The following is a 113,355-nucleotide window of genomic DNA, read 5'->3' on the forward strand; positions in this document are numbered from 1 at the left end:
GCATGCGCGAGAACATCGACGACCACGACGTTGAAAGTCTCGTGCGTATCGCCCGCGAACTGGATGTGCGCTTTAAGGCGGATCGCATCTGGCTCAAGGGCGAAGATGTGAGCTTGGCCCTGCGCCATGAGTCCGTTGGCAATCAAGCTTCGGCCATCGCCGTGCATGGCGCGGTGCGGGAGGCGTTGCATGCACGCCAGCGCGCGTTCCTGGAGGCGCCCGGCCTCGTGGCCGATGGCCGCGACATGGGCACGGTGGTTTTCCCCGAAGCAGTGCTCAAGGTGTTTCTGACGGCAAGCGTGCAGGCACGCGCCGAGCGGCGCTATAAACAATTGATTGCAAAGGGTTTTTCTGCTACAGTGGAAAGTCTTTCGCAGGACTTGGAGGCGCGTGATTTGCGGGATCGCACCCGCAGTGTCGCGCCGTTGCGTCCGGCGCAAGATGCGCGACAACTGGATTCGTCCGACATGACTGTCGATGAAGTCGTCGCGCAAGTACTGGACTGGTACCGTCAGGTGCAGGGCGCCAACAAGGCAAACTGACCCGGCTGAACCGGTTCGATCGGTGCCGGTGGCATATCGCTGCCGGCGGTTGTTCAACTCGTAACCCCGCATGCGTGTCTTCGCCCATTCTGTGCGAAAGCAATGCGAGGCATGTTCTGCGGATGCCTATTTTTTATGTCCCAAACTAACGAATCTTTTGCCGCCCTGTTCGAAGAGTCGATCGCCAAGTCCAATATGAAGGCTGGCGAAGTGATCTCTGCGGAAGTTGTGCGTATTGACCACAACTTCGTCGTTGTGAACGCGGGCCTGAAGTCTGAAGCTTTTGTTCCGGTCGAAGAGTTCCTGAACGATCAGGGCGAGCTGGAAGTGCAAGTCGGCGACTACGTTTCGGTCGCAATCGACGCGCTGGAAAACGGCTACGGCGACACCATCCTGTCGCGCGACAAGGCCAAGCGTCTGGCTTCGTGGCTGAACCTTGAGAAGGCACTGGAATCCGGCGAGATCATCTCCGGTACCGTGACCGGCAAGGTCAAGGGCGGCCTGACCGTCATGGTCAACGGTATTCGTGCATTCCTGCCGGGTTCGCTCGTCGACGTGCGTCCGATCAAGGACACCACGCCGTACGAAGGCAAGACCCTCGAATTCAAGGTCATCAAGCTGGACCGCAAGCGCAACAACGTTGTGCTGTCGCGCCGTGCCGTGGTTGAAGCCACGCTGGGCGAAGAGCGTCAGAAGCTGATGGAAACGCTCAAGGAAGGTGCGATCGTCAACGGTATCGTCAAGAACATCACCGACTACGGCGCGTTCGTGGATCTGGGTGGCATCGACGGTCTGCTGCACATCACCGACCTGGCATGGCGTCGTGTCCGTCACCCGAGCGAAGTGCTGTCGGTTGGCCAGGAAATCACCGCCAAGATCCTCAAGTTCGACCAAGAGAAGAACCGCGTCTCGCTGGGCGTCAAGCAGTTGGGCGAAGATCCGTGGGTCGGCATCTCGCGCCGCTACCCGCAAGGCACCCGCCTGTTCGGCAAGGTCACCAACCTGACCGACTACGGCGCGTTTGTAGAGATCGAAGCCGGTATCGAAGGCCTGGTCCACGTGTCGGAAATGGACTGGACGAACAAGAACGTGGCCCCGTCGAAGGTTGTCCAGCTGGGCGACGAAGTGGAAGTCATGGTTCTGGATATCGACGAAGACAAACGTCGTATCAGCCTGGGCATGAAGCAGTGCAAGGCCAACCCGTGGGACGATTTCGCACGCAACCAGAAGAAGGGCGACAAGCTGGCTGGCCAGATCAAGTCGATCACCGACTTCGGCGTGTTCATCGGTCTGCCGGGCGGCATCGACGGCCTGGTGCACCTGTCGGACCTGTCGTGGCAAGAGACTGGCGAAGAAGCCGTTCGCAAGTACAAGAAGGGCGACGAAGTGGAAGCCGTTGTGCTGGCCATCGATGTCGACAAGGAACGCATCTCGCTGGGTATCAAGCAACTGTCGGGCGATCCGTTCAACAACTTCATCTCGACCAACGACAAGGGTTCGATCGTGCAGGTCACGATCAAGGCCGTTGATCCGAAGGGTGCCGTGGTGCAGCTGGCTGACGACGTGGAAGGCTACCTGCGCGCCTCGGAAATCTCGAGCGACCGCGTGGAAGATGCCCGCAACGTGCTGAAGGAAGGCGAAACGATGACCGCGATGATCGTCAACATCGATCGTAAGTCGCGCAACATCAACGTCTCCATCAAGGCGAAGGACAGCGCCGACCAACAGGAAGCGATGCAGAAGTTCTCGGCGGATACCGGCGCAGCTGGTACCACGAATCTCGGCGCGCTGCTGAAGGCCAAGCTGAACGAGACCAACCAGTAAGCATCCACCGGGTCGACCCTAAAGAACGACGAGGACGCGCGCACGATGCCCATGACCAAGTCCGAACTCGTGGAAAAGCTGGCCGCTCGCTTTCCGCAGCTGCTGCTGCGGGATGCGGATATCGCGGTTAAGACGATCCTCGATGCGATGTCCGACGCCTTGGCGGACGGCCACCGCATCGAGATCCGCGGATTTGGCAGTTTTGGTCTGAATCGTCGTCCGCCGCGTGTCGGTCGCAATCCCAAGTCTGGCGAGAAGGTGCTGGTACCCGAAAAGCGGGTACCGCATTTCAAGGCCGGCAAGGAGTTGCGCGAACGGGTTGACCGCAGCCTTGAGCGACAAGGCGAGCCTTCTTCGGAGGGCGAGTCTGCCGTGTCGCTCGCGGCTGTAAAGGCTGCGCGACAGGTTGACAGCTCCCGCCAGGCTGCCGGTTTTCCGGTAGACACGGCGGTGCCGCTGGCCATGTCGCGCTGAGGCCAGGTAGCACTTGGTAGTTTCAGGAACGCCCCGCTTGCCGGGGCGTTTTTTGTTTAGGCAATGCTTGTCTGCCGCCAAGCCTGGCGTGGCTGGCCGCCATGTGAATCCGCTACAATGCGGCACAACTCGGCAATCGTGCCGCATCCGGCTGCTGCACCGCCGCCCGTTTCCGAATCCGCATGAAATTTCTCGTCTGGGTCATCCGCATCTTGTTGTTTGTGCTGCTCTTCGTGCTGGCACTGCACAACACGGCGGAAGTCTCGCTCGTGCTGCCGTTTGGCGTGGTCTGGCACGCACCGTTGATCTTGATTGCCTTGGCGTTCTTTGTTGCCGGCATCTTGCTGGCCATGCTGGCGATGGCGCCGCGCGTGATGCGGCATCGCTTTACGGCAAGCCGCCTGCGTCGCCAGATCGGTCGCATGAAGAAGGCCGAAGAGGTGACCGAGGTGCCGACGCCCGTGGTTGCCGACTCTCCGTATCACGTTCCCGGCCCCAAGGTCTGACGCATGGATTTTGATCTCTGGTGGCTGTTGGCCATCCCGCTGGTGTTTGGCTTGGGCTGGGCGGCTGCCCGACTCGATGCCCGCCAGTTGCGCACCGAACAATCGTCGCTGCCGCGCTCGTATTTCAAGGGCCTGAATTTCCTGCTCAACGAGCAGCCGGACAAGGCCATCGACGCTTTCATTGAAGTTGCGCGGCTGGACCCGGAGACTACCGAGTTGCACTTTGCGCTCGGCAGCCTGTTTCGTCGGCGCGGCGAAACCGAACGCGCCATTCGCGTTCACCAAAATCTCGTCAATCGCCCCGATCTGCCCCCCAATGAGCGCGATCACGCGTTGTTTGAACTGGGGCAGGATTTCCTGCGCGCGGGCTTGCTGGATCGCGCCGAGGAATCCCTGCGCATGCTGATGGAAGGCACATTTGCCGAGCCAGCCAAGCGCGTGCTGCTGGAGTTGTACGAAGTCGAGAAAGAGTGGCGCAAAGCCATTGAAGCTGCGCGTGAATTGCAGAAGCTGCAAGGCAAGGATTACGCCGTGCAAATCGCGCAGTTCTGCTGCGAGGTCGCGCAGGAAGCGCTGCAGCGCAAGGACGTGCCGACCGCCATCGAATGGTTGGAACGTGCCCTTCAGGAGAATCCCAAGAATGTGCGAGCCACCATTCAGTTGGGCGATGTGTCGCAAGGGCAGGGCGATGTTGAAGGCGCCATCAAGCGTTGGCGTAGCATCGAACAGCAAAACACTGCGTTCTTGCCCTTGGTGGCCGAACGGCTGATGAAGGCGTACACGCAGCTTGGTCGTGCCGCAGAGGGGCTCGCCTGGTTGCGCTCCAAGATGGACGCACGGCTGGGCCCCGAACTGCTCGATACAGTCTACAAATACGAACTGGACGTGCACGGTATCGACGATGCCGTGGCGCTGATGCGCGACCAGATCCGCCGTCAGCCCTCGTTGGTGGCGCTGACGCGGCTGGTGGAAGCCGAGGCGACGCGCGCGTCCGAGGCGGTCGGCCATGAAGCACCTGCGACGGCCGACGTAGCCGAGAGTGCGTTGGCGGATCCGGTTGAGGCGGGCAGCAATGCTGACATCCAGCGCGCGCAGGATCTCGGCGCGATTCGCGATCTGCTGCAAAGCCGTACGCGCAACCTGGCGCGCTATACCTGCCAGGAGTGCGGATTCCGTGCGCGCCTGTTCTATTGGCAGTGCCCGGGCTGCAACCGCTGGGAAACGTATGCTCCGCGTCGTACCGAGACGCTCGGCGGCAGTGGCGGCGCCAGCATGTAATTCAGTCCGGCGCGGCAGGTGTGTGCAACGGCCGCGCTGGCGCTTTTTCAATCTTTAAGTGTTCGTATGAAAATCACCATCATCGGTAGCGGTTATGTCGGACTAGTCACCGGCGCATGTCTGGCGGAGCTGGGCAACGATGTGTTCTGTCTCGACGTCGACCAGAAGAAGATCGACCTGCTCAACGCCGGCGGCGTGCCCATCTACGAACCGGGACTGAAGGAGTTGATCGAGCGTAATCGCGCGGCCGGCCGCATCCAGTTTTCGACCGACGTGGCTGCCAGCGTGGCGCACGGCGACGTGCAGTTCATCGCTGTGGGCACGCCGCCCGATGAAGACGGCTCGGCCGACCTGAAGTACGTGTTGGCGGCCGCCCGCAACATCGCCCAGCACATGACGGGCTTCAAGGTGATTGTCGACAAATCGACGGTGCCGGTGGGAACGGGCGACAAGGTGCGCGCTGCAGTGGGTGAAGTGCTTGCTACGCGCGGCAAGTCTGACATCGGCTTCTCGGTCGTGTCGAACCCCGAATTCCTGAAAGAAGGCGCCGCGGTGGACGACTTCATGCGCCCGGACCGCATCGTGCTTGGCACGTATGGCGATAACAATGGCCTGCGTGCCAAGGCCATCATGCGTACGCTTTACGCGCCGTTCAATCGCAACCATGAGCGCACGTTCTACATGGACGTGCGCTCCGCCGAATTCACCAAGTACGCCGCCAATTCGATGCTGGCCACGCGCATCTCGTTCATGAACGAGATGGCCAATCTGGCCGACAAGGTGGGCGCGGACATTGAACTCGTTCGCCTGGGCATCGGTTCCGACCCGCGTATCGGCTACAGCTTCCTCTACGCCGGCACCGGCTACGGCGGGTCGTGTTTCCCGAAGGACGTGCAGGCGCTGGTGCGCACGGCGCAGGAGTACGGTCAGACGCTGCACGTGCTGGAAGCCGTTGAGGCCGTCAACGACAAGCAGAAGGAAGTGCTGGTCGGCAAGATCGAAGACCGCATGGGTGCCGACCTGACCGGCCGCACGTTCGCCATCTGGGGTCTGGCGTTCAAGCCGAACACCGACGACATGCGCGAAGCACCGAGCCGCAACCTGATTGCTGCGCTGCTGGCGCGTGGCGCGCGCGTGCAGGTGTATGACCCGGTTGCGATGGAAGAGGCCCGCCATGCGCTGGGGCTTGATCTTTCTTCGGAACAACTGGAACGCGTGGCGTTCTGCGCCGGTCAGATGGACGCGCTTAAGGATGCCGACGCACTGGTCATCGTGACCGAGTGGAAGGCGTTCCGCAGCCCGGACTTCAACGCCGTGAAGGCCCTGTTGAAGACGCCGATGGTGTTCGACGGCCGCAATCTGTTCGAGCCGCAAGCCATGCGCGATGCGGGCTTTGAATATCAGGCCATCGGGCGCTCCACCCAATCGTAATCACCGACCCACCGGCCGCTGCCGACGCCCAGACTCATGACCACGCTCGCTTCCGAACAGATCCACGCCGCCCGTATCCTCGTGGTCGGCGACATGATGCTCGACCGCTACTGGTTTGGAGACGTCGATCGGATTTCGCCCGAAGCGCCGGTACCGGTCGTGCAGATCAAGCGCCAGGACGAACGTCTCGGCGGTGCCGCCAACGTGGCGCGCAACGTGGCGGCGCTCGGTGCGCAGGCAGCCATGCTCGGTGTGGTCGGCGACGACGAGCCGGGCCGCAGCATCGAAACGCTGCTCGGCGAAAGCCACGTCACCGGTCACCTGCATCGTGATCCGGCAGTCAACACGACGATCAAACTGCGCGTGCTGGCTCGTCAGCAGCAATTGATTCGCGTCGATTTCGAGAACGCGCCCACGCACGAAGTGCTGATGTCGGTGCTCGATCGTTTCGCCACGCTGGTGCCGCAGCACGACGTGGTGGTGCTGTCGGACTACGGCAAGGGCGGTCTCACGCATGTCGGCAAGATGATTGAGGCGTCGCGCCAGGCAGGCCGCCGCGTGCTGGTCGACCCGAAGGGCGACGACTACTCGCGCTACAGGGGCGCCACCATGATCACGCCCAATCGCGCTGAAATGCGCCAGGTGGTGGGCTCGTGGAAGTCGGAGCAGGACCTGACCATCCGGGCACAGAATCTGCGCCGGGAGCTGCAGCTCGAAGCGTTGCTGCTCACACGCTCCGAAGAAGGCATGACGCTCTACACCGAGCACGAGGTGCTGCACGTGTCAGCGCAGGCGCGAGAGGTGTTCGACGTCTCGGGCGCGGGCGATACGGTGATCGCTACGCTGGCCACGCTGCTGGGCGCAGGCGCCAACATCAAGGAAGCCGTGCAGTACGCGAATCGCGCAGGCGGCATCGTGGTCGGCAAGCTGGGCACGGCTGTCGTCACCCACGCAGAACTCTTCAACTGATCACCTGATCAACGGATCATGACCATCATCGTCACTGGCGCGGCCGGCTTTATCGGCGCCAACATCGTCAAGGGCCTAAACGAGCGCGGCGAGACCGACATCATCGCCGTCGACAACCTCACGCGGGCCGACAAGTTCAAGAACATCGTCGACTGCCAGATCAGCGACTACCTGGACAAGACCGATTTTGTCGAACGCTTTGCGCGCGGCGAGTTCGGCAAGGTTCGCGCGATCTTCCATGAAGGCGCCTGCTCCGACACCATGGAGACCGATGGCCGCTACATGATGGACAACAATTACCGTTACTCGCTGGCGGTGATGCGCGCGTGTCTGGACCAAGGCGTGCAGTTCCTCTATGCCTCGTCGGCAGCCACGTACGGCGCGTCGGAAACGTTCCGCGAAGAGCCCGAGTTCGAGCGGCCGCTGAACGTGTATGGCTACTCCAAGCTGCTGTTCGACCAAGTTGTGCGCCGTGTCATGCTGACCGCGCTGTCGCAGATCGTCGGCTTCCGCTACTTCAACGTCTACGGCCCGCGCGAGCAGCACAAAGGCCGCATGGCGTCGGTGGCGTTCCACAACTTCAACCAGTTCCGCTCGGAAGGTACCGTCAAGCTGTTCGGCGAGTACAACGGCTACCCGCAAGGCGGCCAGATGCGCGATTTCGTGTCGGTGGAAGATGTGGTCAAGGTCAACCTCTTCTTCTTCGACAATCCGGACAAGTCGGGCATCTTCAATCTCGGCACGGGCCGCGCGCAGCCGTTCAACGACATCGCCACGACGGTGATGAACACGTTGCGCGGAGCCGAAGGCAAGCCGGCGCTTTCTACCGAGGAACTGGCTCAGGAAGGCCTGATCGAGTACGTGAAATTTCCCGATGCGTTGCGTGGCAAGTACCAGTGCTTCACCCAGGCTGATCAATCGCGCCTGCGTGCGGCGGGCTACACGGCGCCGTTCCTCACGGTGCAGGAAGGTGTGGAGCGCTACTGCCAGTGGCTGTTGAAGCAACCGGTCTGATCGCCCAGCGCTCCAACAATCAGACAGCGTGTGAATTTTTGTCCGTTCGCTGCGGCGTTGCCAGATCGCTCTTTAAGATGTGTCGAAACCGCCACCTCATGTGGCGGTTTTTTCATCCCAACACCAAGGAGAAGCACATGTTGAAGAAGCTGTTGGCTGCTGCGTTGATGTCGCTGTCGATGCTGTCGGTCTCTTGGGCCGCCGTCGACGTGAATACCGCAGATCACGCTGCGCTAGAGACGCTATCCGGCATCGGCCCCAAGCGTTCCAAGTCGATCATTGAGGAGCGCACCAAGAACGGTCCGTACAAGGACGCCGCCGACTTCAAGGCTCGCGTGTCCGGCATTGGCGGCAAGACGCTCGCCAAGCTGGAAAACGAGGGGCTGACGTTCGGAGCAGCAGCGCCTGCGCCGGCACCGGCCGCCGCCAAGAAGGACGGTAAGGACGCGAAGAAGAAGTAAGCGCGCCGGTCATGCTGCCGACAACGCCTCGCTCTGAGCGAGGCGTTTTGCCATGTGCGAGGGAGGGCTTTGGGCTGCATTACAATGGTCAAATTCCCGTCCCCCACGCATCATGGCCTATCTCACGATCGAAGACACCATCGGCAACACGCCGCTGGTTCAGCTCCAGCGCATTCCCGGCGAAGGCAACGCGCGCCGCGGTAATGTCATCCTCGGCAAACTCGAAGGCAACAACCCGGCCGGTTCGGTCAAGGATCGCCCTGCGCTGTCCATGATCAAGCACGCCGAAGCGCGCGGCCGCATCAAGCCGGGCGACACGCTGATCGAATCCACGTCGGGCAACACCGGCATTGCCCTGGCCATGGCCGCTGCGGTGCGTGGTTACAAGATGGTGCTGATCATGCCGGAAGACCTGTCGGTGGAGCGCCGCCAGAGCATGGCCGCTTACGGCGCTGAGATCATCCTCACCCCCGTCAAGGGCGGCATGGAATACGCGCGCGACCTGGCCGACGCGATGGAAAAGGAAGGCAAGGGCGTCATCCTCGATCAGTTTGCCAACCCGGACAACCCGCTTGCGCATTACGAGACCACCGGCCCCGAACTGTGGCGCGACACCGAAGGCCGCATCACGCATTTCGTTTCGGCGATGGGTACGACGGGCACGATTACCGGTGTCTCGCGCTTTCTGAAAGAGAAGAACGCTGACATCCAGATCGTTGGCGCACAGCCGGAAGAAGGCTCGCGCATTCCGGGTATCCGGAAGTGGCCCGAAGCGTACATGCCGAAGATCTACGATCCGAAGTACATCGACCGCACCGAGGCGGTCAGCCAGTCCGACGCCGAGCACATGGCACGTCGAATGGCGCGTGAAGAGGGCATCTTCTGCGGGATCTCTGCCGCCGGTGCGTTGTGCGTGGCGCTGCGTGTGGCCGAGGAGGTCGAGAACGCGACGATCGCTTTCGTGGTGTGCGACCGGGGCGATCGTTACCTGTCGACGGGGGTCTTCCCCGCCTGACGGCTCGCCGCATCGCCATGAAAAAAGCGCAGCTTCGGCTGCGCTTTTTGTTTGTGTGGACGGCGGGTCAACCCTGCATCGCCTGCCGCACGGCCTGGCCCAACTCGTACACCGCGGCGGCATAGAAGAAGCTGCGGTTATAGCGTGTGAGCACGTAGAAGTTGCGCAGCCCCACGCGGTATTCCGTCGGTTGGCCGGGCGTGGGCAGATCGATCATCAGCACTTCGGTTTCTTGCTCGCGCGCGGTATCCACACCCGGAGCCAATGCCAGACCAGCGCGTGTGAGCCTGGACAACGTCATGCCGGGATACGGCTGGCCATCTGCGGCGGCGGCCGCAATGCCCTGGCTGTCGGCATCGCCGGCAATGTTCCACATCACCGGGCGGTTTGGCTCCCAGCCGTGCATCTGCAGGAAGCGGGCAACGCTGCCGATGGCATCCACCGCGCTGTTGCGCAGGTCGATGTGGCCGTCGTGGTCGTAATCGATGGCGTATTCGCGGATGCTGGTCGGCATGAATTGCGGAATACCGACTGCGCCCGCGTACGAGCCCAGGACCGAGAACGTCTCCGTGCCCGTGTCACGGCACCAGAGCAGGAAGTCCTTGAGCTGGTTGCGGAACATCGTGCTGCGGTCTTCGCGGTTGGGCGTGTCGGGGTAGTCGAAGGCCAGCGTGGACAGCGCGTCCATTACGCGGAAGTTGCCCATGTCGCGGCCGTAGATGGTCTCCACGCCCAGGATGCCCACGATCACATCGGCCGGCACGCCGAATTCGTTCTCGGCGCGGCGCAGTGTGTCGCCGTATTGCTGCCAGAACCGCACGCCGGCGCCGATGCGGATCGGCTCGATGAAGCGGCCGCGATAGGCCGTCCAGCTGCGACGCGCGGGCGTGGCCGGCGGCAGGATCAGGCGGGCCACCGTGGCGGAATAGGCCGTGCCCGCAAACAGCGTTTCGAGCGATGTCCGGTCAAAGTTGTACTGCGCGACCAGCATGCCGATGAAGGCCTGCGTTTGCGGGTTGTTGCGATAACGATCGGGGTCGATCTCTTCTTCATGCACCGCGACGCGGCGCTTGGGCGATTTGGCGGTCTTCTTGGCAGCCAGCGAGAGCGCCGGGAAAGAGAGCGCGGAGAGCGCTGCGCCAGCCACCAGGGCGCGCAATACGGGACGTCGGGAAGAAGGCGATTGGCTCATGGGGAGGCTTCATACGGGATCGGGGCATTGTAGCGGATGCGTCTGTTGGATCGTCCAGGGCACGCGGCGTTGTCGCACAGCCGTGCTAACGTAGCGGCTGGAGACACTGAAGCACACCGGATCACAACAACATGGCGACCGGCCTCTATACGCATCCCGAATTCCTCCGGCACGAGATGGGACCGCACCATCCCGAATGTCCGGATCGCCTGCGCGCGATCGAAGACCAGCTCATCGCCAGCCGCATCGACGACCTGCTCGTTCCCTGCGAGGCGCCGCCCGCCACCGAGGCGCAGCTGTGCCGCGTCCATCGCGCCGAATACGTGCGCGAACTGGTGGCCAGTGTGCCGATCGCCGGCTATATGCCGATTGATCCCGACACCTCGATGAACCCGCACACCTATATGGCTGCGGTGCTGGCCGCAGGTGCCGCGGTGGACGCCACCGACAAGGTCATCGCCGGCGAGCTGGAGAACGCCTTCTGCAGCGTGCGCCCACCGGGCCATCATGCGGAGCCGGGCCGTGCGATGGGCTTCTGCTTCTTCAACAACGTGGCCGTGGCCGCACGTCATGCGCTTGATCATCACGGCCTGCAGCGCGTGGCGATCGTCGACTTTGATGTGCACCATGGCAACGGCACCGAAGCGGCCTTCCGCGATGAGCCCCGCGTGCTGATGTGCAGCATCTTCCAGCACCCGTTCTATCCGTATTCCGGCACCGAGCCGGTGGCGGCCAACATGGTGAACATCCCGTTACCGGCGTACACCAATGGCCTGACCGTGCGGGAGGTGGTGGAAACCATCTGGCTGCCACGCCTGGAGGCGTTCCAGCCCGAGATGCTGTTCATCTCTGCGGGCTTCGATGCGCACCGCGAAGATGATCTGGGCCAGATGGGCTTGGTCGAGGCAGACTACACCTGGATCACGCAGCAGCTCATGCAAGTGGCGCGCACGCACGCCAAGGGCCGCATCGTCAGTTGTCTTGAGGGCGGCTACAACCTCAGTGCGCTTGGCCGCAGCGTGGTGGCGCACGTCAAGGCGCTTGCCGAGCTTTAGGCTATCAACGATGACGATTCATTGATGTCATTCGAAAAAGTAATAAAGACATCGTTAAAGAATCGTTCCTCGCATGTGGGGCCTGCCTTACACTAGCGCCTCATTCAAACAAAAAAGAGACGGCAACGGCCTAAATGGGCGGTTGCCGTTTTTGTCTGTACGCATGATCGAACTCAAGGGGATATCGCAGCACTTCCGGGGGGCGGGCGACCATGACGTCCACGCGCTGCGCGACGTCGACCTGACCATCAACCGCGGCGAGATTTTCGGCATCATCGGCCGCAGCGGCGCGGGCAAAAGCACGCTGGTCCGCGTCATCAATCTGCTGAACCGGCCCACCTCCGGCACCGTCACCGTGGCGGGGCAGGAGCTCACCGCACTGAATGCCGATGGGCTGCGCCAGGCGCGCCGCAAGATCGGCATGATCTTCCAGCACTTCAATTTGCTGTCGTCGCGCACCGTGTACGACAACGTGGCGCTGCCGCTGGAGCTGGCCGGCACATCGCGCGAACGCATCCGCGAGATCGTGTTGCCGCTGCTGGAACTGGTGGGTCTGTCCGCACACAAGGATCGCTACCCCGCGCAGATTTCCGGTGGCCAGAAGCAGCGCGTTGGCATTGCCCGCGCGCTGGCGAGCCAGCCCGATGTGCTGCTCTCCGATGAGGCGACTTCCGCGCTGGATCCGGAGACGACGCGCTCGATTCTCGACCTGCTGCGCAAGATCAACCGCGAACTCGGTCTGACCATCGTGCTGATCACGCACCAGATGGAAGTCATCAAGCAGGTGTGCGATCGTGTGGCGGTGCTGGACGCCGGCCGTGTGGTCGAACTCGGCCGCGTCATCGATGTGTTCCTGCAACCCAAGCATGACGTGACGCGCGCGCTCATCGGTGAGGTGATCTCGCAGGAGTTGCCGCCGTCCGTTCTGGCGCGCGTGGAAAGTCGCCTCACCGCGCGTGAGCAGGGTGGCCGTGACCACCTGTTCCGTTTGGCCTTTACCGGTGCAGGCGTGGACCAGCCGGTGCTGGCGCAGGCGATCCGCAACTATGGGCTCGACTTCAACATTCTCCATGGCCACATCGACGAGATTCAGGGCCAGGCGTTCGGCTCGCTGGCTATCCTGGCGTCGGGCGAAACCGCTGACATCAACAACGCGATGAACTTCCTGCGCGAGCAAGGCGTGGTGGTCGAGGAGATCAATCATGTGGTCTGACCTGACCGATCTGTTCCTGCCGGCTTTCTGGGAAACGCTGGCCATGGTGGGCGTGTCAGGCGGCATTGGCGCGCTGTTTGGCGTGCCGCTGGGCGTGCTGCTGTATCTGACGACCACGGGTGGCGTGCTGTCGGCACCGGTGTTCAACCGCGTGGCGGGCCTTGTCGTCAATGCCGTGCGCTCGGTGCCGTTCATCATTCTGCTGGTCGCCGTGATTCCGTTCACCCGCCTGCTGGCGGGCTCGTCCATTGGCACCGCGGCGGCCATCGTGCCGCTGACGATTGCTGCGATTCCGTTTGTTGCACGTCTGGTTGAGACTGCGCTCCGCGAAGTGGATCGTGGCCTGATTGAAGCCGCGCAGTCCATGGGTGCGACGACCGGTCAGCTCGTCTACAAGGTGCTGCTGCCTGAAGCGATGCCGGGCATCCTCGCCGGCCTGACGATCACCTTCGTCAGCCTTGTCGGCTACTCGGCCATGGCCGGCACCATCGGCGGCGGCGGCTTGGGCGATCTGGGCATCCGCTATGGCTATCAACGTTACGAATCGGACATCATGCTGGCGGTTGTCGTCATCCTGATCGTCTTTGTGCAGGCGGTGCAATCGACGGGCGATTGGCTCGTGCGCCGCCTGAGCCACCGTTAATCATTCAATCGACAGACAGAACGAGGAAACACAATGAATCGCCGTCAACTGCTGCAATGGTCCGCGAGCCTTGGTGCCGCATTGGCATTGGTCGCAGGCAGCGCCCTGGCGCAGAGCAAGCCGATCAAGATTGGCGTGACCGCCGGGCCGCACGCCGAGATCATGGAAGAAGTAAAGAAGGTCGCCGAGAAGGACGGCTTGAAGCTGCAGATTGTTGAGTTCAACGATTACATCCAGCCGAACGCCGCCCTGGCTGCCGGCGATCTGGATGCAAACAGCTATCAGCACCAGCCGTATCTGGACGACCAGATTGCCACGCGCGGTTACAAGTTCGTGAGCGTCGGCCAGACCATCACCTTCCCGATGGGGATCTACTCGAAGAAGATCAAGTCGCTGAAGGAGTTGAAGGACGGTGCGCGTTTCGGTCTGCCGAACGATCCGACCAACGGAGGCCGCGCGCTGCTGCTGCTGCAATCGCAAGGCGTGATCAAGCTCAAGCCGAACGCCGGTTTCAAGGCTTCGCCGCGCGACGTGGCTGATAACCCGAAGAAGCTGAAGTTCGTCGAATTGGATGCCGCGCAACTGCCGCGCTCGCTGGATGATCTGGATGCCGCCGCCATCAACGGCAATTACGCTGAAAAGGCCAACCTGGACCCGACCAAGGACGGCATCGCCATCGAAAGCCCGAAGGGTCCTTACGCCAACGTGATTGCCATCCGCGCCGCCGACAAGGATCAACCCTGGGTCGCCAAGCTCGTGAAGGCGTATCATTCCGACGCCGTGAAGTCCTTCGTCAAGGCGAAGTACAAAGATGCGGTGATTGTGGCTTGGTAGCCACTTTTGTGATCCGTAGGTGATCCGGTAGAGGGTTCTACCAAACAGATTGCCGGACGTTTGACTGGCGTCCGGCAAATTTTCGCGGTTAAAATAGCACGACCGTTCGGAAAAATTACGCGAGCGACCGGCCCCCCTTATAATGGCCGGCGTTTTGCAAAATCGTCTTATCAATTAGTGGAGTGAGCGCATGAAAGTCCTGGTCGCAGTCAAGCGCGTGATCGATTACAACGTGAAGGTTCGCGTGAAGACGGACGGCAGCGGTGTCGATCTGGCCAACGTCAAGATGAGCATGAACCCGTTCGACGAGATCGCCGTGGAAGAGGCGGTTCGCCTGAAGGAAGCGGGCGTCGCTACCGAAGTGATTGCCGTGTCGTGCGGCGTGACGCAGTGCCAGGAAACTCTGCGCACCGCCATGGCCATCGGCGCCGATCGCGGCATCCTGGTCGAGACTGCCGAAGAGCTGCAGCCGCTGGCTGTCGCCAAGCTGCTCAAGGCGCTGGTCGACAAGGAGCAGCCTCAGCTGATCATCCTCGGCAAGCAGGCGATTGACGACGACGCCAATCAGACCGGCCAAATGCTGGCTGCGCTGGCGGGGCTGCCGCAAGCGACGTTTGCCTCGAAGGTGCAGATTGCCGACGGCAAGGCTTCGGTCACGCGTGAAGTGGACGGTGGCCTGGAAACCCTGTCGGTCAAGCTGCCGGCCGTGGTCACCACCGACCTGCGCCTGAACGAGCCGCGCTACGTGACGCTGCCCAACATCATGAAGGCGAAAAAGAAGCAACTCGACACGGTCAAGCCGGAAGACCTGGGCGTGGACGTTGCACCGCGCCTGAAGACGCTGAAGGTGGTCGAGCCCGCCAAGCGCAGCGCTGGCGTGATGGTGCCCGATGTGGCCACGCTGGTCGCCAAGCTCAAGACCGAAGCGAAGGTGCTGTAAGCGGTCTCCTGACTGCAAGCAACTTCAAGCACACCGAACAGGCAGATCAAGATGACCTCACTCGTTATTGCTGAACACGACAATCAAACCATCAAGGCCGCGACGCTGAACACCGTGACGGCAGCCGCCCAATGCGGCGGTGACGTCCACGTGTTGGTGGCCGGTGCTGGCTGCGGCGCCGCTGCACAGGCCGCTGCGCAAATAGCCGGCGTGGCCAAGGTTCTGGTGGCCGACGCGCCCCAATTTGCCGATGGCCTGGCCGAGAACGTCGCCGAACAGGCCCTGGCCATTGCCGGCAACTACAGCCACATCCTGGCGCCCGCCACCGCCTACGGCAAGAACATCCTGCCGCGTGTGGCCGCCAAGCTGGACGTGGCCCAGCTGTCCGACATCACCAAGGTCGACGGCCCGGACACCTTCGAGCGCCCGATCTACGCCGGCAACGCAATTGCCACCGTGCAATCGGCCGACAAGGTGAAGGTGATCACCGTGCGCGGCACGGCATTCGACCCGGCTGCCGCGACCGGTGGTTCGGCTGCTACCGAAAACCTGACCGCCGTGGCTGACACCGGCATCTCGCAATTCGTTTCGCGCGAAGTGACGAAGAGCGACCGCCCGGAACTGACCGCCGCGAAGATCATCGTGTCGGGCGGCCGTGGCGTGGGCTCGGGCGAGAACTACACCAAGGTGCTGACGCCGCTGGCCGACAAGCTGGGCGCCGCGCTAGGTGCTTCGCGCGCGGCAGTGGACGCCGGCTTCGTGCCGAACGACTACCAGGTCGGCCAGACCGGCAAGATCGTCGCGCCGCAGCTGTACATCGCCGTCGGTATTTCGGGCGCAATCCAGCACTTGGCCGGCATGAAGGATTCCAAGGTGATCGTCGCGATCAACAAGGATCCGGAAGCGCCGATCTTCCAGGTGGCGGACTACGGCCTCGTGGGCGACCTGAATGCCGTCGTGCCGGAGCTGGTGGCCGCACTGGGCTGATCGCACCGCGCAGCGCGCTTGGTTTGACGTGCGCTGCAATGCCCGACGCAAAGCCGTTTCCGACCTGTTTGGAAACGGCTTTTTTATACGCGAGCGCCATCAGGAGAGCGCGTCACGCACTCGATGAGGCACTGTCCTGATCGCGCTTAACCAGAGTTGGAGAGAGACATGACCTATCAAGCCCCAGTCAAGGACATGCTGTTCGTGATGAACGAGTTGGCCGGCCTGGACAACGTCGCGAAGCTGCCTGGCTTTGAAGACGCCACCGCCGACACGGCGCAGGCCGTGCTGGAAGAAAGCGCCCGCTTTACTGGCGAAGTCGTTGCGCCGCTGAATGTGGAAGGCGACCGTAACCCGAGCAGTTGGAAGGACGGCGTCGTCACGGCCACCGCAGGTTTCAAGGAGGCGTTCGCGCAGTTCGGCCAAGGCGGCTGGCAGGGCGTGCAGCATCCGCTGGAATACGGCGGCCAGGGCCTGCCCAAGCTGATCGCCACGGCGTGTATCGAAATGCTGAACGCGGCCAACCTGTCGTTCGCACTGTGCCCGTTGCTGACGGATGGCGCCATTGAGGCATTGCTGACGGCCGGCACCGAAGAACAGAAGCAGCTTTTCGTCCCCAAGCTCATCTCGGGCGAATGGACGGGCACGATGAACCTGACCGAGCCGCAGGCCGGCTCCGACCTGGCACTCGTGCGCACGCGCGCCGAGCCGGTGGGCGACGGCACGTTCAAGATCTTCGGTACAAAGATCTTCATCACCTGGGGCGAGCACGATATGGCCGAGAACATCGTCCACCTCGTGCTGGCGCGTACGCCGGGCGCGCCGGAAGGCGTCAAGGGCATATCGCTGTTTGTGGTGCCGAAGTTCATGGTCAATGAAGATGGCTCGCTGGGCGCGCGCAACGATGCGCATTGCGTATCGATCGAACATAAGCTCGGCATCAAGGCGAGCCCGACGGCCGTGCTGCAATTTGGCGATAACGGCGGCGCGATCGGGACGCTGGTCGGCGAAGAAAATCGCGGCCTGGAATACATGTTCATCATGATGAACGCGGCGCGTTATGCGGTCGGCATGCAGGGCATTGGCGTGTCGGAGCGCGCTTACCAAAAGGCCGTGGCCTATGCGCGTGACCGCGTGCAGAGCCGCCCGGTGGATGGCTCTGCTGCCAAAGCTGTGCCCATCATTCACCACCCGGATGTGAAGCGCATGCTGCTGACGATGCGCGCCATGACCGAAGGCGCGCGTGCGCTGGCCTACGTGGCTGCCGCAGCGTGCGATGCCGGCCATCACGCTGCCGATGACGCAGCACGCAAGCAGAACGCGGCGCTGTACGAATTCCTGGTGCCGATCGTGAAGGGCTGGAGCACCGAGATGTCGATCGACGTGACGAGCCTGGGCGTGCAGGTGCACGGCGGCATGGGCTTTATCGAAGAGACGGGCGCCGCGCAGTTCTATCGTGATGCGCGCATCCTGCCGATCTACGAAGGCACCACGGCCATCCAGGCCAACGACCTGATCGGCCGCAAGACGGTGCGTGACGGGGGCGCGGTAGCCTCGGGCATCTGCGCGGAAATCGCCAAGGTGGAGGCGGCGCTCGCTGCGAAGGGCGGTGCGCATTGCGATGCGATGCGTGCGCGTCTGGCAGCCGGTCGCGAGGCGCTGGAATCGGTGGTGCGCTTTGTGGTCGCCCAGACCAAGGCGCAGCCGAACGCCGTCTTCGCAGGCAGCGTACCGTATCTGCGCCTGTGCGGCATCGTGCTGTCGGGCTGGCAGATGGCGCGTGCGCTGCTGGTGGCGATCGACCGCGAGAGCGAAGACCCGAACTTCTACGGCGCGAAGATCGCCACGGCACGCGTGTTTGCCGATGTGCTGCTCACGCAGGCACCTGGTATTGCGCAGAGTGTGCTGACGGGCGGCGAGACGATCGGTGCGGTGCCGGAAGTCCTGTTCTGAGCGGCATCAGCCGGAAAAAAAAAAGGGAGGCTCCTGCCTCCCTTTTTTATCGCATGCAGCGTAGGCGATCAGGCCAGCGCAGGCTTGGTTGCCGGCATCTGGGTGCCACCCAGGTAGCGATACACAGAAAGGTCATCCGAGCGGATGGCAGGCGAGCGGCCCGACACCAGATCCGACAGCAGCTTGCCCGAGCCGCAGGCCATGGTCCAACCCAGCGTGCCGTGGCCAGTGTTGAGCCACAGGCCACGCACGGGCGTCTGGCCCACGATGGGCGTGCCGTCCGGCGTCATCGGGCGCAGGCCGGTCCAGAACGTCGCGCGCGAGACATCCCCGGCACCCGGGAACAGATCGTTGACCACGAACTCCAGCGTCTTGCGCTTGCCTGGGTCGAGGCGCTTGTCGTAGCCGACAATCTGCGCCATGCCGCCCACGCGGATTCGGTCGTCAAAGCGCGTCACGGCCACTTTGTAGGTCTCGTCCAGGATGGTGGATACGGGGCTCTTCCCCGCATCTGTCATCGGTACGGTGATCGAGAAACCCTTGAGCGGGTAGACCGGCACGTTCACCAGGTTCTTCAGGAACGGTGTGCTGTAGCTGCCCAGCGCCACGACCACGAGATCGGCGTCGATCGGCTGGCCGTCGACCAGCGCCCCGCGGACGGCGTCGTTCTTGAAGATGAGGCTGTTGATCGTGCTGTTGAAACGGAAGCGCACGCCGAGCTTTTCCGCCATCGCGGCCAGGCGCGTGGTGAAGAGCTGGCAATCGCCCGTTTCGTCATTGGGAAGGCGCAAGCCACCGGCCAGCTTGTGGCGGGTCGAGGCCAGGCCCGGTTCACTGCGCACGAGGTCTTCGCGCGAAAGCAGTTCGTACGGCACGCCGGCGCGCTCGAGCACGGCGATGTCGTTCGCGGCGCCGTCGAGCTGTTGCTGGGTGCGGAAAATTTGCAGCGTGCCTTGCTGGCGGCCTTCGTAGGCGATGCCGGTGTCGGCGCGCAGGTCGCGGATGCAGTCGCGGCTGTACTCGGCCAGGCGAACCATGCGTTCCTTGTTTTGCGCGTAGCTGGCGGCGTCGCAGTTGCGCAGCATCTGCCACATCCACTTGAGCTGGAAGAGCGTGCCGTCGGGGCGGATGGAAAGCGGCGCGTGCTGCTGGAACATCCATTTGATGGCTTTGAGCGGTACGCCAGGCGCGGCCCACGGCGACGCATAGCCCGGCGAGATCTGGCCAGCATTGGCGAAGCTCGTCTCCAGCGCCGGACCCGCTTCGCGGTCGACGACAGTGACTTCATGGCCCGCACGGGCCAGGTAATAGGCGCTCGTCACGCCGATCACGCCGCTGCCAAGAACGAGCACGCGCATGGTGATACTCCCCGGAGATGAATTTGCGATAGATGTCGCTATCGTATTCGTACAATTCCAGTAATTGTTTCTGTATATTTGCGGGAAACAGAAACAACTTTGATTCTGAGGCATTTTTGACCATGCGAACCCAGCGTAAGCCAGTCCGGGCCCTCGATAAGCTCGATCGGCGGATTCTCGACCTGCTGCAAAAGGACGGGCGCCTGTCGATGAAGGAACTCTCCGAGGCGGTCGGCCTGACCATTACGCCGTGCATCGAGCGCGTCAAGCGCCTGGAGCGCGAGGGCTTCATCCTCGGCTACTACGCGCGGCTCAACCCCGCCATGCTGGGCGCTTCGCTGCTGGTGTTTGTGGAGATCAGCCTGGGCAGCAAATCCGGCAACATGTTCGAACAGTTTCGTCGCGAAGTGCTGCGCATTCCCGAGGTGCTGGAGTGCCACCTCGTCTCCGGCGATTTCGACTACCTCATCAAGGCGCGCATTCGCGAGATGAGTGAATACCGGCGCTTGCTGGGCGACATCCTGCTCCAGTTGCCCGGCGCAGTGCAATCCAAGAGCTACATCGTGATGGAGGAGATCAAGGAGACGCTCGCCATCGATGTGACGGAAGCGGGCGGGTGACGTAGCGTTGTCACGGAAGCCCCCTACGCTGGCTGGCACGTTCATCACCGACACCGGAGCCCCCATGTCCGACCAGCCGATCTTCAAGCCGACCCGCCGCACGCTGATCAAAGGCCTCGTTTCCGCCAGCGGCACCGCGCTCCTCAGCTCGCGTATCGGCGACGTGCTGGCCCAGGGCGCCGCACCGGCCGCAATGACGTCCGAGCGCCTGCGCCCGCAAGTGCCAGGCGGCGTGATGAGCGGTGATATCACGGCCGGCAGCGCCATCGTCTGGAGCCGCACCGATCGTCCGGCACGCATGATCGTCGAATACTCGACGGACGCCGCCTTCAAGAACGTCGCGCGTCGCATCGGCCCCGCGGCCCTTGAAAGCAACGGCCTGACAGCTCGGGTCGACCTGAACGGCCTGCCAGCCGGCGCAGACCTGTTTTACCGCGTGCGCTTCCAGGACCTCGTGCACGACAAGGCCTTCAGCGAGCCGGTTGCCGGTCGCTTCCGCACGGCACCCATGCAGGCCAATCGCCCCATCTGCTTTGTCTTCTCTGGCGACGAGGCCGGCCAAGGCTGGGGCATCAACGAGCGCTTCGGCGGCTATCGTCTGTATGAGGCAATGCGCCGCGAATCGCCCGACTTCTTCATCCACTCCGGCGATCAGATCTATGCCGACGGCCCGATCCAGGCCGAGGTGAAACTGCCCGACGGCGCGCTGTGGACCAACCTCGTTACCGAGGCCAAATCGCACGTTGCACAGACGCTCGACGACTACCGCGGCGCCTTTGCCTACAACCAGCTGGACAAGAACAAGCGCGCGTTTTCCGCCGAAGTGCCGTTCCTCGTGCAGTGGGACGACCACGAGGTGCGCAACAACTGGTACCCCGGCCAGCAGATCGGCCCGGAAGAGAAGCGCTATCAGGAGCGCAGCGCATCGCTGCTGGCGGCCCGCGCGAAGCAGGCGATGTTCGAGTACAACCCGTTCCGCTTCAATCCGATCGACCCAGAGCAGATCTACCGCGCGTTCCAGTACGGCCCGCTGCTCGACGTATTCATGCTGGACGAGCGCAGCTATCGCGGGCGCAATTCGCCGAACCGCCAGACCCGGCTGGATGCCGATTCGGCCTTCCTCGGCCCGGCACAGGCGGCGTGGCTCAAGCAATCGCTCAAGCAGTCAAAGGCGACGTGGAAGGTGATTGCCAGCGACATGCCGATCTCGCTGGTGGTGCCTGATCTGAACCCCGATGTGCCCAAGGGCACCTATGAAGCGTGGGCCAATGCGGATGACGGCATGCCGTCGGGCCGCGAACTGGAGTTGGCCGAGATCCTGCGCTTCATCAAGCAGGAAAACATCCAGAACGTGGTCTGGGTGACGGCTGACGTGCACTACGCGCAGGCTACGTACTACCACCCGTCGCGCGCCAAGTTCACGGATTTCAAACCGTTCTGGGAGTTCGTTGGCGGCCCCATCAACGCGGGCACCTTCGGACCGAATGAAGTGGACCAGACGTTTGGACCGGACGTGCGCTACGTCAGCATTCCAAAGGACAATCCGCAGAACCAGTCGCCCGCGGCGCTGCAGCAGTATTACGGTCGCGCCAAGATCGACCCGATCACGCGCACGATGCACGTATCGCTGCACGATCTCGACGGCAAATCGCTCTGGGAAGTGAAGCTCGATCCCGAGGCGTAGCAGGCGTCACCCGCAGCGCGGCGGGAGCGTATGCGATAGGATCAGCGAGCCCCCGCATCCATTCTGGCCCGCTGTGTCCGATATGTCCGATCGCCACGTCCCCCGCAAGGGACGCGGCGCCACTTCCAATCTGCAAGGCCGCTTCGAGCGCGACGAGCGCACGCGCGTCGATGACGGCTGGCAACCGCTTGTCGGGCACCTCGATCCGGATGACGCGCCGCCTCGCATCGAGACCAGCGTCTCCATCGAGCGTGCGCGCTCCATCCTCAGCCATAACCAGTCGCCGGATATTCCGTTTGGGGTCTCGCTCAATCCGTATCGTGGCTGCGAGCATGGTTGTGTGTATTGCTTTGCTCGGCCGACGCATGCGTATCTGGAGCTGTCGCCCGGGCTGGACTTCGAGACCAAGCTGTTCGCCAAGACCAATGCCGCGGAGGTGCTGCGCGAAACGCTGGCCAAGCCCGGCTACCGCTGCGAAGCGATTGCGCTGGGCGTGAACACCGATGCGTATCAGCCAATCGAGCGCGAGTTGCACATCACGCGCGACGTGCTGCAGGTGCTGCACGATTGCGATCACCCTGTCGGGCTGATCACCAAGTCGACACTGATCGAGCGCGACATCGATCTGCTCGCCCCGATGGCGGCGAAGAATCTCGTCGTAGCCGCCGTCACAATCACCACGCTCGACGCTGATCTGGCGCGCAAGCTGGAGCCCCGCGCTGCCACGCCATCGCGCCGCCTGCGCACGATTCGCACGCTGGCAGAGGCGGGTATTCCGGTGGGTGTCAGCGTCGCCCCGATGGTCCCCTTCATCACCGACGACCACATGGAGCAGATTCTGGAAGCCGCGCACGAGGCAGGCGCCACGTACGCGAGCTATATCGTGCTGCGCTTGCCAAACGAGCTGGACGCGGTGTTTCAGGATTGGCTGATGGCGCATTTCCCCGACCGCGCGCAACGCGTGATGAATCGCATCCGCGATCTGCACGGCGGGCACGATTACAAAGCGGATTTCGCCACGCGCATGCGGGGCACCGGCATCTGGGCCGACTTGTTGCGGCAGCGTTTCTACAAGGCCGCCGACAGGCTCGGCTTCAGCTACCACCGCTACAACGAACGGGTGCTCGACACCTCGCAGTTCAAGCCGCCCACGCGTGCCCTCAAACCGCGAAAGCCGGTCGACGAGCGCCAGGGCAGTTTGTTTTGACTACTGCGACAGCTCTTTCGCTGCCTGCACCTGCGTTTCGAAATAGGTCTGGAAGGTGATGGCCAAGCCGGCCATCAGCAGGCCCGTGCCGATCATCAGCGTGAGAACGCTGAGCAGTACGACAGGCCAGCCCGAATGTGTAGGCGTGCCGTCGGCATTGAATTGTGCGTCCCATTTGTCGTCGGGGCGCAGGCCGTAGACGAGGGCTGACAGGTAACCGGCCAACACTGAAGATCCGCCGATCATCGCGCAGACCCAGCCCGGGACGCTCGCGCGCTGCGTCGACCACAGCAACGCCACGCCGACCACACCGAGCACCATGGCAAAGACCTGCGACCATGCCCAGAAATCGCGTCCGCCCTTGAGATAGAAACGATGCGCGCCCACGCTTCCGAACAGGAAGGCGAGCAGCACGGTCAGCAGCTTGGATTTTTTTTGAAGAGTGGTCGTAGGCATAGCGGGCGGTGAACACACGGCAAGACAACACAGCGCCGCGCATTCTACGCCCAACGTCAACCGCGGCGCAGCCAAACGGCGGCGCCGGGAGCGCGTCTTAAAGACGCATCAGCAACTTGGGGAATTGGCCGTCAGTTTGGCCGGAGGCGCGCAACGCTGCGTAGCGTTTGCGGCGGGAGTGGCAGGGTCACTAAATCGGAACCGGACGCAGCGACGGCACGCTCATCGAAACCGTCGAATCCTGCTGCAGTCGAGGCGTTTGGTCGCGCACGCCGTAAAGCAGGTGAGCCAGCATCAGCATGAATGCCGTGGTCCAAACCAGACCGAGGATGAGCCGCACATGGCGGCGGCGAGGGAATGACATTGAAGCACCTGTTGTCGTTGTGATTGGTGTGATGGCACGGTCGCATCAACCGCGTACACGTGCCATCCAATCCGACTCAGGCGTTCCCGCCAAGTTCCGGGATGTGAAATATGGGAGCGGCGCGTCAGCCCCGGCGCGAGCCGTGCCAGTTGCCTTGGTCGCCGTTTCCTCGTTCCTGACGCATGCGTTCCTGCTGCTGCCAGTCTCCGCGGCCGCCGCCGTCGCGGGGCTGAATCCGACCGTTGAGGCGATCGTCGGCCCGGGCGCGCGCTTCCATGCGTTCCATCTGCGCGCGGATGCGGGCGGCCTGCTCGCCCCGGCTGTCAGCGAAGAATTGCGCCACCAGCGGACGCTCTTGCGGCATGGTCTGTGCCGCTTGCGTCCATGCGGGCATGGTGGATTCTGCGAAGGCGACGGCGGTTTGACGCGCCGATGCGTTGGCAGCCACAGCGCCCGCAGAGGCGACGATCAGAACGCCTGCCGCCAAGGGGCGAAGCAATGCGCGGATCGGCATGGCTATCTCCTGTCGGGCAAGGATTTGAAAGCGCCACGCGCCGCGTGCTTCTGGCAGTTGCAAGAGAGATCGACAGCGCGTGTTCATGCCTGTCAATGTAAGGCTTCACTCAGCGGGCATCCACTGTCCGAACGTTACCCATGTAACGAGATGTTTCGCGCACGCTTTGCTCGAGCGGTGAGCGACGTTAAGATCATTTTCCGGTGTAGTGGATGCGATACACCGCGCCCGCCAAGTCGTCGGAGACCAGCAGGCTGCCGTCCGGTGCCACGAGCACATCTGCGGGGCGTCCCCAGGCTCTCTCGCCTTGCAGCCAGCCCTGGGCGAACGGCTCCTGCTTCGTGACATTGCCGGCGGCGTCCAGAACGACGCGCACGACGCGGTAGCCCACCTTTGATGATCGGTTCCACGAACCATGCTACGCAATGAAGACATTGTTTCGGTATTCCGGCGGAAAGCTGCTGCCCGTATAAAAGCGCATGCCTAATGCCGCTACGTGGGCCCCGAGCCTCGCGGCCGGTGGTGTGTAGTCTGAGCACGGATGTCCGGCACCGAACTCGGGGTCCGGAATGTCGCCGGCGTGGCAGAACGGATAGCCAAAGTGCGGATTGGGCTTGGTGATGCGGTTCAGTTCGTCGTCTGGCACGTCGTCACCCATGAGATCGCGGCCGTTGTCGGTGAACCACAATTCGTGCGTACTCGGGTGCCAGTCGAAGCCGACCGTATTGCGGATGCCTCGCGCCACGAGTTCCAGTCTGCTTCCATCGGCGTTCATGCGCATGAGGTTGGCGTACCGGTTCTCATCGGGGCGGCATATGTGGCAAGGTGCGCCCACCGGCACATACAGCTTGCCGTCCGGCCCGAACGCAATGAATTTCCACCCGTGATGCGTTTCCGTCGGCAGCTTGTCGTTGACGATCACCGGGTCCGGCGGATTGCCGAGCCGGCTGTCAATGCCGTCGAGCCTCAGCACGCGTGAAACTGCCGACACATAAAGGTTGCCGTCACGCCATGCCACGCCAACCGGGAGTTGCAGTCCGGACGCCACCACATGGATCGGTGCGTTTGGCGTCAGCAACGACATCGCGTAGACCTTGCCCGCGCGGCTGCCCACATAGAGAATGCCGGCCGGAGAAAGCGCCATTTCACGTGCAGCGGGCATCGCGTCGGTGAGCACTTCGACATGGAATCCGGGCGGTACACGGAGTGACTCGATCGGTAGAGCGGCGAGTGCTGCGGGCACCGCATCAAGCCAAGCGGCAAGCACAACGGCTGGAATCAAGTACGCTGCGCGTCACGCGTGCCATCGGGCGCACACTCTCGCCCAGCCTAAGTGTTTGTTTGGTCGGAGAAACTGCGCTATACTTGCGCGTTTCTCTGTACGCATACCCAGTTTTTCAAGGAAAAGATCCATGGTCGTGATCCGTCTGGCCCGCGGTGGCTCCAAGAAGCGCCCGTTCTTCAATATCGTTGCGACCGACTCGCGTAACCGCCGTGATGGCCGTTTCATCGAGCGCGTCGGTTTCTACAACCCGCTCGCCGGTGAAGGCGAAGAAGGTCTGCGCATCGTGCAAGACCGCCTGACCTACTGGGAAGGCGTGGGCGCACAGCTGTCGCCGACGGTTGCCCGTCTGGTGAAGCAAGGCGCCAAGAAGGCGGCTGCCTAAGTTTTAGCATGCGTCGATCGACGGTGCCGTCCGAGTACTTCCTGCTGTGACGCGCGCCGCATCGACACGGCCCGGTCCTGTGGCTGCTGCAACGCAGGCAACCTCGCAAAAGGTTGCCGAACGGCTGCAAGCCATGCGCCCGGGCACGGGCACCAACCCGACGCTCCCCGACGATCTCGTCGAGGTGGGTTATGTGGGTGGGGCCTACGGTATTCGCGGCTGGATCAAGGTCCAGTTGCACGGCGACGCCGACGCGCTGCTGAATGCCCGTACCTGGTGGCTCAAGCCGGCTGCTGGCGCACTGGCAACGTCAGCGGACTGGCGGGTGTTTCCCGTTGGCACGTCGCGTGAGCATAGCGGCACGGTGGTGGCGGGTTCGCCTGCCGCACCCGATCGCAATGTCGCCGAAGCTCTGCGCGGCTATGCCGTGTGGGTCAGCCGGGCCGATTTTCCCGAGCCGGATGATGACGAGTTTTACTGGGTCGATCTGATCGGCGCTACGGTCGTCAACGAGCAACAGGAAACGCTTGGCACGGTGCGAGGCCTGATCGACAACGGTGCGCATCAAATCCTGCGTATCGTCGGTGAAGGTGAGGTCGAGCGGCTCGTGCCGTTTGTCGAGGTTTACGTGAAGTCGGTGGATGTCGCAGGCAAGCGCATCGTCGTCGACTGGGGTCTGGATTACTGAACATGCGGCCGGAGAATTCGGCGATGCAGTTCGACGTCGTCTCGCTGTTTCCGGACATGTTCCGGGCGCTGACGGACTGGGGTATCACCAGCCGCGCAGCCAAACAGCAGGTGTACACGTTGCGCACCTGGAACCCGCGCGATTTCACGACGGACAACTACCGCACCGTGGACGACCGCCCGTACGGCGGTGGCCCGGGCATGGTGATGTTGGCGAAGCCGCTAGAGGCCGCGCTGGATGCGATTCAAGCGGCGCAAGCGCCGGCGGCTTCGCATGTGGTGTTGCTGTCGCCGCAAGGCAAGCCGCTCACGCACAAGCGGGTGATGGAACTGGCGCAGTTGCCGGCGCTCACGTTGCTGTGCGGACGCTACGAAGCGATTGATCAACGTCTGGTCGACCGCCGCGTGGATGAGGAAATCAGCCTTGGCGATTTCGTCCTCTCCGGCGGTGAGATTGCAGCAATGGCGATCATCGACGCCGTGGTGCGGCAGTTGCCCGGCGTGCTGGGCGATGCACAGTCGGCGGTGCAAGACAGTTTCGTCAACGGCTTGCTCGACTGCCCGCACTACACGCGGCCGGAAGAGTACGAAAGTGTGCGTGTGCCCGATGTGCTGCTGGGTGGCCACCATGCCGAGATCGAGAAATGGCGCCGCCAGCAGGCGCTGGTGAACACGATGCGCAAGCGGCCCGATCTGATCGAGGCGGCGCGCAAGCAGGGTTTGTTGTCCCGCAGCGATGAGGTCTTCCTCGCTGCCGCGGCGATAACGGCAAAGGGGTCAGAGCCTTCCATACCGGAAGGCTCGGCCAAGTGAAGTTCCCATCCTCTACCGGGGCCACGGTCAACCGACTGGGCAAAACGCCGGCATGATGGTCAAGGAGAAAAAGATGAATCTCATCGAGCAAATCGAGCAGGAAGAAATCAAGCGCCTGACGGCCAACAAGACGATCCCCCCGTTCGCCCCTGGCGACACCGTGATCGTCAACGTGAACGTCGTTGAAGGCACCCGCAAGCGTGTGCAGGCGTATGAAGGCGTCGTGATTGCCAAGCGCAATCGTGGCCTGAACTCGTCGTTCATCGTTCGCAAGATCTCTTCTGGCGAAGGCGTGGAGCGTACGTTCCAGCTGTACTCGCCGCTGCTTGCCAGCATCGAAGTGAAGCGTCGCGGTGATGTGCGCCGTGCGAAGCTGTACTACCTGCGCCAACGCTCGGGCAAGTCGGCACGCATCAAGGAGAAGCTGACCTTCAAGCGCAAGGAAGCCGCTGCGGAGTAATCTGCGCGCGTTGCGAAAAGGCACCTTCGGGTGCCTTTTTTCTCTTCTGCGGCGGAAGATTGACCCCATCTATGTCTTCCGCCCTCGACTCATTCATTCCCATCGTATGCGCCGTCCCGTGTTCGACCCTGAGCAGTTACCGGTGGTGCCGACCGAGGCATCATTGCCGGCGCTCGGGCTCCCGCGGCTGACCGCCGAGTTCGTGCGCGAGCGGCTGCAGACGCAGCCCGACTGGCAACCGGAACAGACGGACGAATCCCGCCTGATCGACGCTTCGCTCAAGTTGCGCGAGGCGGCGGTGCTGGTGCCGCTGGTGCAGCGCGAGGCGGGTCTGACGGTGCTGCTGACGCAACGCAATGCATCGCTTAGCCAACATGCCGGCCAGGTCAGCTTTCCGGGCGGTGGACGCGAAGAATTTGACCGTGACATGGTCGACACGGCGCTGCGCGAGACGATGGAAGAGGTCGGCATTAGTGCCGAACACATCGAAGTGATCGGTCGCTTGCCCGACTACATCACCGGGACCGGTTTCCATGTGAGCCCAATTGTCGGATTGCTCGCGCCCGATTTCACGCTGCAACCCGACCCAAGTGAAGTGGCGGAGGTGTTTGAAGTGCCGCTGGCCTTTTTGATGGATCCGGCCAACCACGAAGTGCGCGAGCTGCGGTGGGAAGACCGCGTGCGTCGTTTCTATGCGATGCCTTACCGGCGATCTGGGCGATCTGACCAAGCGCCTGACTCTGGCCACCACTTCATCTGGGGCGCGACGGCGGGCATGCTGCGCAACCTGTATCACCTGCTGGCAGCGTAGCGCCGACGCGAATATGGGCACCCTGTGCGCTGTTGCGCGCACGCTGTGTGCTATCGTCTTGCACATCGCATTCACGGTGTGATCCACGCCTTCGCAACGCCCTTCCAATGACTTTCTTCTCCGTACTCTGCGCGCTGATTCTCGAACAGTTCCGTGCGCTCAGCCGGGACAACCCGATCTACGACGTCGTGCGCGCACTGGCTGCGCGGGCAGAAGAATGGTTCGACACCGGCCTTCGTCGCGATGCCGTCCTCGCTTGGTGCGTGGTCACGCTGCCGGCCGTGGTGGTCGTGGCACTGGTGCACTACCTGCTGTCGTCGATCAGTCTTGGGCTGGCGTTCCTGTGGAACGTCCTGATGGTTTACCTGACGCTCGGCTTCCGCCAGTTCAGTCACTACTTCACCGATATCCATGAGGCACTGCGCAGCGATGACGTTGTCACTGCGCGCCTGCTGCTCAACGAATGGTCGGGGCAGGACACGACCGACATGCCGGTCAATGAGATCGTCCGCCATACCCTGGAGTGCGCGATTGTTGCGGCGCATCGTCATGTGTTCGGTGTGTTCTTCTGGTTCCTGGTGCCGATCGGGCCGGCGGGTGTGGTGCTATACCGTGGCGCTGAATACCTCGCTCGCCACTGGAGCGATACGTCGACGGAGCGTAGCCCCGCGCTAGGTCTCTTTGCCCGTCAGGCGTTTTTCATCATCGACTACGTCCCTGCGCGTCTCACTGCGATCGGCTTTTCCATCGTCGGCAACTTCGAAGATGCCGTGTACGCCTGGCGCAACCGCGCTGCCAAGTGGAATGACGAAGTGAATGGAATCCTATTGGCGGCCGGCGGTGGCGCGCTCGGCGTGCGTCTTGGCACGCCCATTCCGCAACGCGATTCGGCCGATAGCATTGCCGACGAGGATGGCGCCTATCCCATGGAAGTGGGGCAGGAGCCGAACGTGCGTACCTTGCAGTCAGCTGTGGGGCTGGTGTGGCGCGCCGTGGTGTTGTGGATGCTGCTGCTGGCGATGCTGTCGATTGCCGTGTGGCTCGGCTGATGCGGCACGACGCTTAGTCGCCGAACGATCAATCACGCCGCATCCTCGCGGTTGTTGCCGCAGCGCCAGCACTGGGCGAACTGCGGCTCGTGACTCTCTCCGCAATGTGCGCAACGCCATGCCGGCCCGGTCGGCGGGTGCTGCGCCTGATCGAGCAGCGCGCGGGCCTGCGCTTCCTGCGCCGGGTTCACCAGCCAGACCTGCGCAGCGCAATCCTGCGGCGGGACGTCACCCGCCACACTGCTCAAGTAGATGTTGCGCAGCTCGGTGCGAATACCGGCGGCAGACAGCACGTTCTGCCAGTGCGCCGCCATGCCGAGCGATGGACTGCTGATCAGCAACTTCATCCCACCCTCCACGAGCGTATGGCGAAGCCCTTACCAGGGCTTCTGCTGTTCCGATTCGTGCAGCAATTGCGCGTAAAGCTGGTGACGGCGTGGATCGATCTTGCCCTCGGCCATCGCGCCCAGAATGCCACAGCCGGGTTCCTGCAGGTGCCGGCAGTTATAAAACCGGCACTCGGTCAGGCGCGGGCGGAACTCGGGGAAGGCGCGTTCCAGCATCCCTTCGCTGAGGTGATGCAGGCCGAATTCCTGGAAGCCCGGCGAGTCGATCAGCATGCCGCCCTGGCCCCAATCTGCGGGTAGGTGATAGAGCCGCGTGAACGTGGTGGTGTGCTTGCCGGAGTCGAGCTTTTCGGAGATCTCGCGCGTTTGCGCATCCACGCCCGGAATCAGCAGATTCAATAGCGAGGACTTGCCCATGCCCGATTGCCCGATCAGGATCGAAGCGCGCCCAGCGACGTGCGGTTCGAGCGCGGCATGCGCGGCTTCCGGCGCGCCGTGCACGGTTAGTTCCACGATGGTGTAGCCCAGGTCTCGATAGAGCGCCAGGCGTGAGCGAGCCGTCTCCAGTCGCGCGGTCAGATCGATTTTGTTGAGCAGGATCAGCGGGGTGATGCCCAGGGATTCTGCGGCGACGAGCGCGCGGCCGAGCAGGTCTTCCGAAAAACTCGGCTCGGTGCCCAGCATGATGATCACCTGATCCAAATTCGCGGCCAGCACCTTCGATTTGAACTGATCGGAGCGATAGAGCAGGTTGCGGCGCTCGTCCACACGCACCACGACGCCTTGGTCGACGGCGGTGGCTTCATAGACCACCCGATCGCCCACGGCGCATTCGCTGCGTTTGCCCCGCGGGAAGCATTGCAGGAAACCGCCCCCGTCGCGTTCGACCAGGTAATGGCGCCCGTGCGCGGCGATGACGAGCCCGTGTTCGCCAGTGGCAGCCTGCTTATGGGCGCGGCCCGGTTTGCCGCGCGTCATGCCGCGCGAGCCTGCACGAGGCGCTCCACGCGCTGCGATGCAGTCGGGTGCGAATAGTAGAACGTTGAGTAGACCGGGTCCGGCGTGAGCGTCGATGCGTTGTCCTGGAACAGCTTGACCAGCGCCGAGACAAGTTGATTGGCGTCGGCGTGCTCGGCGGCAAAGGCGTCCGCTTCGTACTCGTCCTTGCGAGACGACAGGCTCGCCAGCGGCGAGACGAAGAACGTGAACACCGGCAGCACTAGGAAAAACAGCATCAGCGCCAGCGCGTGGTTGTCGGAGAACAGGTTCGGAGCGACGCCAAGGCCCAGGTAAAACCACGTGCGCGTCATCAGCCAGCCGAGCAGCGCCAGAGCACCCAGGCTCAGCACGAACGTCACGGCGATGCGCTTGGTGATGTGATGGCGCTTGAAATGGCCCAGCTCATGCGCGAGCACGGCTTCCATTTCGGACGGATTCAGGCGGGCGAGCAGCGTGTCGAAGAAGACGATGCGCTTGGTCGCACCAAAGCCGCTGAAGTAGGCGTTGCCGTGGGCGCTGCGGCGGCTGCCGTCCATCACGAACAGGCCCTTGCTGGCGAAGCCGCAGCGCTTGAGCAGGCTTTCGATACGCGAGCGCATTTCCTCGTCCTGCAGCGGGGTGAACTTGTTGTAGAGCGGTGCGATGACGTTGGGGTAGATGGCCTGAACAAACAGCATGAACGCCATCCACACGATCCAGGTGTACAGCCACCAGTACGCGCCCATCTTGTCCATCAGCCAGAGCACTGCCAGCAGCAGCGGCAGACCCAGCACGGTTCCGATGGCCAGGCCCTTGAGGTTGTCGGCCAGCCACAGCTTGAACGTCATGCGGTTGAACCCAAAACGCTCTTCGACGACGAACTGGGCGTACAGCGAAAACGGCAATTCGACCACGCTGCTGATCGCGATGACCGACGCGATCAGCGCCACGCCATACGCGTAACCGGGGCCGAACACGCCCAGCCAAGCCTGGTTGATCCAGTTCAGCCCCCCGAGCAGCGTCAGCGCGATCAGTAGGGCGGCTTGAACCGGTACTTCGAGCATCGCCAGACGGGTGCGGGCGATGGTGTAGTCGGCGGCCTTGCGGTGCATGTCCAGTGTGATCGACTCGGCGAACTGCGCAGGCACGGCATCGCGGTGACGCGCCACGTGACGGACTTGCCGCGCGGCCAGCCACAGGCGCGTGGCGGACATCAATACAAGGGCGATCAGGAAGACAGCGGTAAAGGCGGGCATGTGGGGAAACACCTATCAGATATGCGAAAATTATAGCCTTCAGTCATTTTCTCAAGGCCCTTGAGTGAGCACCCCCGCGAGTACCCCTGTTTCCCTGTCCGCCACATCCCTGTCGACCCCCAGCCGCGTTGCCGCCAAGAGCGACAACAATCTGGTCTGGCTCGACATGGAGATGACCGGTCTGAGCCCCGAGAACGATCGCATCATCGAAGTGGCCGTGGTAGTAACGGATTCGGAGCTGAACATCCTGGCTGAAGGCCCGGTGCTGGTGATCCATCAGTCCGACGAGCTGCTTGACGGCATGGACGCGTGGAACAAGGGCACGCACGGCCGTTCGGGCCTGATCGACAAGGTCAAGGCGTCGACCACGACGGAAGCGGAAGCGGAAGCGGAACTTCTGGCATTCCTCAAGAAGTGGGTGCCGAAGAGCAAGTCGCCGATGTGCGGCAACTCCATCTGCCAGGACCGCCGTTTCATGGCCCGCTACATGCCCAAGCTGGAGGCGTACTTCCATTACCGCAATCTGGATGTCTCCACGCTCAAGGAACTTTGCAAGCGTTGGCAACCGGCTATTGCCAAGGGTTTTACGAAGCACCAGCGGCACACGGCGTTTGCAGACATCATCGAATCGATCGAAGAACTGCGCTATTACCGCGAGCACTTCATCCGCGATGTGCCGCAAACGCCCGACGCTGAAGCACTGGCATCGTCGGTCGCCCCGTAAGTAAGCATTAAACCTGCTGCGGTTTTGCGCGCACAGCGTGCTTGGGCCGCCAGGCCTTGACCACGCTGTCGTGCGTCTCGACGTACGGGCCGCCGATCAGGTCGATGCAGTAGGGCACGGCTGCAAAGATGCCTGGCACCGTGGCGCGGCCCTCCACATCCCTCAAGCCCTCCAGCGTTTCCTTGATGGCGCGCGGCTGACCGGGCAGGTTGATGATCAGGGTGGCGCGTGACGGCGTTTCACGGATCACCGCCACCTGACGCGACAAAATCGCCGTCGGCACGAAGTTCAGGCTGATCTGGCGCATCTGCTCGCCAAAACCCGGCATTTCCTTGGTGGCGACAGCCAGCGTCGCCTCGGGCGTCACATCGCGGCGCGTCGGGCCGGTGCCGCCCGTGGTGAGCACCAGATCGCAGCCGGCATGGTCGACGAGGTCGATCAGGGTTTCGGCAATCGCCGCCTGTTCGTCCGGAATCAGCCGCTCCACGCATTGCCAAGGCGACGATAGCGCGGCGCCAAACCAGTCGCGCAGCGCAGGAATCCCTTCATCCTGATAGGTGCCGGCCGAGGCGCGGTCCGAAATCGACACAAAGCCAACGATCAGTTCGTCGGGGTGGCGGCGGGTGATCGGCGCGGAGGAGGCAGGGGCTGTCATGCTTCGTCGTCTTCGGCTTCGGGTTGATCGGCGTCATCTTCGTCGCGGTCGTTGCCGGACAGGGCCTGCTTGACCATCTGGAACAACTCGCGCGACGACTTGGGCGGCTTCGCCAGCTGCGCTTCCTTGCGCGCATTGCGCACGAGCGTACGCAAGGCCTGCACGTCGGCATCCGGGTGCGCTGCAATGAACTCGGTGATGGCGTCGTCGCTGGCGATCAGGCGGTCGCGCCAACGCTCGATGGCATGCAGGCGCGCGGTTTCCGCCTTGGAGGCGCCAACGAAGGTGGCCAGCACGCGGCGGATGGCTTCGACCTCGTCGTCGGTCAGGGCGCGCATCAGCTTGCCGATGTACTGCATCTGGCGGCGCTTGCCTTCGTGGGCGGTGGTGCGCTTGGCTTCGCGCAGGGCGTCGACCAGCTTTTCGGGCAGCGGCACCTTCGCGAGTTTGTCCTTGGGCAGCGCTTCCAGGGCAGTGCCCAGGTCTTGCAAGGCGTTCACTTCGCGCTTGCGCTGCGATTTGCTCTTGGGCGTATCCGGATCGTCCTCGTCACCGATGTCGGTGCGCACGACAGGTTGCAGATACGTAGGGTTGTGTCGGGATGCTCGGCTCATGGCGCGCATTGTATCTTGCTATGATGGGCGCTTCCGCCCGCTTTTGGCAAAATCGCGGCACCCGTTTCTCCCTTTATTGCCTATGTCTCAAACGCTCGATTCCAAGACCGCCCCTGTGTTTGCCTACCGCCGCGAACAGCTCGAGGAGATGGCCTCCGATGTGCTGCGCATTGCACGCGAACTCGGCGCCTCTGATGCCGCAACGGAAATCTCCGAAGGCCAGGGCCTGTCGGTCACGGTGCGCAAGGGCGAGATCGAGACCATCGAGCAGAACCGCGACAAGATTGTTGGCGTGACCGTCATGCTGGGCAAGAAGCGCGGCAACGCCAGCACGTCGGACTTTTCGCCGGCAGCACTGCGGTCCACCGTCGAGGCCGCCTACAACATCGCGCGCTTCACAGCCGACGATGATTGCGCCGGCTTGGCAGAAGAAGAACTGCTGGAGAAGCACCCGCGAGACTTGCAGCTCTATCACCCATGGATGATCGACGCCGAAGCCGCCGTGGAGATCGCGCGCGCCGCTGAAGCCGCTGCCTTTGCCGTGAGCCCAAAGATCCGCAACAGCGATGGTTCCAGCATCTCTGCCCAGCATTCGCACTTCGTGTTGGCCACGTCGCGCGGTTTCATGGCGGGCTACCCGTATTCGCGTCACTTCATTTCCGCCGCGCCGATCGCCGGTTCGGGCGCGCATATGCAGCGCGATGATTGGTACTCGTCCAAGCGCTCGCCGGACGATCTGGCCGCGCCGGAAGCGATCGGCAAGTACGCGGCGGAACGCGCGCTGGCGCGTTTGTCCGCGCGCCGGTTGACGACCCGCAAGTGCCCGGTGTTGTTTGAGGCGCCGCTGGCTGCGGGTTTGCTGGGCGCGTTCGTGCAGGCCGTGTCGGGAGGCGCCTTGTACCGCAAGTCGACGTTCCTGCTCGATACGCTGGGCAAGGAAGTGTTCGCGCCGCATGTGCAGATCAAGGAAGACCCGCATGTTCTCAACGGGATGGGCAGCGCGCCCTTCGACGAGGAAGGCGTACGCACGCAGCGCCGCGATGTGGTGAAGAACGGCGTGGTGGAGGGCTACTTCCTGTCGACGTATTCCGCGCGCAAGCTCGGCATGCAGACTACTGGCAACGCGGGCGGCTCGCATAACCTGACGCTGTTCTCCAACAAAACGACCGCCGAAGATGACTTTGCCGGCATGCTGCGCCGCATGGGCACGGGTCTGCTCGTGACCGAACTGATGGGCCAGGGCGTGAACTATGTGACGGGCGACTATTCGCGCGGCGCGTCGGGCTATTGGGTGGAGAACGGCGTGATTCAGTATCCGGTGGAAGAGATCACGATTGCCGGCAACCTGGGCGAGATGTTCCGCCAGATTGTCGCCATCGGCGCGGATGCGCTAGTGCGCGGCACGAAGGAAACCGGCTCGATCCTGATCGAACAGATGACAATTGCCGGCGAATAAATTGCCACAGCGGAAATAAAAAAACGCGCTCGAAACTGAGCGCGTTTTTTATTGCCTGCAGCGGTTATTGCTCGTTCGATGGCGGACGTTCATAGGTAACGAACGCATAGTCGAAATCGTTGGGCGCTGCCGCGTGGTGCGTCTCACGGGAGACTTCGTGCCAGACCTTTGGGTCGGGCGCGGGGAAGTGCGCATCGCCTTCGAAATCGGCGTCGATCTCCGTCACGATCAGTCGATCCGCGCTCGGCAAGGCATCCGCATACAGCTGCGCGCCACCGATCAGGAAGATCTGCTCGGCACCCACACACAGGCGCTGCGCGTCTTCCATCGAATACGCGATCTCGCAGCCGGGCAGTTCGAGCTTGGCATTGCGCGTGACGACAATGTTGCGACGGCCCGGCAGCGGGCGGCCGATCGAATCGTACGTTTTGCGGCCCATCACGATCGGCGCGCCCATGGTCGTGCGCTTGAAGTGCGCGAGATCTTCGGGCAGGCGCCAGGGTAGGGTGTTGTTGCGGCCAATCACGCCATTGCGGGCGCGGGCGACGATGAGCGTCAGGATGGTCATACGGTTACACAGCCACCGGTGCTTTGATCGCGGGGTGGCTCTGGTAGCCGAGGATCTCAAAGTCCTCGTACTGGTAGTCGAAGATGCTTTCAGGCTTGCGCTTGATGATCAGTTTCGGCAACGGCAGCGGTTCGCGCGCGAGTTGCGTCTGGACCTGTTCGAAATGGTTGTTATAGAGGTGGCAATCGCCGCCAGTCCAGACGAAATCGCCCACATCGAGGCCAGTCTGTTGCGCAACCATGTGCACGAGCAGCGCGTAGCTGGCAATGTTGAACGGCACGCCGAGGAAGATATCGGCGCTGCGCTGGTAGAGCTGGCACGACAGCTTGCCGTCGGCCACATAGAACTGGAAGAACGCATGGCAGGGCGGCAGCTTCATGCGCGGGATGTCGGCCACATTCCAGGCAGACACGATCAGCCGGCGCGAATCGGGGTTGCGCTTGATCTGGGCAATCAGCTCGGCGATCTGGTCGATATGTTCGCCGTTGGGCGTCGGCCACGAGCGCCATTGGGAGCCGTAGACGGGGCCAAGTTCGCCGTCGGCGTCGGCCCATTCGTCCCAGATCGTCACGCCGTTGTCTTGCAGCCATCGCACGTTGGTCGAGCCCTGGAGGAACCACAGCAGTTCATAGACGATGGACTTGATGTGCACCTTCTTGGTGGTCACCAGCGGGAAGCCGTCCTGCAGGTTGAAGCGCATCTGGTGGCCGAACACGGAACGCGTGCCGGTGCCGGTGCGGTCGGCTTTGTCGGTGCCATGTTCGTAGACATGGCGCATCAGGTCGAGATAAGGCTTCATGCGAGCGCAGGCGAAGAGGCGGGGCGTCGGAAATCGGGTGAGGCGCATTGTAACTTGAGCGGTGCGGTGTCGACTGTACCGGCAGTGTCTGGAAACTGGCCCGGTCGGATCGCCAGAACGGCTGGACTGACAAAGCGCAGAATTGTCGATGTGCCAGGGGCGGCAGGGCGGGCAGGATGGCCTCATCGCTTCAAATTGTCTGCCGGAGAATGATCATGTCGCCCATAGCTACCTCCGCATCGCTGGACCGTGCCGCTGAATTGCGCCATCTGCGCGCTGCGGCCAGCGTCGTTCATGCGGTGATTCCACCGACCCCGCAGTACTGCTGGCCGGTGCTCTCGCAAGCCATGGGCACGGCGGTGTGCGTGAAGCATGAGAACCACACGGAAGTGGGCGCGTTCAAGGTGCGCGGCGGGCTGACTTATCTGCATGCCTTGCGCCAACGTGAGCCGCAGGTGCGTGGTGTGATAGCGGCGACGCGCGGCAATCATGGCCAGTCGATTGCATGGGCGGCGCGTCGTAACGGTATCGCTGTCAACATCGTCGTGCCGCATGGCAACAGCGTGGAGAAGAACGCCGCCATACGCGCGCTCGGCGCAGAGCTCATCGAAGCGGGCGATGACTTCCAGGCCAGCCGCGAGGCGGCCGATCAACTGGCCGCTGAACGTCGCTTGCACTTCGTGCCCTCGTATCACGATGACCTGGTCGTCGGCGTAGCAAGCTACTGGCTGGAGTTCCTCGAGGCCACGCCGCTGGATGTTGTCTATGTGCCGATCGGCATGGGTTCGGGAATTTGCGCGGCGGTGCGGGCGCGCGATGCGCTGGGGCTGTCGACGCGCATTGTCGGCGTCGTGTCAGCACATGCGCGATGCTATGAGCAATCTTTCGCAAGCGGGACCGTGGTGTCGGCGCCGGTATCGACGCTGCTGGCTGACGGGCTTGCATGTCGCACACCGGATGCGAAGGCGCTGGAGGTGATCCGCGCTGGCGTCGACCACATCATTGCGGTGACGGATGACGAGGTGGCAGAGGCTATTCGCCTGTATTTCTCCACCACCCACAACGTGGCCGAAGGCGCTGCCGCCGCAGCCCTGGCGGGGGCATGGCAGCAGCGCGAGCGGATTGCCGGCCAGCGTATCGGCCTGCCGCTGACCGGTGGCAACATTGATCGCGCCAAGCTGGCGCGCGTGCTCGCCGGTCAGCCAATCCTGGCTTAGGCGGGTTGTTGGCGGCGACGCTGCACCAGCCAGCCGCCACCCAGCACGATCAGGAGCACCAGCACATACACCGCCCACTTGAACGGCGGCTGTGCAGCAAAGAACGGCTTGAGGACCGGTTCAGCCACGATCATGTGCGCCGCCGTATAAGCCAGCACCGCCGCGCCGCCGTAGATGATGATCGGGAACCGCTCGATCAGGCGAAGTACCACGCCGCTGCCCCACACCACCACCGGCACGCTGATCAACAGACCCAGCACCACCAGCAGGAAGCTGCCGTGCGATGCGCCGGCGATGGCGAGCACGTTGTCGATGCCCATCACCGCATCGGCGATGACGATCGTCTTCATGGCGCCCAACAGGGTGGAGCTGCCCGCGCCGTGTTCATCGCCGCCCGGGCCGTCGTCAGCCAGAAGCTTCCACGCAATCCACACCAGTGCCAATCCACCTACCAACATCAGGCCGGGAATCTTCAGCAGCCACACCACTGCCAGCGTCATCAGCGCCCGCACGATGATGGCGCCCGCGGCGCCCCACATGATGGCCTTCTTCTGCAACTCGGGCGGCAGGTTGCGCGCCGCCAGCGCGATGAGGATGGCGTTATCGCCCGCAAGCACGAGGTCGATGACGATGATCGATGCCAGCGCGGCAGCAAACTGCATGGTGAAGATGTCAGACAACCATTCCATGGCGGCTCCAAGTCAAACAACAATAAAAATTGGTTGACCGGACTGCATGGAGTGCTGGGGCGGGACGCTTTGCAGACCATGAAATCCGGTTGCAAAGGTCTTGCTCGACACGCGCAGGTTGTGAACCTGCTGGTGCCGGCACGACCGGAAGCTTGCGCTTCGTCATGACGATCGTGCCTGGGGCTGAAGAACCCCCGAGCTACTCCCCTTTGAGGAAGTCCGCATTGTATCGCAGCAGGCCGATTGTGCGCTGCAAAAACGCAACATCGGCACGATGACGTGCTGTGCGCGGTTTTTTCAGCGGCGTGGGTGATTTTTACGATTGGCGCGATGCCGCGTTGTGGCGCCCTCCGGCGAAAGAACGGTGGCGCTGTCACAAAGCGGCGTCTACGCTGCAATTTCATCCGCGCGCCACCGGCGAGCGGTGATGGCATAGGCGCGATGGCACGTTTCTCGCTGTCGATGGCCTTCATGACCATGCAGCACCGTGCCGTTCCACCCACAACGGGAGACACCATGCAGGCCACCAAGCCGTCCGCCGATGCCTATGCCCGCCGCGCGCTGGCCCGTCTGATTCAGCCGCAGCCAACGGTCGACGCCGTTGGGGCGGGCTTGACCTTCTACCAGCTCTTTACGGAAGACGACGCCGCGCTGCGTGCCGAGGCGGAGGCAGGCCTGCTCGCACCCGCGGCCAGTATCAGCCCGAAGTTTTTCTACGATGCCCTCGGCTCGCGTCTGTTCGAAGCGATTACCGACCTGCCTGAGTACTACCCGACGCGCACCGAAGCCGCCATCTTCAGCCTGCATGCGGCCGAGATCGCGATGCGCGTGGGCCGCGGCGCCACGTTGATCGACCTGGGTGCCGGCAACTGTGAAAAGGCCGCGCGCCTGTTCCGCACGCTGGCACCGTCGCGATATGTGGCGATCGATATTTCGGCGGATTTCCTCCGCGATACGCTGCGTGGGCTTGCGCGTCAGCATCCGCAATTGCCGATGGTCGGCATTGGCGCCGATCTGTGTGCGCCTCTGGTGTTGCCCGATGCCGTCGGCGATGGGCGCCGCGTGTGGTTTTACCCCGGTTCGAGCCTGGGCAACTTCACGCCGGAAGAGGCAGCGGCGTTTCTCTCGCGCCTGCACGAAGCTTCGGCCCCCGGCGACAGCGTGCTGATCGGCATCGACCTCATCAAAGACGCACAACGGCTCGAAGCCGCTTACGACGATCCGCTCGGGGTGACGGCGGCCTTCAATCTGAACGTGCTGCGCAACCTGAATCGCCTCCTGGGTGCGAATTTCGACGTGCGGGATTGGCGTCATGTCGCGCTGTACCGAGCAGAGGCGCACCGCGTTGAGATGCATCTGGAAGCGCGTCGCGATGTCACGGTTCGGTGGGGTAAGCACGCGCGCGCCTTCGCTGCCGGCGAGCGCATGCACACCGAGAACTCCGTCAAATACGACCTGCCGAGCCTGCATATGATGTTTGCCGAAGCCGGCTTCGAAGACCTGCATGCCTGGACTGATGTCAGCGGCGACTTTGCCGTCTGCCACGCGAGCGTAGGCCGCTAGGCCGGGCGGCAGAACACCAGGCGGCCCGGTGCGATAATGGATCGATTCCCGCCCGAGGTGTGCCGCGATGGCTGAATTCTTCATGCTCCCCGATCCGACCTTCATCGGATCGCTTCCCGACTGGACCGACGGCCGGCGCTTGCCGCGCCAGGGCATCGCGCACAGCCTGGTCGACGCGCGCAATCGCACGCTGGCCTTGTTGTCCGCGTTTGGCGACACGCAGCGCGGCTGGCAGATTGAACGCGTCGAGCATCACGCCCCGCCGCTTTGGACGCTGGGCCAGCTGGCCTGGTTTGCCGAGTTCTGGTGCCTGCGCGAGCCCCGCCGCAACGGCAGCGACACCGTCGAAGACGGCGCCGGCACCGAATGGGAACTGGCGCGCTGGCAAGCCACGCTGCCGGCCGCGCTCGACGGCGCCGACACGTTCTTCGACATGGACCGGATGCCACCAGAGGCATGCTGGGAGCTGACGCTGCCCGGCATCGCGACGATCAAGCAGTACGCGCATGACGTGCTCGACCGTGTGCTCCGTAAGCTCGCCACACTTGGCACCGATGACGATGCGGCGTTGGAGCCGTTCCGCTGGGCGGTCTTTCACGAAGACCTGCGCGCCGAACATCTGCACGGCCTGCTGCAGGTATTGGGCCTGCAACCCGCTGGGCAACCGCCGCTGGCCGCCGTGGCTGTACCGGCTGCGCAGACATTGTCGTTGCCCGGTGGCCGCTTCCAAATGGGCTGGCCCGACGCCGATGGGTTCTTCTTCGACAACGAATGTCCGCCGTATCGCACATACGTGCCGGCGTTCGAGATTGATGCACAGCCCGTCACGAATGGCCAATACCTGGAGTTCATCGAGGACCGTGGTTACGACCATCCGCAATGGTGGTCGCCGGCCGGCATGGAGTGGCTGATGATGCAGGAGCGCTCGGCGCCGCTCGGTTGGCAGCGCGATCCCACCACGCGCAGCTGGCAGGCACTGCGCTACGGTCAGGCGCGTACGATCAACCGTGACGAACCCGTGCGCCATGTGAGCCTGTACGAAGCCCAGGCGTGGTGCCGCTGGGCCGGCCGTCGCTTACCGACGGAAGACGAATGGGAGATGGCCGCGGTGCAAGGCCGCGCAGGCTTCCATTGGGGGCAGGTGTGGGAGTGGACGTCATCGCCGTTCGAGCCGTATCCGGATTTCGTGCCCGGCGTGCCGCGTGGTCGTGCGGCGAGCCTGTCGGCGCCGCACTTCCAAACGATGCAGACGGTGCGCGGTGCTGCCGCTCATACTCCACAGCGCGCGCGTCATCCGCGTTTCCGGGGCTTCCTGCTGCCGGAGCGCGACGACATCTTTGTCGGCTTCCGAACCTGTGCGCTTTGACGGAAGCTTGTAGACAGGACTGGCAAGTCGAACGCAATTCATCAAGGTTGCCGCCCAAACAAAAAAACCCACGCTGTTAGACGTGGGGTTTTTTGTAGGCTGCCGCTAAGGCCATCCGGAGGAAATGGCCCTTCATCGATCAACGATCGAAGTCGCGCGAACGGCCCTTGCTGCCGTAGCTGTCGCGGTTGCCGTCGCGATTGCCATAGCTGCGACGCTGCGCGCCGTTGCCAGCGTCGCCGAAGCGGTTGCCGCCGTTGTTGTCGCCGAAGCGACGCGGGGCAGCGCCTTCGCGGTTGCCATCGCGATTGCCATAACCGCCACCGTTGCCGGTGCCGGCGCTGTTGCCGTAGCCACGGTTGCCGTCTTGCGTGCCTTGCGTGCGCGCGGGGCGTTGTTGCCAGTCGCCACGGTTTTGCTGGCCTTGGCCATACGACGGACGCGGGGCGCGGTCGTCGCGGTTCCATTCGCGTTGGGCGCCTTGGTAGCCGCCGCTGTTGCTATTGCTGTTGCCGTTGCGGTCGTCGCGGCGCGGAGCAAAGCCGTCGCGGTCGCCGGCGAAGCTGCGTTGGAAGCGGCCTTCGTTGTTGCCGCTATTGCCACCGTTGCCGCCTTGGCGTGCGCCGTAGCCTTCACGCTGGCCGCGATAACCGCCGCCATTGCCACCGTTTCCGCGGTAGCCGCCACGGTCGCCGCCGGCACGCGGGCCACCTGTGCGGGGCTTGGCCGAGCGCTTCGGCTCCAGGCCCTCAACCACCGATGCATCGATGCGGCGATCAACGAAGCGCTCGATACGGCGCCATTGGAACGTGTCGTTGTGGTTCACCAGGTTGATGGCGATGCCGCTGCGGCCCGCGCGGCCCGTACGGCCGATGCGATGCACATAGTCTTCAGCTTGCTTGGGCAGGTCGAAGTTGACCACGTGCGTGATGTCCGGCACGTCGATGCCGCGCGCTGCCACGTCGGTGGCCACCAGCACGCGCAACTGGCCGCGGCGCAGCGCCGTCAGCGTGCGGTTGCGCGCGCCCTGGTGCATGTCGCCATGCAAGGCGCCGGCGGAGAAGCCGTGCTCGGTCAGGCGTTCGGCCAGCGAATCGGCATCACGCTTGGTCGCCGTGAAGACGATGGCTTGCTTGAGCGATGCATCGCGCAGCAGGTGATCCAGCAGTTGCTGCTTGTGCGACATGTCGTCGGTGAAGTGCAGGCGCTCTTCGATGTTGCTTTGGTCGACCTTGGCGGCGGCGATTTCGATGCGCTGCGGCTCGCGCATCATGCGCTCGGCCAGTTGCTCGATGCGGCGGTCCATGGTGGCCGAGAACATCAGCATCTGACGCGTCGCCGGCGTAGCGCCGACGATGGCTTCGATGTCATCCGAGAAGCCCATGTCCAGCATGCGGTCGGCTTCGTCAAAGACGAGCATGTCGAGTGCCGACAGGTCGATGCGGCCCGAGTCGATGTGGTCGAGCAGGCGGCCCGGCGTGGCGATGATGATGTCCGGCATGCGGGCCAGCATGTCGAGCTGCTTCGGGTAGGGCATCCCGCCCAGGATGCTCGCGCAGACGATACGGCGCAGATGGCGGCCGTATTGTGCGGTGGCGGTGGTCACTTGCAGGGCCAGTTCACGCGTGGGCGTGAGCACCAGCAGCGACGGCTTGGCCGGTGCCGGGCGTGGGCGGCGGCCTTTCATGCGTTGCGGCGGGCCGTCCATGCGCGGACGCTGCGGCTCAGGCTGTTCGCTGATGCGCTGGATGGCCGGCAGGATGAAAGCGGCGGTCTTGCCCGAACCAGTCTGGCTCGTGACCAGCAGGTCGCGGCCGGACAGGCAGGCCGGAATGGCTTGCGCCTGCACCGGCGTGGGCGTGGTGTAGTTCACTTCGCCAAGCGCGCGGACGATGCGGTCGTCCAGGCCCAGTGCAGCAAAGGCGCTTGCACGGGTCGCGGTTTCGGCGATGAGGTTTTCGGTATTGGTGTTGATGGTTTCAGCGTGCGCAATGGCGCCGCTGCCGTCTTGAGGCTGCGTCATGTCGAATAGGTAGTAAGGCTGCCGCGTCGCTACATCAACGGATGCAGGCGACGGAAATGGGATACGGCGACCGGTTAATCACGGGCGTCGGCGCCAATCGGATAAGGCCGGTTCGACAGACGGGCTGCAGAACGGACAAGGCGGGGGAGTGGGCCGGCCTCAAGCTGAACAGGTCAGCGAGGTGGGGCGGCGGTCCCTTCGGCGTGATGTGAATCCACGCGGGAGATCGGAGACGATGCCAAGCACAATGGCAATCGGCTGCGCATGCTTGCAACGGGCGGTGGTTCGGACGATGCGCGCCGGTTTGGAACCAGCACATCGGCCAATCGCGGACCGAAAAATACGGCAGTAAGCAGCCAAGTCGCGGACTATAGCATGAATTTTTGCAGTGCGCAAAAAATTGCCGGTGGCGCTGATGTACGCGCCGCCGCCGCTTGCCGGATTGGCCTCGCGGCCTATACTTGAAGGACCGGCCACGCTGACGGCCGGAAAGGGGCGGATGATGGAATTCCCGATGGCCTTCTCCAACCTGTACCTGTTGCTCGCCGTTTGCGTTGCGGGCGTGATCGGACTGGCGTCTGCGCCACTGGTGATTCGAGGTGCGCGAGTAGGGATCCGTGTGCTTCTGACGATCATTGGGGTGTTGATCGGGCTGCTCGTGCTCGAAGCGCTGCCGGTGCTGACCTAGATGGCCCGGGGCCATCCGCAGCCATAGGCCCGCCCGCGTGTGGCGGGCCTCGTTGTTTTGTGCGGGCAAGAGAACAAAAAGCCAGGCGTGCAGCCTGGCTTTGTCGTATCTGCTGGTCCCGCCGACAGGAATCGAACCTGTATCTCACGCTTAGGAGGCGCGTGCACTATCCATTGTGCTACGGCGAGAGACCGACCCCGGGTGACGCAAACGGCCGCCCGAGCGAGCCGCGATTCTACGCAATTTGCAGGGCCAAGACCAGTGAGGCACCGGAGCAGCGGGCCGCGCGGGCGCCCGGTACCGACGACATATGAAATGATGATGACGCCACGTGTTCTGTGGGTTGCCGCCCACAGTTCAGGCGTTCTTGTGATGAAGCAAACGCTAAAGCGAACGAACGATCGGTCGGAGAATCAGATTTAAGTATTACGAACTTTCCACGTTTGTTCACGGAAGTTATCCTTCACCATCCCCCTTTCAGAAACCCCTAGGCGACCAACATGCTGACATCCGAAGAACGGGACGATCCGTGGACGGTGGAGCCGTCGCTGGAAAGCCTGTTCCCCAAGCATCGGCCCGGGTCGATTGATCGGCCGATCTATTTCCGTCACACCGATACGCCAGACGGCCACGTCATCAAACAGTTCCCTGACGGCTCACGCCAGCTCGTGCGCTTTGTTGGCCTGGAAGAACAGGTCGTCAAACACTTCCTTTAAAGCCTATTTCCGTTTGTGTCATGCACAAACAAAAACACCGCCGTGCGTGACGGCGGCGCTCATGCTGCGTGCGGCTTTGTTCAATCGGCGACTTTGTCGCTCGGGTACTTGAACGAGTCGCGCAGCAGGAAGCTCATCGGGATATCGAGCTTTGCGCTGTGCGGCGGAATCGGTTGCTGGAACCACTTCTTGTAGAGCTTCTCGGCGTCGTAGTCGAGGATGATGTTGGTCATCGCGCGATCAACCAAGCGCTTGAACTCGGTGTCGTCCTTGCTCAGCATGATCGCGTAGGGCTCGACCGTCAGCATGTCACCGACGACGGCGTAGTCGCCCGGGGTCTTGGTGTTGGCGCGGAAGCCGTAGAGCAGCACGTCGTCCATTGCAAAAGCGTCGGCCTTGCCGGTTTCGACCATCGCGAAGGATTCAGCGTGGTCCTTGGCTTCGAGGAAGTTCATGTTCAGCACGCGCACGTCGTTCATCTTGCGCAGCTCCGCCACGCTGGTGGTGCCTTTGGTGGTGACGACGGTCTTGCCGCGCAGGTCATCCCACCTGCGGATGCCCGACGACGTCTTGACGATCATGCGGATGCCCGCGATGTAGTGCGGAATCGTGAAGGCCACTTTCTCGCGGCGTTCGCGGTTGTTGGTGGTCGAGCCGCATTCGAGGTCGGCTTTGCCATCGGCGATGGCCGGCATCCGCGTCGAGGGCGTGACCAGCACATATTGCACTTTCAGATCGGGCCGCTTGAGGTCCGTGCGCAGCTTGTCGACCACGCGCAGGCACAGATCGACGGCATAGCCGACGGGCTTTTTATCGGCGTCGTAGAACGAGAAGGGCACGGAGCTTTCGCGGTAGGCGACGCGGACGGTGCCGGTGTCGCGGATGCGGTCGAGCACCGGCGTGGAGGAGGCCAGGACAGGGCCCGGCAAACTGGACAGCGAAGCGAAGAGCAGCGCTGCAGCCGGCAGCGCGCGCGTGAAGAACGGCATGGTTGTATCCCCCGGAAAGAATCGGCGGCCCTCTTTATCGTTATGCCCGGCTCGTGGCCGGAGGGCCTGCCGCATGATACGGCCCGCCGCAGCAAGCTGCAGGCCTGTGCTTTTTTGGTGTTGTAAGCAGGCTGCAAGAGTGGATTTCGCCCTCTAAAAGTCGATGCGTGACGCGTGGTTTGCAGTGGTGCGTTACGCACATGCAGCGTGCGCAACGCACCGTCTCAGCCGTCCAGCCGGTGCAGCGGACTCGCCCGCGGTGCATACCTGGCCCAGCATGCGTTGCTGCGGTGCGAAGCCGCACCGGGCCTAGCGTTAGGCGTTTTTCCCTACCGGGTTTGTCCCGACTGCCCGAGACGGACAAGGGGCGCTATGCTCCGACCATGTCTTGTTCGCAAGGCATCGAGGAGAGACTCTTCCGGCCCGCCGAAAGCGGGCCGTTTTCTTTGGCGCCTGCGCGTTCGAGGCCAGGTCAGTTCTGACTCGGAAGCACGTTGCCCGGCTGAGACGACTGCCGCGGCCAGTTCGAGAACGCGAAAATCCACAGCGCCACCAGGTTCGCCACCGGCACCAGCACAAGCAGGGTCCACCACGGTGAAAAGCCGGTCCGCAGCAAGATCTGCCGCACCGGAATGCCTGCCACGACCAAGATGATCAACAGCCCGAAGAGTCCGCGCATCGTCATTCCCCTTTCGTAACGGTATGGATGGCGCGGCCGGAAAAAGCGAGTCCGGCGGCACAAGCGTTATAGCACCGGCATCTGCAAGCGCAATGTCGCCGATGGGCGACGCGCGGGGCGACTACAATACGCGCCTTCCGGCCGTACGCGGCCAGCACCCTTTTTCTCTCCAGCATGGCCCTGTTTTCCATTACCGATGCGCAACTGGCGTTCGGCCACGTTGCGCTGCTCGACCACACCGATTTCTCGCTGGAAGCCGGCGAGCGCGTCGGCCTGATCGGCCGCAACGGCACCGGCAAGTCGTCGCTGCTCAAGATCGTGGCGGGGACGACCTCGCCGGATGACGGGCTGATCGCCCGCCAGAGCGGCGTGACCTCGGCGTATGTGCCGCAAGAGCCCGAATTCGACCCCGAACAGACCGTGGCCGAAGCCGTGGCGATGGGCGTGCCGCATGCTGCCGGCCTGCTGGCTGAATACGAGGCGCTGATCACGTCGATGGGCGACTCCCACGATGAAGACGCGCTGCACAGGCTGCAGGCGCTGCAATCCCAGTTGGAAGCGGCAGACGCGTGGCAACTGCGCACGCGCGTGGAAACGACGATCGCCCAGCTGGGCCTGCTGCCCGGCGCGCGCATCGGTTCGCTGTCGGGCGGCCTGACCAAGCGTGTGGCGCTTGCGCAGGCGCTGGTGGGCGCGCCTGACATCCTCCTGTTGGACGAGCCGACCAACCACCTGGACTACAACTCCATCCGCTGGCTCGAAGACTTGCTGCTGGCCTTCCGCGGCAGCGTGTTGTTCATCACGCACGATCGCGCCTTCCTCGACCGCGTGGCCACACGCATCATCGAACTCGATCGCGGCAAGCTGCGATCGTACCCCGGCAACTTCACGGCGTATCAGACGCGCAAGGCGCAGGAGCTGGACGCCGAAGCACTGGAAAACGCCCGCTTCGACAAGCTGCTCGCGCAGGAAGAAGTGTGGATCCGCAAGGGTGTGGAAGCGCGGCGCACACGCAGCGTCGGCCGCGTGGCGCGGCTGGAACAGATGCGTGTGGAGCGCCAGGCGCGCCGCGAGGTGCAGGGCAACGTCAAGCTGGAAGTCTCGCAGGGCGATCGCTCCGGCAAGATTGTCGCCGAGCTGATCGACGTGACCAAGCGCTATGGCGACAAGACCGTCGTCGACAACTTCACCGCCACCATCATGCGCGGCGACAAGGTCGGGATTCTCGGCGCCAACGGTGTCGGCAAGACCACGCTGCTGAAGCTGATCCTCGGCGAACTGGCACCGGATTCCGGCACGGTGCGCAACGGCACCAACCTGCAGGTGGCGTACTTCGACCAGATGCGCGCGCAATTGGACCTGAACCGCTCGCTTGCCGACACTATCAGCCCGGGCAGCGACTGGATTGAAGTCAACGGTCAGCGCAAGCACGTGATGAGCTATCTGGGCGACTTCCTCTTCCCGCCCGAGCGTGCCCGCTCGCCGGTGGCCTCGCTGTCGGGCGGCGAGCGCAACCGGCTGCTGCTGGCACGCCTGTTTGCCCGTCCGGCCAACGTGCTGGTGCTCGACGAGCCGACCAACGATCTGGACATCGACACGCTCGAACTGCTGGAAGAACTGCTGCAGGAATACAGTGGCACCGTATTCCTGGTCTCGCACGACCGCGCGTTCGTCGACAACGTCGTCACTTCGGTGATTGCGGCGGAGGGCGAAGGCCGGTGGCGCGAATACGTGGGCGGGTTCTCGGATTGGCAGATGCAATCGGCACGCTCGGCGCAGATGGCGCAAGCCGCCAAGCCGGCCGCCGAAGAGAAGAAGCCCGAGATGGCCAAGCCGCGCGAGCGTGCCACGGTCAAGCTCAGCTACAAAGAGCAGCGCGAACTCGACGCGCTGCCCGCCACTATCGAGGCGCTGGAGGCGGAGCAGAAGCAGGTCGGCGGCGAACTGGAAGACGGCACGATCTACGGCCGCGACCCGGAGCGCGCGCAGAAGCTCGCCGAGCGCCACGAAGCCATCGAACTGGAGTTGCTGGAGGCGCTGGAGCGTTGGGAATCCCTCGAAGCCAAACGCGCCGGCACGGTGTGACGCTGCAGTAACCACGCAATATGTCAGCGGGATGTCGACCGAATATGGGTTTCGGGTCGCATCCCAACGCTGATGATCCCTCCGCATTGTTGAGGACGGCTTCCTTTACAATGCGCGCTGCATTCCCGGTGCTTGGGGACAGACCCAGGCCTGGTCAGTTTTTCCGCCTTCCATGAGCAAAACCTCCCAATACAGCGAATCGTCGATCAAGGTCCTCAAGGGCCTGGAACCGGTCAAGCAACGGCCGGGCATGTACACGCGCACCGACAATCCCCTGCACATCGTGCAGGAAGTCATCGACAACTCCGCTGACGAGGCGTTGGGCGGCTACGGCAAGCTGATTGCCGTGACGCTGCACAAGGACGGCAGCGTGAGCGTGGAAGACGATGCGCGGGGCATCCCTGTCGGCATCCACCCCGAAGAGGGCGTGCCGGTGGTCGAGATCGTCTACACGCGCCTGCATGCTGGCGGCAAGTTCGACAAGGGCCGCGGCGGCGCATACGCGTTCTCCGGCGGCTTGCACGGCGTGGGGGTGTCGGTCACGAACGCGCTGTCGACGCGGCTGGAAGTGACGGTCTGGCGTGACGGCAACGTGTCGACGCTCGCATTCTCCGGTGGCGACGTGATCGAACCGTTGACCACCCGCAAGGCCGAACGCGGCGAGAAGAAGAGCGGCACGCGCGTGCGTGCGTGGCCGGACGCCAAGTATTTCGATTCCGAGAACATCCCGCAGGCCGAGCTGCAGCGCTTGCTGCGCAGCAAGGCCGTGCTGCTGCCGGGCGTGAAGGTCACGCTCACGCTGGAAAGAACCGGCGAGACGCTCGAATGGCAATACGACCAGGGCCTGCGCGGCTATCTGGTCGAATCGCTTGCGCAGGGCAGCGGTGCCGAGCCGGTGATCCCGCTGTTTGAAGGCGAACACTTTGCCGACCCTGACAAGCCCGGCGAAGAAGGTTTTGCCTTCGGCGAAGGCGCATCGTGGGTGGTGGCCTGGACGGAAGAGGGCTCGCCGGTGCGTGAGTCATACGTCAACCTCATCCCGACGCCCGCCGGCGGCACGCACGAATCCGGTTTGCGCGAAGGCCTGTTTCAGGCCGTGAAGAGCTTTGTCGAGATGCACGCGCTCCTGCCCAAGGGCGTCAAGCTGATGTCCGAAGACGTGTTTGCGCGCGCTTCGTTCGTGCTGTCGGCCAAGGTGCTCGACCCGCAATTCCAGGGTCAGATCAAGGAACGCCTGAATAGCCGCGATGCGGTGCGCCTGGTGTCCACCTTCAGCCGCCCGGCGCTGGAACTGTGGCTGAACCAGCACGTCGAGCACGGCAAGAAGCTGGCCGAACTCGTCATCAAGCAGGCGCAGGCGCGTACACGTGCCGCGCAGAAGGTCGAGAAGAAGAAGGGCTCCGGTGTGGCCGTGCTGCCCGGCAAGCTGACCGACTGCGAATCCGACGACGTCACCCGCAACGAACTCTTCCTGGTGGAAGGCGATTCCGCCGGCGGCTCGGCCAAGATGGGCCGCGACAAGGAATTCCAGGCCATCCTGCCGTTGCGCGGCAAGGTGCTGAACACCTGGGAAACCGAGCGCGACCGCCTGTTCGCCAATAACGAGGTGCATGACATTGCGGTCGCCATCGGCGTGGACCCGCACGGGCCGAACGATACGGTCGACCTCTCCGGCCTGCGCTACGGCAAGATCTGCATCCTGTCCGATGCTGACGTGGACGGGGCGCACATCCAGGTGCTGCTGCTCACGTTGTTCTTCAAGCACTTCCCGCAATTGATCGATCGCGGGAACGTATGCGTGGCCCGTCCGCCGCTGTATCGTGTCGATGCCCCGGCGCGTGGCAAGAAGCCCGCGCAAAAGCTCTACGCGCTGGATGACGGCGAGTTGGAAGCCATTGAAGACAAACTGCGCAAGGATGGCGTGAAAGAGGGCGCCTGGCAGATTTCCCGCTTCAAGGGCTTGGGCGAAATGAGCGCCGAGCAGCTCTGGGAAACCACCATGAACCCCGACACGCGCCGTCTGCTGCCCGTGGCGCTGGGCGAACTGGGCCAAGACCAGACCATCAACATGATGAACATGCTGATGGGCAAGGGCGAAGCCGGCGCGCGCCGCACGTGGCTGGAAGCGCGCGGCAACGAAGTCGAAGCCGATATCTGATCGCAAACCGACAACGATGAAGCTTTTCGTACGTTTCGCATTCGCATTGACGGCGCTGGCCTTGTTGGCCAGCCAGCCGGCGCGCGCGGACGTCTACGGCTACATCGATGAAAACGGTCTGGCGCACTTCGCTGCCGAGCGGATAGACGATCGCTACGTGCTGTTCATGAAGGGCGTGGCGGTGGCGGGCAAGGGCGACGACAAGGCCAAGGACGATAGCGCCATCGCCCTGCCGGCAACCGAGCTGCCCGACGCCGACGCCTATCTCAACGCCAGCAAGCGCGATGCACTCGACAACGCTGCCGGCATGCGCCAGCGCCTGGTGCGCGCGGTGTTGCAGCATCCGAACGTGCCGACGGTGGAACCGCTGATCCGCCAGGCCGCGAGCAAGCACGGTATCGACCCCGCGTTGGTGAAAGCCGTTATTGCCGCCGAATCCGGTTTCAACCCGCAGGCCGTGTCGCCCAAGGGTGCAATCGGGCTGATGCAGGTGATTCCGGACACCGGCGCGCGCTACGGCGTGACCGGCGACGCCCGCCGCACGGCCGCCCAGAAGCTGGCCGACCCGAAGACCAACATCACCACCGGCGTGCGTTACCTGAGCGATCTGCTGCGCATGTTCTCAGGCAACCTTGAGCTTGTGCTGGCCGCCTACAACGCGGGCGAGGGCGCCGTGCAGAAGCACGGCAACGACATTCCGCCCTACGCCGAGACGCAGAACTACGTGAAGACGGTGCTGCAGTTCTATCGCTACTACAACCCGGTCGCCGCCGTGCCCGGATTCATGAATGTGAGCGCCAACGGCGTCATCGCCACGCGCAAGCCGGGCCGCACGGGCCGGCCCGCACGCATCGAACTCGTATTGGACCCGGCCACCGGCGTGGCCACGAACGTACCTCAACATTGATCCTGGCGGCGCCGCAACGTTGAAGCGCGCCGCTTTCGCTTGAGTCTCCATGGAACAACAAGACATCCTCTTCGACCCCAGCGAGCCGGCCGAAGCGCTCACGCTTGGCGCCTATGCTGAGCGCGCTTACCTCGACTACGCCATCAGCGTGGTCAAGGGCCGCGCACTGCCCGAGGTGGCCGATGGCCAGAAGCCGGTGCAGCGCCGCATCCTGTTCGCGATGCACGAGATGGGCCTGCGCTCCGATGCCAAGCCTGTCAAATCGGCGCGCGTGGTCGGCGACGTGCTGGGCAAATTCCACCCGCATGGCGATCAATCCGCCTACGACGCACTCGTGCGCCTGGCGCAGGATTTCTCGCTGCGTTACCCGCTGATCGACGGGCAGGGCAACTTCGGCTCGCGCGACGGCGACGGTGCGGCGGCGATGCGCTATACCGAAGCGCGCCTCACGCCCATTTCGCGTCTGCTGCTCGAAGAGCTGGACCAGGGCACCGTCGATTTCATCCCGAACTACGACGGCTCGATGGAAGAGCCGAAGCTGCTGCCAGCGCGCTTGCCGTTCGTGCTGCTCAACGGCGCATCGGGCATTGCGGTCGGGATGGCCACGGAGATCCCGTCGCACAACCTGCGCGAAGTGGCGGCCGCCACCGTGGCGCTCATCCGCGACGACAAGCTCACCAGCACCGACCTGATGCAGTACATGCCGGGGCCGGACTTTCCGGGCGGCGGGCAGATCATCTCGTCGGCGGCCGACATTGCGCAGGTGTATGAAAGCGGTCGCGGCAGCCTGAAGGTGCGTGCGCGCTGGAAGATCGAAGAACTCGCGCGCGGCCAGTGGCAGCTCGTGGTGAACGAATTGCCGCCGAACACCTCGTCGCAGAAGGTGCTGGAAGAGATTGAAGAGCTGACGAACCCGAAGGTGCGCACGGGCAAGAAGTCGCTGTCGCCGGATCAGCTCACCATGAAGCAGACCATGCTGGGCCTGCTTGATGCCGTGCGCGACGAATCCGGCAAGGACGCTCCGGTGCGCCTCGTGTTCGAGCCCAAGAGCAAGAACATCGACCAGCAGGAATTTGCCAATGCATTGCTGGCCCACACATCGCTGGAGTCGGGTGCGGCCATCAACCTGGTGATGATCGGCACGGATGGCCGTCCGCGCCAGAAGGGCCTGGCAGAGATCCTGCGAGAGTGGATCGTCTACCGCTTCGCCACGGTCACGCGTCGCACGCGCCATCGTCTGGGCAAGGTGGAAGACCGTATCCACATCCTCGAAGGGCGGCAGTTGGTTCTGCTGCGCATCGAAGACGTGATCCGCATCATCCGTGAGAGCGAAGACCCGAAGGCCGCGCTGATCCAGGTCTTCAACCTGAGCGATCGCCAGGCCGAAGACATTCTGGAAATCCGCCTGCGTCAGCTTGCTCGCCTGGAAGCGATCAAGATCGAGCAGGAGCTGAAGAACCTGCGCGAAGAGCAGGGCGAGCTGGACGTGCTGCTGAAGTCCGAGACCATGATGCGCCGTCGCATCATCAAGGAGATCGAGACCGACGCGAAGCAATACGGTGACGACCGCCGCACCTTCATCCAGGAAGAGCGCCGCGCCGCAGCCGAAGTGAAGGTCGTTGATGAACCCGTCACGGTGATCGTTTCGCAGAAGGGCTGGGTGCGTACGCGCCAGGGCCATGGCCACGACGCCACGCAATTCACCTTCAAGGCAGGCGACACGCTCTACGACACGTTTGAATGCCGGACCACCGATGCGCTGTTGATCTTCGGCACGCGCGACGACAAGGGCACGGGCCGGGTCTATTCCGTGGCCGTGGCGAACCTGCCCGGCGGCCGTGGCGACGGCGTGCCGCTGACGACGCTGATCGAACTCGCGCCGGGTACGCACATCGCCCACACGTTCGCAGGCCATGCCGAACAGAATCTGGTGATTTCCACGCGCGGCGGCAACGGCTTCCTGGCCAAGGTGGGTGACATGGTCGGCCGCCAGAAGGCTGGCAAGGCGTTCCTGACGCTGGATGAGGGCGACCAGCCCAACAAGCCAGCGCCGGTGCCGGCTGACGCCTATGGCGTGGCGTGCCTGTCCGAAGGCGGCCGCATGCTGCTCTTCCAGATCAGCGAGTTGAAGACGCTCGCCAGCGGTGGTCGTGGCGTGATCCTGATGGAACTGGAGAAGAACGAAGCGCTGCTTCAGGCAGTGGCCTTCGGTGCAGCGGGCTTCGTGCTCTCGGGCACCGGCCCGCGCGGCGGCAAGGCGGTCGAGCAGACCATGACGACCCGCGCGCAAGAGCCGTACGCCGGCAAGCGCGCACGCAAGGGCAAGACGCTCGAGCCCAAGCTGCGCGACCCGAAGCTCTCGTTGCCCAAGCCCGCGCCGGACGCCGCCTGAACCCATGAGCGATCCGAGCGCCGCACCTGACGCCAACGCCGCAGCAAACGCAAACATTCCGTCCTGCAGCAAGCTCTTCACCGAGTTTGCGCGGATGGGCCTGTCGGGCTTCGGCGGCGTACTGCCCTTTGCGCGCGCCGGCATTGTCGATCGCAACCGGTGGCTCTCCAACACCGAGTTCGCCGAGTTGCTGAGCCTGGGCCAGGTGTTGCCCGGCCCGAATGTGGTCAACCTTTCGGTGATGCTCGGCTACCGCTTTCACGGGGTGCGGGGCGCCGCTGCCGCAATGGCCGGACTGGTGCTGACGCCTGCGGTGCTGTTGTTGCTGATCGTCATGCTGTACGACCACTTCAGTGCGCTGTCGGTGGTGCAGAACCTGCTCAAGGGCATGGCGGCGGTGGCAGCGGGGCTGGTGCTTTCAACGGCCGTCAAGCTGGCGCAGGGCCAGTCGCGCACCTGGCGGGCGCTCGGCATCGGCCTGGCGGTTTTCCTGACCATTGGCGTCCTGCAGTGGCCGCTGCTTCCCGTGATGCTGGTGCTGATTCCGCTCGCACTCGTGCTCGAATGGTGGGCGATGCGATGAGCTACCTCACCACCGTCTTCGACCTGTTCTGGCACTTTCTTGTGCTGTCGTTTCTCGCCATCGGCGGGGCCAGCTCGACGCTGCCCGACATGCACCGCTTTCTGGTCGACACCCGGCACTACATGACGAGCGAGCAGTTGAGCGCCATGTACGCCATCTCGCAGGCCGCACCGGGCCCCAACGTGCTCTTCGTTGAGTTGTTCGGCTGGCAGGCGGCGGGTCTGGGTGGGGCGATTGCCTCGCTGGTCGGCATCTGCGGGCCATCGTGCGTAATTGCTGCCGTCATCGCGCGCGTCATGGACCGCAAGCCTGACGCGCGCTGGATTGCGCTGGTCCGCCGTGGCCTCGCACCGCTCACGATCGGCCTGCTGTTCTCCACCGGCTGGGTGCTGGCGCGCGGCGCAGACAGCAGCTTCAGCACCATTGCGCTGACCGTGGCGACGGTCGTGGCGTCCTCCTTCACCCGCGTCCACCCGCTGGTGCTGGTGGGGCTGGGGGCATTGGTCGGCGGTATGGGCTGGGTGTAGCGCCCGCGCCGTCCGGCCTGCGAAATCCAAGGCGGACGCATGTCCGCCTTTTTTCTTGGCCCGCTCGCCACCGAGATGGGCGCACAGCCCTCGGGAATACCCCAATGCCGTTCATGATGTATATACAACAACATATCGATCAACGCGATGTTGTCTGTATGTGAACTCCGGTCCGTTCGACGCCTGCGTCCCGCCCGGAACTGCGCCGACAGCCTTGCCGACATAAAGAGGAGACAGTTTGGAACACCTTCAACGCAACCTGCGCGCGCGGCATATCCGCTTTCTCGCGCTCGGTTCGGCCATCGGCACGGGCCTTTTCTACGGGTCCGCTTCGGCCATCCAGTTGGCCGGGCCGGCCGTGATCCTTGCATACATCATCGGCGGCGCGGCCGTCTACATGGTCATGCGCGCGCTCGGCGAGATGGCGGTGCGCCAGCCGGTCTCCGGTTCGTTCGGGCGTTATGCGCGCGACAACCTCGGTCCGCTCGCCGGCTTTCTCACCGGCTGGACGTACATCCTCGAAATGGTGATCGTCTGCCTGGCCGACGTGACCGCCTTCGGCATCTACATGGGCTTCTGGTTTCCCGAGGTGCCGCAATGGCTCTGGGTGCTCGGCATCGTCATGCTCATCTGCGGCCTGAACCTCTGCAACGTCAAGGTGTTCGGCGAGATGGAATTCTGGCTCGCACTGATCAAGATCGTAGCGATTGGCGCCATGATCGTCGGCGGCACCGTCATCCTGTTCCTCGGCGTGAAGATGAACGGCGAGCACGCGTCGGGCCTCAGCAATCTCTGGTCGCATGGCGGTTTCCTGCCGCACGGCGTGGGCGGCCTCGTGGCGTCGTTTGCCGTGGTGATGTTCGCGTATGGCGGCGTCGAGATCATCGGCATCACCGGCGGTGAGGCGCAGAACCCCGACAAGGTCATCCCGAAGGCCATCAACGCCGTACCGGCGCGCATCCTGCTGTTCTACGTGCTGACCATGTGCGTGCTGATGGCGATCTTCCCGTGGACAGGCATCGACGGCCAGGGCAGCCCGTTCGTGCAGATCTTCTCAGGGCTGGGTATCCAGTCGGCGGCGGCAATCCTCAACCTCATCGTCATTTCGGCAGCCATCTCGGCCATCAACAGCAACATCTTTGGAGCGGGCCGGATGATGTACGGCATGGCGGAGCAGGGCCAGGCGCCGCGCATCTTTGCGGCCACGTCGCGTCACGGTGTGCCCTGGGTGACGGTGCTGTTCATGGCCGGTGCGCTGTTGTGCGGCGTGGTGCTGAACTACCTGATCCCCGAAAACGTCTTCGTGATCATCGCGTCGATCGCCACGTTCGCCACCGTGTGGGTCTGGCTGATGATCCTGTTGTCGCAGGTGGCGATGCGCCGTCGCCTGTCGGCCGAAGAAGTGCGTGCGCTCAAGTTCAAGGTGCCGCTGTGGCCCGTGGGGCCGGCCCTTGCCATCGCGTTCATGCTCTTCGTGATCGGCGTGCTGGGCACCATGGAAGACACCCGGGTGGCGCTTTACGTCGGCGCAGGCTGGGTGCTGCTCATGTCGGCAGCGTGGTATCTGCGCGTGAAGCCCAACGCAGCAGCCGTTCTGGCTGAAGAGGCAAGCGGGGTGTGAGCCCCGCCCGCCCGCAAAGACAAGACAAGTTTCGGAGACACCCCATGTCGAACCAAACCTCTGCGCCGTCGTACGCCGGCCGCGCCGATGCGCAGGCGACAGGCCACGCGCAACCGCTGTCACGCACGCGCGCCATTGCCGCCATCACCATCGGCAACGGCCTCGAGTTCTATGACTTCGTGGTCTATAGCTTCTTCGCCACGCTGATCGGCCGGCTGTACTTTCCGGTCGGCAACGCGACCGGCCAGTTGCTGATGTCGTTCGCCACATTTGGCGTGGGTTTCCTGATGCGGCCGCTCGGCGGTTTGCTGATCGGCATGTACGCCGATCGGGCGGGCCGCAAGCCGGCGGTGGCGCTCACGTTGTGGCTGATGGGTCTGTCGTCGCTGATCTTCGTCGTCACGCCCACTTACGCCCAGATCGGCATCCTCGCGCCCATCCTCGTCGTGCTTGCGCGGCTTGTGCAGGGCTTTGCCATCGGTGGCGAGATGGGTGCTTCGACTGCGCTGCTGCTGGAATACGCTGATGATCGTTCGCGCGGCTTCTATACGAGCTGGCAACCGTTCAGCCAGGGGCTGGCGGCGCTGTTCGGCGCGCTGGTCGGCCTGCTGCTGAGCAACGTGCTGGCGCCTGGGGCGCTGGAGTCGTGGGGCTGGCGGTTGGCGTTCGTGATCGGCATTCTCGTCATCCCGGTCGGCCTGATCATCCGCCGCCGCCTGGAGGAAACCGCCGCACCGCCCAGCACGCGCGAAGCCGACGCCACGCTGCCGTTGCTGCGCGAACACCGTCGCACGCTGGTGGCGAGCATCCTGCTGATGATCGGGGTGGCGTCGTCCACGTACATCATCGTCTACTACCTCAGCAACTACGCTGTGAGCGTGCTGCACATGCCGCTGTCGCTGGGCATCTGGGCGGCGTGCATCGCTGCGCTGGTGCAGGTGGTGCTGTCGCCGTTCGCGGGGCGGCTGGCCGACCGCGTGGGGCGCCGCAGGGTGGTGCTGTGGTCGCGCGTTGCACTGCTGGCGATGATCTATCCGGCCTTTGCGCTCATCAACGTAGACCCATCGCTCGCCCGGTTGCTGATCGTGGTCGGCTGCCTGTCGGTGCCGATGTCGATGACTTCGCCGGCCTCGATGGTGCTCGTGAGCGAGGTGCTGCCGCAGCGGCTGCGCGCCACGGGGCTGTCGATTGCCTACTGCGTCGCCATCGCCATCTTTGGCGGCTTTGCGCAGTTCTTCTCGACCGAGCTGATCCAGCTCACAGGCAATGCCAACGCACCGGCTTTCTACGTGATCGGCTGCGGCCTCGTCTCGCTGATCGGGCTGGCCATGGTGCCCGAGACGCTCGGCCGCCGCCTGTCGTAACGCTCAATCGACCCCAACGAAACCGCCGGTCTGGTGCGCCCACAGCCGTGCATACAGGCCGCCGTGTTCCAGCAACTCCGCATGCGTGCCGCTCTCGACGATGCGCCCGCCATCCAGCACGACCAGCCGGTCCATGCGCGCGATGGTCGAGAGCCGGTGCGCGATGGCAATCACGGTCTTGCCCTGCATCAGCGTTTCCAGGCTTTCCTGGATGGCGGCTTCCACTTCCGAATCCAGCGCGGACGTGGCTTCGTCCAGGATCAGGATCGGCGCGTCCTTGAGCAGCACGCGCGCAATCGCGATGCGCTGCCGCTGACCACCCGACAGCTTCACCCCGCGCTCACCCACCAGCGCATCAAAGCCCCGTCGCCCTTGCGCATCGGACAACTGCGGGATGAACTCGTCGGCGCGGGCCCGGCGCACGGCTTGCATCAACTCCGCCTCCGTGCTGTCGGGTTTGCCGTAGCGCAGGTTATCGCGGATGGAGCGGTGCAGCAGCGACGTGTCTTGCGTGACCATGCCGATCTGCTCCCGCAGGCTCTCCTGTGTCACGGCCGCAATGTCCTGGCCGTCGACGAGAATCCGGCCGCGCTCCACGTCGTACAGGCGCAGCAGCAGGTTGACCAGCGTCGATTTGCCCGCACCCGACGGGCCAACCAGGCCGATCCGTTCGCCGGGGCGCACCACGAGATCCAGCCCTTCGATCACGCCGCTGCCCTTGCCGTAGTGGAATCCCACGTGCTCGAAGCGCACTTCGCCCTGCGTCACGTGCAGCGGCTTGGCGCCGGGGTGGTCGATCACGGCGCGCGGCAGCGCGATGGTCTGCATCCCATCTTGCACCTGCCCGACGTTTTCAAAGATGCCGTTGACCACCCACATGATCCAGCCCGACATGTTGTTGATGCGGATGACCAGCCCCGTGGTCAACGCGATGGTGCCGGCGCTCACACGGCCCTGGCTCCACAACCACAGCGCGAGCGCCGACGTGCCCACGATCAACAGGCCGTTCATGGCCGTGATGGTGAAATCCATGCCGCTGATCATGCGGCCGGACAGGCGCGTCTTGTCCGTCTGCTCGGCCATGGCGTCGCGCGCGTAGCTTTCTTCATGCTGCGTATGCGCGAACAGCTTGAGCGTGGTGATGTTGGTGTAGCCGTCAACGATGCGGCCCATCAGCTTGGAACGCGACTCCGTGGCGATGACCGAACGCGCTTTCACGCGCGGCACGAAATAGCTCAGTGCCGCGATGTAGCAGCCAATCCACACCAGCAGCGGCACAACGAGCCACCAGTCGGCCCTGGCGAACAGCACCATCGCACTGATCGCGTAGATGACGACATGCCAGAGCGCGTCCACGGCCTGCACGGCGGAATCGCGCAGCGAAAAGCCGGTCTGCATGATGCGCTGGGCAATGCGGCCCGCAAAGTCGTTCTGGAAAAACGTCAGGCTCTGCTTGAGCACGTAGCGGTGGTTCTGCCAGCGGATCAGGTTCGACAGGTTGGGGTTGATGACCTGGTGCACGAGCACGTCGTGCAAGCCGAAGATGACCGGCCGCGCGATCAGCGCCACAAAGGCCATCCACAGCAGTTCGCTGCGGTGGCGGCCGAAGAACTCCGCGCCGGGGGTTGCCTGGATCATGTCGACGATGCGGCCGAGGAAGTCGAACAGCGCGACTTCAATCAGCGCGCCCAGCAACCCCACGAGCAGCAGGAACGCGAAGACGCCGCGCACCTCGCGCAGGAAGTGGGCGTAGAAGCGCCAGACATTGGCCGGAGGCTGGGTGTCGGGCAGCGGGCGGAACGGATCGATGAGCTTTTCCAGGCGGCGCAGCAGCATGTCGGGTCGGGGGTGAAGAGGAGACCGACGCCCCAGGGCGGGACGTGCGCGGAAGAGCCGCCCATGATACGCGCGTGAAAGTGCCCTTGCTGGCGGCCTGGCTTATGGAGAGCAGGACTCGGAGGTTGGTGCTCAGAGCTCGACGCGTCGGGCTTTTTGCTCGACGGTTGGAGCTCAGAGCTCGGCACGTGAGGCTTTTTGCTCGGCGATTGCAGTTCAGAGCGTCAGCTGCGATCCGTGGGAGGCGCCAGGCGGTTCGCGAGACGCATCGCGCCATGAAAAAAGCCGCTCGATTGAGCGGCTTTCGGGTTCCGTCGGGAGCGGGGCTCAGTGCACCACCATCCGCGAGAACGGCTCCACATAAGCCTGCAGGGTGATCATCAGCCCCACCAGGAAGGCCAGCGCCAGCGAGTGGAAGAACACGTAGCGCAGGATGTCGCCCTCGTGGCCGTACCACTTGGTGGCGGTGGAAGCCACGACGATGGACTGCGCGTCGATCATCTTGCCCATCACGCCGCCCGAACTGTTGGCCGCCGACATGAGGATCGGCGACAGGCCAAGCTGTTCGGCCGTGGTCTTCTGCAGGCCGCCGAACAGCACGTTCGATGCCGTATCGGAGCCGGTGAGCGCCACGCCCAGCCAGCCCAGCATCGTGCCGAACAGCGGGTACAGCACGCCCGTGTGGGCGAAGGCCAGGCCCAGCGTCGCGTCCAGACCGGAGTAGCGCGTCAGGTAGCCGATGCCGAACATCGCGCAGATCGTCAGCAGCGAATAGCGCGTGAGCTTGATGGTGTTCCAGTACTCCTTGAGCATGCGCGGCAGCGAGTAGCCCATCAGCAGGCCGCCGACGATGGCCGATACCAGGATGCCCGTACCCGCCATCGACAGGACGTTGAAGTTGAACACTGCGCCTTCGGCAATCACCTTGGGCACCACCGGCGGGCCCTTGAGCACCATCTTGTCGAGGCCCGGGATGGCGAACTTGAATGCCCAGAGGCCGTCGGCAAACGCCTTGAACTGCGGCACGCCCCAGATGAACACGAACACGGTCAGGATGACCCACGGCAACCATGCCTGCACGCGCGTGATCTTGCCGTTGGTGGCCGTGGTGGTTTCGCGGGCTTCGGCAGCAGCTTCGGGGTCGACGCGGGAGTTGTCTTCGCGGTTGCGCAGGGCGGTCGAGGTCCAGATCGTCTTGGGCTTCCACACCTTCAGGAACAGCGTGAGCGTGCCCATCGACACCAGCGCCGCAATCACGTCCACCAGCCACGGGCCGTGGAAGTTCGACACCAGGAACTGCGGAATCGCAAACGACACGCCCGCCACCAGGATTGCTGGCCAGATCTGCAGCATGCCGCGGAAGCCCGCGAACGCCCAGATCAGCCAGAACGGCACCAGCACCGAGAAGAACGGCAACTGGCGGCCAACCATGGCAGAGAGCTGCAGCAGGTCCAGCCCCGTGACCGAAGCCAGCCCGATGAGCGGGGCACCCAGCGCGCCGTAGGCCACCGGTGCGGTGTTGGCGATCAGGGCCAGGCCCGACGCGGCCAGTGGCGAGAAGCCCAGGCCGATCAGGATGGCGCCCGTGACGGCCACCGGCGTGCCGAAGCCCGCGGCGCCTTCAAAGAACGCGCCAAAGCTGAACGCTACCAGCAGCAGCTGCAGGCGGCGGTCTTCGGTAATGCCGGAAATCGAGCTCTGCAAGACCTTGAACGACCCGTTCAAGGTGGTGAGCCGGTGCAGGAAGATGATGTTGAGAACAATCCAGCCAATTGGGAACAGGCCCGAGACGATGCCGAGGCCCGCAGCCTTGCCAGCCATTGCGGTCGGCATGCCAAACACAAACGAGGCGATCCCCACCCCGACAATCAGCGCCAGGCCGGCTGCCAGATGCGCCTGCATATGGAAGAACGCCAGCGAGCACAGCAGTACCGCCACCGGTATCCCGGCCGCTAGGGTTGACCACACGGCACTGCCGAGCGGGTCATAGACTTGATTCCACATCTTGATCTCCTCCTGTTTGGGCGTTTCAGTATCTTCTCGATACCGAACGTCTTCTGTCGCCCCTTTTTTAAGGGGCAGCCACGGATTGTAGGAACAAGCGTGTCCGGGTCCCCGCAATATTCTGTCACTTTCGCCTTGAAAAGTATTCATCGGCGCCGGTGCGTGGTTTCGCGTGGCGCAAGCAATTGCACCGGGTAAATCCGGGTTGTGGAATCATTGCGCCTGCTGCGCTGCCCACCCACTCCAATTCGCCCTCCATTCATGGCTTCTCTGACGGCCTTCCTGTTTCGCCGCCGCGGCTCCCGATTGGCTGCCGCCGTGCTTACCGCGTTTGTGGCACTGACGACGTTGCCGCCCGCCGTGCATGGCCAGACTGCGGCGGCGCCAGTGCAGGCGAACACCGAATCGACGCGGCCGCGAATCGGTCTGGTGCTCTCGGGCGGCGGGGCGCGCGGCTATGCGCATATTGGCGTGCTGAAGATGCTGGAGCGCATGCGCATTCCTGTGGATGTGATTGCCGCCACCAGCATGGGCGCCGTGGTGGGCGGGCTCTACGCCAGCGGTATGCGGGCGGACGCGTTGGAGCAGAAGCTCTCACAGGTGGACCTGAGCGACATCGCCTTCGATCGCAACGATCGCGCCAAGCTGCCGCAGTCGCTGCGCGAGGATGATTTCCAGTACCCGATCGGCCTGTCGGCCGGCTATGGCAACGGCAACCTCAAGCTGCCGGCCGGGCTGGTGCAGGGCAACCGCCTGCTCGCGCTCCTCAAGAACTGGACGGCGCAGTGGCCCGACAACATCGACTTCTCGCGCCTGCCCATTCCGTTCAAGGCCATGGCGACGGATCTGGCCACGGGCGACGGAGTGATTCTCGACCACGGCTCGCTGCCGCTGGCGATGCGGGCCAGCATGGCGGTGCCGGGGCTGTTCGCGCCCTTCGAGGTGGGCGGGCGTACGCTGGTGGATGGCGGCCTGGTGAGCAACCTGCCCGTGCAGCTTGCGCGCGACATGGGGGCTGACATCATCATCGCCGTCAACATCGGGTCGGACTTGGAGCGGCCTGAAGACCTGGCCTCGCCTGCGGCGGTGACGCAACAGATGATCACCATCCTCGTCGGCCAGAACGTCCGTGCGCAGAAGGCGCTGCTGCGCGGCCAGGATGTGCTGATCGAGCCGCAGCTCTCGGAGCTTTCGTTCACCGATTTCGCCAAGGGCCCGCAGGGTGTGCGGCAGGGTGAACGCGCGGCGCAGGGCGTCGAGGCGAAGCTCGCGACGTTGTCGCTGTCGCCGCACGCGTATGCCGCGTACCGCGCTACCCACGAGCCGCAGGGCACGCTCGTGGCGGGCGCACGCATTGACGCCATCGATGTGACCACCAGCGGCCGCGTGCCGCCCGCGCGCGTGCGTCAGTTGATCAAGGTGCGTGAAGGCGATGCGTATGACGCCGAGGCGCTGAACCGCGAACTGTCGGCGCTGGCCACCACGGGCGACTTCGAAACCGTCACGCAGCAACTGGTGGAACAGAACGGTGTGCATACGCTGAAGATCGACGCGCACGAAAAGTCGTGGGGCAACCAGTTCTTCCTGTTCGGGCTGGGCATGTCGACCAACTTCGACGGGCGTGGCGCATTCAACATCAACCTTGGCCATCGGTATCCGTGGCTCACGCAGAGCGGGCTGGAGTGGCGCAACGACATCGTCCTCGGCAGCAACCGGGCGAGCATCCATACCGAGCTGCGGCAGCCGCTGTGGCAGGCGCGCGGGTTTTACGTGGCGCCGTATGCCGAGTACTCGCGTCGCAGATCGGATCTCTACTTTGACGATCAGCCGCCCACCCGGGACGCCAAGCCGTTCAACAACCTGACCATCGAGACGGCGCGCGCCGGCGTTGACCTGGGCATCCCGTTGGGCCGCAAGGGTGAGCTGCGCCTGGGCGTGAACTACGTCAGGAAGACGGCAACGTTCAATTACCTGCAATTGATCGCGGACGAGTCCGGGAATGTCGTGGATGCGACGGCTGTTGACACCTTGCGCACCCAGCAGCCGGCCTTTCGCGCCCAACTTACGCTGGACCAGCTCGACGATCCGCTGTTCCCGCGCAGCGGCTATTACTTCTACAGCAGCGTGGAAGCGGGCTTCGGTTCGCCCGACAAGAAGTTCAACACCGCCCAGGCCAAGGGCCTATGGGCGACGAGCTACGGCCGCCACACGTTCAATGTGGCGTTGGAAGGGGCCGGCCTGTTTGGCGTCAACAGCCCGACGCGGGAAAACGGTGGCAACACGAGCAACGGCGCCAACGAAGGCTTCTTCCTGGGCGGCTTCCAGCACCTTTCGGCGTATGCGCAGGATCAGTTCAACGGCCAGTACATGCTGTATGGCCGCCTGACCTATCTGTACGACCTGCGCGTTGACGATCTGCTGGGCCTGCGCGCGCCGGTGTTCGGCGCCAGCGCCGAGGCCGGCAATGTCTGGCAGCTGCGCAACAACTTTGGCAAGGGCCCTTACCTGAAGAGCGGCAGCGTATTCGTCGGTGGCACCAGCCCGATCGGGCCGCTGTACTTCGGTTTTGCGGTGGCGCCGCAGGGCGTGTGGAACGTGTACCTGCAGCTCGGTCGCGTCTTCTGAAACCGCATCAAGGGGCAGCAGGCCTGCCTGGCGTACGGTCAGCGCCTGCTTCGTAAGGTCTTGATCAGACTGGGGAAATCAATCGGTCAGCTAGCGGCGGACGTGCGTGCTAGCCTTCCGCTTCGCTTCGTTCAAGACCTCGGGCGCGGTCGCGCCCAGCCCTCTTTCCCATGATGTTCTCCGTGTTGTTCCGTCGTTACCGTTCGTTCCGGTGGTTGCTGTGCGCGTGCGCCTTGGCTGTGTTGCAGGCGTGCGGCAAGCATGCTGATGAGGCTGCCAAGCCAGCCGGCCCGCCGGAAGTCGAGTTTGCCGTTGCGCAGCGCTCCGATGCGCCGCTGGTGACCGAACTGCCTGGCCGCCTGGAGCCGTATCGCACGGCGCAAGTGCGCGCGCGCGTCGACGGCATCGTCCTCAAGCGCGCCTATGAAGAAGGCCAGGTGGTCAAGGCCGGCCAGGTGTTGTTCCGCATCGATCCGGCGCCGCTCAAGGCACAGGTGGACGCCGCGCAAGGCGCGCTTGCCCGTGCGCAGGCACAACTGGCCATCGCGCGCGACAAGGCTGCCCGCTACAAGGGGCTGGCCGCCACGCGTGCCGTGAGCGAGTTGGAATACGCTGAAGCGCAATCCGCCGAGCGTCAGGCCGCCGCAGACGTGGTGTCCAGCCGTGCCGCGCTGGAAACCGCGCAACTGCGCTTGGGCTATGCCACCGTCACGGCCCCGATTGCCGGCCGCTCGCGCCGCGCGCAGGTCACCGAAGGTGCGCTGGTCAAGGAAGACGCTGCGACGACGCTCACCACGGTCGAACAGATCGACCCGATCTACGTCGACTTCGCGCAGCCCGCTGCCGAAGTGCTCGCCTTGCAGCGCGCGCTCAAGAAGGGCCAGGCCGCTGCATTGAGCGGCCAGGACATCGGCGTGCAGGTCATCCTGAGCGATGGCGTGGCGTACGAGCGCCCGGGCAGGCTGCTGTTCTCCGATCTGACGGTGGACCGTGCGACGGATAACGTCTCGATGCGCGCGGTGCTGCCCAATCCCGATGGCCTGCTGCTGCCCGGCATGTACGTGCGGGTGAAGCTTTCGCACGCCGTGCAGCAGGGCGCGGTGACGGTTCCGAAGGGCGCGTTGCAGCGCGACCGCCAGGGGGCATCGGTGTTTGTGGTGCAGGCCGACAATACGCTGGCGGCCCAGCCCGTGGCTGCGCAAACGTTGGCCGGTGACCAATGGCTGGTGACGGGCGGGCTATCCGGTGGGGAGCGGGTTGCCATCCCAGGCATGCAGACGCTCGAGACCGGCATGGCAGTCAAGCCGATTCCTGCCGCACCGCGCGCTGATACGAAGACGAAGAGGGGCTGACCATGGCGCGCTTCTTTATCGACCGCCCGGTCTTTGCCTGGGTGATTGCGCTGGCCATCATCCTGGCCGGCGTGCTCGCGCTGCCCAAGCTGCCGGTGGCGCAGTACCCGAACATCGCGCCGCCCAACGTCAGCATCTCGGCCAACTATCCGGGCGCGTCTGCGCGCACGGTGGAGAGCGCCGTCACCGCCATCATCGAGCGCGAGATGAACGGTGCGCCGGGGCTGCTGTACATGTCGTCGTCGTCCGATGCCGCGGGCAACGTGTCGATCAACCTGTCGTTCACGCAGGGCACGAGCCCCGATCTTGCGGCGGTGGAAGTGCAGAACCGCCTGAAGATCGTCGAGGAACGCCTGCCCGAGGTCGTGCGCCGCAACGGCATCCGCATCGAGAAGGCGGCCGAGAACTACATGATGTATTTGTCGCTGACGGCCGAGCGCGGCCGCTTTGACGGCATCGACCTGGGCGACCTCGCTTCGTCGGATTTGATTCCGCAGTTGCGCCGCGTGCCGGGCGTTGGCACCGCGCAGTTGTTCGATGCGGAATACGCCATGCGCATCTGGCCCGATGCCGACAAGCTGACCGCATTGGGCCTGACCGCCGGCGACCTGAGCGACGCCGTGCGCCGCTACAACGCACGCATCACCGTGGGCGAAATCGGCAGCGGCGCCGTGCCGGGAAACGCACCCATCAACGCGAGCGTCACCGGTGACGATGGGCTCACCACGCCCGATGCATTCGGCCAGATCCCGCTGCGTGCGGGCGCGCAGGGCCGCATGGTGCTGCTGCGCGATGTGGCGCGCGTGGAGCTGGGCGGCAGCGATTACCTGTACCTCTCGCGCATGAACGGCAAGCCGGCTACGACCATCGGCATCAAACTTGCCCCTGGCGCCAATGCCGTGGGCGTGGCCAAGCGCGTGCGCGCGGTGCTGGACGAAGCGCAGGCGCATTTCCCGCCGGGCGTGCGCTACGAGGTGGCGTACGACAGCTCGCGCTTTGTCGGCATCGCCATCGAGCAGGTGGTCAAGACGCTGCTCGAAGCCGTGGTGCTGGTGTTCCTGGTGATGATGCTGTTCATGCAGAACCCGCGCGCGACGCTCATCCCGACACTGGTCGTGCCGATCGCCCTGCTGGGCACGTTTGCGGTAATGCTGCCGATGGGTTTTTCCATCAACGTGCTGACGCTATTCGGCCTGGTGCTCGCCATCGGCATCCTCGTGGACGATGCCATCGTGGTGGTGGAAAACGTCGAACGCGTGATGCACGAAGAAGTGCTGTCGCCGCGCGAGGCGACGGCCAAGGCGATGCGGCAGATCAGCGGGGCCATCGTCGGCATCTCGCTGGTGCTGACGGCGGTGTTCGTGCCGATGGCGTTCTTTGGCGGCGCGGTGGGCAACATCTACCGGCAGTTTTCGCTGTCGCTGGCGGTGTCGATGGTCTTCTCGGCATTCCTGGCACTGACGCTTACGCCCGCGCTTTGCGCGACGCTGCTCAAGCCGGTGCAGGCTGGCCACGGTGTGGAGCGCAAGGGCTTCTTCGGCGCATTCAACCGGGGCTTTGCGCGGTTGACGGCGCGCTACCAAGGCGGCGTTGCCAGGCTGCTGAACCGCACGGGCCGCGCGCTGGTGGCGTACGGCGCCGTCATCGGCGTGGTGGTGCTGCTGTTCACGCAACTGCCCACGGCCTTCCTGCCGGAAGAGGACACCGGCGAGTTCATGACCGTCGCCATGCTGCCGACCGGCGCCACGCAGGCGCAGACGCTCGACGTCGTGCGGCAAGCCGAGCAGCACTTCATGACGCAGGAGCCGGCGGTGGCGTCGACGCTGGCCATCACGGGCTTCAGCCTGTACGGCAACGGGCAGAACGCGGCCATGCTGTTTCTGACGCTCAAGGACTGGAAGGAACGCAAGGGCGGTGACCAGCACGTCGATGCCGTGGTCGCGCGCGCCAACGCGGCGTTCGGCAAGATCAAGGGCGCGATGGTCATGGCGATGAACTCGCCCGCGCTGCCGGAGCTGGGCAGCAAGCCCGGCTTCGACCTGCGTCTGCAGGACCGCGGCGGCGCCCGCTACGAGCGCCTCGCGCAGGCACGCGACCGCATGCTTGCTGAGGCCGCGCAGCATCCCGCGCTGTCGAAAGTCACGTTTGCGGGCCAGGGCGATGCACCGCAGGTGTTGATTGATGTGGACCGCAAGAAAGCGCTGTCGATGGGTGTGTCGATTGAGGACATCAACCGCACGCTGGCCGTGATGTTCGGCTCCGACTACGCGGGCGATTTCGTCTATCGCAACCAGGTGCGCCGCGTGATCGTGCAGGCCGACGGCAAGCAGCGTGTCTCGGTCGAGCAGCTTGGCCGCATGCATGTGCGCAATGCGGCGGGGGCGATGGTGCCGCTCTCCGCGTTCACTACGACGAAGTGGATCGTGGGGCCGCTCAAGCTCGATCGCTACAACGGTTTTCCGGCCATGACGATCACCGGCTCGCCCGCGCCGGGTCACAGCTCGGGCGAGGCGATGGCGGCGATGGAGTCGATTGCGCGCGGTCTGCCCGAAGGCTTCGGCTACGAGTGGACGGGGCAGTCGTTCGAGGAGCGGCTGTCGGGTGCGCAGGCACCGGCGCTGTTTGCGTTGTCGATCCTCGTCGTGTTCCTGTGTCTGGCGGCGCTGTACGAGAGCTGGTCGATTCCGCTGGCGGTCATGCTGGTGGTGCCGCTGGGCGTGCTGGGTGCGCTGCTGGGCGCCACGCTGCGCTTCCTGCCCAACGATATCTACTTCAAGGTCGGGCTCATTGCGACCATCGGCCTGTCGGCCAAGAACGCGATCCTGATCATCGAGGTGGCCAAGGATCTGGTGGCGCAAGGCATGGGCCTGATTGAAGCCACGCTGGAGGCCGCACGGTTACGCTTCCGGCCGATCGTGATGACGTCGCTGGCGTTTGCATTTGGTGTCGTGCCGCTGGCGATTGCAAGCGGCGCGGCATCGGCCAGCCAGCGCGCTATCGGCACGGGCGTGCTGGGCGGGATCATCGCGGCAACGGTGCTGGCAGTGTTCCTGGTGCCGGTGTTCTTTGTGGTGGTGCGGCACGTGTTCAAAGGCAGCGAGCGGCAGCGCCGGCTGGATGCGGCGCACGAGCACGAGACGGCCGGGCCGGCAGCCTGATCGGCGTCGTCATCAATCTGCGGCGGCTGGGCCTTTGCGCCTGGCCGCTGCCGGGTCGAAACCGAAAAAGCCAAGGACCTCTGCTGCGACCTGATCGCGGTCGTTGTCCACGCAGATCATGTGGTAGCTGTTTTCCAGCACCACGCTGCGCGCATGGGGCAGGGTGGCCTGCAGCGTTTGGGCGGAACGCAGGCTGGTGAGTTCGTCTTCGCGGGAATGGATCACCAGCGTCTGGCACTGCGTATCGGGCGCCCCGGCCAGTGCCCAGCGTCGCAGCCGGTCCACCTGCCGAATGCACGCCAGCGGCACCCACGGATAGTGGAAGCTGTCGCCGCGTGCGAGCTTCGCCTTGATGATCCGCCGCAACAGCGGGTTCTTGATGCCGAACGGCTCGTCCTCTTCCACGCGCATGCGCGCCGCCATGCCCGGGATGCGATACACCGCGTAGCGCAGATCCCGATACCACGGCGTCGACCAGCCATCGATATGGATGGGCGTGGCGAGCAGCGCCAGCCTGTCCTGCGGGTGCGCAATGCCATGCCGAACGCGGTGCGCCAGCACCAGCGCCAGTAATGCGCCCATGCACATGCCGGCGATATGCACGGTGTCATGCTCGGCGGCGAGCCGTTCATACGCTTGCGTAAGCGTTTCAAGCCACGCCTCGGCAGGCATGTGGATCAGGTCTTCCGGGCGCGTGCCGTGGCCGGGCAAGGTCGGCACGTGCGTGACCGCGCCGGCGTTGCGCAGCGCTTTCTGCAGCACGCCCACGTCGTAGGCCGTGCCGCCCAGACCATGGATCAGCAGCACGGCCGTGCTGCCGGGCACCGATGGGGTCACAGTGCGGTCTCGACCGACCAGGTCCCGGCCACGAGCGCCGTGTTGCCAACGGCATCCGTCAGGGGGCGACCGGTATCCACCACGGTGTGCAGCGTGCCGTCGCGTGCGGTGATGCGCAGCGTCTGGCGGCGTGCGGGCGTTGCTGCATCGCCCTCCAGCACGGCGGCCCCGAGCCAGCGCGCGCGCAGCGCATCGCGGTCATCCGGATGCACCAGTTGCAGTACGGTCGAGATCGACGCCATGCTTGCCGGTTCGTGTCCGAACATGAGCGCGACGTCGCCGCCCCAGTCAATGCGGCCGCTGGCAGGGTCGATGGTGTAGACAAGCTGGCCCGATGCCGCCAGCGCCAGTTCGACGCGGTTTTGCCACTGCGCGCTTTGCTCGTGCAGTTGTTCGCGCGTGGTCTTGAGTGCGCTCACCAGCAGCACCAGCAGCGCGGCAATGCCGAGGTACAGCTGCGTTTCCAGCAGCGACTGGCCATAGTGGTGATCCAGCACGGCGAACGGGCCGTCGCCTTCGGCGGTTTGCGTGAGCGCCACCAGCGTGAGCAGCAGCACCGCCAACGAGCCACCGCGGCCGCCCCACATCAGCGCCACCACCACGGCAAAGAACAGCGGGACGTACGTCAGCGCAAAGCCGATTCCATCGCCAAACTTGGCATCGCTGTTGCCATCGAAAATGATGTACGACGACAGCGCCAGCGCAACGACGGCCGCCAGACCGAGCAGGAAATCCGTGCGGTCGGTGCCGCCCGAGCGGAACGCGCGAAAGCGCGACCACGCCGCCAGCACCGGCGTGACGATCAGCACGCCCAGGAAATCCGATGCCGCCCAGATGCGCAGCACGTGCCCGAACGAGCCGCCTTGCGACCACGCAAACCATGCCGCGCCGAACAACGCCCCAAGCAGCGCACTGACCGCGCCCGCCACCAGCATCGCGCGCACGAAGTAAAGCCCTTCGAGCGGGACGCGTGCCAGTCGCACCAGTGCCACGGCCAGCGCCGCGCTACCTGCTTCGTCCAGCACGAACAGCATCGCGTGCGCGGGGTTGGTGCGCTCGATCGCCGCCAGCACCAGCTGCGCCACGGCAAACGCTGCCCCCAGCCCGGGCCATTCGCGGTACGGCCGCAGCATGAACGCGGCCATGGCCACGCCCGCCGGCAGCCAGATGTAGCCCGTCATGTCGATTGGCCCATTCAGCCGGTGCGACACGATGGCGGCCACCAGATAAAGCGCGCCCCAGAGGGCCGTGGCGACGGTGGTGGAAGGTCGGTTCAATGGCATCCGGGTTTCCCTCGGTGAAAACAAAAAACCGCGCCGGCGTAGGTGCCGTGCGCGGTTGATGATGCTATCGCAATCGGTTTCAGGCGGGCTTAGACCACGGGCAGTGCCAGGACTTCCCGCGCGGCGCGGCGGTCGCGCAGTTCGGCCATCCAGCGCTCGAGGTTCGGTCGCGCAGGACGGTCCATCGGCAGGCCCAGCCAGCGGTGCGTGGCGCAGCCGCAGACGATGTCGGCCATGGTGAAGCGACGGCCGGCCACGTACGGCTGCTTGGCCAGCACGGCTTCGAGGATGGCGGTGCTGCGCTCCGCGGCCTGGCGCGAGCGTTCAATGCGCGCGGCGTCGCGCTGGTCTTCCGGCGTGCGCACGAGCTGCAGGAACGCATCCACCATCGACGGGCTGTAGGACGTGGTCTGCCAATCCATCCAGCGGTCGGCATCGGCGCGCTCGTGAAGTTCTAGCGGGTAGAGGTTGCCCGGGCCGTAGCGCGCCGAGAGATAGCGCACGATGGCGTTGGACTCCCACAGCACGAAGCGCGTGTCGCCGGCATCGTCCAGGCCATCTTCGATGACGGGGATCATGCCGTTGGGGTTCATTGCCTTGAATTCCGGCGTGTCAACGCCGCCGAAGGCGCCGCCGACGTCGATGCGCTCATGGTCCAGCGACAGCTCATGCGCGCACCAGACGACCTTCTGAACGTTGACCGAAGAGAGTCTTCCCCAGATCCGCAGCATCGACGACGGCTCCTTTCTTGAATGGATGGAGTGGTTAGTTAGGTAATTTAGGCGGCCTTGGGCGTGAGCGCCGCGATTTCCGCGCGCATCAACTCGCCCAGCACGGCAATGCCTTGCTCGATACGCTCCGGTGCCACTGTCACGAACGCGAGGCGGAGTGTGTTGCGGCGCGGCGCATTGGCATAGAACGGCGCGCCCGGCACGAACGCCACGTTGCGCGCGACGGCCTTCTCCAGCAGCGCCATCGTGTCGATGCCTTCCGGCACTTCCACCCAGATGAACATGCCGCCTTCCGGACGGTTCCAGTGCACGCCGGCCGGCATATGGCGCGTGAGCGAGTCGAGCATCGCTTCGCATTGCTTGCCGTAGAGGTTTCGGATGCTCGGGATGTGCGTATCGAGCAGCCCGGTCTTCAGCACCTCGTACGCCACACGCTGCGTGAAGCTCGGCGTGTGCAGATCCGATGCCTGCTTGGCCTGCACGAGTTTGAAGTGGATGTGTTCGGGCGCGATGATGTAGCCCAGGCGCATGCCCGGTGCCAGGATCTTCGAGAACGAGCCCATGTAGACCACGCCGTCCGGATTGAGCGAGCGCAGCGAGGGCAGGGCGTCGCCGGTGTAGCTCAGTTCGCCGTACGGATCGTCTTCAACGAGCAGCACGCCGAGTTCCTTCGCGCGGGCCACCAGGGCCTGGCGGCGGTCCAGCGGCAGGCGGCGGCCGGTCGGGTTCTGGAAGTTCGGGATCGTGTAGAAGAAGCGCGCCCCGGCAGCCAGTTCCGGCGTGAGCGCGTCGGGCAGCAGGCCCTTGTCGTCGGTGGCGATGGACGTATAGGTCGGCTCGAACAGCGAGAACGCCTGCAGCGCGCCGAGGTATGTCGGGGTTTCGACCAGCACCTTGCTTTGCGGGTCGATGAAGATCTTGCCGAGCAGGTCCAGCCCCTGCTGCGAACCCGTGGTGATCAGCACGCGCGAGGCGGTGGTGCCATGACGCTGGGCAATCCACTCGCGCAGCACCGACAGGCCTTCGGTGGGGGTGTACTGCAGCGAAGCCTGCGGGTTGTCTGCAAACATGCGGGCGCACGCCGCCTGAATCGCTTCGACCGGGAAGGTGACCGGGGCGGGCAGGCCACCGGCAAACGAAATGACCTCAGGACGTTCGGTGATCTTGAGGATTTCCCGGATCGCCGAGCTGGTCAGTTTCTGAGCGCGGCTGGAGAAGGTACAGGCGGTGTGGTCCATGGTGTGGTCCTAGTGTTGCGGCGCCCACCTCGTGAGCAGGCGCCGTGGGTGGGCAAAACGATGAGAATAGCAGGCAAGCGGCCCGTCCAACATTGGGCCGCCACCTTAGAGACTGCGGGAAAAAGCGCCGCTCAGGCGACTTCCGCAATCAGCTCGATCTCGACGCACGCGCCGAACGGAATCTGTGCGACGCCGAAGGCGCTGCGGGCGTGCTTGCCGGCGTCGCCAAATACGTCGGCAAACAGTTCCGATGCGCCGTTGGTCACCAGGTGCTGCTCAGTGAACTCCTGCGTGGAGTTGACCAGGCTCATCACCTTGACGATGCGCTTGACGCGGCTGAGGTCACCGCCCAGGTGCGTGTTCAGCGTGGCGATCAGGTCGATGGCGATGGCCCGTGCCGCTGCCTTGCCTTGCTCGGTGGTCATGTCGGCGCCCAGCTTGCCAACCCACGGCTTGCCGTCTTTCTTGGCGATGTGGCCGGACAGGAAGACCTGATTGCCGGTTTGCGCGGCCATGACGTAGGCGGCAGCGGGGGCGCCAGCGGCAGGCAGTTCGATGCCGAGTTGCTTGAGCTTGGCCTGAGCGTCGTGCGAGGCGGTCATGAAGACTCCTTGGTAAGTGCGGTCAACAAAAGAGGGAAGACGTTGCTATCGGCGTACCGACGTTCGCCGGCCGATGCCGACCACGGCAATCACAGCCAGCGCAAACAACACGGTGGGCGCGTCAAGCGATTCACCCAGCAGCAGCCAGCCGCCGATCAACGTCATGAAAGGTTGCAGCAATTGTATCTGCCCGACCCGCGCAACACCGCCGGCGGCCAGGCCGGAGTACCAGAACAGGAAGCCGATGAACATGGAAAAGGCCGACACGTAAGCTAGCCCCATCCAGGCGCGGGACGACGCATGCGCCAGCGCCTCGGCCTGATGGGTCGACGGCAGCCACACCAGCGCGCTCACCAGGGGCAGAAGCACAGGCAGGGAGACGATCAGCGCCCAGGCAATCGTCTGCGTGCCGCCCAGTTCTCGCGCGAGCTTGCCGCCGGTTGCATAGCCGAGCGCGCCGGTCACCATGGCGGCGAAGAGGAGCCAATCGGCGCGATGCAGGCTCCCCGCGCCTTGCAGCAGCGCAAAGGAGACGACAAGCACACTGCCCGCCAGCGCACACAGCCAGAACCCGGCAGACGGCCGCTCGCGCCCGAACCAGGCGGCGAAGATGGCGGTCGCAAGCGGCAGCAGGCCGGTGATGATGGCGCCATGGGCGGCCGGTACGTCTCGCATCGCCAGCGAGGAGAACAGCGGAAAGCCGACCACCACGCCCATTGCCGTCACCGCCAGCTGCCACCATTGATGGCCGCGCGGGCGTTTGGCGGCGGAGAACGCGCCCGTGGCCGCCAGCATCGCCAGCGCCAGCACACTCGCCAGCACCGCGCGCGCCAGCGCCACGAAGGTCGCATCCAGCTCGGCCACGGCCATGCGCGTGAACGGCAGCGTCTGGCTAAAGATGGCCACGCCGATGAGGCCGAGCAGCAAGCCCCGGCGTTCGGCGTGGTCGGCGTGTTGCATGGGGAGGGCGGCGGACTTGTTCATGGTGGCCACTTAATCTGCAAACGCCACGGCCACGCGTCGGTTCTGGCGGCTCTTTTTTTCGATCTTGGTGACGATCACGCGGCCGATTTCGCCGGTGGCGCGCACGTGGGTGCCACCGCACGGCTGCCGGTCGATGCCGTCGATGTGGATGATGCGGATGGCCGATGCGCCCGCCGGCGGCGCCGCGCCGATGGTGCGCACGAGTTCGGGCTGGGCGGCCAGTTCTTCCGGGGTGATCAGGTCGATGCGCACCGGCGTGTTACGGCCGATGAGTTCGTTGAGCTGTGTGGTCAGCGTGTCGCGGTCGAGCGTTGATTCCGGCAGGTCGAAATCGATGCGGCCGGCGTCTGGCGAGATACCGCAGCCCGTGACGGGCACCGGAATCAGCGAGCCCAGCAGGTGCAGGCACGTATGCAGCCGCATCAGCCGGTGGCGGCGGTCCCAGTCGATGGTGGCCGTGACGGCCGTGCCGGGCGCGAGCAGCGTGAGGCCAGCATTGTCGGCGGGCACATGCAGGACGGTTTGGCGATCCGGGCTGTAGACGGTGTCGGCAATCCTGATGGTTGTTCCATCGGCCAGGACGAGTGTGCCGGTGTCGCCAGCCTGGCCGCCGCTGCGTGCGTAGAACACCGTGGCGTCCAGCTCAATGCCTTCCGAATGCACGGCGACGACGGTGGCGTCGCAGGTGGCGCGGTAGGCGTCTTCGTCAAAACGTTTCAACGTTGGCATGGGGGCGTCTCCGGGTTCGCTGGGGGCGGAATTCTGACCTTGATCCTACCGAACTGCGTCTGTACAGTACCTGTACACTTTGTCGTGGCGCTTTCTGTACAGTTTTCGGCGCGCTTGAAGCCTACCCCGTCATGAATCCCACCTCCCACATCATCAGCCTGGATGCCCGCCGCGCGGCCGCCCGCCCGGCGGCGGAGCAGTTGCCCGATCCGATTCCGTCGGCGCAGATGACGCTGGTGGATCAGCTCACCGAGTGGGCGCGCATGCGCATTGACGAGCGCGTGTTTCGCGCGGGCATGCGCATGCCGTCGATCCGGCAACTGGCGCAGGAGAAGAGCATTTCGCGCTTCACCGTGGTGGAGGCGTACGAGCGGCTGGTGGCGCAGGGATATCTGGAATCGCGGCGCGGTTCGGGTTTCTACGTCAAGGAGCGCCAGGCGCCGCTGCCCGAAGAGCCCGTCGCGCCGCTGCCAACCGCCGCGCGCAAGATCGACGTGACGTGGCTGCTGCGGAACATGTTCCATTCTGCCGAGCCGCGCAAGGCGCCGGGCATCGGCTTTCTGCCCAACGGCTGGCTCGACGGCGAGTTGATCGCCAACGCGCTGCGCACGCTCGGCCGGCAGAACGGCAACCAGTTTCTGGCGTGGGGATCGCCGCAGGGCTTTTTGCCGCTGCGCCAGCAGTTGCAGACGCGGTTGGCGGAGCTGGAGATCGGCGCCCGGCCGGACCAGATCGTGATGACCTCGGGCATCACCTCGTCGCTGGACCTGATCGCGCGCCAGTACGTGCAGCCCGGCGATACGGTGCTGGTGGGCGACCCGGCGTGGTTCCTGATGTTCGGCCGCTTTGCCGCGCAAGGGGCGCAGGTGATCGGCGTGCCCTACACCGCCGAGGGGCCCGACCTGGTGGCGCTGGAGGGGCTGGTGCAGGTGCGCCGGCCCAAGCTGCTGATCATCAACTCGATCCTGCATAACCCGACCGGCACGTCGCTGTCGGCGGCCAAGGCGTTTCAGTTGCTGCGGCTGGCCGAGCAGTACGGTTTCCTGATCGTCGAAGACGATATCTACGGCGATCTCGCCCCGCCCGGACACCCCGGCACGCGGTTGGCGAGCCTCGACCAACTGCGCCGCGTGATCTACCTGAGCAGCTTCTCCAAGACGCTCGCGGCCAACCTGCGTGTGGGGTTCATCGCCTGCCACCCCGAGCTGGCCAAGAACCTGGTCGACGGCAAACTGCTGACCGGCCTCGTCACGCCCGAGATCAACGAGCGCGTGCTCTACAAGATCCTCACTGAAGGCCACTACCGCAAGCATGTCGAACGCATACGCGCCCGACTGGACCGCGCCCGCGACGGCGTGCAGCGCAGCCTCGAGCGCATGGGCCTGAAGCTGTTTGCGCAGCAGGGTGCGGGCATGTTCCTCTGGGCCGATACCGGGCAGGACACCAACGCCATTGCCCGCGCCGGGCACGAACAGGGCTATGTGTTTGCGCCGGGGAGCCTGTTTTCGCCGTCGCAGATGCCGTCGACGTGGATGCGCTTCAACATCGCAACCAGCGCCGATCCGGAGTTGCTCCGGTTCCTGGCGGAGCAGCTCGATCGCGGGGCTTGAAAACCGGGCGCCACGCCCTATCTAGCTTCACAAATTCATGCGGGCGCGCGCAAGGTGTAGCCCGCTTCTCTTTCCACTTTCCAGATTTTCTATGCACACCATGAGCGCACCGCACGAGAAGATGGCTTTCCAGGCAGAAGTGAAGCAGCTTCTGCACCTGATGATCCACTCGCTATACAGCAACAAGGAAATCTTCCTGCGGGAACTGGTTTCCAATGCTTCAGATGCGGTGGACAAGCTGCGCTTTGAGGGTATCGCCAATCCGTCGCTGCTGGAAGGCGGCGGTGAGCTAGGCATCCGCATCGGCTTTGATGCCGCCGCGCGCACCATCACGATTGCCGACAACGGCATCGGCATGAGCCGCGACGAGGCCATCCGCAACCTCGGCACCATCGCCCGCTCGGGCACGCGCGAGTTCTTCAGCCAGCTTTCGGGCGACCAGCAGAAGGATGCTGCGCTGATCGGCCAGTTTGGCGTGGGCTTCTACTCGGCATTCATCGTGGCCGACCGCGTGACGGTGGAATCGCGCCGCGCCGGTGTGGCCGCCAATGAAGCCGTGCGCTGGGAAAGCACCGGCGACGGCGAATTCACTGTCGACACCATCGAACGTGCCGAGCGAGGCACCACCATCACGCTGCACCTGCGCGAGGGTGAGGACGATTTCCTCTCCGCTTGGCGCATCAAGTCGGTCGTGCAAAAGTATTCGGACCACATCTCCCTGCCGATCCAGATGCGCAAGGAAGCGTGGGACGAAGAGAAGAAGGCGATGGTGGCCCAGGACGAATGGGAAACCATCAACCAGGGCAGCGCCCTGTGGGCACGCCCGCGCGCTGACGTGACCGATGATCAGTACATCGCGTTCTACCAGCACATCGCCCACGAAAACGGCAAGCCGCTCGCCTGGACGCACAACCGTGTGGAAGGCCGCAGCGAATACACGCAACTGCTGTACATCCCGACCAACGCGCCGTTCGACCTGTGGGACCGCGAGCGCCGCAGCGGCCTGAAGCTGTACGTCAAGCGCGTCTTCATCATGGACGACGCCGAGCAACTGCTGCCGGCCTACCAGCGCTTCGTGAAGGGCGTGATCGATTCGGCCGATTTGCCGCTGAATGTCTCGCGCGAAATCCTGCAGGAAAGCCGCGACGTGAAAGCCATCCGCGAGGGTTCGACCAAGCGCGTGCTCGGCATGCTCGAATCGATGGCCGAGTCGGATGACGCAGCCGAGAAGGAGAAGTACGCCACGTTCTGGCAGAACTTCGGTCAGGTGCTCAAGGAGGGCATCGGCGAGGACCACGCCAACAAGGACCGCATTGCCAAGCTGCTCCGCTTTGCTTCCACGCACAACGAAGACAGCGCCCAGACCGTCTCGCTGGCCGATTACGTCGGCCGCATGAAGGAAGGTCAGGACAAGATCTACTACGTGACCGCCGAAAACTGGACGGCGGCCAAGTCGAGCCCGCATCTGGAAATCTTCCGCAAGAAGGGTGTGGAAGTGCTGCTGCTGACCGACCGCGTGGACGAGTGGATGCTCTCGTTCCTGCACGATTTCGAAGAGAAGGAACTGGTGTCGGTTGCGCGTGGCGATCTCGACCTGGGCGCCTTGGAAGGCGAAGCCGAGAAGGCCGAGCACGCCAAGGTGGAAGGCGAGTTCAAGCCGCTGGTCGAGCGCGCCAAGGCGGTGCTCAGCGACAAGGCCAAGGACGTGCGCATCACGCATCGCCTGACCGATTCGCCGTCGTGCCTGGTGGCCGATGAAGGCGACATCAGCGGCACGCTGGCCCGTCTGCTCAAGCAGGCCGGCCAACAGGCGCCTGACAGCAAACCCGTGCTGGAACTGAACCCGACGCACCCGCTTGTGCGCAAGCTCGCGCTGCTGGAAACCGTGACCGGCAACGAAGCCGACCGCGCCGCGTTTGAAGATCGCCTGCATGTGCTGTTCGATCAGGCACTGTTGGCAGAGGGTGGCGCATTGGCCGACCCGGCAGCCTACGTGCAACGTGTGAACCGCCTGCTGGCCTGACGACAAGCGTGACGCTCAAGCGATGCTTTCCGCCCGTGGTCGACGCGCACACGCGCGTGCTGATCCTGGGCAGCCTGCCCGGTGAAGCATCGCTTGCGCAATCGCAGTACTACGCACACAAGCAGAACCAGTTCTGGCGCCTGGTTGGTGAGGTCATCGGCCAGGACCTTGCCGGCATGGAGTACGGCGCGCGCCTGCAAGCATTGCTCGCCCATCGCCTCGGCTTATGGGATGTGGTGGCCGAGGCCAGGCGCGAAGGCAGTCTCGACAGCAAGATCCGGGACCACGCTGGCAACGACCTCTCCAGCTTGATTGCCTCGTTGCCAAACCTGGCGGTGATTGCCTTTAATGGCGGCACGGCCGAGCGCATCGGCTTGAAAGCGCTCGGCTCGCATGGCGGCAGTTATCGGATTGTCCGGCTCCCCTCCAGCAGTCCGGCGCATACGATGCCGTACGCGGAAAAACTGCATGCTTGGCGCGAGTTGGAGTCATGGCTCGGTAAAGCTGACTGATGTTGGGGGTGCCAACAAATCGCGATTGTTGTTCAGTGCGATACGTCTTGACTTGGCATCGCCCGATGCTGGGTGTCCATCCCCGGGACTGACTGTCAACGATCTACGGCGTTGAGCAAGGGAGGGCTGGAGGTTTGGTCTACTCTTTTTGAAAGGTGCGGACCGCCATGCTTCCGTCATCCATGCGAACCATATGTCCTGTCTTGCCGCCTCGGGCGACATACAGATCCCAATGAATTTGGCTGCCAGGTTTTGCTACCGAGCCAAAAGTTGCCGTTCCGGAGCAATTGGCATCAAGTGCATAGGTACCCTGCAGCCTGTCTCGGCTGATGTTCCCGCCGCGACTTGATGATTGCTTACCTGCAACATTGCCAGCGCCGTCGAAGATCAGCACACCGCTGCGCACTCGCTGCACCCCAGGTTCGCCCGGCTCGATAAACCCGCGACCGGCGAAGATGTATTCGCCGTTGAGCGTCTGTGCTGAGCAGTTGTACTCCTGCGCCAGTGCAACGACAGGAGCGACGCAGACGAAGCTGAGTGTCAATACAACGATCTTTCTCATCATGTTTTCCATAGGCGCGCCAACGCAAGGGCTTGTTCTCCGGACATTAAGAGCGCTTCCTAGGTGTGGTCACAGATCGAGTCCCCACCTGAAATAAATCGCCTTAACCGTGCCATTGGCTTGCAGCTTCTTCAGTGATGTATTGAGCTTTGCGAGCAGGTCTGCATCGCCTTTCCTCACAGCAAATGCCAGCTTGCCTTCCTGGATCGGTTGATACGAATCCACAATCTTGAGCGCGGGGTGCGCGTTGTTCTGCATGCGATACGCGATCTGCAGTCCGTTGTCGACAACGCCGGCAACGCGGCCTGCTTCCAGTTCACCGATCGCTTCTGGAGGTGTGCTGACAAATGTCAGGATGGCACCGGCGTCTTTCAGGCCATCTATGTATGTACTTCCTTTTGGAATTGCGATCGCCATCCCCTTGAAATCGGCCGCTGATCGGTACGTCTTTGTGTCGTTGATGGAGACCAGCAGCTTGTCTCGATATGACCCATAGACGTCAGTAAACTCGACGATTTTTTGTCGCGTAGGGGTGATCCCAAAGGAGGCGGCGATGATATCGATCTTCCCTTCCAGCAAGGCTGGCTGCAGTTCCGCGAAAGTCATCGGCTTGAATTCAATCTGCAGTCCAGTATCTTTCGCAATCGCCTGAAGAACCTCCACCGATATACCTTCGAGCTGCTTCGTTTGCGGATTCAGGCCCGACGTTGGTTGGCCTGCTGTGGTGCTGCCCGCTTTCAGCACCGGTTGCGCAGAGGATGCGCCAGGATCAGCAAGCAGCAGGAGCGCGAATGCAGCCGTTGTTGCAGCCAAGAACGGTTTCATGAATATCTCCGTAACGGATGAGGCAATCCCTGCCACGCACCTTGCGCGATCTGCGGAGGTCGGCAAGATTCGTACCGGTGCTCGTACGACCGGGGTTTCGGGGCCGCGGAGGCTGCGGCGGGACTGATTCCAGGCCAAAGTCGTTCAAGCATGAAGCAACCTGCGAATTGCATCGACTGAATTGCGTCGACTGATGTGCCTTGCCGCGCCGGATGCTTGATGCTCAGTCATCGCCGTATACGTTTACATAAGCCGGTTCTCGATCAGTGCGCCCACTCGATACCGTCGGCATTGTTTCAGTTCTGAAACGGCTTGGGCTCCGAATCGGCTCTCCGTGGCGATCAGGAACCCGAAAACCTTGTCCTGCCGATGTCAGCATGAATGTTGCTCCACATTGCCTCTGCGCACTCCCCAGCGACCGCGCTCCGACATACGTGTCGACTGGCAATGGCGACTTCAGCTCTGGCTTTCGTCGTGGCGTCGCCTGGAACGCATGCTCAGGAAAGCCTTGCCCCGCGATGGACGGAATGGATTTCTATGTGCCTTTGCCAAGGTGTCGGCAACCATTTTGATAATGGATGGTGACGGGTTGTCGTGTCGTTCAATCAGGTGTTTTTGATTTTGGTCAGCATCGTTCGAGTGATGGAGATGGAGATGAAAATCGGCCGGTTGTTGCTTGCGAGCATCGTTGTCTTGAGCCTCCTCCCTCTGAGGCGGGCGAGCGGCGAAGCAACGGAGACCCGAACCGGCACGCACCTCATCACGCTCGGTACGCGCGGCGGGCCGATTCCGGCCAAGGATCGGGCGCAGTCGTCGAATCTGTTGATCGTCAACGGGACGTACTACCTTGTAGACGCCGGTGATGGCGTGCTGCGCCGAGTGACGCAGGCGGGGGCTAATTTCCGGCAGATCGGGAAAGTGTTCATCACGCACGGCCACGACGATCACACTGCAGGTCTGGGTGCACTCATGTCAGTGGCATGGGATTTTCAGCGCCATGATCCCATCGACGTCTACGGCCCGCCCGGGACCGCCGCGCTCGTGAAAGGCGCGATTCAATATTTCACGGTGAATGCGGAAATCCGCTGGGCCGAAGGCAGGCGCACACCGCTTGGCGATGTCTTCGTTGGCCATGACGTTGCGCCGGGGCTGATCTACCAGGACCAGAACATCAAGGTCACTGCTGTGGAGAACACGCACTTCCATATTCCTGAAGGCAGCCCGTACCACGGCAAGTACAAATCCTATGCCTACCGTTTCCAGACCCCCGACCGTGTCATTGTCTTTACCGGTGACACTGGCCCCAGCGACGCAGTGACTGAGCTGGCAAGGGACGCCGATACCCTCGTGTCGGAGGTGGGCTCAAGCGAAGACGTTAAGCAGGTGTTCATCAAGAACGGGACTTGGCAAGGCATGACACCGGAGCAACAGGCGGCGCTCATGCGGCATGAAGTCGAGGAGCATCTAACGCCGGATGCTGTCGGAAAAATGGCGGCACGCGCTCATGTCAAAACGGTGGTGCTAACGCACCTGTTGCCGACGGTCAACGAGCATGACGATTATCAGCGCTACGTGCCTGAGGTGAAGAAATTCTTCTCCGGACAAGTGGTCGTTGCCAAGGACCTGATGGAGTTTTGACCCTACGTCCACTCAATTCAATCCATCTTCGCAACACAGTGGTCCCGGCCCGGGTCGTTCGCAATCATTCTGTGCGAGAAGCTTGCTGCCCAGGTGTCAAATTAACCAAAATATCAACCAGTTCTGGCGCCTGGCCGGCGAGGTGATCGGCCAGGATTTACCGGGCATGGAATACGCCGCGCGTTTGCAGGTGCTGCTTGCGCATCGCATCGGCCTGTGGGATGTGGTGGCCGAAGCCAAGCGCGAAGGCAGTCTCGACAGCAAGATCCGGGACCATGCCGGTAATGACCTTGCCGGCTTGATCGCCTCTTTGCCGGAACTGGCGCTCATTGCCTTTAACGGCGGCACCGCGTCGCGCATTGGCGTAAAGGCGCTGGGCGACATCGGCGACCGCCACACCATCCTCAAACTCCCTTCCAGCAGTCCGGCCTATGCAGCCGTGCCGTATGCCCAGAAGTTGGCGGCGTGGCAAGCGCTGCGTGAGTGGCTGTCGTAGCTTCCCGCTACCTGGTCTGCCCTTCGTACAAGCCGGTCACGTCATCCATCATCTGAAGAATGCGCTCGCTGGTTGCGATCAGCGCAGCGACATGTGCCCGAAGGTTTGCGATGCCGGCGTCGATGGCCGGCGCGTGCCGGCGCCGGACTGGCCGGCGTCGTTCGTGCCGACGACATTGCGGATCAGTTGGTCCATCTCCTGGATGATGTCTGCGAGCACCGTCGTGATGACCGAGAACTCGCGCCCGTAAGGACCCGCCCGCGCCGCGGAGACGCGCGCGTTCATGGCGACGATGTTGGCCTGCATCGAGATGCGGCCAAGGTGCGTGGCGATGTCCGCCTGACGCTTGCGCAGTGCGACTTCGCATACGTGCATTTCCTCCTGGTACGCCTGCGTGATGGTCTGTAGCAATTCCAGCATGGGCGTGGCCTGCGCGACGAGCGCATCGAGCGACGGGTTGCGGTGGGTCGTGCCGGTCGACAGGGTATCGATGGCGCTTTTGGCCAGCGCGATGAACTCGCGGACGCGAGCATCGCCGCGCAGCTTGCCCGAGTACAACTGACGCAATGCCTCCGAGAACGCGCCGGGCAACCGCGCATTGCCGTCCACAAGTTCGGTGTGTGCCGACGCGAATGTCGCCAGGCACGATCGTGCGATGTCGAGCGCGGCGGTATGACCCTGAGCCGCCAATACCATTTGCAGCACGATCCGCTGTGACAGCATGCGCTGCCGTCCGGACAGGTTGATCAGCTCACCAATGGTCTCGACGGACACATCGGCCGCGGAAGCCGGGAAGGAGGGAGCGTTCATGTCATGCCTTGCAGGTGGTGTCGGCGCTGATGGAATCGCGCCGGCCAGAAAAAAAACGCCCCGAAGCGAGACGGCGACGCACCGGTTGCCGGGGACGTGCCGTGTCGCCTCGGAGCGCCGTTGCCCCGGACGCTCCTGTGCGGAGCGCGTTATCGCGAAGTGCCAAGGTAGATCAAGGCCGCCGTTGGCCTTGTCCTTGCCGATGCAATAGCCATGCCACGCAAGAGAGGCCGGCGGGCCCGTCGATCCGCACACGCCAAGAGGTTCTGCCGCACTAATCTCGTGCCAGATGCCTCATGACGAGGCATGCGCGTGCGCCATGCACCGGCCGAATCGCTGGCCTACACTGTGCCCTGCGCAAGAGCGCGCTGCCGCAGGGTCGCGCAGAAGATCGTCGGCGGCCACAACGATGGATACCAAGGAAAGCACTCCCATGACCACACCTTCGATGTACGAGTTTCTCGTACCGACTGCCAACCGCATGCTCGGCAACCTGTCGGCGCTGCTCGACAAGGCGGCTGCCCACGCAGAAGCGAAGAAGTTCGACCCGGCCAATCTGATGACCGCGCGTCTGGCGCCAGACATGCATCCGTTCACGCGGCAGGTGCAGATTGCCTGTGATCAGGCCAAGGGCGGCGCGGCGCGTTTGTCGGGCAACGAGGTGCCGTCGTACCCGGATGTGGAGACGACCATTCCAGAGCTGAAGGCGCGCATTGCCAAGACACTGGAGTTCGTCAACAGCATCGACCCCGCGGCATTTGCCGGCAGCGAAGATCGCCAGATCACGCTCAAGAGCCCGACCCGCGAACTGCAGTTCACGGGCATCGATTACCTGCGCGGTTTCGTGCTGCCGAACCTGTATTTCCATGTCACCACAGCTTATGCGCTGCTGCGCCACAACGGCGTGGAAATCGGCAAGCTGGACTTCCTGGGCCATCCCTGAGGTTCGCTTCGCTCAGGCCATTGCCCCATCGACCCTGAAGACCGGCTCTATGCGGCTTCCGGGCGAGCAGGGCGCAGACGTCAAGGGCGCGGCATCCCCCGCTGCAGCGCATCTGTCACAATCGCGCCCGAGGCCGACGCGGGGGGCGTCGGTGCATTTCTCTATCGGGCCTTCACATGCCGTTTCTTGGAATCGGGTTTCACGTCATCGTCGCGCTGTTCTTTGCGGTGCACGTCGTGCGCAACAACCAGAACATGTACTGGTTGTTCATCCTGTTTGCGTTCCCGCTGCTGGGCAGCGTGGTGTATTTCTTCGCGATCTATCTTCCGGAGATGCGCCACTCGCGCGGCGCCCGCGTTGCCAGCCGCGCTGTGACGCAACTGATCGATCCGAACCGCGCCGTGCGCGAAGCCCGCAACGATTTCGACCGCGCGCCGACCGTGCAGCACCGCCTGCGTCTGGGCGAAGCACTGCTGGAAGCCGGCGACGCGAAGGAAGCACGCCAGCACTTCGAGCAGGCGGCCACCGGCCCATTTGCTGGCGACCCGGCCGTGCTGCTCGGCCTGGCTCGCGCGCAGTTTGCCACCGGCGACGCGGCACTCGCCAGGGACACGCTCGACAAACTGTTCGAAGCGCATCGGGTGACGCGCCAGCAGCCCGAGCCGACATTGCTGTACGCACGCGCATTGGCCGCAACCAACGCGCCGAATACGCGTGAAGCCTTCGAGCAAGCGCTGACCTGCGCGAACGATGCCGCTGCCCGTTGCCTCTTCGGCGAATGGCTGCTCGCCCAGAACAGCGATGCCGACAAGCAGCGCGCGCAGGCCCTGTTTGAAGAAATCCTGCGCGATGCCAAGCACTGGACGCGCTATGCCAAAGACCACAATCGCGAATGGCTGCAGCGTGCCGCGGCCGCTCAGTCTTCTTCCCGTTGACCCGCTTTATGACGCTGTTGAAACGTAAATCCATCGAGGCCGTCGCCTCGCGCCGTCCGGCCCGCGCCAAGCGCGAAGACCGCCAGACCCACGATGACGAACCGAAGCGCATGGCCCCGCGCTTTGCTCCTGTCACGTTCTCTGAACTGACGGGTGTGCGCTACCTCCACTTCGGTACCGAATGGGTGCAGGGCGCCATGCGGCTGTCCAAGCCCGATGCCATCGAACTGGAATATGCGCAGCAGATGATGGCGTGGCTGCTGTTTCTCGACCCGGCTGCGCGAGCGGACTTCCACGTCGTGCAACTCGGTCTGGGGGCTGCCGCGCTCACCAAGTTCTGCCATCGTCATCTCGCGCCGGCGCAGGTGACGGCAGTGGAGCTGAACCCGTCCGTGATCGTCGCGGCGCGCAGCATGTTCGGCCTGCCGTTTGACGACGCGCGGTTGAGCGTGCTCGAACAGGACGCCTACGACTGGGTGATGGACGCCAGCCACCATGGCACAGTCGATGCGCTGCAGATCGACCTGTACGACGCCACCGCGCGCGGCCCTGTGCTCGATACGCCCGCGTTCTACAAGGCTTGCCGCCAGGTGTTGCGCTCGCCGGGTGTGATGACGATCAACCTGTTTGGCGATCACACCAGCTTTCCGCGCAATATCGAGCGCATTTGTGACGCGTTCGACAATCGCGTGCTTGTCTTCCCTGAAGTGCACGATGGCAATGTGATCGCGCTGGCGTTCAATGGGCCGCCGCTGCACGTCAGTTGGGAAGATGTGCAGACGCGGGCTGCCGCGCTGCAGGCCTCGCTCAAGCTGCCGACCAAGGGCTGGGCCGACGGTTTGCGCAGTGCCAACGCCGGCCAGGAAGACGCGCTGTCGATCTGATCGGAGCTGCGCGCCGTCCCATGCAAAACGCCCCGATTTGCGGGGCGTTTGCTTTTGTTTGGAGGCGCACTCAGGCGGCGTCGCCCATGCCTGGCATTTGATCGATGAAGCCGGTCACCGCCTGCATGCGGCCACCTTCAAGGCGCACGAAGTCGGTGCCCTTGACCAGCGCCTGTCCATCGGGGCCGAGCGTCCATCGGAAGCGGATCGTGTCCTGCACCACATCCGCGCCGCCGTCGCGCGCAAAGCGGAAACCCGGGAACTTGGCCTGCACGCCCGCAATGAGCGCCTCGATGCCGTCATGGCCGGCGCCCTGCATCAGCGGATCGACATACGTGGCGTTTTCAGTCCAGGTTTGCGCGACGAGGGTGCGGCGTTGCGCAGCGTCTGTTGCGTTCCATGCGGCGATGTAACGGTCGACCAGCGTATCGGCGAGCGTGTCGTTGGCGGCGAGTTGGGTGGATGTCATGACGTTTCTCCGTTCGAAGTGGGGCGCTTGCCCAGCGCGGTGACGGATCATGCGCTGGATGGCTTCATCTTCGGCGCCACCGTGGATGGTGTCGATTACGCGTCAGGTAATCGCCGCGTCCATGCCCGGAGAAACGAGAGGAGGCGCGTTACTTGGATAACAACCGCATCGCCGATTCCAACCCGGCAATCGTCACCGGATACATCCGCGTCTTAACGATCTGATTGATGACCGAGATGGACTGGCGGTACTCCCACAGGCCCTCCGGCTCGGGGTTGAGCCAGACGAACTTCGGGAACTGTTCGATCAGGCGCTTGAGCCACGTGGCGCCCGCTTCGGCGTTGTTGTATTCGACCGAGCCGCCCGCCTGCAGGATTTCGTACGGGCTCATGGTCGCATCGCCCACGAAGATCAGTTTGTAGTCGGGCGGGTATTTGCGGATAACGTCCCAGGTGGAGAACCGCTCCGCATGACGGCGGCGGTTGTTCTTCCACAGCCATTCGTAGACGCAGTTGTGGAAGTAGTAATACTCGAGGTGCTTGAACTCGGTTTTGGCGGCGGAGAAGAGTTCTTCCACGCGCTTGATGTGGTCGTCCATCGAGCCGCCCACATCCATCAGCATCAGCACCTTGACGTTGTTGTGCCGCTCGGGGCGCATCTTGATGTCGAGCAGGCCGGCATTGGCGGCGGTGGAGTGGATGGTGTCGTCCAGGTCCAGCTCGATATCGGCCCCATCGCGCGCGAACTTGCGCAGGCGGCGCAGCGCCACCTTGATGTTGCGTGTGCCGAGTTCAACGGTGTCGTCGTAGTCCTTGTACGCGCGCGCTTCCCATACCTTGACCGCAGTGCGGTTGCCCTTCGATGGCCCTCCGATGCGGATGCCTTCCGGGTTGTAGCCGCCGTGCCCGAACGGCGACGTGCCACCCGTGCCGATCCACTTGTTGCCGCCTTCGTGGCCCTCGTGCTGCTCGTTCAGCAGTTCTTTCAGCCGCTCCATCAGCTTGTCGAGGCCGCCCATGGCCTCGATCTTGGCCTTCTCCTCGTGCGACAGTTCGCGCTCCAGCTTCTTGGTGAGCCAATCCAGCGGAATGTCCGCGCGCCAATCGACCGCGCCTTCCACGCCCTTGAAGTAGGCGCCGAACGCTTGGTCAAACTTGTCGAAGTGCTTCTCGTCCTTCACCAGCGTCATGCGCGCGAGGAAGTAGAACTCGTCGAGCGACGGCGCGATGACCTGCTGCTTGAGCCCTTCAAGCAGCGTCAGGTATTCCTTGACCGAGACCGGCAACTTGGCGTGCCGCAGGGTGAAGAAGAAGTCGATCAGCATGGTGTCCTTCGGCGCTCAGATGGAGGGCCGCTCCAGCTTGTATTGCAGATGGCGTTTCACGGTCAGCCATTCCGATTCGATGATCGAGAACACGACCGTGTCGCGGAAGCTGCCGTCCGGCATGCGCTGGTGATTGCGCAGCACGCCGTCCTGCTTGGCGCCGAGGCGGGCGATGGCGGCTCGGCTCTGGTGGTTCATCCAGTGCGTGCGGAATTCCACGGCAATGCAGTGCAGGGTTTCGAATGCATGCGTGAGCAGCAGCAACTTGCATTCGGTGTTGACGGCCGTGCGCTGTACCGATTTGGCGTACCACGTGTGGCCGATTTCGAGCCGGCGGTTGGCTTCGTCCACGTTGAAGAGGCGCGTGGCACCGACCACCTTGCCCGGCTGCCCATCGTGCATCTCTCGCACGACGAACGGCATGGCGCCCAGGCGTTCGCGCATGTCGAGGGCAATGGCCAGCCACTCGCCGGTCTTGTCTGGCGAGGGCACCGAGGTGTACCAGAGCTTCCACAGCTCGCCATCGGCGGCCGCGGCGCGCACCTCGTCCTCGTGCTCTGGGCCGAGCGGCTCCAGCCAGGCGTGCGGGCCGGACAGCGTGACGGGCTCGATCAGGCGCGGCATGGTGTGGGCTGGCTCAGCGGTTGGCGCGGTTCATGAACACCAGGCGCTCGAACAGGTGCACGTCCTGTTCGTTCTTGAGCAACGCCCCGTGCAGCGGCGGAATCGCAGCGTTCTTGTCTTGGCTGCGCAGCGATTCCGGCGGAATGTCTTCCGCCAGCAGCAGCTTGAGCCAGTCGATCAGCTCCGACGTCGACGGCTTTTTCTTCAGCCCCGGCAGGTTGCGCATCTCGTAGAACGCATCCAGCGCGGCCCTGACCAGCGCCGGCTTGATGCCCGGATAGTGCACATCGACGATGGCTTGCATCGTCTCGGCATCCGGAAACTTGATGTAGTGGAAGAAGCAGCGGCGCAGGAACGCGTCGGGCAATTCCTTCTCGTTGTTCGACGTGATGATCACCAGCGGGCGGTGCTTGGCGCGGATGGTTTCGCGCGTTTCGTACACGTAGAACTCCATGCGATCCAGTTCGCGAAGCAGATCGTTGGGGAATTCGATGTCGGCCTTGTCGATTTCGTCGATCAGCAGCACGACCGGCTCGTCCGCCTCGAAGGCCTGCCAGAGCACGCCCTTGACGATGTAGTTGCGGATGTCGTGGACCCGGTTGCTGCTTTCCTGGTCGCCCAGCTGCGAGTCGCGCAGGCGCGAGACGGCGTCGTATTCGTACAGGCCCTGCTGCGCCTTGGTGGTCGACTTCACGTGCCACTGCAGCAGCGGCATGCCCAGCGCGGCGGCCACTTCCTCAGCCAGCATGGTCTTGCCCGTGCCCGGCTCGCCCTTGATGAGCAGCGGGCGCTGGAGCGTCATCGACGCGTTGACGGCAAGCTTGAGGTCATCGGTGGCGACGTACTGGTCCGAGCCTTCGAAGCGTGAGCGCTGGTTGGATGGGGCAGGCGAGGTGGTGGTGTTCATCGTGCAAGCCTACTGAGCGGTAAAAGATTTGGAAAAGGCCAGTATAAGAGCATTTGGGCGTTTGACGCCGGGCGGCAGCGGGGCGGATGCGTCGTGCCATTCCTTGCTGTCAAGTCACGGGAGCCCTAACTGGACTGGCAAAAAAGCGGTGCGGTACAATGCGCCGGTTTGACGCACCTCAAATGACCGTCTTCTGGCTTGTTGCCAACGGCGGGTGAATGCGCCCAGCGAGACAGCCGGCTGAGACGAGCCAAGCCGGCAGGGCGAGCAGGATTCTGAAACTCCACGCTTAAGAACGAGATGAAAAAGATCCTCACCATGGTGGCCGCCTTGGGCACATTAGGCGCACTGTCCGCCGCAGCCAACAGCGCCGCCGCTGCCGACGTTCAGGGCAACGCGGCCGCCGCCGAGAACAAGGTCGCCATGTGTATCGGCTGCCATGCCATCCCCGACTACAAGACGTCGTTCCCCGAGGTGTATCGCGTGCCCTATCTGGGCGGCCAGAACGCCAAATACATTGAAAGCGCGCTGCATGCGTATCAAAAGGGTGACCGCAAGCACCCGACGATGCGTGCTATCGCCGGGTCGCTGACTGACCAGGACATCGCCAACCTGGCCGCCTATTACGCGGCGCAGACGCCGGCCACCCAAAACAATCCGCAGAAGTGACGAGGAACAATATGAAGAAGATCTCCCTCGCAATCTCGTTCAATCTGGGCGCGCTGATGCTGGCTGCCACCGTGTCGGCGCAAGCTGCCGATATTGAAAAGGGCAAGCAACTGGTGGAGAAGGGCGCTTGCGTGGCCTGCCATGGCGCCGGCCTGAACGCGCCGATCTCGCCGGACTATCCGAAGCTCGCCGGCCAGCACGGCGACTATATCTATCACGCGCTGCTGGCCTATCAGACCAGCAACAACCCGCTGGTGGGCCGCAGCAACGCCATCATGGCGGGCCAGGTCAACAGCAACCCTGCCACGATCGGTGCCGACGGTAAGCCGCGTCCCTTCACGCAGGCTGAGCTGAAGGATATTGCCGCGTACATCGAATCGCTGCCGGGCTCGCTGGTGCTGAAGAAGTGATGCGGCATCGCCGGTCAAAAAAAAACCGCTCTTCGGAGCGGTTTTTTGTTGGCGTTCGAGCATCAGATTCAGCGGGCAGTTGCGCGCTTGCGCACGCATTCGATATAGGCGTCGCCGTCGGGCGGCAGGCCGGTGCGCTGCGCCGTCCACAGCATCTGGCCCAGGCATTCCATCACCTGATGGTGCGCTTCGTGCGGCGAGTCGAGCCGCTGGGCCAGCGCTTCATACGCAGCGCGAATGCCGCGCGGCTGATCCACGGACACCTGCTCGCTGATCGACAGGTGCATCGACAGGTGCAGGAACGGGTTGCTCTGGCCGCTTTCCGGCGTGTAGTCGCGGGCGAGCGCTTCTTCGCCGGCTTCCAGGGTGTCGTGGTATTCGGGATGCTGCAGCATCCAGTCGAGCGCCATGGCTTCGAGCGGCGTGAGGATTTCTGCTTGGCGGTGCTTGCGCCACGCGCCGCAGAAGAATTGACGGACTTCGTCGCGGGAGGGATTGAACATGATTTCGCCATTGTACCGGCGCGCCTTCATGCCTGCCGGGCCGCTTGGCGAGACGGCAACGCTACAATGGCCGCCCCGCACCCGCAGACGGCGACACCAAACAAAAACGCCGCACGCCATGAGACAAGCCGCCGATTCCTCCCTCGCCGCACGCGCCGCCGACAAGCTCCTCGGCGTGATGCTGATCGCCGTGTCCGCCGCATCCTTCGGCGCGATGGCCATCTTCACGCATTACGCCTATGCGAGCGGCGCCAATGTGGTCGGTCTGCTGATCGTGCGCTTTGTGATCGCGGCCGCCTCGCTGATGGCTGTGATGCGTGTTCGTCGCATCGGCATCCCGCCGTGGTCGCGCGTGGTGGGGCTGGCGGCCATGGGCGGCATTGGCTATGCAGGGCAGTCGTTCGCGTTTTTTACGGCGCTGAACTACGCGCCGGCCAGCCTGGTGGCGTTGCTGCTGTATCTGTATCCGATGTTCGTGACGGTGCTGGCGGCGATTTTCCTGCGCGAGCGGCTGACCACCACGGCGATCATCGCGCTGGTGCTGTGCTCGGTCGGGGCGGGGCTGACGGTGGGCGGCGCGGGCCTGTCGGGCGGCAGCCTGCTCGGCATTGGGCTGGGGGTGGCCTCCGCAGTGATTTACTCGATCTACATCACGGTCGGTGCACGGGTCACGCGCGGGCTGGATCCATTGGCGTGCACGACCGTCATCTGTACCGCTGCGGCCGTGGTGTACACGGGGATGGCGTTGCTCGGCGCGCCTGCGCATCTGCCCGGCTCGTTCAGCGGCTGGGCAGCGGCGCTGGCCATCGCAGGCTTGTCGACAGTGGTGGCGATCCTGACGTTCTTTGCCGGCTTGCAGAAGTTGGGGGCCGCGCAGGCGTCGATGCTGTCTACGCTGGAGCCGGTGGTGACGGTGCTCTTGGCCGCATTGCTGCTCGGCGAGTCGATCGCGCCCATGCAGATGGCTGGCGGCGCGTTGATCCTGGCGGGCGTGCTGTGGCTCACGCGTGCGGATGCCAAACCCACTGGCCACACTGCGGATGACATGGCCTGAAGCCGGGTCCTCACGCGCAACAAAAAACCGCCCAGCGTGAACTGGGCGGTTTTGCTTTCTGCCTTGAGGCGATTACTTCTTCGGGCCGCTCGGCAGGCGTTGCAGGCTCTGCACCCGCATCAGGGCCGGACGATCGGCCATCACGCCATCGTAGAACGAAGCCAGATCACCCTTGAACGCGGTGCGCGACGCATCGTTCAGATAGATCATGTGGCCCGACGGGTAATTCTTGATCGTCAGGTTTTTCGCCTTGAGCGTCGGATCAAGCGGCATTTGCGCCAGCGTCAGCTCGGTCTGGTGGAACGGCGTGACGGCGTCGAAATAGCCGCTGGCCTGCAGCACCTTCAGGTCGGGGTTCAGGCTCATCGTCGAGGCGAGATCGCCGGCGGTGTACAGCGTGTTGCCGCCGCCCTTGTTGGCGCCCGTCGGGTCGACGTGGCTGAAATCCCAGTTGTTGAACACGGCGTCGTTCAGGTCCACGAACGAGGAGGTCGACGTGTACTTGAGCTGGGTGTTCAGGTAGCTGTTCCAAAGCACCGTGTACGCGCCCCCGATATTCGAGATCGACGGATCGTTGCTGCCCGAGTTCGGCAAGATGAACGGCGCGATGCCCTGGCCCGTGTAGTTGGCGCGGCCGTCATACTGGCCGATCTGGATGCCCGGGTTGAGCGTCAGGAAGAACGTGTACGGCGGGTTGTTGTTCTGCGACGGCACGTTGCCCAGCGCCGCCGGGTTGCCGAACGTCTGGATCAGCGAGACCGGATCGGTGCCGATGTACGAGCCCATCGTCTGCGCCGTCGCCAGGTTCAGGTTCAGGCGCACGTTGACGAACCCGCCATCTGCGGCGCTCGGCGCTTGTGCCAGCGGGGCGAGCGTGTTGTCGGCGTAGTTGCGGGCCTGGACCATGTAGCCGTCGAGGTCGGTCGGTGCCGGGTTGAGCGTCGTCTTCTTCCAGTAGAACGCGTCGGCGGCCAGCGTCGGGAAGGTGCCGACGGCCGAGAGTGCATTCGCGTAGTCGAGGATCGACGATTGCAGCGTGATCCCGTTCAGCTCGATACCGTCTTCATGCAGCACCCACGACAGCACCGCACTGCGCGCCGTGCCATACGACTCGCCGTACAGGAACTTGGGTGAGTTCCAGCGCGAGTTCTTGGTCAGGTAGCGCTGGATGAAGCGGTCGATGGAGCGGGCGTCCTGGTCGGTGCCCCAGAAGTCCTTGTTCTTGGCCGGTGCAATGGCGGCCGAATATCCGGTGCCTACCGGGTTGATGAACACGAGATCGGAGCGGTCGAGCAGGCTGTCCGGGTTGTCGGGCAGCTTGTACGGCGCCGGGGGCGTGAAGTTCGGGAACGACGACTGCAGCCGCTTCGGCCCGAACGAGCCCAGCAGCAGGAACACCGACGACGAGCCCGGGCCGCCGTTATAGAAGAACGTCACCGGACGCGGCTTCGATGGATCGGGATTGTCCTGCGTGTAGGCCACGTAGAACATCGTCGCGTTGGATCGCGAGGTGACCGGGTCGATGGTGGTCAGGTGGCCGGCGGTGGCTGTGTAGGCGATGCTCTTGCCGCCGATCGTCACCGTGTGATGCGTGACGGCCGCGCTTTCGCCCGGATCGGCGGCAAGCGCGTCGTTGGGCCCGGTGCCGTAGACGTTCGGGTCGACGTAAGGCTGGTCGGGCGGCACGGCGGCCGTTACCGGCTGCGTGGTGGCGTTGCCGGCGTTGGTGGCTACGCCGCTGGGATTGGCCGTGGCGGAAGAGTCTCCGCCGCCGCAACCCGCCAGCAGCACCGCGGACAGCGCTGCGGCCGCAAACGATACACCGAAGGTCCGGGACAATCCTGCAAAATCACTGGTCGATAACCTGGATTTTTTCATGGCGATAATGGCCTTCTTCAGGGTGACGAACACCTTCACTTAAAACGTGTGGTTTTAAGTGGGCTCCATATTCGATTTGCGTTTTGTCATTTCTATACGACGCGAAACGAATATTCTGATTTCCCGCCTTGTTTGCGGAAATTAATGCAATCGGTTTTTGTTTGGCAAAAGAAGCCCCCGAAATCCGATCGGATTTCAAAAATAGAACAGCTCTGGAGTCAAGCCCGCAGATGATTTGCGCAAAGTCTGCAACGGTCCGTGCAAAAGCGTCGGGATGAATGCGGTTACGCGCCTGATTTAACTCGGGCGCGAATCCGATACGTCCAACTCTGCGGGTAATGCAATGACGAACGAAAAAGTAGTTCGTAAGCAAACCGTTGTAAACGGCTGTTTTTTATCGTACGCGATGCACTGTAAAAATGACCTTGTTGATGCAGGCGCATCGCGGCAATTGCGATTAAATACAAAGAGGGCATGCCGTTTTTTCTAAAGCCACGGGACTGCCGATGGAGGGCGGGGGTGCTCATCGGGGGGGCAGGTGTCCGGCGCATGCGGATACGGCGCATTACAATGCGGTCCTCAACTTTTTCCGGAGCACCCTGCAATGCCGATGCTTGAACCGTCCGCGCTGGACCAACTGTTCCACGCAGCCCGTACGCATAACGTGTGGCTGGACAAGCCGGTCGATGACGAACTGCTGCACACGTTGTACGACACCGTGAAGTACGGTCCGACCGCAGCCAACAGCACGCCGGCCCGCTTCGTGTTCGTCAAGAGCGCCGCCGCCAAGGAGCGCCTGATTCCGTGCATGTCGGCCGGCAATCAGGAAAAGACCCGCCAGGCACCCGTGGCCGTGATCGTTGCGTACGACACGCAATTCCACGAGCAACTGCCCAAGTTGTTCCCGCACACCGATGCGCGTTCGTGGTACGCCGGCGACCAAGCCAAGATCAATGCCGCCGCGCTGATGAACGGCTCGCTGCAGGGCGGCTATCTGGTGCTCGCCGCCCGCGCGCTCGGCCTGGACTGCGGCCCAATGGCCGGCTTCGATGCCAACAAGGTGAACGAGACGTTCTTCCCCGATGGCCAGTGGAAGGTCAACTTCATCATGAACATCGGCTACGGCGACGCCGAGAAGCTGCACCCGCGCAACCCGCGCCTGTCGTTTGAAGAGGCGTGCAAGATCGTTTGATCGACGGTCGGTCGCGCAAAGAAAACGGGGACTCGCATCAGACGGCGCAGTCCCCGTTTTTTATTCCTTCGGCGCTGGCGTCTTCGGCCTGAATTCACACAGCGGCTCGATGGCGCAATGCCAACACTCGGGTTTGCGCGCCTTGCACACATAGCGTCCATGCAGGATCAACCAGTGGTGCGCGTCCTGCCGAAACGCTTCCGGCACCACCTTCAGCAGCTTCAGCTCGACCTCAAGGACGTTCTTGCCCGGCGCCAGCCCGGTGCGATTGGCCACGCGAAAGATGTGCGTGTCCACCGCGATCGTCGGCTCACCGAAGGCCGTGTTCATCACCACGTTGGCTGTCTTGCGGCCCACACCGGGCAACTCTTCTAGCGCAGCGCGCTCACGCGGCACTTCACCGCCGTACTGGTCGAGCAGGATGCGGCACGTCTGCAGGATGTGCTTGCACTTGGTGCGATACAGCCCGATGGTCTTGATGTATTCGGTGATGCCTTCCTCGCCCAGCGCCAGCAGCTTGGCAGGCGTGTTGGCCACCGGAAACAGCTTGCGCGTCGCCTTGTTCACGCCCACGTCGGTCGCCTGTGCGGACAGCAGCACTGCGATCAGTAGCTCGAACGGCGTGGTGTATTCCAGCTCGGTGGTCGGCGTCGGGTTGTTTTCGCGCAGTGTCTCGAAGATGGCGTGGCGCTTGGCGGAATTCATCGTCGGGGCAGGGGTCAGGGTTTTTCTGCGTCGGGTTTGGCGCTGTGTTCGATCTGGCTGGCGATGCGCTTGCGGCGGGCTTCAGCCTCGTCAATCTGGGCTTGCACATCCGCCGATACGTCGGTCACGTTGCGCGGGCCTTGCCCGCGCGCAGCCATCTCGGCCTGCTTCTGGCGCGCCCGTTCAATGGCCGCTTGGATGATCGCCTTCTTGCGCGCCTGCGCGGCAAGCTCAGCCTCATCGGCCGGTTGTTCAGCGCTGAGGGCAGCGAGTTTGGCCGCTGCCTTGGCGGCGAGGCGCGCTTCGTTCTCGGCTTGTTCGCGCTTGAGGCGCGCGTTGCGGAAGACGTAGCGGTCCCGCGCGACATCGGCCTGTTGCTGGCTCCAGGCATCCCAGCCCGTGCGTTCGCCGGTGATGGGGATCATGTCGATGCAATCGACAGGGCAGGGGGGCACGCAGAGGTCGCAACCGGTGCACCAGTCCTCCAGCACCGTGTGCATCGCCTTGGGCGCGCCCACGATGGCGTCGACCGGGCACGCCTGAATGCACAGCGTGCAACCGATGCAGCGTTCCGGGTCGATGACGGCGATGGCGCGAGGCTGTTCTATGCCGTTGGAAGGGTCCAGCGGGAGCAGGTCACCCGTGCAGCCAAGTGCGTCGGACAGCCGGCGAATGCCTTCCGCGCCGCCGGGTGGGCAGCGGTTGGGTAGCGCCTCGCCGCTGGCCATGGCTTCACCGTAGGGGCGGCAGCCGTTGTAGCCGCACTTGGTGCATTGCGTTTGCGGCAAGAGGTTTTCGAGCCGGTCGGCCAAGGATGCGGCCACTGCGGGGACCAAGGAAACCACGATGGGACTTGTCGTTTGAATAGTCTGTCATTATCGCCGATTTGGCCCCCGCGCAAGGCGTGCATGCCCTGACATCGCATACGGCGGGCATGTCTTGACCGTATGACATAATTCCTGCGTTCTAAACGGACCGACGTGCCATGCCGTCTCACCCAGCCGCGCCACTCGCCGACATCGAAGCCGATGCTCACGGCGGATCCGCCGCACCCCGCACGCGTCGCGACCCCGCCGGTACGCGCCGACGCATCCTTGCTGCTGCGATCGAAGAGTTTGCGCGCGGTGGGTTTGCAGGCGCGCGCGTTGACGCCATCGCCCGTCGCGCCGAGACCAACGAGCGCATGCTGTATTACTACTACGGCAGCAAGGAAAAACTCTTCCTGACCGTGCTCGAGCACATGTATTTCCGCTTCAAAGAGGCGGAAGAGCAGGTACAGATCGAGTCGTCGGACCCGCGTGAGGCGGTCATCCAGCTTGCGCGGTTCGTCTGGGATTTCTATTACGAGAACCCCGAGTTCATCCGTTTGCTCAACAGCGAAAACCTGCATGAGGCGCGGCATCTGAAGACGTCGCCACACCTCGTCGAGCTGGTCAACCCGGTCATCGAGGTGCTGCGCGGCGTGGTGGAGCGCGGCCAGCGCAGCGGCATCTTTCGTGACGACATCGATGTGTCGCGCCTGTACCTCACGATTTCGGCGCTCGGCTATTACGTGCTGTCCAACCGCTACACGATCAGTGCCGTGGTGGGCCGCGACATTGCCTCGGCCGACGAGCACGAGGCGTTCGCACAGCTGCATATCAAGATGCTGCTGGCGTATCTGGAGCGGCCCAAGGGCTGATCGGCCGAAGCGCCATCGCACAACAAAAAAGCCTCGCGGTTGCGAGGCTTTTTCTTGGGGGCTTCAGGGTCAGGCGACAGCCTTGATACGAGGAGCATTCTCGTCATAGCGGCGGATGAAATCACGCAACTGCGGATATACCTGCTCGCGCCAGCGGCGACCCGAGAAGATGCCGTAGTGGCCGCACTTGGGCGCCGTCAGGTGCTGCTTGCGCGCGTTCGGGATGCCGGTGCACAGGCCATGCGCTGCTTCCGTCTGGCCGCTGCCGGAGATGTCGTCCAGTTCGCCTTCGATGGTGAAGAGCGCGGTGCTCTTGATGTCCTGCGGACGCACCGGCTTGCCTTCTACCACCCACGTGCCGTTGGCCAGGTGGAACTCCTGAAATACGTCGCGGATGGTCTCCAGGTAATACTCGGCGGCCATGTCCAGCACGGCGTTGTACTCGTCGTAGAAGCGCACGTGGGCCTCAGCGTCTTCCGTGTCACCCTCGATCAGGTTCAGGTAGTAATCGTAGTGCGATGACAGGTGGCGGTCCGGGTTCATGGCTACGAAGCCGGCGTGCTGCAGGAAGCCCGGATACACCTTGCGGCCATGACCCGGATAGTTGGCCGGCACCGTGTAGATCACGTTGTTCTCGAACCAGCTGTGCGCCTTGTTGGTCGCCAGCGAGTTGACGGCGGTCGGGCTCTTGCGGGCGTCGATCGGGCCGCCCATCATGGTCATCGTGCGCGGCGTCTTCTCGCCGTCCGAGGCCATCAACGAGATGGCGGCCAGCACGGGCACGGTCGGCTGGCACACCGAGATCACGTGCAGCTTGTCGGCGCCAATGTGGTTGATGAACTCGCGGATGTAGTTGATGTAGTCCGACAGGTGGAAGGCGCCTTCCTCGGTCGGCACCATGCGAGCGTCGATCCAGTCGGTCACGTACACCTTGTGATCCTGCAACAGCGTGCGCACGGTGTCGCGCAGCAGCGTGGAGTGGTGGCCCGAAAGCGGCGCACACACCAGCACGATCGGTTCATCCTTGAGCAGCTTGATGGTCTCGGCGTCGTCGGCGTAGCGCTTGAAGCGGATCAGGCGGCAGAACGGCTTCTCGACGATGGTCTGCTCGACGATGGGAATGTCCCGGCCGTTGGATTTGACGGAGCGGATGCCGAATTCTGGCTTCTCGTACTCCTTGCCCAGGCGGTACAGCAGCTCGTAGCCCGCAGCGTAGCGTTGTGCGCCGGGCATCAGAGACAGCGGACTCAGTGGGTTGGTGAAGGTCTTGGCAGTCGCTTGGGCCCAAGCTGTCATGGGGCTGAGCAGGGCGCGCTGGAATTCGTGAAGCTGGTAAAGCATGGCTGGACCGGTCTGTGGTGGCGAGGGCGACGCGAACGATTATGCACCTGAGTGCACGGTACTGCGATGCAGCATAAACCCTGATAACAGAGTGTTGCACCGCTTCTATGATGCGCCCGTGTCAGTCTATTCCGATGCAGCAAAAAAGCGGCCGAAGCCGCTTTTCTTTTTGCAATTGCACCTAAGGCGTGATGCCTACAGCACCTTTACAGAACATCAGCGATGGCATTCACCACGGCATCGATGTTGTGCGTGTTCAGCGCGGCCACGCAGATGCGGCCGGTCGACACGGCGTAGATGCCGTGCTCGGTGCGCAGGCGATCCACTTGCGCGGAGGTCAGGCCCGAGTACGAGAACATGCCGCGCTGGGCCTTCACGAACGAGAAATCGGTCTTCACGCCCTTTGCGGCCAGCTTGTCGACCAGCGCGTTGCGCATCGACTTGATGCGATCGCGCATTTCGCCCAGCTCCTGCTCCCACATCGCGCGCAGCTCGGGGCTCGTCAGCACGCTGGCGACGATCGTGCCGCCATGCGTCGGCGGGTTCGAGTAGTTCGTGCGGATCACGCGCTTGACTTGCGACAGCACGCGGGCGGATTCGTCCTTGCTGGTCGTCACGATCGACAGCGCGCCGACGCGCTCGCCGTAGAGCGAGAACGACTTCGAGAACGAGCTGGAGACGAAGAACGGCAGGCCCGATTCAGCAAACAGGCGCACAGCCAGGCCGTCTTGCTGGATGCCGTCGGCGAAGCCTTGGTAAGCCATGTCGAGGAACGGGATCAGGTTCTTGGCCTTGATGACTTCCACGACCTGCTTCCACTGCTCGGTGGTCATGTCCACGCCGGTCGGGTTGTGGCAGCAGGCGTGCAGCACGACGATCGTGTTCGGCGCGTAGCCGTTCAGCGAATCCAGCATGCCGGCGAAGTTCAGGCCGTGCGACGGGGCATCGTAGTACGCGTAGTTGACCACTTCGAAACCGGCGGATTCGAACAGCGCGCGGTGGTTTTCCCAGCTCGGGTCGGAAATCGCGACTTTGGCGTTCGGGTACAGGCGCTTGAGGAAGTCGGCGCCGATCTTCAGTGCGCCGGTGCCGCCCAGGGCTTGCGCGGTGACCACGCGGCCTTCGGTGATGAGCGGCGATTCCGCGCCGAACAGCAGCTTCTGCACGGCCTGGTCGTAGGCGGCAATGCCTTCGATCGGCAGGTAGCCACGCGGGGCAGCGGCAGCCAGGCGGGCCTTTTCGGCTTCCTGCACGGCGCGCAGCACCGGAATTTTCCCTTCGTCGGTGAAGTACACGCCCACGCCCAGATTCACTTTGGTGCTGCGGGTATCGGCGTTGAAAGCTTCATTCAGGCCCAGGATGGGGTCGCGCGGGGCCAGTTCGACGGCGGAGAAAAGCGACATGAGATGTCTCGATCGGTTGGTTCGGGATTCGGTGGGATCTTGCAGGCGGTGCGGCGCGGACTCCGGGGCGGCTCGCCCGGCGCCAGATGTACAACGAGGCGCGCACGAGAAGGGATTGTACCGAATACAGGCTCTAATCGCCCGAAAAATCCTTGCAGAACAGGCGCCTAAAGTGCTCTGGCGTCCGGTACAGATGTGCCGACCGGGACGTCCAAACGATTGCCGAGGGCGCGCGCTACACTACACGATTGGTTGCAATTGCCGCTGCCGCCCTCATTTGCTGAGGACGTGCGAGTCACTTTGTCGACTTCCCGCGCTGCCATCCCACCCGCCGCCATGACCGATCTGAGCCAAGTCCCCAGCCCGCACGACGAGTCGAAGTTCGTGACTTTCGAGGGCTCGCCGTTCCAGTTGTACCAGCCGTATCCGCCGGCCGGCGACCAGCCGGAGGCCATCCGCCAGCTCGTCGAGAACATTGGCGACGGCCTGTCGTACCAGACCCTCCTGGGTGTGACGGGCTCGGGCAAGACATTCACCATGGCCAATGTGATCGCGCAGGTGGGTCGGCCGGCCATCGTCTTTGCGCCCAACAAGACGCTGGCGGCGCAGCTGTATTCCGAGTTCCGGGAGTTCTTCCCGCGCAATGCGGTCGAATACTTCGTCTCGTACTACGACTACTACCAGCCTGAGGCCTACGTGCCGCAGCGCGACCTCTTCATCGAGAAGGATTCGTCGATCAACGAGCACATCGAGCAGATGCGGCTCTCCGCCACCAAGAGCCTGCTGGAGCGCCGCGATGTGGTGATCGTGGCCACCGTCTCGGCCATCTACGGTATCGGCAATCCGAGCGAATACCACCAGATGATCTTGACGCTGCGCGCGGGGGACAAGGTCAGCCAGCGCGACGTGATCGCGCGCCTGATCGCCATGCAATACACACGCAACGAGACGGATTTCCAGCGCGGCACCTTCCGCGTGCGCGGCGACACGGTCGACATCTTCCCCGCCGAGCATGCGGAAATGGCGGTGCGCCTGGAGCTGTTCGACGACGAGGTCGAATCGCTGCAGCTGTTCGATCCGCTGACCGGCCGTGTGCGGCAGAAGATTCCGCGCTTTACGGTGTACCCGTCGAGCCACTACGTGACGCCGCGCGAAACCGTGCTGCGCGCCATCGAGACCATCAAGGCTGAACTGCGCGAGCGGCTCGATTTCTTCTACAAGGAAAACAAGCTGGTGGAAGCGCAGCGGTTGGAGCAGCGCACGCGCTTCGATCTGGAGATGCTGCAGGAGCTGGGCTTCTGCAAGGGCATCGAAAATTATTCGCGGCACCTTTCTGGCTCCGCGCCCGGCGAACCGCCGCCGACGCTGGTCGACTATCTGCCGCCCGATGCGCTGATGTTCCTTGATGAATCGCACGTGCTGATCGGCCAGCTCAACGGCATGTACAACGGTGACCGCGCGCGCAAGGAAACGCTGGCCGAATACGGCTTCCGGCTGCCTTCTGCGCTCGACAACCGGCCGCTCAAGTTCGCCGAATTCGAGACCAAGATGCGGCAGGTTACCTTCGTGTCTGCCACGCCGGGGGATTACGAAAAGAAGACCGCGGGCACGGAAGTCGTCGAGCAGGTCGTTCGACCCACGGGCCTCGTCGACCCGATCATCGAGGTGCGCCCCGCCACGACGCAGGTCGACGATCTGCTGTCCGAGATCCATGTGCGTGTCGAGGCCGGCGAGCGCGTGCTGGTGACCACGCTCACCAAGCGCATGGCCGAGCAACTGACCGAGTTCCTGTCGGAGAACGGCGTCAAGGTCCGCTACCTGCATTCGGACATCGATACCGTGGAGCGCGTGGAGATCATCCGTGACCTGCGCCTGGGCACGTTCGACGTGCTGGTTGGCATCAACCTGTTGCGCGAGGGTCTGGATATTCCCGAAGTGTCGCTCGTGGCGATCCTGGATGCGGACAAGGAAGGTTTCCTCCGTGCCGAGCGCTCGCTCATCCAGACCATTGGCCGCGCGGCGCGGAACGTGAACGGCACCGCCATCCTGTATGCCGATCGCATGACCGATTCGATGAAGAAGGCGATTGGCGAGACCGAACGCCGCCGCGCCAAGCAGATCGCCCACAACGAGGCGCATGGCATCACGCCGCGCGGCGTTGTCAAACGCATCAAGGACATCATCGACGGCGTGTACAACGTCGACGATGCGCGCGCGGAACTGAAGGCCGCGCAAGAGGCCGCCAAGTACGAGGACATGAGCGAGAAGCAGGCGTCCAAGGAAATCAAACGCCTGGAAAAACAGATGCTCGACCACGCCAAGAACCTCGAATTCGAAAAGGCGGCGGCGGTGCGCGATCAGCTTGCCAAGCTCAAGTCGCAGCTCTTTGGAGCGAGCGGCGAAGATCACATCGTTCCGGCCGCCTGAACTGCGCGGCCATCTGCGTTGTCGGTGTCCCGCTGCCTTGCCCGAGGCGGGCGGCGGGTGAGTGTCGACACCATTTCAAATCAGGCTCAGGCTCAGGCGCTGCGTGTCGTTTGACTGGGGAACCGGCACGCGCTGCAGCGCTCGACTGCACGCGTTCGCCATCAAGGGAGTTCGATGTTCGATTCTTTGCTCAATCCGTGGCGCAAGTGGCGCGCTTCCCGGCACGCCAGCCATCAACTCGATGCCATCCTGGCGCAGTTCGAGCCCACGCGCAGTCTGGCCGAGCGCAATGAATGGCTGATCGAGCTGGCTTACTGGCTGCGTCGGGCGGACCGGCCAGCGGGGGCTGCGTCGGAGTCCTGGCGTTATGCCCGTCTGCGTTATCTGTTGCAGGTGCTGGAGAACAATCCGGCCCTGGCAGAACGCGTCGGACAGGCATTGCGCAGCATCGTGCAAGACAACGATCCGGTGTCGCTGTTATGCGATACGGGGTTGTCGTCACGCTCGGGTTTCTGGAGCGAGTTGGTCGACCGCTGGCAGGCGCGCTGGCTGCCGCCCGCACCCAATCAGGCGCAACTGGCAACGTTGTTTGCACTGCTGTTCGTGGGCCCGACCGATGCGCAGTGGGTGGGTGGCCTTGACGACGAACTGGTCACGCGCCTCCACGCGCTGTTCCGTGCGGGGATGACCGATGAGGAGCACGCAGCGGGCCAGACACGGTTGGAACGCAGCCTTGGCATCGGCATCCAGATCCTGATCAGCCAGGTGCGTGCGGCGGGTTTGTCGCGCGGTATCCGCAGCCGCATGGACCATGCGGAACTCACCGATTCTCCGTTCTATCTGCTCGCCGATGCGGCCAACGCGATCTTCCTGGAACGGCCCGACACGGCGCTTGCGAGCCCCGAGCGTTTTGTGCAGGAACTCAACTATTTCCGCGCCGTGCTGGATCGATGCCGCGCGGCTACGGCCAGCGTGTATCAGCATCTGGACGAGAACGGCGTCTCGGTGGAGGTCGTGTTTCAGGTCGAACGCATGAAGGCGTGGCTGGGCCGCATCGATCTGCTGCTCTCGGCGTGGGCGGACACGCAGGGCTCTCGCCGCTTCGTGCATATGACGGCCGAGCTGGTGTCGGCCAGCCAGCACCGCCGCAGCGTGGGGTATCTGATCCGCTCCACGTTTGCCGATCTGGCGCGCAAGGTGGTCGAGCGGTCTGCCGAGAGCGGGGAGCACTACATTACGCGCGACGGCAAGGAATACGGCGCGATGGTCAAGGCGGCAGCCGGCGGTGGCGTCATTACGGCGGCCACGGTGTACATCAAGTTCTTCATCACGGGGGCGCATCTGTCGCGTTTTACCGAAGGGCTGTTCGCGTCGATCAACTATGCGGTCAGCTTTCTCGGCATCCATTTCGCCCATTTCACGTTGGCCACCAAACAGCCCGCCATGACGGCGCCCGCGCTGGCGCACCGACTCGACCAGGTCGGGCGCCAGGAAGGGCTGGACCGCTTTGTCGACGACACCGTCGCCATGATCCGCTCCAACGCGGCGGCGATTGCAGGCAACCTGGCGGCCGTGGCGCCGGTGGCTTTCCTGGTGCAGTGGCTCGCCGGGCGTTTCTTCCATACGGATCTGATCTCGGCAGCGAAGGCGATGGCGACCATCGATTCGTTTTCGATCCTTGGGCCGACGCCGCTGTACGCGATCTTCACGGGCGTGTTGCTATGGGCCTCAAGCCTGGCGGCGGGGTGGGCCGACAACTGGTTTGCGCTGCACCGTGTGCATGATGTGATTGCCTACCACCGGCGCTTGCGCTTCATGGTCGGCACGCAGGGCGCGCAGCGCATTGCCAGCTTCTGGAAGCGCAATCTGTCGGGCATCGTCGCCAATGTGTCGCTGGGCTTCATGCTGGGGCTGGGGCCCGAGATCCTGTCGTTCTTCGGACCGCATATGGAAGTGCGTCATGTCACGCTGTCGACGGGTGCGGTGGCAACCGCCGTGGGCGTACTGGGCCCCAGCGTGATGCACACGGCGCCGTTCTGGCTGGCCGTGGCGGGCATTGCGCTGATGGGCGTGCTGAACGTCCTGGTGTCGTTTGCGCTGGCCTTCAACATGGCGATGCGCTCGCGCAACCTGCGCGGCGTCGATCGCAAGCGAGTGACGGGTGCCGTGTGGCGGCGCATCTTGCGGGATCCGCTTTGCCTGCTGGTACCGCGCGCCCCGACCGCGAGCACGCCGCCCGGCACCAGTACGCCGGTCTAGTGGGTGGCAGGCGCGGCAGGCGCACCCAGCTCGCTGCGGAACGGAATGGACGGCTGCGCGCCGAGCCGCGTGACTGACACGGCCGCCGCGGCTTGCCCAAACTCGATGGCTGCATCGGCTGCCGCGTCTTCCGCCAATGCCGCTGCCAGCGCACCCACGAACGTATCGCCAGCGGCAGTGGTATCGATGGCATGCGCGGTGGGCGCCGGCATCAGCAGGCGCGAGTGGGCATCCACGTAGGCAACGCCGTGCGCGCCCAGCGTGACAATCACGTGCCGCGCACCTTGTGCGTGGAGATCGGCAGCGGCATCCAGTGCGGCTTCGGGCGAATCGACTGGCCGGGCCGTCAGCAGCGCGGCTTCGGTTTCGTTCGGGATCAGGTAATCGCAGGCGGCGATCCACGGCGTAGGCAAGGGGCCGATGGCGGGTGCAGGGTTCAGGATGACCGTCTTGCCAAGCCGCTGGCCCAGCTTGAGGGCGCATTCCACCGCATCGGGCGGCGATTCCAACTGACAGACGATGACGCGCGCGCGTTCGAACGCAGCACGCTGGGCTTCGATCATCGTTGGCGTCAGCAACTCGTTGGCGCCGGCCACGATGACGATGGTGTTCTGGCCGCTGTTGGCCACGGTCACGCAGGCGATGCCGGTGGCCACCCCGGCGTGCTCCGACACCATCGATGTGTCCACGCCTTCGCGGCGCAGGCCGTCGCGCAGCGCGGTGCCGTACGCGTCATCACCCACGCAGCCGAGCATGGCGACACGGGCCCCCAGGCGTGCAGCGGCCACTGCCTGGTTGGCGCCCTTGCCGCCCGGGATGGTTTCCAGCGCAGGCGCTGCAACCGTTTGCCCGGGACGCGGCAAGCGGGGCGTGCGGATCACGAGATCCATATTCAGGCTGCCGACGATCAGCACGTCGGCAGCGGGGTGCGCGGAAGAGGCGGAAGGGCGCTTGGCCACCATGGCGGGACTACGTTGAAAGCGTGAAAGGGATGCGGGATCAGGCGGCGCGGGCGGGGCGCTCGGGCTCGGCGGTCGACTCGCGCAAAGACAGGCGCGGCGGCAGCACGATGCGGCGTGCACGCGGCTCTTCCACGGGATGGCGCAAGGCGTTGTCGCCGAGATGCTCGAGCAGCGTCTGCGCGGTGGTCTCGCCCAACTGGCGGATCGATTGGCCGACAGTGGACAGCGCGGGATAGACGTAGCGGCTCAGTTCGATGTCGTCAAAACCCATCACGGACAGCGCCTTCGGCACGGGAATGCCCAGTTCCGCCGCGGCGCGCAGCGCACCGATGCCCATCAGGTCATTGCCGGCAAAGATGGCCGTGGGCATCTCGCCTTCGGTCAGCAGCTGGCGCGCGGCGCGGTAGCCGCCGGGGCTGGTGAAATCGCCTTCGGCAATGCGGGCGGTGGCTTCGGGCACGCCCGCCTCGCGCAGCGCGCGGTGGAAACCGGCCAGGCGCTCCGCCGTCACGCTCAATGCCGAAGGCCCACTGATGCAGGCGATGCGGCGGTGGCCGAGGTCCAGCAGATGCTTGGTCGCCATGTACGCGCCTTCTTCGTGATCGACTTGGACCTGATCGGCCTGGATGCCTTCGGTCGGGCGGTCGACCATCACGATGGGCAGGGCGGATTCACCGAGCGCTTCGACCAACGCCGTGTCTGGCCCGGCGCTGCTGACGATGATGCCGTCAACGCGTTTTTCCATCAGCACGCGCAGGTAGTCGCGCTGCTTGCGGGGGTCGTCGTCGGAGTTGCAGAGGATGACGCTGTAGCCGGCGGCGGCACACACATCTTCAATGCCCCGCGCCAGCTCCGCAAAGTAGGGGTTGGTGGCGGTGGGCACGAGCACGCCGATGGTGCGCGTGGTGCGGTGTTTGAGCGAGCGCGCCACGGCGCTGGGCACATAGCGCGTGGCCCGGATGGCCTCTTCCACGCGCTTGCGCGTCTCGGCGTTGACCGGTCGTGTGTTGTTGATGACGTGCGAGACGGTGGTGAACGAAACTCCGGCCAGTGCGGCCACGTCTTTGATGGTTGCCATGACGATCTCCTCGGTCTCTTAATGGTGTTTGCTGCGGTTGCGCTTGCTGCGATAGGTATCCATGACCACGGCTGCGACGATGACCGCGCCCGTGATGATGCGTTTGGTGGGCTCGGAGGCGCCGATCTGCGCAAGGCCCGATTCGAGCACCGAGATGATGAGCACGCCGAACAGCGTGCGCACGACCGAGCCGCGCCCACCCATCAGGCTCGTGCCGCCGATCACCACGGCCGCGATCACCTGCAGCTCCATGCCCACGCCGGCGTTCGGATCGGCGGCTTCCAGGCGCGACACCTGGAACAGCGCAGCCAGGCCGGAGAGCAGCCCCATCAGCGCGAACACCGCAATCTTGTATGGGCGGGGGTTCACGCCCGCCAGCCGCACAGCTTCTTCGTTGGTGCCGATGGCCACCAGGTAGCGGCCAAACACCGTGCGCACCAGCACGATCTGGCCAACCACCGTGATGGCAATCGCAATCAGGAACGACGGCGCGATGCCCAGCGCGATGGGGTTGGCTAGCCAGTCGACCGCGCTGCCGATGTACACCGTGCGCGAATCGGTGAGGCTGTAGGCGAGGCCGCGCGCCATTTCCAGCACGCCCAGTGACACGATGAACGACGGAATGCCCCAGTGCACCGTGACTGCGCCGGTCAGCATGCCGGCCGCCGTGGCCAGCACCACGCCCGCCAGCGCAGCCGGCAACAAGCCCCAACCCAACTGGGTCATGGCCACCGACAGCACCGAAGCCGACAGCGCCAGCACCGAGCCCACCGACAGATCAATGCCGCCGATCATCAGGATGAATGTCATGCCCACCGCCATCACGAGCAGGTCGGGAATCTCGTTGGCGATGGTTGTGAACGTGGGCAGCGAGAAGAACGTTGGCGACAGCGTGCCGAACAGCACCAGCATGGCGACCAGCGCAGCGAGCAACCCGCCGATGGTGCCAAGCGACATGCCCAGCGCCGCGCGCGTGCCGGCTGTTGCAGCGGGCGGCGTCGGGGGCAGGGTGGAATCAGAGCGCATCGGCGGTCTCCGAGGGTGATTGAGGTGCATATGAATCGGATTCTTCCGATTCACCGAAGGCAGCGGCGAGCAAGGCGTCCTGGCTCCAGCCACCGCGTTGGAAGATGTGCGTAAGCCGCCCGGCGCGCATGACGCCGATGCGATCACACAACTGCATGAGTTCACGCAAATCGCTCGACACCACGACCAGCGCCTTGCCTCGCGCGGCCAGCGCGTCGAGCAGCGTATAGATGTCGAACTTGGCGCCGACATCCACACCCCGCGTGGGCTCATCGAAGAGCAGCACAGGCGTGTCGCGCTCCAGCCAGCGCGCAATCGCCACCTTCTGCTGATTGCCGCCCGAGAGTTCACCGACCGGTTGCTCGGGCCCAGCGCAACGGATGCGCAATGCGCCGATGTGCCGCTGCGCCAGCACCCGCTCGCGTGCCGGTTGCAGCCAGCCGCGCTTCGTTACGCCTGGCATGTTGCCCAGCGCGATGTTGGTCGCGATGGGCAGGCTCAGCATCAGGCCTTCGTCCTTGCGGTCTTCGGTGAGCAGGCTGATGCCGTGGCGCACCGCGTCGCCCGGCGAACGGATGCGCACTGGCGCCAGCGGCGAGCCGACTTCGACGCTGCCCGCATCCGCGCGGTCCGCACCGAAGATCAGTCGCAGCAGTTCCGTGCGCCCCGCGCCGACCAGCCCCGCGATGCCAAAGATTTCCCCCGGCGCCACGTCAAAGCTCACATCGCGCACAGCCGGGGCACGCGTCAGCCCGGTCACCCGCAGCGCCGGTGAGCCGTCACCGAGCCACGGTTCGCGCGCGGCCCGCTGCGTTTCGGACGAGGCGGCCACGTCGCGACCGACCATCGCCTGGATCAGCGCATCCTGCGTGACCGTCGCAGCCGGCGCATCGGTGACGAGCTTGCCGTCACGCAGCACGACGATGCGATCCGCAATGCGCGCCAGTTCGTCCAGGCGGTGAGAGATGTAGATGATCGCCACGCCTTCGCGGCGCAGCGCGTCGATGCGCTCGAACAGCGTGGCGCTTTCGTGCGCGCTCAGCATCGCCGTCGGCTCGTCGAGGATCAGCACACGGCATGCGCTTGCCAACGCGCGGGCAATCTCGATCATCTGCCGGTGGCCGATGCCGAGCGTGTGTACGGGCGTCCAGGGGTCGAGGTCCAGGCCCACGCGCGCAAGCGCCTGTTCGGCCCGAAAGCGCAGCGCAGAGCGATCCACGAAACCCAGCCGCCGGGGGAGTTCGCCGAGGAACAGGTTTTCGGCCACTGTCAGCGTCGGCACCATGCTCAGTTCCTGCAGCACCATGCGCACGCCCAGCGCCTCGGCTGCGCTGCGCGAATCAGGCGCGTAGAGCGTGCCGGCAAGCGTCATCGACCCGGAAGTCGCCGTCTCAAGCCCGCAGAGGATTTTGGAGAGCGTGCTCTTGCCGGCGCCGTTCTCCCCCGTGAGCGCGAGCACCTCGCCCGCGTGCACGTCGAGATCGATATCTCGCAGCACGGGGGCGGCGTAGTGCTTGCTGACGGCGGAAACACGAAGCAGCGGCGGGCGCGGTTCGTAAGCGGCAGACATGGCTGGCGGCGGCTTGCCGGTCTGTGGCGTTACGTGCGCGTGACGAGGTTGACCGGTGTCTCGACGACACCCGACAGCTTCGCTTGCGGCGTCTTGGCGGCTAACGCCTTCAGGGCGGTCTCGATGCCGTAGACGGCTTGCTGATCGGCGTGCTGATCGGCCGTCGCAACGACACGCCCGTCAGCCAGCATGGCCTTGATGGCGTCGATGTTGTCATAGCCGCCAATCAGCACCTTGCCCAGCTTGCCCGCCGCGCGCACAGCCGATACGGCGCCGATCGCCATGTTGTCGTTGCCGCACAGCAGGGCCTTCAGGTCGGGCTCGGAGCGCAGCATGGCGGCTGCCACCTTGTTTCCCTTGTCGATTTCCCATTCGCCCGATTGCACCCCCGCGATCTTCAGCTTGGCGGCTTCGGCGGCGTCCTTGAAGCCAGCGGTACGTTGCTGGGCGTTCGTGGTGGTCGGTATGCCTTCGATGATGCCCACGGCATCGCCCGGCTTGAGCGACTTGGCAACGAAGTCGCCCACCAGTCGTGCACCCTTGCGGTTGTCCGGCCCCACGAAGGGCACGTTCAGCCCTTTCTCTTTCAGTGCCGCGGGGTCCAGCCTGTTGTCGATGTTGATGACGAGAATGCCCGCGTCCACGGCCTTCTTGACGACCGGCACCAACGCCTTGGAATCGGCCGGGGCCAGCACCAGCGCATCCACGCGCGCGACGATCATCTGCTCGACCAGACGGATTTGGCCAGCGGTGTCGGTTTCGTCGCGAATGCCGTTGGTCAGCAGTGAATACTCCGACGCGTGATCCTTCTGATGCTTACGCGCGCCGTTCTCCATGGTCAGGAAGAACTCGTTGGCAAGCGACTTCATCACCAACGCCACCTTGGGCGGCTGGTTGGCGGCGTGCGCCAGCGAAAATGGGAACGGCAGAGCAGCAGCTACGACAGAGCCCGCGCCAAGTTGCAGGGCGCGGCGACGGCGGATATCCATGGTGTCTCCTCCAGGAAGAGGCCTATCTGGGGCGGGTGGGTGCGGGCGTCGTCGCTGCCTCATGCCGTCAGGCATATCTAAGGACAATCGCGCCTCGCTCTTCGCAAACGTTTGCGTACCTGACAGTCTCGGCTACCGCGTAACAGAAGTCAACGAAATTGCGCTTTCCACCGCATAAGTAAAAACCCGCAGTGACGGCGCCTTGACGACGGACTCGCAAGTTGCGCTGCGGGGGTGGCGTGATAGCCCTATCCAACGTGGTTGATTGTTTTAGTCCACAATACGGCCTGCCGCGTGGCCATCCCGTTTTTCGGGCTCTGCAAATCCCCTTGCTGCGACGCGGAATCCCCCGACACCTTAGTTGACCGATTTTGTCGGGTTCCTTTATACTTGAGCAAAACGATCAGGTATTTCCCCGACGCCATGAGATTGACCACCAAAGGCCGCTTCGCGGTCACCGCCATGATTGACTTGGCGCTGCGCCAAGAGCAGGGTCCGGTCACGCTGGCCGGCATCAGCCAGCGTCAGAAGATTTCGCTGTCGTATCTTGAGCAGCTGTTCGGCAAACTGCGCCGCCACGAAATCGTGGAAAGCGTGCGCGGTCCGGGCGGCGGCTACAGCCTCGCCCGCCGTGCCGACGACGTTACCGTTGCCGACATCATCATCGCCGTGGATGAGCCGCTGGACGCCACCCAATGCGGCGGCAAGGGCAACTGCGGCGGCGAAGAGCATGTCGGTGGCCATACGGGCCGCTGCATGACGCACGATTTGTGGGCCACGCTCAATCAGAAGATGGTCGAGTATCTCGATTCGGTGTCGCTGCAGAACCTGGTCGATCAGCAACGCGAGCGTCAGCCAGAAGTGATCCAGGACATGCGTGAAGCGCGTCCGGCTCGCCGCGAACGCACACCGACACGCGCCCGCGCCGTTGACACGCCGGCTACCGCGTCGGTGGCCGCCGAGCCCGTCAAGCGAGCACCGCTGGTCAACTCCGTTTTCAGTCTGGCGCAGTCGTGATTGCGCTAGCGTGAGACTGGCCGCGACGCCAGTCCACACAAGAACATCGCCCCCCACACAAGGCAGACAAGATATGAGCACCCCGCAACTTCCCATCTACATGGACTATTCCGCGACGACGCCGGTGGACCCGCGCGTCGTCGACAAGATGATTCCGTATCTGCGCGAGAGCTTCGGCAACCCGGCTTCGCGCAGCCACCCGTTTGGCTGGGAAGCCGAGAAGGCCGTCGAGACCGCGCGCGAGCAGGTCGCCGCGCTGGTGAAT

At 63.8% G+C, this 113,355-nt stretch carries 104 protein-coding genes, 1 tRNA gene and 4 pseudogenes (2 of these 109 running past the window's edge); 63 read left to right on the top strand and 46 right to left on the bottom strand.

Translation table 11 applies throughout. From position 1 onward, the window contains the following. The 10 genes from cmk to cysM all read left to right on the top strand — a co-directional run. Window positions 1–542, top strand: the 3' portion of a protein-coding gene (cmk, locus tag BEK68_RS03390) for a (d)CMP kinase (RefSeq protein ID WP_004629197.1). It extends 154 nt beyond the left edge of the window; only the last 542 of its 696 coding nucleotides appear in the window; its start codon lies beyond the left edge, outside the window; it ends in the stop codon at window positions 540–542. 135 nt (window positions 543–677) lie between these two features. Beyond that, window positions 678–2,366, top strand: coding sequence for a 30S ribosomal protein S1 (gene rpsA / locus BEK68_RS03395; protein ID WP_004629196.1), 1,689 nt, complete (start codon window positions 678–680; stop codon window positions 2,364–2,366). A gap of 45 nt (window positions 2,367–2,411) precedes the next feature. After that, on the top strand, window positions 2,412–2,840 hold the full coding sequence (locus BEK68_RS03400; protein WP_004629193.1) for an integration host factor subunit beta: 429 nt from the start codon (window positions 2,412–2,414) through the stop codon (window positions 2,838–2,840). A gap of 182 nt (window positions 2,841–3,022) precedes the next feature. Next, window positions 3,023–3,346, top strand: a complete 324-nt coding sequence (locus BEK68_RS03405; protein ID WP_004629192.1) for a LapA family protein — start codon at window positions 3,023–3,025, stop codon at window positions 3,344–3,346. 3 nt (window positions 3,347–3,349) lie between these two features. Then, a complete protein-coding gene (lapB, locus tag BEK68_RS03410) occupies window positions 3,350–4,624 on the top strand; it encodes a lipopolysaccharide assembly protein LapB (protein ID WP_004629189.1) in 1,275 nt (424 codons plus the stop codon). A 66-nt stretch (window positions 4,625–4,690) separates the two neighbouring features. After that, a complete protein-coding gene (locus BEK68_RS03415) occupies window positions 4,691–6,055 on the top strand; it encodes a UDP-glucose dehydrogenase family protein (protein WP_004629188.1) in 1,365 nt (454 codons plus the stop codon). Between the two features lie 36 nt (window positions 6,056–6,091). Further along, window positions 6,092–7,024 (top strand): D-glycero-beta-D-manno-heptose-7-phosphate kinase, encoded by a 933-nt coding sequence (rfaE1, locus tag BEK68_RS03420; RefSeq protein ID WP_004629186.1) that lies wholly within the window; start codon window positions 6,092–6,094, stop codon window positions 7,022–7,024. A gap of 18 nt (window positions 7,025–7,042) precedes the next feature. Next, window positions 7,043–8,038 carry an ADP-glyceromanno-heptose 6-epimerase gene (rfaD, locus tag BEK68_RS03425; RefSeq protein ID WP_012435141.1) on the top strand — a complete coding sequence of 332 codons (996 nt, stop codon included), beginning with the start codon at window positions 7,043–7,045 and terminating at the stop codon, window positions 8,036–8,038. Window positions 8,039–8,175: 137 nt separating this feature from the next. Next, on the top strand, window positions 8,176–8,499 hold the full coding sequence (locus BEK68_RS03430; protein ID WP_012435142.1) for a ComEA family DNA-binding protein: 324 nt from the start codon (window positions 8,176–8,178) through the stop codon (window positions 8,497–8,499). 112 nt (window positions 8,500–8,611) lie between these two features. Next, the gene (gene cysM / locus BEK68_RS03435) at window positions 8,612–9,514 is read left to right on the top strand and encodes a cysteine synthase CysM (RefSeq protein ID WP_012435143.1); all 903 of its coding nucleotides are present in this window, start codon (window positions 8,612–8,614) and stop codon (window positions 9,512–9,514) included. 67 nt (window positions 9,515–9,581) lie between these two features. On the opposite strand, the gene mltB is transcribed toward cysM, so the two are convergent. Next, entirely contained in the window at window positions 9,582–10,706 is a 1,125-nt protein-coding gene (mltB, locus tag BEK68_RS03440) for a lytic murein transglycosylase B (RefSeq protein ID WP_012435144.1), read from the bottom strand. A 131-nt stretch (window positions 10,707–10,837) separates the two neighbouring features. Between mltB and BEK68_RS03445 the strand changes: the two genes are divergently transcribed. The 7 genes from BEK68_RS03445 to BEK68_RS03475 all read left to right on the top strand — a co-directional run bounded on the left by BEK68_RS03445 (window position 10,838) and on the right by BEK68_RS03475 (window position 18,331). Beyond that, the gene (locus tag BEK68_RS03445) at window positions 10,838–11,761 is read left to right on the top strand and encodes a histone deacetylase family protein (RefSeq protein ID WP_012435145.1); all 924 of its coding nucleotides are present in this window, start codon (window positions 10,838–10,840) and stop codon (window positions 11,759–11,761) included. A gap of 163 nt (window positions 11,762–11,924) precedes the next feature. Beyond that, window positions 11,925–12,974: a methionine ABC transporter ATP-binding protein gene (locus BEK68_RS03450; protein WP_012435146.1), complete on the top strand. Its 1,050-nt coding sequence runs from the start codon at window positions 11,925–11,927 to the stop codon at window positions 12,972–12,974. Continuing rightward, the gene (locus tag BEK68_RS03455; protein WP_009238641.1) at window positions 12,964–13,617 is read left to right on the top strand and encodes a methionine ABC transporter permease; all 654 of its coding nucleotides are present in this window, start codon (window positions 12,964–12,966) and stop codon (window positions 13,615–13,617) included. Before BEK68_RS03450 ends, BEK68_RS03455 begins: the two co-directional genes overlap by 11 nt. Before the next feature lie 33 nt (window positions 13,618–13,650). Next, window positions 13,651–14,451, top strand: a complete 801-nt coding sequence (locus BEK68_RS03460; protein ID WP_004629171.1) for a MetQ/NlpA family ABC transporter substrate-binding protein — start codon at window positions 13,651–13,653, stop codon at window positions 14,449–14,451. Window positions 14,452–14,641: 190 nt separating this feature from the next. Continuing rightward, window positions 14,642–15,391 (top strand): electron transfer flavoprotein subunit beta/FixA family protein, encoded by a 750-nt coding sequence (locus tag BEK68_RS03465; protein WP_004629169.1) that lies wholly within the window; start codon window positions 14,642–14,644, stop codon window positions 15,389–15,391. Between the two features lie 51 nt (window positions 15,392–15,442). Beyond that, complete coding sequence (locus tag BEK68_RS03470; protein ID WP_012435147.1) at window positions 15,443–16,378, top strand: electron transfer flavoprotein subunit alpha/FixB family protein; 936 nt, start codon at window positions 15,443–15,445, stop codon at window positions 16,376–16,378. Window positions 16,379–16,546: 168 nt separating this feature from the next. After that, window positions 16,547–18,331, top strand: a complete 1,785-nt coding sequence (locus BEK68_RS03475; RefSeq protein WP_012435148.1) for an acyl-CoA dehydrogenase — start codon at window positions 16,547–16,549, stop codon at window positions 18,329–18,331. A 68-nt stretch (window positions 18,332–18,399) separates the two neighbouring features. Here the strand turns inward: BEK68_RS03475 and BEK68_RS03480 are convergent, their stop codons facing one another. Continuing rightward, on the bottom strand, window positions 18,400–19,689 hold the full coding sequence (locus BEK68_RS03480) for a D-amino acid dehydrogenase (RefSeq protein ID WP_012435149.1): 1,290 nt from the start codon (window positions 19,687–19,689) through the stop codon (window positions 18,400–18,402). Between the two features lie 122 nt (window positions 19,690–19,811). Between BEK68_RS03480 and BEK68_RS03485 the strand changes: the two genes are divergently transcribed. From BEK68_RS03485 to BEK68_RS03495, 3 genes are all read left to right on the top strand, one after another. Then, window positions 19,812–20,309 (top strand): Lrp/AsnC ligand binding domain-containing protein, encoded by a 498-nt coding sequence (locus BEK68_RS03485; RefSeq protein ID WP_004629161.1) that lies wholly within the window; start codon window positions 19,812–19,814, stop codon window positions 20,307–20,309. A gap of 64 nt (window positions 20,310–20,373) precedes the next feature. After that, window positions 20,374–21,993: an alkaline phosphatase D family protein gene (locus BEK68_RS03490; protein ID WP_012435150.1), complete on the top strand. Its 1,620-nt coding sequence runs from the start codon at window positions 20,374–20,376 to the stop codon at window positions 21,991–21,993. 82 nt (window positions 21,994–22,075) lie between these two features. Continuing rightward, on the top strand, window positions 22,076–23,200 hold the full coding sequence (locus BEK68_RS03495) for a PA0069 family radical SAM protein (protein ID WP_012435151.1): 1,125 nt from the start codon (window positions 22,076–22,078) through the stop codon (window positions 23,198–23,200). On the opposite strand, the gene BEK68_RS03500 is transcribed toward BEK68_RS03495, so the two are convergent. The 4 genes and pseudogenes from BEK68_RS03500 to BEK68_RS03510 all read right to left on the bottom strand — a co-directional run bounded on the left by BEK68_RS03500 (window position 23,201) and on the right by BEK68_RS03510 (window position 25,801). Then, window positions 23,201–23,656, bottom strand: a complete 456-nt coding sequence (locus BEK68_RS03500) for an NINE protein (protein WP_012435152.1) — start codon at window positions 23,654–23,656, stop codon at window positions 23,201–23,203. A gap of 190 nt (window positions 23,657–23,846) precedes the next feature. After that, window positions 23,847–24,020, bottom strand: a complete 174-nt coding sequence (locus BEK68_RS25680) for a hypothetical protein (protein WP_004629154.1) — start codon at window positions 24,018–24,020, stop codon at window positions 23,847–23,849. A 124-nt stretch (window positions 24,021–24,144) separates the two neighbouring features. After that, a complete protein-coding gene (locus BEK68_RS03505) occupies window positions 24,145–24,534 on the bottom strand; it encodes a hypothetical protein (protein ID WP_012435153.1) in 390 nt (129 codons plus the stop codon). Between the two features lie 193 nt (window positions 24,535–24,727). Continuing rightward, window positions 24,728–25,801: pseudogene (locus tag BEK68_RS03510) on the bottom strand (PQQ-dependent sugar dehydrogenase). Between the two features lie 145 nt (window positions 25,802–25,946). Here BEK68_RS03510 and rpsP point away from each other — a divergent pair. From rpsP to BEK68_RS03540, 6 genes are all read left to right on the top strand, one after another. Further along, a complete protein-coding gene (gene rpsP, locus BEK68_RS03515) occupies window positions 25,947–26,201 on the top strand; it encodes a 30S ribosomal protein S16 (RefSeq protein WP_004629147.1) in 255 nt (84 codons plus the stop codon). 133 nt (window positions 26,202–26,334) lie between these two features. Then, window positions 26,335–26,889, top strand: a complete 555-nt coding sequence (rimM, locus tag BEK68_RS03520) for a ribosome maturation factor RimM (RefSeq protein WP_012435154.1) — start codon at window positions 26,335–26,337, stop codon at window positions 26,887–26,889. Between the two features lie 23 nt (window positions 26,890–26,912). After that, a complete protein-coding gene (gene trmD / locus BEK68_RS03525; protein ID WP_012435155.1) occupies window positions 26,913–27,701 on the top strand; it encodes a tRNA (guanosine(37)-N1)-methyltransferase TrmD in 789 nt (262 codons plus the stop codon). 73 nt (window positions 27,702–27,774) lie between these two features. Then, a complete protein-coding gene (gene rplS / locus BEK68_RS03530) occupies window positions 27,775–28,161 on the top strand; it encodes a 50S ribosomal protein L19 (protein WP_004629138.1) in 387 nt (128 codons plus the stop codon). Window positions 28,162–28,267: 106 nt separating this feature from the next. Beyond that, window positions 28,268–28,972, top strand: coding sequence for a CoA pyrophosphatase (locus BEK68_RS03535; RefSeq protein WP_004629136.1), 705 nt, complete (start codon window positions 28,268–28,270; stop codon window positions 28,970–28,972). A gap of 107 nt (window positions 28,973–29,079) precedes the next feature. Further along, window positions 29,080–30,021 (top strand): CobD/CbiB family protein, encoded by a 942-nt coding sequence (locus BEK68_RS03540; RefSeq protein WP_004629134.1) that lies wholly within the window; start codon window positions 29,080–29,082, stop codon window positions 30,019–30,021. A 32-nt stretch (window positions 30,022–30,053) separates the two neighbouring features. On the opposite strand, the gene BEK68_RS03545 is transcribed toward BEK68_RS03540, so the two are convergent. Genes BEK68_RS03545 through BEK68_RS03555 form a run of 3 tightly spaced genes read right to left on the bottom strand, consistent with a single transcriptional unit; the run spans window position 30,054 to window position 32,602 of the window. Then, window positions 30,054–30,368: a hypothetical protein gene (locus BEK68_RS03545; protein WP_012435156.1), complete on the bottom strand. Its 315-nt coding sequence runs from the start codon at window positions 30,366–30,368 to the stop codon at window positions 30,054–30,056. Between the two features lie 30 nt (window positions 30,369–30,398). After that, entirely contained in the window at window positions 30,399–31,346 is a 948-nt protein-coding gene (gene rsgA, locus BEK68_RS03550; protein WP_012435157.1) for a ribosome small subunit-dependent GTPase A, read from the bottom strand. After that, a complete protein-coding gene (locus tag BEK68_RS03555; RefSeq protein ID WP_012435158.1) occupies window positions 31,343–32,602 on the bottom strand; it encodes a M48 family metallopeptidase in 1,260 nt (419 codons plus the stop codon). Before BEK68_RS03555 ends, rsgA begins: the two co-directional genes overlap by 4 nt. Before the next feature lie 109 nt (window positions 32,603–32,711). Here BEK68_RS03555 and orn point away from each other — a divergent pair, with 109 nt between their 5' ends. Continuing rightward, a complete protein-coding gene (gene orn / locus BEK68_RS03560) occupies window positions 32,712–33,326 on the top strand; it encodes an oligoribonuclease (RefSeq protein ID WP_284733015.1) in 615 nt (204 codons plus the stop codon). Window positions 33,327–33,333: 7 nt separating this feature from the next. Here the strand turns inward: orn and mog are convergent, their stop codons facing one another. Beyond that, complete coding sequence (gene mog / locus BEK68_RS03565; protein WP_012435159.1) at window positions 33,334–33,981, bottom strand: molybdopterin adenylyltransferase; 648 nt, start codon at window positions 33,979–33,981, stop codon at window positions 33,334–33,336. Beyond that, the gene (yjgA, locus tag BEK68_RS03570; protein WP_004629123.1) at window positions 33,978–34,595 is read right to left on the bottom strand and encodes a ribosome biogenesis factor YjgA; all 618 of its coding nucleotides are present in this window, start codon (window positions 34,593–34,595) and stop codon (window positions 33,978–33,980) included. Before yjgA ends, mog begins: the two co-directional genes overlap by 4 nt. 82 nt (window positions 34,596–34,677) lie before the next feature. Here yjgA and pmbA point away from each other — a divergent pair, with 82 nt between their 5' ends. Beyond that, on the top strand, window positions 34,678–36,051 hold the full coding sequence (gene pmbA, locus BEK68_RS03575) for a metalloprotease PmbA (RefSeq protein WP_012435161.1): 1,374 nt from the start codon (window positions 34,678–34,680) through the stop codon (window positions 36,049–36,051). Window positions 36,052–36,115: 64 nt separating this feature from the next. Here pmbA and BEK68_RS03580 read toward each other — a convergent pair whose 3' ends face one another. Together BEK68_RS03580 and BEK68_RS03585 are read right to left on the bottom strand one after the other, a co-directional pair. Beyond that, the gene (locus tag BEK68_RS03580) at window positions 36,116–36,619 is read right to left on the bottom strand and encodes a dihydrofolate reductase (protein WP_004629118.1); all 504 of its coding nucleotides are present in this window, start codon (window positions 36,617–36,619) and stop codon (window positions 36,116–36,118) included. 4 nt (window positions 36,620–36,623) lie between these two features. Beyond that, a complete protein-coding gene (locus BEK68_RS03585) occupies window positions 36,624–37,418 on the bottom strand; it encodes a thymidylate synthase (protein ID WP_012435162.1) in 795 nt (264 codons plus the stop codon). Between the two features lie 215 nt (window positions 37,419–37,633). Here BEK68_RS03585 and BEK68_RS03590 point away from each other — a divergent pair, with 215 nt between their 5' ends. Continuing rightward, complete coding sequence (locus tag BEK68_RS03590; RefSeq protein WP_012435163.1) at window positions 37,634–38,635, top strand: threonine dehydratase; 1,002 nt, start codon at window positions 37,634–37,636, stop codon at window positions 38,633–38,635. Here the strand turns inward: BEK68_RS03590 and BEK68_RS03595 are convergent. Then, a complete protein-coding gene (locus BEK68_RS03595) occupies window positions 38,632–39,324 on the bottom strand; it encodes a TerC family protein (protein WP_012435164.1) in 693 nt (230 codons plus the stop codon). The two genes, BEK68_RS03590 and BEK68_RS03595, sit on opposite strands and share 4 nt — an antisense overlap. A 516-nt stretch (window positions 39,325–39,840) precedes the next feature. On the opposite strand from BEK68_RS03595, the gene egtD reads away from it, so the two are divergent. Both egtD and BEK68_RS03605 read left to right on the top strand, forming a co-directional pair. Then, window positions 39,841–40,887: an L-histidine N(alpha)-methyltransferase gene (gene egtD / locus BEK68_RS03600; RefSeq protein WP_024542244.1), complete on the top strand. Its 1,047-nt coding sequence runs from the start codon at window positions 39,841–39,843 to the stop codon at window positions 40,885–40,887. Between the two features lie 67 nt (window positions 40,888–40,954). Continuing rightward, the gene (locus BEK68_RS03605; protein WP_004629107.1) at window positions 40,955–42,253 is read left to right on the top strand and encodes an ergothioneine biosynthesis protein EgtB; all 1,299 of its coding nucleotides are present in this window, start codon (window positions 40,955–40,957) and stop codon (window positions 42,251–42,253) included. A 139-nt stretch (window positions 42,254–42,392) separates the two neighbouring features. On the opposite strand, the gene BEK68_RS03610 is transcribed toward BEK68_RS03605, so the two are convergent. After that, window positions 42,393–44,276 carry a DEAD/DEAH box helicase gene (locus BEK68_RS03610; protein ID WP_009238611.1) on the bottom strand — a complete coding sequence of 628 codons (1,884 nt, stop codon included), beginning with the start codon at window positions 44,274–44,276 and terminating at the stop codon, window positions 42,393–42,395. Between the two features lie 499 nt (window positions 44,277–44,775). Between BEK68_RS03610 and BEK68_RS26440 the strand changes: the two genes are divergently transcribed. After that, window positions 44,776–44,964, top strand: a complete 189-nt coding sequence (locus BEK68_RS26440) for a hypothetical protein (RefSeq protein ID WP_012435166.1) — start codon at window positions 44,776–44,778, stop codon at window positions 44,962–44,964. A gap of 113 nt (window positions 44,965–45,077) precedes the next feature. Here the strand turns inward: BEK68_RS26440 and BEK68_RS03620 are convergent. Next, window positions 45,078–45,152 (bottom strand) — tRNA-Arg (locus tag BEK68_RS03620). A gap of 312 nt (window positions 45,153–45,464) precedes the next feature. Here BEK68_RS03620 and BEK68_RS03625 point away from each other — a divergent pair. Continuing rightward, the gene (locus BEK68_RS03625; protein ID WP_004629101.1) at window positions 45,465–45,680 is read left to right on the top strand and encodes a hypothetical protein; all 216 of its coding nucleotides are present in this window, start codon (window positions 45,465–45,467) and stop codon (window positions 45,678–45,680) included. A gap of 80 nt (window positions 45,681–45,760) precedes the next feature. On the opposite strand, the gene BEK68_RS03630 is transcribed toward BEK68_RS03625, so the two are convergent. Continuing rightward, window positions 45,761–46,669 (bottom strand): amino acid ABC transporter substrate-binding protein, encoded by a 909-nt coding sequence (locus BEK68_RS03630; protein WP_004629099.1) that lies wholly within the window; start codon window positions 46,667–46,669, stop codon window positions 45,761–45,763. Between the two features lie 472 nt (window positions 46,670–47,141). Beyond that, window positions 47,142–47,348 carry a hypothetical protein gene (locus tag BEK68_RS03635; protein WP_012435167.1) on the bottom strand — a complete coding sequence of 69 codons (207 nt, stop codon included), beginning with the start codon at window positions 47,346–47,348 and terminating at the stop codon, window positions 47,142–47,144. Between the two features lie 174 nt (window positions 47,349–47,522). Between BEK68_RS03635 and BEK68_RS26530 the strand changes: the two are divergent. From BEK68_RS26530 to BEK68_RS03675, 10 genes and pseudogenes are all read left to right on the top strand, one after another. Further along, window positions 47,523–48,356: pseudogene (locus BEK68_RS26530) on the top strand (ABC-F family ATP-binding cassette domain-containing protein); the annotation flags it as partial. A gap of 201 nt (window positions 48,357–48,557) precedes the next feature. Then, window positions 48,558–48,869 (top strand): annotated as a pseudogene (locus BEK68_RS26535) (ATP-binding cassette domain-containing protein); the annotation flags it as partial. A 303-nt stretch (window positions 48,870–49,172) separates the two neighbouring features. Further along, window positions 49,173–49,433, top strand: a complete 261-nt coding sequence (locus tag BEK68_RS26540; protein WP_404944695.1) for a hypothetical protein — start codon at window positions 49,173–49,175, stop codon at window positions 49,431–49,433. Window positions 49,434–49,605: 172 nt separating this feature from the next. Then, window positions 49,606–51,591 (top strand): DNA topoisomerase IV subunit B, encoded by a 1,986-nt coding sequence (locus BEK68_RS03645; RefSeq protein WP_012435169.1) that lies wholly within the window; start codon window positions 49,606–49,608, stop codon window positions 51,589–51,591. Between the two features lie 16 nt (window positions 51,592–51,607). Further along, window positions 51,608–52,498 (top strand): lytic transglycosylase domain-containing protein, encoded by an 891-nt coding sequence (locus BEK68_RS03650; protein WP_012435170.1) that lies wholly within the window; start codon window positions 51,608–51,610, stop codon window positions 52,496–52,498. Window positions 52,499–52,547: 49 nt separating this feature from the next. Continuing rightward, window positions 52,548–54,890, top strand: coding sequence for a DNA topoisomerase IV subunit A (gene parC, locus BEK68_RS03655; protein ID WP_012435171.1), 2,343 nt, complete (start codon window positions 52,548–52,550; stop codon window positions 54,888–54,890). 4 nt (window positions 54,891–54,894) lie between these two features. Further along, window positions 54,895–55,473 carry a chromate transporter gene (locus tag BEK68_RS03660; RefSeq protein ID WP_012435172.1) on the top strand — a complete coding sequence of 193 codons (579 nt, stop codon included), beginning with the start codon at window positions 54,895–54,897 and terminating at the stop codon, window positions 55,471–55,473. Beyond that, window positions 55,455–56,000 carry a chromate transporter gene (locus BEK68_RS03665; RefSeq protein WP_170816368.1) on the top strand — a complete coding sequence of 182 codons (546 nt, stop codon included), beginning with the start codon at window positions 55,455–55,457 and terminating at the stop codon, window positions 55,998–56,000. The genes BEK68_RS03660 and BEK68_RS03665 overlap by 19 nt, the downstream gene beginning before the upstream one ends. 238 nt (window positions 56,001–56,238) lie before the next feature. Continuing rightward, a complete protein-coding gene (locus tag BEK68_RS03670) occupies window positions 56,239–57,621 on the top strand; it encodes an amino acid permease (RefSeq protein ID WP_012435174.1) in 1,383 nt (460 codons plus the stop codon). Window positions 57,622–57,665: 44 nt separating this feature from the next. After that, the gene (locus tag BEK68_RS03675; RefSeq protein WP_012435175.1) at window positions 57,666–58,985 is read left to right on the top strand and encodes an MFS transporter; all 1,320 of its coding nucleotides are present in this window, start codon (window positions 57,666–57,668) and stop codon (window positions 58,983–58,985) included. Window positions 58,986–58,988: 3 nt separating this feature from the next. Here BEK68_RS03675 and BEK68_RS03680 read toward each other — a convergent pair whose 3' ends face one another. Then, entirely contained in the window at window positions 58,989–60,821 is a 1,833-nt protein-coding gene (locus tag BEK68_RS03680) for an ABC transporter ATP-binding protein (protein WP_012435176.1), read from the bottom strand. A gap of 327 nt (window positions 60,822–61,148) precedes the next feature. Further along, a complete protein-coding gene (locus BEK68_RS03685; protein WP_004629075.1) occupies window positions 61,149–62,825 on the bottom strand; it encodes an L-lactate permease in 1,677 nt (558 codons plus the stop codon). Window positions 62,826–63,086: 261 nt separating this feature from the next. On the opposite strand from BEK68_RS03685, the gene BEK68_RS03690 reads away from it, so the two are divergent. The 3 genes from BEK68_RS03690 (at window position 63,087) to BEK68_RS03700 (ending at window position 69,960) form a co-directional block, all read left to right on the top strand. Further along, window positions 63,087–65,450 (top strand): patatin-like phospholipase family protein, encoded by a 2,364-nt coding sequence (locus BEK68_RS03690; protein WP_024542243.1) that lies wholly within the window; start codon window positions 63,087–63,089, stop codon window positions 65,448–65,450. 170 nt (window positions 65,451–65,620) lie between these two features. Next, window positions 65,621–66,802 carry an efflux RND transporter periplasmic adaptor subunit gene (locus BEK68_RS03695; RefSeq protein WP_012435179.1) on the top strand — a complete coding sequence of 394 codons (1,182 nt, stop codon included), beginning with the start codon at window positions 65,621–65,623 and terminating at the stop codon, window positions 66,800–66,802. A gap of 2 nt (window positions 66,803–66,804) precedes the next feature. Beyond that, entirely contained in the window at window positions 66,805–69,960 is a 3,156-nt protein-coding gene (locus BEK68_RS03700) for an efflux RND transporter permease subunit (protein WP_012435180.1), read from the top strand. A gap of 12 nt (window positions 69,961–69,972) precedes the next feature. On the opposite strand, the gene BEK68_RS03705 is transcribed toward BEK68_RS03700, so the two are convergent. From BEK68_RS03705 to BEK68_RS03735, 7 genes are all read right to left on the bottom strand, one after another. Next, window positions 69,973–70,785, bottom strand: coding sequence for an alpha/beta hydrolase (locus BEK68_RS03705; protein WP_024542241.1), 813 nt, complete (start codon window positions 70,783–70,785; stop codon window positions 69,973–69,975). An 8-nt stretch (window positions 70,786–70,793) separates the two neighbouring features. Further along, window positions 70,794–72,080, bottom strand: a complete 1,287-nt coding sequence (locus tag BEK68_RS03710; protein WP_004629063.1) for an MASE1 domain-containing protein — start codon at window positions 72,078–72,080, stop codon at window positions 70,794–70,796. Window positions 72,081–72,169: 89 nt separating this feature from the next. Next, window positions 72,170–72,811, bottom strand: a complete 642-nt coding sequence (locus BEK68_RS03715) for a glutathione S-transferase family protein (protein ID WP_004629060.1) — start codon at window positions 72,809–72,811, stop codon at window positions 72,170–72,172. A gap of 47 nt (window positions 72,812–72,858) precedes the next feature. After that, window positions 72,859–74,049 (bottom strand): PLP-dependent aminotransferase family protein, encoded by a 1,191-nt coding sequence (locus BEK68_RS03720; RefSeq protein WP_004629058.1) that lies wholly within the window; start codon window positions 74,047–74,049, stop codon window positions 72,859–72,861. A 131-nt stretch (window positions 74,050–74,180) separates the two neighbouring features. Continuing rightward, entirely contained in the window at window positions 74,181–74,651 is a 471-nt protein-coding gene (locus BEK68_RS03725) for a RidA family protein (RefSeq protein WP_004629056.1), read from the bottom strand. 45 nt (window positions 74,652–74,696) lie between these two features. After that, window positions 74,697–75,635: a DMT family transporter gene (locus BEK68_RS03730; protein ID WP_012435181.1), complete on the bottom strand. Its 939-nt coding sequence runs from the start codon at window positions 75,633–75,635 to the stop codon at window positions 74,697–74,699. Between the two features lie 9 nt (window positions 75,636–75,644). Then, window positions 75,645–76,364 carry an alanyl-tRNA editing protein gene (locus BEK68_RS03735; protein ID WP_012435182.1) on the bottom strand — a complete coding sequence of 240 codons (720 nt, stop codon included), beginning with the start codon at window positions 76,362–76,364 and terminating at the stop codon, window positions 75,645–75,647. A 131-nt stretch (window positions 76,365–76,495) separates the two neighbouring features. Between BEK68_RS03735 and BEK68_RS03740 the strand changes: the two genes are divergently transcribed. From BEK68_RS03740 to BEK68_RS03750, 3 genes are all read left to right on the top strand, one after another. Next, complete coding sequence (locus tag BEK68_RS03740; protein WP_012435183.1) at window positions 76,496–77,974, top strand: PLP-dependent aminotransferase family protein; 1,479 nt, start codon at window positions 76,496–76,498, stop codon at window positions 77,972–77,974. A 100-nt stretch (window positions 77,975–78,074) separates the two neighbouring features. Then, complete coding sequence (gene htpG, locus BEK68_RS03745) at window positions 78,075–79,997, top strand: molecular chaperone HtpG (RefSeq protein WP_024542240.1); 1,923 nt, start codon at window positions 78,075–78,077, stop codon at window positions 79,995–79,997. Window positions 79,998–80,005: 8 nt separating this feature from the next. Then, window positions 80,006–80,509, top strand: a complete 504-nt coding sequence (locus BEK68_RS03750; protein WP_012435185.1) for a DNA-deoxyinosine glycosylase — start codon at window positions 80,006–80,008, stop codon at window positions 80,507–80,509. Between the two features lie 139 nt (window positions 80,510–80,648). Here the strand turns inward: BEK68_RS03750 and BEK68_RS03755 are convergent, their stop codons facing one another. Then, a complete protein-coding gene (locus tag BEK68_RS03755; protein WP_024542239.1) occupies window positions 80,649–81,083 on the bottom strand; it encodes a hypothetical protein in 435 nt (144 codons plus the stop codon). 57 nt (window positions 81,084–81,140) lie between these two features. Further along, a complete protein-coding gene (locus BEK68_RS03760) occupies window positions 81,141–81,896 on the bottom strand; it encodes a substrate-binding periplasmic protein (protein WP_012435187.1) in 756 nt (251 codons plus the stop codon). Between the two features lie 594 nt (window positions 81,897–82,490). Between BEK68_RS03760 and BEK68_RS03765 the strand changes: the two genes are divergently transcribed. Together BEK68_RS03765 and BEK68_RS03770 are read left to right on the top strand one after the other, a co-directional pair. Continuing rightward, the gene (locus BEK68_RS03765; protein ID WP_249262894.1) at window positions 82,491–83,534 is read left to right on the top strand and encodes an MBL fold metallo-hydrolase; all 1,044 of its coding nucleotides are present in this window, start codon (window positions 82,491–82,493) and stop codon (window positions 83,532–83,534) included. A gap of 115 nt (window positions 83,535–83,649) precedes the next feature. Then, window positions 83,650–84,030 (top strand): annotated as a pseudogene (locus tag BEK68_RS03770) (DNA-deoxyinosine glycosylase); the annotation flags it as partial. 78 nt (window positions 84,031–84,108) lie between these two features. Here the strand turns inward: BEK68_RS03770 and BEK68_RS03775 are convergent. After that, window positions 84,109–84,840, bottom strand: a complete 732-nt coding sequence (locus tag BEK68_RS03775; protein ID WP_012435190.1) for a type IV pili methyl-accepting chemotaxis transducer N-terminal domain-containing protein — start codon at window positions 84,838–84,840, stop codon at window positions 84,109–84,111. 433 nt (window positions 84,841–85,273) lie between these two features. Here BEK68_RS03775 and BEK68_RS03780 point away from each other — a divergent pair, with 433 nt between their 5' ends. The 3 genes from BEK68_RS03780 (at window position 85,274) to BEK68_RS03790 (ending at window position 87,602) form a co-directional block, all read left to right on the top strand. Then, window positions 85,274–85,783, top strand: coding sequence for a DUF1993 domain-containing protein (locus BEK68_RS03780; protein WP_004629041.1), 510 nt, complete (start codon window positions 85,274–85,276; stop codon window positions 85,781–85,783). Window positions 85,784–85,959: 176 nt separating this feature from the next. Next, complete coding sequence (locus tag BEK68_RS03785) at window positions 85,960–86,718, top strand: tetratricopeptide repeat protein (RefSeq protein ID WP_004629040.1); 759 nt, start codon at window positions 85,960–85,962, stop codon at window positions 86,716–86,718. A gap of 8 nt (window positions 86,719–86,726) precedes the next feature. Beyond that, window positions 86,727–87,602: a spermidine synthase gene (locus tag BEK68_RS03790; RefSeq protein WP_012435191.1), complete on the top strand. Its 876-nt coding sequence runs from the start codon at window positions 86,727–86,729 to the stop codon at window positions 87,600–87,602. A gap of 70 nt (window positions 87,603–87,672) precedes the next feature. On the opposite strand, the gene BEK68_RS03795 is transcribed toward BEK68_RS03790, so the two are convergent. The 4 genes from BEK68_RS03795 to BEK68_RS03810 all read right to left on the bottom strand — a co-directional run bounded on the left by BEK68_RS03795 (window position 87,673) and on the right by BEK68_RS03810 (window position 90,926). Beyond that, window positions 87,673–88,071, bottom strand: coding sequence for a nuclear transport factor 2 family protein (locus BEK68_RS03795; protein ID WP_012435192.1), 399 nt, complete (start codon window positions 88,069–88,071; stop codon window positions 87,673–87,675). A gap of 148 nt (window positions 88,072–88,219) precedes the next feature. Continuing rightward, entirely contained in the window at window positions 88,220–89,395 is a 1,176-nt protein-coding gene (locus BEK68_RS03800) for a vWA domain-containing protein (RefSeq protein ID WP_012435193.1), read from the bottom strand. 15 nt (window positions 89,396–89,410) lie between these two features. Beyond that, the gene (locus tag BEK68_RS03805; protein WP_004629031.1) at window positions 89,411–90,019 is read right to left on the bottom strand and encodes a GNAT family N-acetyltransferase; all 609 of its coding nucleotides are present in this window, start codon (window positions 90,017–90,019) and stop codon (window positions 89,411–89,413) included. Window positions 90,020–90,032: 13 nt separating this feature from the next. Next, entirely contained in the window at window positions 90,033–90,926 is an 894-nt protein-coding gene (locus tag BEK68_RS03810) for an AAA family ATPase (RefSeq protein WP_012435194.1), read from the bottom strand. Window positions 90,927–91,226: 300 nt separating this feature from the next. Between BEK68_RS03810 and BEK68_RS03815 the strand changes: the two genes are divergently transcribed. Together BEK68_RS03815 and BEK68_RS03820 are read left to right on the top strand one after the other, a co-directional pair. Further along, complete coding sequence (locus tag BEK68_RS03815) at window positions 91,227–91,595, top strand: c-type cytochrome (RefSeq protein ID WP_012435195.1); 369 nt, start codon at window positions 91,227–91,229, stop codon at window positions 91,593–91,595. 11 nt (window positions 91,596–91,606) lie between these two features. Further along, window positions 91,607–92,005 (top strand): c-type cytochrome, encoded by a 399-nt coding sequence (locus tag BEK68_RS03820; protein ID WP_012435196.1) that lies wholly within the window; start codon window positions 91,607–91,609, stop codon window positions 92,003–92,005. Window positions 92,006–92,073: 68 nt separating this feature from the next. On the opposite strand, the gene BEK68_RS03825 is transcribed toward BEK68_RS03820, so the two are convergent. Next, window positions 92,074–92,508 (bottom strand): DUF1841 family protein, encoded by a 435-nt coding sequence (locus BEK68_RS03825; protein WP_012435197.1) that lies wholly within the window; start codon window positions 92,506–92,508, stop codon window positions 92,074–92,076. A gap of 118 nt (window positions 92,509–92,626) precedes the next feature. On the opposite strand from BEK68_RS03825, the gene BEK68_RS03830 reads away from it, so the two are divergent. After that, a complete protein-coding gene (locus BEK68_RS03830) occupies window positions 92,627–93,562 on the top strand; it encodes a DMT family transporter (protein ID WP_012435198.1) in 936 nt (311 codons plus the stop codon). Between the two features lie 72 nt (window positions 93,563–93,634). On the opposite strand, the gene BEK68_RS03835 is transcribed toward BEK68_RS03830, so the two are convergent. Together BEK68_RS03835 and BEK68_RS25365 are read right to left on the bottom strand one after the other, a co-directional pair. Continuing rightward, window positions 93,635–95,440: a S10 family peptidase gene (locus BEK68_RS03835; RefSeq protein WP_049768042.1), complete on the bottom strand. Its 1,806-nt coding sequence runs from the start codon at window positions 95,438–95,440 to the stop codon at window positions 93,635–93,637. Continuing rightward, window positions 95,412–95,813 (bottom strand): hypothetical protein, encoded by a 402-nt coding sequence (locus BEK68_RS25365; RefSeq protein WP_137910892.1) that lies wholly within the window; start codon window positions 95,811–95,813, stop codon window positions 95,412–95,414. Before BEK68_RS25365 ends, BEK68_RS03835 begins: the two co-directional genes overlap by 29 nt. 231 nt (window positions 95,814–96,044) lie before the next feature. Between BEK68_RS25365 and BEK68_RS03840 the strand changes: the two genes are divergently transcribed. After that, window positions 96,045–96,632: a malonic semialdehyde reductase gene (locus BEK68_RS03840; RefSeq protein ID WP_004629012.1), complete on the top strand. Its 588-nt coding sequence runs from the start codon at window positions 96,045–96,047 to the stop codon at window positions 96,630–96,632. A 60-nt stretch (window positions 96,633–96,692) separates the two neighbouring features. Here the strand turns inward: BEK68_RS03840 and nth are convergent, their stop codons facing one another. Further along, window positions 96,693–97,337 (bottom strand): endonuclease III, encoded by a 645-nt coding sequence (nth, locus tag BEK68_RS03845; protein ID WP_012435200.1) that lies wholly within the window; start codon window positions 97,335–97,337, stop codon window positions 96,693–96,695. Between the two features lie 14 nt (window positions 97,338–97,351). After that, window positions 97,352–98,182, bottom strand: coding sequence for an electron transport complex subunit RsxB (rsxB, locus tag BEK68_RS03850; protein WP_012435201.1), 831 nt, complete (start codon window positions 98,180–98,182; stop codon window positions 97,352–97,354). A gap of 140 nt (window positions 98,183–98,322) precedes the next feature. Between rsxB and BEK68_RS03855 the strand changes: the two genes are divergently transcribed. Then, complete coding sequence (locus BEK68_RS03855) at window positions 98,323–99,018, top strand: TetR/AcrR family transcriptional regulator (RefSeq protein ID WP_012435202.1); 696 nt, start codon at window positions 98,323–98,325, stop codon at window positions 99,016–99,018. A 69-nt stretch (window positions 99,019–99,087) separates the two neighbouring features. Here the strand turns inward: BEK68_RS03855 and BEK68_RS03860 are convergent, their stop codons facing one another. After that, window positions 99,088–100,359, bottom strand: a complete 1,272-nt coding sequence (locus BEK68_RS03860) for a polyhydroxyalkanoate depolymerase (RefSeq protein ID WP_004635729.1) — start codon at window positions 100,357–100,359, stop codon at window positions 99,088–99,090. 206 nt (window positions 100,360–100,565) lie between these two features. Next, window positions 100,566–101,762, bottom strand: a complete 1,197-nt coding sequence (locus BEK68_RS03865) for an amino acid aminotransferase (protein ID WP_012435203.1) — start codon at window positions 101,760–101,762, stop codon at window positions 100,566–100,568. Between the two features lie 336 nt (window positions 101,763–102,098). Here BEK68_RS03865 and uvrB point away from each other — a divergent pair, with 336 nt between their 5' ends. Together uvrB and BEK68_RS03875 are read left to right on the top strand one after the other, a co-directional pair. Then, window positions 102,099–104,189: an excinuclease ABC subunit UvrB gene (gene uvrB / locus BEK68_RS03870; RefSeq protein WP_004635725.1), complete on the top strand. Its 2,091-nt coding sequence runs from the start codon at window positions 102,099–102,101 to the stop codon at window positions 104,187–104,189. Window positions 104,190–104,363: 174 nt separating this feature from the next. Then, window positions 104,364–106,448, top strand: a complete 2,085-nt coding sequence (locus tag BEK68_RS03875; protein WP_012435204.1) for a site-specific recombinase — start codon at window positions 104,364–104,366, stop codon at window positions 106,446–106,448. On the opposite strand, the gene rbsK is transcribed toward BEK68_RS03875, so the two are convergent. Genes rbsK through BEK68_RS03900 form a run of 5 tightly spaced genes read right to left on the bottom strand, consistent with a single transcriptional unit; the run spans window position 106,445 to window position 112,073 of the window. Continuing rightward, window positions 106,445–107,410 carry a ribokinase gene (gene rbsK / locus BEK68_RS03880; RefSeq protein ID WP_004635721.1) on the bottom strand — a complete coding sequence of 322 codons (966 nt, stop codon included), beginning with the start codon at window positions 107,408–107,410 and terminating at the stop codon, window positions 106,445–106,447. The genes BEK68_RS03875 and rbsK overlap by 4 nt on opposite strands. Before the next feature lie 37 nt (window positions 107,411–107,447). Continuing rightward, entirely contained in the window at window positions 107,448–108,488 is a 1,041-nt protein-coding gene (locus BEK68_RS03885) for a LacI family DNA-binding transcriptional regulator (RefSeq protein WP_004635719.1), read from the bottom strand. Window positions 108,489–108,506: 18 nt separating this feature from the next. Beyond that, window positions 108,507–109,514: an ABC transporter permease gene (locus tag BEK68_RS03890; RefSeq protein ID WP_012435206.1), complete on the bottom strand. Its 1,008-nt coding sequence runs from the start codon at window positions 109,512–109,514 to the stop codon at window positions 108,507–108,509. Beyond that, on the bottom strand, window positions 109,504–111,084 hold the full coding sequence (locus BEK68_RS03895) for a sugar ABC transporter ATP-binding protein (protein ID WP_012435207.1): 1,581 nt from the start codon (window positions 111,082–111,084) through the stop codon (window positions 109,504–109,506). Before BEK68_RS03895 ends, BEK68_RS03890 begins: the two co-directional genes overlap by 11 nt. Before the next feature lie 29 nt (window positions 111,085–111,113). Beyond that, a complete protein-coding gene (locus BEK68_RS03900) occupies window positions 111,114–112,073 on the bottom strand; it encodes a sugar ABC transporter substrate-binding protein (protein WP_004635715.1) in 960 nt (319 codons plus the stop codon). A gap of 423 nt (window positions 112,074–112,496) precedes the next feature. On the opposite strand from BEK68_RS03900, the gene iscR reads away from it, so the two are divergent. Continuing rightward, window positions 112,497–113,090: a Fe-S cluster assembly transcriptional regulator IscR gene (iscR, locus tag BEK68_RS03905; protein ID WP_004635714.1), complete on the top strand. Its 594-nt coding sequence runs from the start codon at window positions 112,497–112,499 to the stop codon at window positions 113,088–113,090. A 73-nt stretch (window positions 113,091–113,163) separates the two neighbouring features. Then, window positions 113,164–113,355, top strand: the 5' portion of a protein-coding gene (locus BEK68_RS03910) for an IscS subfamily cysteine desulfurase (protein ID WP_004635713.1). 1,026 nt of this gene lie beyond the right edge of the window; the window shows 192 of its 1,218 coding nt (coding positions 1–192); the start codon lies at window positions 113,164–113,166; its stop codon lies off the right edge, out of view.

Source organism: Ralstonia pickettii (assembly GCF_001699815.1).
GTDB classification, from domain to species: Bacteria; Pseudomonadota; Gammaproteobacteria; order Burkholderiales; family Burkholderiaceae; genus Ralstonia; species Ralstonia thomasii.

Bases quoted from the DNA above. Each gene is read 5' to 3' on its own strand.
- rpsA (WP_004629196.1), top strand. From the start codon at position 678: ATGTCCCAAACTAACGAATCTTTTGCCGCCCTGTTCGAAGAGTCGATC.
- BEK68_RS03400 (WP_004629193.1), top strand. From the start codon at position 2,412: ATGCCCATGACCAAGTCCGAACTCGTGGAAAAGCTGGCCGCTCGCTTT.
- BEK68_RS03405 (WP_004629192.1), top strand. From the start codon at position 3,023: ATGAAATTTCTCGTCTGGGTCATCCGCATCTTGTTGTTTGTGCTGCTC.
- lapB (WP_004629189.1), top strand. From the start codon at position 3,350: ATGGATTTTGATCTCTGGTGGCTGTTGGCCATCCCGCTGGTGTTTGGC.
- BEK68_RS03415 (WP_004629188.1), top strand. From the start codon at position 4,691: ATGAAAATCACCATCATCGGTAGCGGTTATGTCGGACTAGTCACCGGC.
- rfaE1 (WP_004629186.1), top strand. From the start codon at position 6,092: ATGACCACGCTCGCTTCCGAACAGATCCACGCCGCCCGTATCCTCGTG.
- rfaD (WP_012435141.1), top strand. From the start codon at position 7,043: ATGACCATCATCGTCACTGGCGCGGCCGGCTTTATCGGCGCCAACATC.
- BEK68_RS03430 (WP_012435142.1), top strand. From the start codon at position 8,176: ATGTTGAAGAAGCTGTTGGCTGCTGCGTTGATGTCGCTGTCGATGCTG.
- cysM (WP_012435143.1), top strand. From the start codon at position 8,612: ATGGCCTATCTCACGATCGAAGACACCATCGGCAACACGCCGCTGGTT.
- mltB (WP_012435144.1), bottom strand. From the start codon at position 10,706: ATGAGCCAATCGCCTTCTTCCCGACGTCCCGTATTGCGCGCCCTGGTG.
- BEK68_RS03445 (WP_012435145.1), top strand. From the start codon at position 10,838: ATGGCGACCGGCCTCTATACGCATCCCGAATTCCTCCGGCACGAGATG.
- BEK68_RS03450 (WP_012435146.1), top strand. From the start codon at position 11,925: ATGATCGAACTCAAGGGGATATCGCAGCACTTCCGGGGGGCGGGCGAC.
- BEK68_RS03455 (WP_009238641.1), top strand. From the start codon at position 12,964: ATGTGGTCTGACCTGACCGATCTGTTCCTGCCGGCTTTCTGGGAAACG.
- BEK68_RS03460 (WP_004629171.1), top strand. From the start codon at position 13,651: ATGAATCGCCGTCAACTGCTGCAATGGTCCGCGAGCCTTGGTGCCGCA.
- BEK68_RS03465 (WP_004629169.1), top strand. From the start codon at position 14,642: ATGAAAGTCCTGGTCGCAGTCAAGCGCGTGATCGATTACAACGTGAAG.
- BEK68_RS03470 (WP_012435147.1), top strand. From the start codon at position 15,443: ATGACCTCACTCGTTATTGCTGAACACGACAATCAAACCATCAAGGCC.
- BEK68_RS03475 (WP_012435148.1), top strand. From the start codon at position 16,547: ATGACCTATCAAGCCCCAGTCAAGGACATGCTGTTCGTGATGAACGAG.
- BEK68_RS03480 (WP_012435149.1), bottom strand. From the start codon at position 19,689: ATGCGCGTGCTCGTTCTTGGCAGCGGCGTGATCGGCGTGACGAGCGCC.
- BEK68_RS03485 (WP_004629161.1), top strand. From the start codon at position 19,812: ATGCGAACCCAGCGTAAGCCAGTCCGGGCCCTCGATAAGCTCGATCGG.
- BEK68_RS03490 (WP_012435150.1), top strand. From the start codon at position 20,374: ATGTCCGACCAGCCGATCTTCAAGCCGACCCGCCGCACGCTGATCAAA.
- BEK68_RS03495 (WP_012435151.1), top strand. From the start codon at position 22,076: ATGTCCGATCGCCACGTCCCCCGCAAGGGACGCGGCGCCACTTCCAAT.
- BEK68_RS03500 (WP_012435152.1), bottom strand. From the start codon at position 23,656: ATGCCTACGACCACTCTTCAAAAAAAATCCAAGCTGCTGACCGTGCTG.
- BEK68_RS25680 (WP_004629154.1), bottom strand. From the start codon at position 24,020: ATGTCATTCCCTCGCCGCCGCCATGTGCGGCTCATCCTCGGTCTGGTT.
- BEK68_RS03505 (WP_012435153.1), bottom strand. From the start codon at position 24,534: ATGCCGATCCGCGCATTGCTTCGCCCCTTGGCGGCAGGCGTTCTGATC.
- rpsP (WP_004629147.1), top strand. From the start codon at position 25,947: ATGGTCGTGATCCGTCTGGCCCGCGGTGGCTCCAAGAAGCGCCCGTTC.
- rimM (WP_012435154.1), top strand. From the start codon at position 26,335: ATGCGCCCGGGCACGGGCACCAACCCGACGCTCCCCGACGATCTCGTC.
- trmD (WP_012435155.1), top strand. From the start codon at position 26,913: ATGCAGTTCGACGTCGTCTCGCTGTTTCCGGACATGTTCCGGGCGCTG.
- rplS (WP_004629138.1), top strand. From the start codon at position 27,775: ATGAATCTCATCGAGCAAATCGAGCAGGAAGAAATCAAGCGCCTGACG.
- BEK68_RS03535 (WP_004629136.1), top strand. From the start codon at position 28,268: ATGCGCCGTCCCGTGTTCGACCCTGAGCAGTTACCGGTGGTGCCGACC.
- BEK68_RS03540 (WP_004629134.1), top strand. From the start codon at position 29,080: ATGACTTTCTTCTCCGTACTCTGCGCGCTGATTCTCGAACAGTTCCGT.
- BEK68_RS03545 (WP_012435156.1), bottom strand. From the start codon at position 30,368: ATGAAGTTGCTGATCAGCAGTCCATCGCTCGGCATGGCGGCGCACTGG.
- rsgA (WP_012435157.1), bottom strand. From the start codon at position 31,346: ATGACGCGCGGCAAACCGGGCCGCGCCCATAAGCAGGCTGCCACTGGC.
- BEK68_RS03555 (WP_012435158.1), bottom strand. From the start codon at position 32,602: ATGCCCGCCTTTACCGCTGTCTTCCTGATCGCCCTTGTATTGATGTCC.
- mog (WP_012435159.1), bottom strand. From the start codon at position 33,981: ATGACAGCCCCTGCCTCCTCCGCGCCGATCACCCGCCGCCACCCCGAC.
- yjgA (WP_004629123.1), bottom strand. From the start codon at position 34,595: ATGAGCCGAGCATCCCGACACAACCCTACGTATCTGCAACCTGTCGTG.
- pmbA (WP_012435161.1), top strand. From the start codon at position 34,678: ATGTCTCAAACGCTCGATTCCAAGACCGCCCCTGTGTTTGCCTACCGC.
- BEK68_RS03580 (WP_004629118.1), bottom strand. From the start codon at position 36,619: ATGACCATCCTGACGCTCATCGTCGCCCGCGCCCGCAATGGCGTGATT.
- BEK68_RS03585 (WP_012435162.1), bottom strand. From the start codon at position 37,418: ATGAAGCCTTATCTCGACCTGATGCGCCATGTCTACGAACATGGCACC.
- BEK68_RS03590 (WP_012435163.1), top strand. From the start codon at position 37,634: ATGTCGCCCATAGCTACCTCCGCATCGCTGGACCGTGCCGCTGAATTG.
- BEK68_RS03595 (WP_012435164.1), bottom strand. From the start codon at position 39,324: ATGGAATGGTTGTCTGACATCTTCACCATGCAGTTTGCTGCCGCGCTG.
- egtD (WP_024542244.1), top strand. From the start codon at position 39,841: ATGCAGGCCACCAAGCCGTCCGCCGATGCCTATGCCCGCCGCGCGCTG.
- BEK68_RS03605 (WP_004629107.1), top strand. From the start codon at position 40,955: ATGGCTGAATTCTTCATGCTCCCCGATCCGACCTTCATCGGATCGCTT.
- BEK68_RS03610 (WP_009238611.1), bottom strand. From the start codon at position 44,276: ATGACGCAGCCTCAAGACGGCAGCGGCGCCATTGCGCACGCTGAAACC.
- BEK68_RS26440 (WP_012435166.1), top strand. From the start codon at position 44,776: ATGATGGAATTCCCGATGGCCTTCTCCAACCTGTACCTGTTGCTCGCC.
- BEK68_RS03625 (WP_004629101.1), top strand. From the start codon at position 45,465: ATGCTGACATCCGAAGAACGGGACGATCCGTGGACGGTGGAGCCGTCG.
- BEK68_RS03630 (WP_004629099.1), bottom strand. From the start codon at position 46,669: ATGCCGTTCTTCACGCGCGCGCTGCCGGCTGCAGCGCTGCTCTTCGCT.
- BEK68_RS03635 (WP_012435167.1), bottom strand. From the start codon at position 47,348: ATGCGCGGACTCTTCGGGCTGTTGATCATCTTGGTCGTGGCAGGCATT.
- BEK68_RS26540 (WP_404944695.1), top strand. From the start codon at position 49,173: ATGGCCAAGCCGCGCGAGCGTGCCACGGTCAAGCTCAGCTACAAAGAG.
- BEK68_RS03645 (WP_012435169.1), top strand. From the start codon at position 49,606: ATGAGCAAAACCTCCCAATACAGCGAATCGTCGATCAAGGTCCTCAAG.
- BEK68_RS03650 (WP_012435170.1), top strand. From the start codon at position 51,608: ATGAAGCTTTTCGTACGTTTCGCATTCGCATTGACGGCGCTGGCCTTG.
- parC (WP_012435171.1), top strand. From the start codon at position 52,548: ATGGAACAACAAGACATCCTCTTCGACCCCAGCGAGCCGGCCGAAGCG.
- BEK68_RS03660 (WP_012435172.1), top strand. From the start codon at position 54,895: ATGAGCGATCCGAGCGCCGCACCTGACGCCAACGCCGCAGCAAACGCA.
- BEK68_RS03665 (WP_170816368.1), top strand. From the start codon at position 55,455: ATGGTGGGCGATGCGATGAGCTACCTCACCACCGTCTTCGACCTGTTC.
- BEK68_RS03675 (WP_012435175.1), top strand. From the start codon at position 57,666: ATGTCGAACCAAACCTCTGCGCCGTCGTACGCCGGCCGCGCCGATGCG.
- BEK68_RS03680 (WP_012435176.1), bottom strand. From the start codon at position 60,821: ATGCTGCTGCGCCGCCTGGAAAAGCTCATCGATCCGTTCCGCCCGCTG.
- BEK68_RS03685 (WP_004629075.1), bottom strand. From the start codon at position 62,825: ATGTGGAATCAAGTCTATGACCCGCTCGGCAGTGCCGTGTGGTCAACC.
- BEK68_RS03690 (WP_024542243.1), top strand. From the start codon at position 63,087: ATGGCTTCTCTGACGGCCTTCCTGTTTCGCCGCCGCGGCTCCCGATTG.
- BEK68_RS03695 (WP_012435179.1), top strand. From the start codon at position 65,621: ATGATGTTCTCCGTGTTGTTCCGTCGTTACCGTTCGTTCCGGTGGTTG.
- BEK68_RS03700 (WP_012435180.1), top strand. From the start codon at position 66,805: ATGGCGCGCTTCTTTATCGACCGCCCGGTCTTTGCCTGGGTGATTGCG.
- BEK68_RS03710 (WP_004629063.1), bottom strand. From the start codon at position 72,080: ATGCCATTGAACCGACCTTCCACCACCGTCGCCACGGCCCTCTGGGGC.
- BEK68_RS03715 (WP_004629060.1), bottom strand. From the start codon at position 72,811: ATGCTGCGGATCTGGGGAAGACTCTCTTCGGTCAACGTTCAGAAGGTC.
- BEK68_RS03720 (WP_004629058.1), bottom strand. From the start codon at position 74,049: ATGGACCACACCGCCTGTACCTTCTCCAGCCGCGCTCAGAAACTGACC.
- BEK68_RS03725 (WP_004629056.1), bottom strand. From the start codon at position 74,651: ATGACCGCCTCGCACGACGCTCAGGCCAAGCTCAAGCAACTCGGCATC.
- BEK68_RS03730 (WP_012435181.1), bottom strand. From the start codon at position 75,635: ATGAACAAGTCCGCCGCCCTCCCCATGCAACACGCCGACCACGCCGAA.
- BEK68_RS03735 (WP_012435182.1), bottom strand. From the start codon at position 76,364: ATGCCAACGTTGAAACGTTTTGACGAAGACGCCTACCGCGCCACCTGC.
- BEK68_RS03740 (WP_012435183.1), top strand. From the start codon at position 76,496: ATGAATCCCACCTCCCACATCATCAGCCTGGATGCCCGCCGCGCGGCC.
- htpG (WP_024542240.1), top strand. From the start codon at position 78,075: ATGAGCGCACCGCACGAGAAGATGGCTTTCCAGGCAGAAGTGAAGCAG.
- BEK68_RS03755 (WP_024542239.1), bottom strand. From the start codon at position 81,083: ATGGAAAACATGATGAGAAAGATCGTTGTATTGACACTCAGCTTCGTC.
- BEK68_RS03760 (WP_012435187.1), bottom strand. From the start codon at position 81,896: ATGAAACCGTTCTTGGCTGCAACAACGGCTGCATTCGCGCTCCTGCTG.
- BEK68_RS03775 (WP_012435190.1), bottom strand. From the start codon at position 84,840: ATGAACGCTCCCTCCTTCCCGGCTTCCGCGGCCGATGTGTCCGTCGAG.
- BEK68_RS03780 (WP_004629041.1), top strand. From the start codon at position 85,274: ATGACCACACCTTCGATGTACGAGTTTCTCGTACCGACTGCCAACCGC.
- BEK68_RS03785 (WP_004629040.1), top strand. From the start codon at position 85,960: ATGCCGTTTCTTGGAATCGGGTTTCACGTCATCGTCGCGCTGTTCTTT.
- BEK68_RS03790 (WP_012435191.1), top strand. From the start codon at position 86,727: ATGACGCTGTTGAAACGTAAATCCATCGAGGCCGTCGCCTCGCGCCGT.
- BEK68_RS03795 (WP_012435192.1), bottom strand. From the start codon at position 88,071: ATGACATCCACCCAACTCGCCGCCAACGACACGCTCGCCGATACGCTG.
- BEK68_RS03800 (WP_012435193.1), bottom strand. From the start codon at position 89,395: ATGCTGATCGACTTCTTCTTCACCCTGCGGCACGCCAAGTTGCCGGTC.
- BEK68_RS03805 (WP_004629031.1), bottom strand. From the start codon at position 90,019: ATGCCGCGCCTGATCGAGCCCGTCACGCTGTCCGGCCCGCACGCCTGG.
- BEK68_RS03810 (WP_012435194.1), bottom strand. From the start codon at position 90,926: ATGAACACCACCACCTCGCCTGCCCCATCCAACCAGCGCTCACGCTTC.
- BEK68_RS03815 (WP_012435195.1), top strand. From the start codon at position 91,227: ATGAAAAAGATCCTCACCATGGTGGCCGCCTTGGGCACATTAGGCGCA.
- BEK68_RS03820 (WP_012435196.1), top strand. From the start codon at position 91,607: ATGAAGAAGATCTCCCTCGCAATCTCGTTCAATCTGGGCGCGCTGATG.
- BEK68_RS03825 (WP_012435197.1), bottom strand. From the start codon at position 92,508: ATGTTCAATCCCTCCCGCGACGAAGTCCGTCAATTCTTCTGCGGCGCG.
- BEK68_RS03830 (WP_012435198.1), top strand. From the start codon at position 92,627: ATGAGACAAGCCGCCGATTCCTCCCTCGCCGCACGCGCCGCCGACAAG.
- BEK68_RS03835 (WP_049768042.1), bottom strand. From the start codon at position 95,440: ATGAAAAAATCCAGGTTATCGACCAGTGATTTTGCAGGATTGTCCCGG.
- BEK68_RS03840 (WP_004629012.1), top strand. From the start codon at position 96,045: ATGCCGATGCTTGAACCGTCCGCGCTGGACCAACTGTTCCACGCAGCC.
- nth (WP_012435200.1), bottom strand. From the start codon at position 97,337: ATGAATTCCGCCAAGCGCCACGCCATCTTCGAGACACTGCGCGAAAAC.
- BEK68_RS03855 (WP_012435202.1), top strand. From the start codon at position 98,323: ATGCCGTCTCACCCAGCCGCGCCACTCGCCGACATCGAAGCCGATGCT.
- BEK68_RS03860 (WP_004635729.1), bottom strand. From the start codon at position 100,359: ATGCTTTACCAGCTTCACGAATTCCAGCGCGCCCTGCTCAGCCCCATG.
- BEK68_RS03865 (WP_012435203.1), bottom strand. From the start codon at position 101,762: ATGTCGCTTTTCTCCGCCGTCGAACTGGCCCCGCGCGACCCCATCCTG.
- uvrB (WP_004635725.1), top strand. From the start codon at position 102,099: ATGACCGATCTGAGCCAAGTCCCCAGCCCGCACGACGAGTCGAAGTTC.
- BEK68_RS03875 (WP_012435204.1), top strand. From the start codon at position 104,364: ATGTTCGATTCTTTGCTCAATCCGTGGCGCAAGTGGCGCGCTTCCCGG.
- rbsK (WP_004635721.1), bottom strand. From the start codon at position 107,410: ATGGTGGCCAAGCGCCCTTCCGCCTCTTCCGCGCACCCCGCTGCCGAC.
- BEK68_RS03885 (WP_004635719.1), bottom strand. From the start codon at position 108,488: ATGGCAACCATCAAAGACGTGGCCGCACTGGCCGGAGTTTCGTTCACC.
- BEK68_RS03890 (WP_012435206.1), bottom strand. From the start codon at position 109,514: ATGCGCTCTGATTCCACCCTGCCCCCGACGCCGCCCGCTGCAACAGCC.
- BEK68_RS03895 (WP_012435207.1), bottom strand. From the start codon at position 111,084: ATGTCTGCCGCTTACGAACCGCGCCCGCCGCTGCTTCGTGTTTCCGCC.
- BEK68_RS03900 (WP_004635715.1), bottom strand. From the start codon at position 112,073: ATGGATATCCGCCGTCGCCGCGCCCTGCAACTTGGCGCGGGCTCTGTC.
- iscR (WP_004635714.1), top strand. From the start codon at position 112,497: ATGAGATTGACCACCAAAGGCCGCTTCGCGGTCACCGCCATGATTGAC.